Annotated in this window: 110 protein-coding genes, 6 tRNA genes, 3 pseudogenes and 1 riboswitch (2 of these 120 cut by a window edge); of the genes and pseudogenes, 95 read left to right on the top strand and 24 right to left on the bottom strand. The window is 60.7% G+C overall.

Features of this window, described 5'->3' with window-relative positions; translation table 11 throughout:
* The 20 genes from ACZ5RT_RS00530 to ACZ5RT_RS00625 form a co-directional block, all read left to right on the top strand.
* A protein-coding gene (locus ACZ5RT_RS00530; protein ID WP_464453204.1) for an ABC transporter substrate-binding protein crosses the window boundary here: on the top strand, positions 1 to 838 show its final stretch. 896 nt of this gene lie to the left of the window's left edge; 838 of the gene's 1,734 nt are visible here — the last part of the coding sequence; its start codon lies off the left edge, out of view; it ends in the stop codon at positions 836 to 838.
* A gap of 72 nt (positions 839 to 910) precedes the next feature.
* The gene (locus tag ACZ5RT_RS00535) at positions 911 to 2,479 is read left to right on the top strand and encodes a glycerol-3-phosphate dehydrogenase/oxidase (RefSeq protein WP_464453205.1); all 1,569 of its coding nucleotides are present in this window, start codon (positions 911 to 913) and stop codon (positions 2,477 to 2,479) included.
* Positions 2,480 to 2,835: 356 nt separating this feature from the next.
* Positions 2,836 to 3,204 carry a 50S ribosomal protein L14 gene (rplN, locus tag ACZ5RT_RS00540; protein WP_108428702.1) on the top strand — a complete coding sequence of 123 codons (369 nt, stop codon included), beginning with the start codon at positions 2,836 to 2,838 and terminating at the stop codon, positions 3,202 to 3,204.
* A gap of 9 nt (positions 3,205 to 3,213) precedes the next feature.
* Positions 3,214 to 3,534, top strand: coding sequence for a 50S ribosomal protein L24 (gene rplX / locus ACZ5RT_RS00545; RefSeq protein WP_062407194.1), 321 nt, complete (start codon positions 3,214 to 3,216; stop codon positions 3,532 to 3,534).
* Positions 3,535 to 3,536: 2 nt separating this feature from the next.
* Positions 3,537 to 4,076, top strand: coding sequence for a 50S ribosomal protein L5 (rplE, locus tag ACZ5RT_RS00550; protein WP_108428710.1), 540 nt, complete (start codon positions 3,537 to 3,539; stop codon positions 4,074 to 4,076).
* 8 nt (positions 4,077 to 4,084) lie between these two features.
* Entirely contained in the window at positions 4,085 to 4,390 is a 306-nt protein-coding gene (rpsN, locus tag ACZ5RT_RS00555) for a 30S ribosomal protein S14 (protein WP_053172533.1), read from the top strand.
* A gap of 18 nt (positions 4,391 to 4,408) precedes the next feature.
* A complete protein-coding gene (rpsH, locus tag ACZ5RT_RS00560; protein WP_108428701.1) occupies positions 4,409 to 4,804 on the top strand; it encodes a 30S ribosomal protein S8 in 396 nt (131 codons plus the stop codon).
* A 13-nt stretch (positions 4,805 to 4,817) separates the two neighbouring features.
* The gene (rplF, locus tag ACZ5RT_RS00565; protein WP_422169717.1) at positions 4,818 to 5,351 is read left to right on the top strand and encodes a 50S ribosomal protein L6; all 534 of its coding nucleotides are present in this window, start codon (positions 4,818 to 4,820) and stop codon (positions 5,349 to 5,351) included.
* 11 nt (positions 5,352 to 5,362) lie between these two features.
* The gene (gene rplR, locus ACZ5RT_RS00570; protein ID WP_019429273.1) at positions 5,363 to 5,728 is read left to right on the top strand and encodes a 50S ribosomal protein L18; all 366 of its coding nucleotides are present in this window, start codon (positions 5,363 to 5,365) and stop codon (positions 5,726 to 5,728) included.
* A 17-nt stretch (positions 5,729 to 5,745) separates the two neighbouring features.
* The gene (rpsE, locus tag ACZ5RT_RS00575; RefSeq protein WP_090044609.1) at positions 5,746 to 6,264 is read left to right on the top strand and encodes a 30S ribosomal protein S5; all 519 of its coding nucleotides are present in this window, start codon (positions 5,746 to 5,748) and stop codon (positions 6,262 to 6,264) included.
* A 14-nt stretch (positions 6,265 to 6,278) separates the two neighbouring features.
* On the top strand, positions 6,279 to 6,461 hold the full coding sequence (gene rpmD, locus ACZ5RT_RS00580) for a 50S ribosomal protein L30 (protein ID WP_089951917.1): 183 nt from the start codon (positions 6,279 to 6,281) through the stop codon (positions 6,459 to 6,461).
* A gap of 10 nt (positions 6,462 to 6,471) precedes the next feature.
* Positions 6,472 to 6,903 (top strand): 50S ribosomal protein L15, encoded by a 432-nt coding sequence (rplO, locus tag ACZ5RT_RS00585; RefSeq protein ID WP_108428709.1) that lies wholly within the window; start codon positions 6,472 to 6,474, stop codon positions 6,901 to 6,903.
* A 22-nt stretch (positions 6,904 to 6,925) separates the two neighbouring features.
* The gene (secY, locus tag ACZ5RT_RS00590) at positions 6,926 to 8,245 is read left to right on the top strand and encodes a preprotein translocase subunit SecY (protein WP_291940739.1); all 1,320 of its coding nucleotides are present in this window, start codon (positions 6,926 to 6,928) and stop codon (positions 8,243 to 8,245) included.
* Between the two features lie 103 nt (positions 8,246 to 8,348).
* Positions 8,349 to 8,462, top strand: coding sequence for a 50S ribosomal protein L36 (gene rpmJ / locus ACZ5RT_RS00595; RefSeq protein ID WP_011481465.1), 114 nt, complete (start codon positions 8,349 to 8,351; stop codon positions 8,460 to 8,462).
* Between the two features lie 24 nt (positions 8,463 to 8,486).
* A complete protein-coding gene (gene rpsM / locus ACZ5RT_RS00600) occupies positions 8,487 to 8,852 on the top strand; it encodes a 30S ribosomal protein S13 (RefSeq protein ID WP_062407210.1) in 366 nt (121 codons plus the stop codon).
* Positions 8,853 to 8,871: 19 nt separating this feature from the next.
* Positions 8,872 to 9,276, top strand: a complete 405-nt coding sequence (gene rpsK / locus ACZ5RT_RS00605) for a 30S ribosomal protein S11 (protein ID WP_019429279.1) — start codon at positions 8,872 to 8,874, stop codon at positions 9,274 to 9,276.
* An 85-nt stretch (positions 9,277 to 9,361) separates the two neighbouring features.
* The gene (rpsD, locus tag ACZ5RT_RS00610; RefSeq protein WP_422169718.1) at positions 9,362 to 9,985 is read left to right on the top strand and encodes a 30S ribosomal protein S4; all 624 of its coding nucleotides are present in this window, start codon (positions 9,362 to 9,364) and stop codon (positions 9,983 to 9,985) included.
* A 100-nt stretch (positions 9,986 to 10,085) separates the two neighbouring features.
* Entirely contained in the window at positions 10,086 to 11,078 is a 993-nt protein-coding gene (locus ACZ5RT_RS00615) for a DNA-directed RNA polymerase subunit alpha (protein WP_108428697.1), read from the top strand.
* An 81-nt stretch (positions 11,079 to 11,159) separates the two neighbouring features.
* Positions 11,160 to 11,546, top strand: coding sequence for a 50S ribosomal protein L17 (gene rplQ / locus ACZ5RT_RS00620; RefSeq protein ID WP_108428696.1), 387 nt, complete (start codon positions 11,160 to 11,162; stop codon positions 11,544 to 11,546).
* Positions 11,547 to 11,565: 19 nt separating this feature from the next.
* Positions 11,566 to 11,642 (top strand) — tRNA-Met (locus tag ACZ5RT_RS00625).
* 125 nt (positions 11,643 to 11,767) lie between these two features.
* Here the strand turns inward: ACZ5RT_RS00625 and ACZ5RT_RS00630 are convergent.
* From ACZ5RT_RS00630 to apaG, 4 genes are read right to left on the bottom strand one after another with little or no spacing between them, the layout of a single operon-like run.
* On the bottom strand, positions 11,768 to 12,241 hold the full coding sequence (locus ACZ5RT_RS00630) for a CinA family protein (RefSeq protein WP_422169726.1): 474 nt from the start codon (positions 12,239 to 12,241) through the stop codon (positions 11,768 to 11,770).
* A complete protein-coding gene (locus ACZ5RT_RS00635) occupies positions 12,241 to 12,771 on the bottom strand; it encodes a phosphatidylglycerophosphatase A family protein (RefSeq protein ID WP_291928961.1) in 531 nt (176 codons plus the stop codon). Before ACZ5RT_RS00635 ends, ACZ5RT_RS00630 begins: the two co-directional genes overlap by 1 nt.
* The gene (gene thiL, locus ACZ5RT_RS00640; protein ID WP_464453206.1) at positions 12,768 to 13,733 is read right to left on the bottom strand and encodes a thiamine-phosphate kinase; all 966 of its coding nucleotides are present in this window, start codon (positions 13,731 to 13,733) and stop codon (positions 12,768 to 12,770) included. Before thiL ends, ACZ5RT_RS00635 begins: the two co-directional genes overlap by 4 nt.
* Before the next feature lie 35 nt (positions 13,734 to 13,768).
* Complete coding sequence (gene apaG / locus ACZ5RT_RS00645) at positions 13,769 to 14,161, bottom strand: Co2+/Mg2+ efflux protein ApaG (protein ID WP_464453207.1); 393 nt, start codon at positions 14,159 to 14,161, stop codon at positions 13,769 to 13,771.
* Between the two features lie 29 nt (positions 14,162 to 14,190).
* Here apaG and rpe point away from each other — a divergent pair, with 29 nt between their 5' ends.
* The 28 genes from rpe to ACZ5RT_RS00785 all read left to right on the top strand — a co-directional run bounded on the left by rpe (position 14,191) and on the right by ACZ5RT_RS00785 (position 42,079).
* Positions 14,191 to 14,871: a ribulose-phosphate 3-epimerase gene (gene rpe, locus ACZ5RT_RS00650; protein WP_108428692.1), complete on the top strand. Its 681-nt coding sequence runs from the start codon at positions 14,191 to 14,193 to the stop codon at positions 14,869 to 14,871.
* 14 nt (positions 14,872 to 14,885) lie between these two features.
* A complete protein-coding gene (gph, locus tag ACZ5RT_RS00655) occupies positions 14,886 to 15,608 on the top strand; it encodes a phosphoglycolate phosphatase (protein WP_291928971.1) in 723 nt (240 codons plus the stop codon).
* A 275-nt stretch (positions 15,609 to 15,883) separates the two neighbouring features.
* Positions 15,884 to 17,383, top strand: a complete 1,500-nt coding sequence (gene trpE, locus ACZ5RT_RS00660; RefSeq protein ID WP_464453208.1) for an anthranilate synthase component I — start codon at positions 15,884 to 15,886, stop codon at positions 17,381 to 17,383.
* A gap of 2 nt (positions 17,384 to 17,385) precedes the next feature.
* Positions 17,386 to 17,967, top strand: coding sequence for an anthranilate synthase component II (locus ACZ5RT_RS00665; RefSeq protein WP_199220137.1), 582 nt, complete (start codon positions 17,386 to 17,388; stop codon positions 17,965 to 17,967).
* On the top strand, positions 17,964 to 19,034 hold the full coding sequence (gene ltaE, locus ACZ5RT_RS00670) for a low-specificity L-threonine aldolase (RefSeq protein WP_464453209.1): 1,071 nt from the start codon (positions 17,964 to 17,966) through the stop codon (positions 19,032 to 19,034). Before ACZ5RT_RS00665 ends, ltaE begins: the two co-directional genes overlap by 4 nt.
* Positions 19,035 to 19,038: 4 nt before the next feature.
* The gene (locus ACZ5RT_RS00675) at positions 19,039 to 19,722 is read left to right on the top strand and encodes a LysE family translocator (RefSeq protein WP_422169722.1); all 684 of its coding nucleotides are present in this window, start codon (positions 19,039 to 19,041) and stop codon (positions 19,720 to 19,722) included.
* 38 nt (positions 19,723 to 19,760) lie between these two features.
* Positions 19,761 to 20,789, top strand: a complete 1,029-nt coding sequence (gene trpD / locus ACZ5RT_RS00680) for an anthranilate phosphoribosyltransferase (RefSeq protein ID WP_464453210.1) — start codon at positions 19,761 to 19,763, stop codon at positions 20,787 to 20,789.
* A 94-nt stretch (positions 20,790 to 20,883) separates the two neighbouring features.
* On the top strand, positions 20,884 to 21,672 hold the full coding sequence (gene trpC / locus ACZ5RT_RS00685; protein ID WP_291928989.1) for an indole-3-glycerol phosphate synthase TrpC: 789 nt from the start codon (positions 20,884 to 20,886) through the stop codon (positions 21,670 to 21,672).
* Positions 21,672 to 22,433 (top strand): uracil-DNA glycosylase, encoded by a 762-nt coding sequence (locus ACZ5RT_RS00690; protein ID WP_464453211.1) that lies wholly within the window; start codon positions 21,672 to 21,674, stop codon positions 22,431 to 22,433. Before trpC ends, ACZ5RT_RS00690 begins: the two co-directional genes overlap by 1 nt.
* A gap of 62 nt (positions 22,434 to 22,495) precedes the next feature.
* Positions 22,496 to 22,581, top strand: a tRNA-Tyr gene (locus tag ACZ5RT_RS00695).
* A gap of 87 nt (positions 22,582 to 22,668) precedes the next feature.
* Positions 22,669 to 22,742 (top strand) — tRNA-Gly (locus ACZ5RT_RS00700).
* A gap of 30 nt (positions 22,743 to 22,772) precedes the next feature.
* Positions 22,773 to 22,847 (top strand) — tRNA-Thr (locus ACZ5RT_RS00705).
* A gap of 73 nt (positions 22,848 to 22,920) precedes the next feature.
* Positions 22,921 to 24,111, top strand: coding sequence for an elongation factor Tu (gene tuf, locus ACZ5RT_RS00710; RefSeq protein ID WP_291928994.1), 1,191 nt, complete (start codon positions 22,921 to 22,923; stop codon positions 24,109 to 24,111).
* A gap of 12 nt (positions 24,112 to 24,123) precedes the next feature.
* Positions 24,124 to 24,199, top strand: a tRNA-Trp gene (locus ACZ5RT_RS00715).
* Positions 24,200 to 24,297: 98 nt separating this feature from the next.
* Positions 24,298 to 24,681 carry a preprotein translocase subunit SecE gene (gene secE / locus ACZ5RT_RS00720; protein WP_291928996.1) on the top strand — a complete coding sequence of 128 codons (384 nt, stop codon included), beginning with the start codon at positions 24,298 to 24,300 and terminating at the stop codon, positions 24,679 to 24,681.
* Positions 24,681 to 25,262 carry a transcription termination/antitermination protein NusG gene (nusG, locus tag ACZ5RT_RS00725; RefSeq protein WP_108285878.1) on the top strand — a complete coding sequence of 194 codons (582 nt, stop codon included), beginning with the start codon at positions 24,681 to 24,683 and terminating at the stop codon, positions 25,260 to 25,262. The genes secE and nusG overlap by 1 nt, the downstream gene beginning before the upstream one ends.
* Positions 25,263 to 25,384: 122 nt before the next feature.
* A complete protein-coding gene (gene rplK, locus ACZ5RT_RS00730) occupies positions 25,385 to 25,816 on the top strand; it encodes a 50S ribosomal protein L11 (RefSeq protein ID WP_062407242.1) in 432 nt (143 codons plus the stop codon).
* Positions 25,817 to 26,512: a 50S ribosomal protein L1 gene (gene rplA / locus ACZ5RT_RS00735; protein ID WP_464453212.1), complete on the top strand. Its 696-nt coding sequence runs from the start codon at positions 25,817 to 25,819 to the stop codon at positions 26,510 to 26,512.
* Between the two features lie 253 nt (positions 26,513 to 26,765).
* Positions 26,766 to 27,272 carry a 50S ribosomal protein L10 gene (gene rplJ / locus ACZ5RT_RS00740; RefSeq protein ID WP_108428713.1) on the top strand — a complete coding sequence of 169 codons (507 nt, stop codon included), beginning with the start codon at positions 26,766 to 26,768 and terminating at the stop codon, positions 27,270 to 27,272.
* A 40-nt stretch (positions 27,273 to 27,312) separates the two neighbouring features.
* Positions 27,313 to 27,690: a 50S ribosomal protein L7/L12 gene (gene rplL / locus ACZ5RT_RS00745; RefSeq protein WP_108428714.1), complete on the top strand. Its 378-nt coding sequence runs from the start codon at positions 27,313 to 27,315 to the stop codon at positions 27,688 to 27,690.
* A gap of 301 nt (positions 27,691 to 27,991) precedes the next feature.
* On the top strand, positions 27,992 to 32,116 hold the full coding sequence (gene rpoB, locus ACZ5RT_RS00750; protein WP_422172158.1) for a DNA-directed RNA polymerase subunit beta: 4,125 nt from the start codon (positions 27,992 to 27,994) through the stop codon (positions 32,114 to 32,116).
* Positions 32,117 to 32,139: 23 nt separating this feature from the next.
* Positions 32,140 to 36,354: a DNA-directed RNA polymerase subunit beta' gene (gene rpoC, locus ACZ5RT_RS00755; protein WP_464453213.1), complete on the top strand. Its 4,215-nt coding sequence runs from the start codon at positions 32,140 to 32,142 to the stop codon at positions 36,352 to 36,354.
* Between the two features lie 102 nt (positions 36,355 to 36,456).
* Positions 36,457 to 36,999 carry a LemA family protein gene (locus tag ACZ5RT_RS00760; RefSeq protein WP_291929010.1) on the top strand — a complete coding sequence of 181 codons (543 nt, stop codon included), beginning with the start codon at positions 36,457 to 36,459 and terminating at the stop codon, positions 36,997 to 36,999.
* A gap of 55 nt (positions 37,000 to 37,054) precedes the next feature.
* Positions 37,055 to 38,374, top strand: a complete 1,320-nt coding sequence (gene rsmB / locus ACZ5RT_RS00765; RefSeq protein ID WP_291929013.1) for a 16S rRNA (cytosine(967)-C(5))-methyltransferase RsmB — start codon at positions 37,055 to 37,057, stop codon at positions 38,372 to 38,374.
* Positions 38,331 to 38,969 (top strand): DUF4390 domain-containing protein, encoded by a 639-nt coding sequence (locus ACZ5RT_RS00770; RefSeq protein ID WP_464453214.1) that lies wholly within the window; start codon positions 38,331 to 38,333, stop codon positions 38,967 to 38,969. Before rsmB ends, ACZ5RT_RS00770 begins: the two co-directional genes overlap by 44 nt.
* Before the next feature lies 1 nt (position 38,970).
* Entirely contained in the window at positions 38,971 to 41,268 is a 2,298-nt protein-coding gene (locus ACZ5RT_RS00775) for a sensor histidine kinase (RefSeq protein WP_291929018.1), read from the top strand.
* Positions 41,269 to 41,288: 20 nt separating this feature from the next.
* Positions 41,289 to 41,948: a response regulator gene (locus ACZ5RT_RS00780; protein ID WP_108428722.1), complete on the top strand. Its 660-nt coding sequence runs from the start codon at positions 41,289 to 41,291 to the stop codon at positions 41,946 to 41,948.
* A 55-nt stretch (positions 41,949 to 42,003) separates the two neighbouring features.
* A tRNA-Phe gene (locus ACZ5RT_RS00785) sits at positions 42,004 to 42,079 on the top strand.
* A 208-nt stretch (positions 42,080 to 42,287) separates the two neighbouring features.
* Here the strand turns inward: ACZ5RT_RS00785 and ACZ5RT_RS00790 are convergent.
* The 3 genes from ACZ5RT_RS00790 to ACZ5RT_RS00800 form a co-directional block, all read right to left on the bottom strand.
* The gene (locus ACZ5RT_RS00790) at positions 42,288 to 42,581 is read right to left on the bottom strand and encodes an RNA recognition motif domain-containing protein (RefSeq protein ID WP_464453215.1); all 294 of its coding nucleotides are present in this window, start codon (positions 42,579 to 42,581) and stop codon (positions 42,288 to 42,290) included.
* Between the two features lie 494 nt (positions 42,582 to 43,075).
* A complete protein-coding gene (locus ACZ5RT_RS00795) occupies positions 43,076 to 43,999 on the bottom strand; it encodes an MBL fold metallo-hydrolase (RefSeq protein ID WP_464453216.1) in 924 nt (307 codons plus the stop codon).
* 19 nt (positions 44,000 to 44,018) lie between these two features.
* Complete coding sequence (locus ACZ5RT_RS00800) at positions 44,019 to 45,704, bottom strand: AMP-binding protein (protein WP_464453217.1); 1,686 nt, start codon at positions 45,702 to 45,704, stop codon at positions 44,019 to 44,021.
* A 171-nt stretch (positions 45,705 to 45,875) separates the two neighbouring features.
* Between ACZ5RT_RS00800 and ACZ5RT_RS00805 the strand changes: the two genes are divergently transcribed.
* From ACZ5RT_RS00805 to ACZ5RT_RS00840, 8 genes are all read left to right on the top strand, one after another.
* Complete coding sequence (locus ACZ5RT_RS00805) at positions 45,876 to 46,616, top strand: N-acetyltransferase family protein (protein ID WP_464453218.1); 741 nt, start codon at positions 45,876 to 45,878, stop codon at positions 46,614 to 46,616.
* 72 nt (positions 46,617 to 46,688) lie between these two features.
* Positions 46,689 to 47,582 (top strand): HlyC/CorC family transporter, encoded by an 894-nt coding sequence (locus ACZ5RT_RS00810; protein WP_464453219.1) that lies wholly within the window; start codon positions 46,689 to 46,691, stop codon positions 47,580 to 47,582.
* Complete coding sequence (gene lnt / locus ACZ5RT_RS00815) at positions 47,579 to 49,141, top strand: apolipoprotein N-acyltransferase (protein WP_464453220.1); 1,563 nt, start codon at positions 47,579 to 47,581, stop codon at positions 49,139 to 49,141. Before ACZ5RT_RS00810 ends, lnt begins: the two co-directional genes overlap by 4 nt.
* A gap of 69 nt (positions 49,142 to 49,210) precedes the next feature.
* Positions 49,211 to 50,116: a glycine--tRNA ligase subunit alpha gene (gene glyQ, locus ACZ5RT_RS00820; protein WP_464453221.1), complete on the top strand. Its 906-nt coding sequence runs from the start codon at positions 49,211 to 49,213 to the stop codon at positions 50,114 to 50,116.
* Positions 50,117 to 50,130: 14 nt separating this feature from the next.
* Positions 50,131 to 52,320 (top strand): glycine--tRNA ligase subunit beta, encoded by a 2,190-nt coding sequence (glyS, locus tag ACZ5RT_RS00825; RefSeq protein WP_464453222.1) that lies wholly within the window; start codon positions 50,131 to 50,133, stop codon positions 52,318 to 52,320.
* A 13-nt stretch (positions 52,321 to 52,333) separates the two neighbouring features.
* The gene (gene gmhB, locus ACZ5RT_RS00830) at positions 52,334 to 52,909 is read left to right on the top strand and encodes a D-glycero-beta-D-manno-heptose 1,7-bisphosphate 7-phosphatase (RefSeq protein WP_464453223.1); all 576 of its coding nucleotides are present in this window, start codon (positions 52,334 to 52,336) and stop codon (positions 52,907 to 52,909) included.
* 13 nt (positions 52,910 to 52,922) lie between these two features.
* Positions 52,923 to 53,672 carry a lysophospholipid acyltransferase family protein gene (locus ACZ5RT_RS00835; protein WP_108428488.1) on the top strand — a complete coding sequence of 250 codons (750 nt, stop codon included), beginning with the start codon at positions 52,923 to 52,925 and terminating at the stop codon, positions 53,670 to 53,672.
* Positions 53,673 to 53,689: 17 nt separating this feature from the next.
* Entirely contained in the window at positions 53,690 to 54,586 is an 897-nt protein-coding gene (locus tag ACZ5RT_RS00840) for a M48 family metallopeptidase (protein WP_464453224.1), read from the top strand.
* On the opposite strand, the gene ACZ5RT_RS00845 is transcribed toward ACZ5RT_RS00840, so the two are convergent.
* The gene (locus tag ACZ5RT_RS00845) at positions 54,556 to 55,701 is read right to left on the bottom strand and encodes an MBL fold metallo-hydrolase (protein ID WP_464453225.1); all 1,146 of its coding nucleotides are present in this window, start codon (positions 55,699 to 55,701) and stop codon (positions 54,556 to 54,558) included. The two genes, ACZ5RT_RS00840 and ACZ5RT_RS00845, sit on opposite strands and share 31 nt — an antisense overlap.
* 129 nt (positions 55,702 to 55,830) lie before the next feature.
* Between ACZ5RT_RS00845 and ACZ5RT_RS00850 the strand changes: the two genes are divergently transcribed.
* The 12 genes from ACZ5RT_RS00850 to ACZ5RT_RS00905 all read left to right on the top strand — a co-directional run bounded on the left by ACZ5RT_RS00850 (position 55,831) and on the right by ACZ5RT_RS00905 (position 66,184).
* The gene (locus ACZ5RT_RS00850; RefSeq protein WP_108428491.1) at positions 55,831 to 56,235 is read left to right on the top strand and encodes a MerR family transcriptional regulator; all 405 of its coding nucleotides are present in this window, start codon (positions 55,831 to 55,833) and stop codon (positions 56,233 to 56,235) included.
* A 148-nt stretch (positions 56,236 to 56,383) separates the two neighbouring features.
* Positions 56,384 to 56,758, top strand: a complete 375-nt coding sequence (locus ACZ5RT_RS00855; protein ID WP_464454238.1) for a PaaI family thioesterase — start codon at positions 56,384 to 56,386, stop codon at positions 56,756 to 56,758.
* Positions 56,759 to 56,800: 42 nt separating this feature from the next.
* Positions 56,801 to 57,982, top strand: coding sequence for an isovaleryl-CoA dehydrogenase (locus ACZ5RT_RS00860; protein ID WP_464453226.1), 1,182 nt, complete (start codon positions 56,801 to 56,803; stop codon positions 57,980 to 57,982).
* A 46-nt stretch (positions 57,983 to 58,028) separates the two neighbouring features.
* Positions 58,029 to 58,682: a carbonate dehydratase gene (can, locus tag ACZ5RT_RS00865; RefSeq protein ID WP_291929274.1), complete on the top strand. Its 654-nt coding sequence runs from the start codon at positions 58,029 to 58,031 to the stop codon at positions 58,680 to 58,682.
* A gap of 13 nt (positions 58,683 to 58,695) precedes the next feature.
* Positions 58,696 to 59,202: a hypothetical protein gene (locus ACZ5RT_RS00870; RefSeq protein WP_424375591.1), complete on the top strand. Its 507-nt coding sequence runs from the start codon at positions 58,696 to 58,698 to the stop codon at positions 59,200 to 59,202.
* Positions 59,203 to 59,213: 11 nt separating this feature from the next.
* Entirely contained in the window at positions 59,214 to 60,398 is a 1,185-nt protein-coding gene (locus ACZ5RT_RS00875) for an acetyl-CoA C-acyltransferase (RefSeq protein WP_108428494.1), read from the top strand.
* A 103-nt stretch (positions 60,399 to 60,501) separates the two neighbouring features.
* Positions 60,502 to 61,179 carry an SDR family oxidoreductase gene (locus tag ACZ5RT_RS00880; RefSeq protein ID WP_424375587.1) on the top strand — a complete coding sequence of 226 codons (678 nt, stop codon included), beginning with the start codon at positions 60,502 to 60,504 and terminating at the stop codon, positions 61,177 to 61,179.
* Positions 61,180 to 61,199: 20 nt separating this feature from the next.
* Positions 61,200 to 62,327 (top strand): acyl-CoA dehydrogenase family protein, encoded by a 1,128-nt coding sequence (locus ACZ5RT_RS00885; RefSeq protein WP_108428496.1) that lies wholly within the window; start codon positions 61,200 to 61,202, stop codon positions 62,325 to 62,327.
* A 49-nt stretch (positions 62,328 to 62,376) separates the two neighbouring features.
* Positions 62,377 to 63,768, top strand: a complete 1,392-nt coding sequence (gene trkA / locus ACZ5RT_RS00890) for a Trk system potassium transporter TrkA (RefSeq protein WP_108428497.1) — start codon at positions 62,377 to 62,379, stop codon at positions 63,766 to 63,768.
* Positions 63,768 to 65,231 carry a TrkH family potassium uptake protein gene (locus tag ACZ5RT_RS00895; RefSeq protein ID WP_464453227.1) on the top strand — a complete coding sequence of 488 codons (1,464 nt, stop codon included), beginning with the start codon at positions 63,768 to 63,770 and terminating at the stop codon, positions 65,229 to 65,231. The genes trkA and ACZ5RT_RS00895 overlap by 1 nt, the downstream gene beginning before the upstream one ends.
* A 36-nt stretch (positions 65,232 to 65,267) precedes the next feature.
* The gene (locus ACZ5RT_RS00900) at positions 65,268 to 65,699 is read left to right on the top strand and encodes a rhodanese-like domain-containing protein (RefSeq protein WP_291929294.1); all 432 of its coding nucleotides are present in this window, start codon (positions 65,268 to 65,270) and stop codon (positions 65,697 to 65,699) included.
* Positions 65,700 to 65,791: 92 nt separating this feature from the next.
* Positions 65,792 to 66,184 carry a YchJ family protein gene (locus ACZ5RT_RS00905; RefSeq protein ID WP_464453228.1) on the top strand — a complete coding sequence of 131 codons (393 nt, stop codon included), beginning with the start codon at positions 65,792 to 65,794 and terminating at the stop codon, positions 66,182 to 66,184.
* On the opposite strand, the gene gloA2 is transcribed toward ACZ5RT_RS00905, so the two are convergent.
* Positions 66,160 to 66,576 carry an SMU1112c/YaeR family gloxylase I-like metalloprotein gene (gloA2, locus tag ACZ5RT_RS00910; RefSeq protein WP_464453229.1) on the bottom strand — a complete coding sequence of 139 codons (417 nt, stop codon included), beginning with the start codon at positions 66,574 to 66,576 and terminating at the stop codon, positions 66,160 to 66,162. The genes ACZ5RT_RS00905 and gloA2 overlap by 25 nt on opposite strands.
* Positions 66,577 to 66,642: 66 nt before the next feature.
* On the opposite strand from gloA2, the gene ACZ5RT_RS00915 reads away from it, so the two are divergent.
* A complete protein-coding gene (locus ACZ5RT_RS00915; protein WP_291929299.1) occupies positions 66,643 to 67,290 on the top strand; it encodes an HAD family hydrolase in 648 nt (215 codons plus the stop codon).
* A gap of 20 nt (positions 67,291 to 67,310) precedes the next feature.
* Here the strand turns inward: ACZ5RT_RS00915 and ACZ5RT_RS00920 are convergent, their stop codons facing one another.
* Positions 67,311 to 68,354, bottom strand: a complete 1,044-nt coding sequence (locus ACZ5RT_RS00920) for an AraC family transcriptional regulator (protein WP_464453230.1) — start codon at positions 68,352 to 68,354, stop codon at positions 67,311 to 67,313.
* Positions 68,355 to 68,485: 131 nt separating this feature from the next.
* On the opposite strand from ACZ5RT_RS00920, the gene ACZ5RT_RS00925 reads away from it, so the two are divergent.
* The 12 genes from ACZ5RT_RS00925 (at position 68,486) to ACZ5RT_RS00980 (ending at position 80,432) form a co-directional block, all read left to right on the top strand.
* Entirely contained in the window at positions 68,486 to 70,093 is a 1,608-nt protein-coding gene (locus tag ACZ5RT_RS00925) for a carboxyl transferase domain-containing protein (RefSeq protein ID WP_464453231.1), read from the top strand.
* 45 nt (positions 70,094 to 70,138) lie between these two features.
* Positions 70,139 to 70,675, top strand: coding sequence for a DinB family protein (locus ACZ5RT_RS00930; protein WP_464453232.1), 537 nt, complete (start codon positions 70,139 to 70,141; stop codon positions 70,673 to 70,675).
* Entirely contained in the window at positions 70,672 to 71,457 is a 786-nt protein-coding gene (locus ACZ5RT_RS00935) for an enoyl-CoA hydratase/isomerase family protein (protein WP_464453233.1), read from the top strand. Before ACZ5RT_RS00930 ends, ACZ5RT_RS00935 begins: the two co-directional genes overlap by 4 nt.
* A gap of 8 nt (positions 71,458 to 71,465) precedes the next feature.
* A complete protein-coding gene (locus ACZ5RT_RS00940; RefSeq protein ID WP_291929310.1) occupies positions 71,466 to 72,629 on the top strand; it encodes a dienelactone hydrolase family protein in 1,164 nt (387 codons plus the stop codon).
* A 1-nt stretch (position 72,630) separates the two neighbouring features.
* A complete protein-coding gene (locus tag ACZ5RT_RS00945; RefSeq protein WP_464453234.1) occupies positions 72,631 to 74,643 on the top strand; it encodes an acetyl/propionyl/methylcrotonyl-CoA carboxylase subunit alpha in 2,013 nt (670 codons plus the stop codon).
* Positions 74,644 to 74,830: 187 nt separating this feature from the next.
* Positions 74,831 to 75,751, top strand: a complete 921-nt coding sequence (locus ACZ5RT_RS00950) for a 2-hydroxyacid dehydrogenase (protein WP_464453235.1) — start codon at positions 74,831 to 74,833, stop codon at positions 75,749 to 75,751.
* Positions 75,752 to 75,767: 16 nt separating this feature from the next.
* Positions 75,768 to 76,676 (top strand): hydroxymethylglutaryl-CoA lyase, encoded by a 909-nt coding sequence (locus ACZ5RT_RS00955; RefSeq protein WP_464453236.1) that lies wholly within the window; start codon positions 75,768 to 75,770, stop codon positions 76,674 to 76,676.
* A 3-nt stretch (positions 76,677 to 76,679) separates the two neighbouring features.
* On the top strand, positions 76,680 to 77,192 hold the full coding sequence (locus ACZ5RT_RS00960; RefSeq protein ID WP_464453237.1) for a YbaK/EbsC family protein: 513 nt from the start codon (positions 76,680 to 76,682) through the stop codon (positions 77,190 to 77,192).
* A complete protein-coding gene (locus tag ACZ5RT_RS00965) occupies positions 77,189 to 77,446 on the top strand; it encodes a DUF1289 domain-containing protein (RefSeq protein WP_291929331.1) in 258 nt (85 codons plus the stop codon). The genes ACZ5RT_RS00960 and ACZ5RT_RS00965 overlap by 4 nt, the downstream gene beginning before the upstream one ends.
* A 31-nt stretch (positions 77,447 to 77,477) precedes the next feature.
* A complete protein-coding gene (locus ACZ5RT_RS00970) occupies positions 77,478 to 78,119 on the top strand; it encodes a 2-hydroxychromene-2-carboxylate isomerase (protein WP_464453238.1) in 642 nt (213 codons plus the stop codon).
* A 109-nt stretch (positions 78,120 to 78,228) separates the two neighbouring features.
* Positions 78,229 to 78,990: a metallophosphoesterase family protein gene (locus ACZ5RT_RS00975; RefSeq protein WP_464453239.1), complete on the top strand. Its 762-nt coding sequence runs from the start codon at positions 78,229 to 78,231 to the stop codon at positions 78,988 to 78,990.
* Positions 78,987 to 80,432, top strand: a complete 1,446-nt coding sequence (locus tag ACZ5RT_RS00980) for a serine/threonine protein kinase (protein ID WP_291929338.1) — start codon at positions 78,987 to 78,989, stop codon at positions 80,430 to 80,432. Before ACZ5RT_RS00975 ends, ACZ5RT_RS00980 begins: the two co-directional genes overlap by 4 nt.
* Positions 80,433 to 80,437: 5 nt before the next feature.
* Here the strand turns inward: ACZ5RT_RS00980 and ACZ5RT_RS00985 are convergent, their stop codons facing one another.
* Positions 80,438 to 80,692, bottom strand: a complete 255-nt coding sequence (locus ACZ5RT_RS00985) for a DUF4212 domain-containing protein (protein WP_464453240.1) — start codon at positions 80,690 to 80,692, stop codon at positions 80,438 to 80,440.
* Positions 80,693 to 80,934: 242 nt separating this feature from the next.
* Between ACZ5RT_RS00985 and ACZ5RT_RS00990 the strand changes: the two genes are divergently transcribed.
* From ACZ5RT_RS00990 to ACZ5RT_RS01010, 5 genes and pseudogenes are all read left to right on the top strand, one after another.
* Entirely contained in the window at positions 80,935 to 82,695 is a 1,761-nt protein-coding gene (locus ACZ5RT_RS00990; RefSeq protein WP_464453241.1) for an MFS transporter, read from the top strand.
* A gap of 85 nt (positions 82,696 to 82,780) precedes the next feature.
* Positions 82,781 to 82,972 carry a hypothetical protein gene (locus ACZ5RT_RS00995; protein WP_464453242.1) on the top strand — a complete coding sequence of 64 codons (192 nt, stop codon included), beginning with the start codon at positions 82,781 to 82,783 and terminating at the stop codon, positions 82,970 to 82,972.
* A gap of 136 nt (positions 82,973 to 83,108) precedes the next feature.
* Positions 83,109 to 84,534, top strand: a pseudogene (locus tag ACZ5RT_RS01000) (excinuclease ABC subunit UvrA); the annotation flags it as partial.
* 327 nt (positions 84,535 to 84,861) lie between these two features.
* Positions 84,862 to 88,143, top strand: a pseudogene (locus tag ACZ5RT_RS01005) (excinuclease ABC subunit UvrA); the annotation flags it as partial.
* A 122-nt stretch (positions 88,144 to 88,265) separates the two neighbouring features.
* Positions 88,266 to 89,327: pseudogene (locus ACZ5RT_RS01010) on the top strand (excinuclease ABC subunit UvrA); the annotation flags it as partial.
* 138 nt (positions 89,328 to 89,465) lie between these two features.
* On the opposite strand, the gene ACZ5RT_RS01015 reads toward ACZ5RT_RS01010, so the two are convergent.
* The 5 genes from ACZ5RT_RS01015 to ACZ5RT_RS01035 form a co-directional block, all read right to left on the bottom strand.
* Positions 89,466 to 90,629 carry a methyltransferase gene (locus ACZ5RT_RS01015; protein WP_422170246.1) on the bottom strand — a complete coding sequence of 388 codons (1,164 nt, stop codon included), beginning with the start codon at positions 90,627 to 90,629 and terminating at the stop codon, positions 89,466 to 89,468.
* A 72-nt stretch (positions 90,630 to 90,701) separates the two neighbouring features.
* The gene (locus tag ACZ5RT_RS01020; protein WP_464453243.1) at positions 90,702 to 91,484 is read right to left on the bottom strand and encodes an HAD-IIB family hydrolase; all 783 of its coding nucleotides are present in this window, start codon (positions 91,482 to 91,484) and stop codon (positions 90,702 to 90,704) included.
* 8 nt (positions 91,485 to 91,492) lie between these two features.
* A complete protein-coding gene (locus tag ACZ5RT_RS01025; RefSeq protein WP_291928298.1) occupies positions 91,493 to 93,121 on the bottom strand; it encodes a peptide chain release factor 3 in 1,629 nt (542 codons plus the stop codon).
* A 126-nt stretch (positions 93,122 to 93,247) separates the two neighbouring features.
* Positions 93,248 to 93,997, bottom strand: coding sequence for a flagellar motor protein MotB (locus ACZ5RT_RS01030; RefSeq protein ID WP_422170251.1), 750 nt, complete (start codon positions 93,995 to 93,997; stop codon positions 93,248 to 93,250).
* Between the two features lie 6 nt (positions 93,998 to 94,003).
* Positions 94,004 to 94,975 carry a hypothetical protein gene (locus tag ACZ5RT_RS01035; protein WP_291928304.1) on the bottom strand — a complete coding sequence of 324 codons (972 nt, stop codon included), beginning with the start codon at positions 94,973 to 94,975 and terminating at the stop codon, positions 94,004 to 94,006.
* 118 nt (positions 94,976 to 95,093) lie between these two features.
* Positions 95,094 to 95,190: riboswitch (S-adenosyl-L-homocysteine riboswitch) on the top strand.
* 81 nt (positions 95,191 to 95,271) lie between these two features.
* Here ACZ5RT_RS01035 and ahcY point away from each other — a divergent pair.
* The 4 genes from ahcY to ACZ5RT_RS01055 all read left to right on the top strand — a co-directional run bounded on the left by ahcY (position 95,272) and on the right by ACZ5RT_RS01055 (position 99,178).
* Positions 95,272 to 96,705: an adenosylhomocysteinase gene (ahcY, locus tag ACZ5RT_RS01040; protein WP_464453244.1), complete on the top strand. Its 1,434-nt coding sequence runs from the start codon at positions 95,272 to 95,274 to the stop codon at positions 96,703 to 96,705.
* Positions 96,706 to 96,714: 9 nt separating this feature from the next.
* Positions 96,715 to 97,563, top strand: a complete 849-nt coding sequence (locus tag ACZ5RT_RS01045; protein WP_464453245.1) for a TlyA family RNA methyltransferase — start codon at positions 96,715 to 96,717, stop codon at positions 97,561 to 97,563.
* Between the two features lie 18 nt (positions 97,564 to 97,581).
* A complete protein-coding gene (metF, locus tag ACZ5RT_RS01050) occupies positions 97,582 to 98,412 on the top strand; it encodes a methylenetetrahydrofolate reductase [NAD(P)H] (protein WP_291928312.1) in 831 nt (276 codons plus the stop codon).
* Positions 98,413 to 98,578: 166 nt separating this feature from the next.
* Positions 98,579 to 99,178, top strand: a complete 600-nt coding sequence (locus ACZ5RT_RS01055; RefSeq protein ID WP_291928313.1) for an OmpW/AlkL family protein — start codon at positions 98,579 to 98,581, stop codon at positions 99,176 to 99,178.
* A gap of 71 nt (positions 99,179 to 99,249) precedes the next feature.
* On the opposite strand, the gene ACZ5RT_RS01060 is transcribed toward ACZ5RT_RS01055, so the two are convergent.
* From ACZ5RT_RS01060 to ACZ5RT_RS01085, 6 genes are all read right to left on the bottom strand, one after another.
* On the bottom strand, positions 99,250 to 100,353 hold the full coding sequence (locus ACZ5RT_RS01060; RefSeq protein WP_291928316.1) for a 2Fe-2S iron-sulfur cluster-binding protein: 1,104 nt from the start codon (positions 100,351 to 100,353) through the stop codon (positions 99,250 to 99,252).
* A gap of 24 nt (positions 100,354 to 100,377) precedes the next feature.
* Positions 100,378 to 100,914 (bottom strand): 1,2-phenylacetyl-CoA epoxidase subunit PaaD, encoded by a 537-nt coding sequence (paaD, locus tag ACZ5RT_RS01065; RefSeq protein WP_291928318.1) that lies wholly within the window; start codon positions 100,912 to 100,914, stop codon positions 100,378 to 100,380.
* 9 nt (positions 100,915 to 100,923) lie between these two features.
* Positions 100,924 to 101,706 carry a 1,2-phenylacetyl-CoA epoxidase subunit PaaC gene (gene paaC, locus ACZ5RT_RS01070; protein ID WP_291928320.1) on the bottom strand — a complete coding sequence of 261 codons (783 nt, stop codon included), beginning with the start codon at positions 101,704 to 101,706 and terminating at the stop codon, positions 100,924 to 100,926.
* A gap of 8 nt (positions 101,707 to 101,714) precedes the next feature.
* On the bottom strand, positions 101,715 to 102,011 hold the full coding sequence (paaB, locus tag ACZ5RT_RS01075) for a 1,2-phenylacetyl-CoA epoxidase subunit PaaB (RefSeq protein ID WP_108428529.1): 297 nt from the start codon (positions 102,009 to 102,011) through the stop codon (positions 101,715 to 101,717).
* The gene (paaA, locus tag ACZ5RT_RS01080; protein WP_464453246.1) at positions 102,008 to 103,039 is read right to left on the bottom strand and encodes a 1,2-phenylacetyl-CoA epoxidase subunit PaaA; all 1,032 of its coding nucleotides are present in this window, start codon (positions 103,037 to 103,039) and stop codon (positions 102,008 to 102,010) included. Before paaA ends, paaB begins: the two co-directional genes overlap by 4 nt.
* Before the next feature lie 174 nt (positions 103,040 to 103,213).
* Positions 103,214 to 104,101, bottom strand: coding sequence for a 23S rRNA (adenine(2030)-N(6))-methyltransferase RlmJ (locus ACZ5RT_RS01085; protein WP_464453247.1), 888 nt, complete (start codon positions 104,099 to 104,101; stop codon positions 103,214 to 103,216).
* 197 nt (positions 104,102 to 104,298) lie between these two features.
* Here ACZ5RT_RS01085 and rplM point away from each other — a divergent pair, with 197 nt between their 5' ends.
* The 3 genes from rplM to erpA all read left to right on the top strand — a co-directional run bounded on the left by rplM (position 104,299) and on the right by erpA (position 105,667).
* Complete coding sequence (rplM, locus tag ACZ5RT_RS01090; protein ID WP_108428532.1) at positions 104,299 to 104,730, top strand: 50S ribosomal protein L13; 432 nt, start codon at positions 104,299 to 104,301, stop codon at positions 104,728 to 104,730.
* Between the two features lie 11 nt (positions 104,731 to 104,741).
* On the top strand, positions 104,742 to 105,134 hold the full coding sequence (gene rpsI / locus ACZ5RT_RS01095; RefSeq protein WP_019426472.1) for a 30S ribosomal protein S9: 393 nt from the start codon (positions 104,742 to 104,744) through the stop codon (positions 105,132 to 105,134).
* Between the two features lie 167 nt (positions 105,135 to 105,301).
* Positions 105,302 to 105,667 (top strand): iron-sulfur cluster insertion protein ErpA, encoded by a 366-nt coding sequence (erpA, locus tag ACZ5RT_RS01100; protein ID WP_108362196.1) that lies wholly within the window; start codon positions 105,302 to 105,304, stop codon positions 105,665 to 105,667.
* Positions 105,668 to 105,699: 32 nt separating this feature from the next.
* Here the strand turns inward: erpA and ACZ5RT_RS01105 are convergent, their stop codons facing one another.
* Positions 105,700 to 106,839: an anhydro-N-acetylmuramic acid kinase gene (locus tag ACZ5RT_RS01105; protein ID WP_464453248.1), complete on the bottom strand. Its 1,140-nt coding sequence runs from the start codon at positions 106,837 to 106,839 to the stop codon at positions 105,700 to 105,702.
* 96 nt (positions 106,840 to 106,935) lie between these two features.
* Positions 106,936 to 108,402, bottom strand: a complete 1,467-nt coding sequence (locus ACZ5RT_RS01110) for a M23 family metallopeptidase (protein WP_291928165.1) — start codon at positions 108,400 to 108,402, stop codon at positions 106,936 to 106,938.
* Between the two features lie 144 nt (positions 108,403 to 108,546).
* Here ACZ5RT_RS01110 and tyrS point away from each other — a divergent pair, with 144 nt between their 5' ends.
* A complete protein-coding gene (gene tyrS, locus ACZ5RT_RS01115) occupies positions 108,547 to 109,779 on the top strand; it encodes a tyrosine--tRNA ligase (RefSeq protein WP_464453249.1) in 1,233 nt (410 codons plus the stop codon).
* Positions 109,780 to 109,828: 49 nt separating this feature from the next.
* Positions 109,829 to 109,871, top strand: the beginning of a protein-coding gene (locus tag ACZ5RT_RS01120; RefSeq protein ID WP_422171194.1) for a cation diffusion facilitator family transporter. The gene runs 884 nt beyond the window's last position; the window shows 43 of its 927 coding nt (coding positions 1–43); the start codon lies at positions 109,829 to 109,831; its stop codon lies off the right edge, out of view.

Genomic DNA, 109,871 nt, shown 5'->3' on the forward strand with positions numbered 1-109,871 from the left:
GTCTCGCGGCGGCGCCACCAACTCGCCTGCAGCGGTCTATGCGCTGACCAAGTATGTTGACTGGATGAAGAAATACGCACCCAAGGAAGCCTCGGGCATGACCTTCGGTGAAGCCGGTCCGGTCCCCGCACAAGGCCAGATTGCGCAGCAGATCTTCTGGTACACCGCATTCACGGCCGACATGACCAAGCCAGGTCTGCCCGTGGTGAACGCCGACGGCACACCCAAGTGGCGCATGGCCCCCGGCCCGAATGGTCCGTATTGGAAGCAAGGCATGCAAAACGGCTACCAGGACGTGGGCAGCTGGACCTTCTTCAAGAACCATGATGCCAACCGCACGGCTGCAGCCTGGTTGTATGCCCAGTTTGTGACGGCCAAAACAGCCAGTCTGAAGAAGACCCTGGTGGGCTTGACGCCCATCCGTGAGTCCGACATCCAGAGCAAGGCCATGACCGACATGGCACCCAAGCTCGGTGGTCTGGTCGAGTTCTACCGCAGCCCGGCCCGTGTGGCCTGGTCGCCCACAGGCACCAACGTGCCCGATTACCCCAAGCTGGCCCAGCTGTGGTGGCAAAACGTGGCGCAGGCTGTGACGGCTGAAAAGACCCCCCAGCAGGCCATGGACAACCTGGCCGAGCAAATGGACCAGGTCATGGGCCGTCTGGAGCGTGCGGGCATGGAGCGCTGCGCGCCTAAGCTCAACAAGAAGGAAGACCCCGCCAAGTGGCTCAGCGACAAGCAGGCCCCCTGGAAGAAATTGGCCAACGAGAAGCCAAAGGGTGAAACCATCGCCTATGACCAGCTGCTCAGCGCCTGGAAGAGCGGCCGCGCTCGCTGATCGCCTTCGGGCTTGAGTCCTCCCCAACTGCCCTGCGGCCCCTGTGGTCGCAGGGCTCCCAAACGCCTGACTATGAAACGCGCTGAACTGCTGACCACATTGGACAAACATCCAACTTATGACCTGGTGGTGGTCGGTGGAGGGGCGACGGGTTTGGGGGTGGCTCTGGATGCGGTGCTGCGCGGATTTTCGGTGCTGCTGCTGGAGTCGCATGACTTTGCCGGTGGCACATCGTCCCGGTCCACTAAATTGCTGCATGGTGGGGTGCGCTATCTGGCGCAGGGCAATATCTCTTTGGTGCGCGAAGCGTTGGCTGAGCGTGCCGCCGTCTTGAAGCTGGCGCCGCATCTGGCCCAGCCTTTGCCCTTTGTGATGCCGTCTTACAAGTGGTGGCAGACGCCATTTTATGGCCTGGGTCTGAAGCTTTACGACTTGTTGGCAGGAAAAGCAGGCTTGGGTCAAACCGAATGGCTCAATGTCCAGGAAACCCTGGCGGCCTTGCCGGGTCTGCAATCTGAAGGTTTGAAGGGTGGCGTCAAGTACTGGGATGGCCAGTTTGACGATGCCCGGCTGGCGCTGGCCTTGGCGCGCACGATTGAGCGTGCGGGCGGTCAGGTGCTCAATTACATGAATGTGACGCGTGTGCATGGCTTGCCAGCGGTGCGGGCCGATGGTGCACGCTTTGAACTGTCACTGACCGACCAGCGACAGTCGGGTGCTTATCGCGTGTTGGCCCGCTCGGTGGTCAATGCGGCGGGTGTCTGGGTAGACGCTGTGCGCCAGCAGTCCTTGCTGGATGCGGGCCAGGCAGTACCCGAGCGGATTGTGACGGCGAGCCAGGGCGTGCATCTGGTGGTCAGCCGTGATTTCATGCCGGGCCGTCATGCCTTGCTCGTGCCCAAAACTCAGGATAACCGGGTGCTGTTTGCCGTGCCCTGGATGGGGGCCCTGATCCTGGGGACCACCGATACGCCCAGGCAGGACTTGCCGCGTGAACCGCAAGCCTTTGAAGCCGAGCTGGACTTCATCTTGAGCGAGGCGAGCAAGGTGCTGAGTCGCCCGGTCACGCGCGCTGATGTGCAAAGCATGTGGGTGGGTTTGCGGCCCTTGGTGGGCTCGAACCAGGCCCAAACAGGTACCCAGAGTTTGTCGCGTGAGCACACCATCGTGACGGACGACAATGGGCTGATCACGGTCACCGGGGGCAAATGGACCACCTACCGCTCCATGGCAGAAGATGTCATGCAGGCGTGTTTTGAGGCTGGGGTATTGCCCCGGCAGGTGGGACAGTCCAGTCAAAGCCATGCCTTGCTCGGTGCGGTTCGAAGTGGCAGCGGTCTGGCGGTGTGTGATCCGCCGGGGTGGCATTTGTACGGCAGTGAAGAGGCCGCCGTGCGTGCCTGCCCGGGCGCTGAGCAGGCGTTGGGCCTGGGCCTGACGCAGGCTATGGTCCGTTATGCAGCCCGTCATGAGTACGCCTGGACCGTCGAGGATGTGCTGGCCCGTCGCTGGCGGGCCTTGTTTCTGGATGCACACCAAGCCATGGCCATGGCACCAGAGGTGGCGCGCATCTTGAGTGAAGAAACCGGGCAAGATCCCCATTTGGCCGATTTCATGGCCTTGTCTCTGAAATACCTCTGATCAATGGGAAATGGCCGACATCATCTGCCCACCTCGCTGGTGGTGCGCGCAGGCCTGACAGTGGACTATGAAGAGGCGCGTCGAACGCGCTCATCGATCAGACAGGCCTGAAGAAATGCCCTGCTGCGCCATGTTCTGGCCTTGATGGGGGTTAATTTGTTGAAATTATTCAACAAGGTGTTGCACAGTCGGATTTTTTCAGACATAATAGAGAGCTTCGCTTTTCAAAAGGCGTAAGTATCTGCCCAATCTGAAGCGCTGCGAGTGGTTCGCGGTGTGAATGACGGGTCCAAGACTGATTTCTGCGTGCGGGCTGCAAGGCTTGTGGGCGAGAAATACAAGTTGGGAACAAAGAAATGATCCAGACAGAATCTCGGTTGGATGTGGCCGACAACACCGGCGCCAAGTCCGTGCTGTGCATCAAGGTGCTCGGCGGGTCCAAGCGTCGCTATGCAAGTGTTGGCGACATCATCAAAGTGAGCGTTAAAGAAGCCGCCCCACGTGGTCGCGTCAAAAAAGGCGAGATCTACAGTGCTGTGGTGGTTCGCACTGCCAAGGGCATCCGCCGTGGCGATGGCTCGCTCATCAAATTCGATGGCAACGCCGCTGTGTTGCTGAACGCCAAGTTGGAGCCCATCGGCACCCGCATCTTCGGCCCGGTCACGCGTGAACTGCGTACCGAGAAGTTCATGAAGATCGTGTCCCTGGCTCCTGAAGTACTGTAAGGACGCGCCATGAACAAGATTCGCACAGGCGACGAAGTCATCGTCATCACAGGTCGTGACAAAGGCAAGCGCGGCAAAGTGTCGTCGCGCGCCAGCGATTCGCACCTCTTGATCGACGGCATCAACATCGTCAAAAAGCACGCCAAGCCAAACCCCATGAAGGGGACCACTGGCGGCATCATCGAAAAGGCCATGCCGATTCACCAATCCAATGTGGCGATTTTCAACGCCGCAACTGGCAAGGCTGATCGTGTGGGCATCAAGCTGCAAGCTGACGGCAAACGCGTTCGCGTTTACAAGTCCAGCGGCGAAGAAATCAAGGTGGCATGAGCATGGCACGTTTGCAAAAACTCTTCCGCGAGAAAATCGCTGCTGACCTGACAGCCAAGTTTGGCTACAAGTCGCCTATGCAGGTTCCTCGCATCACCAAGATCACCTTGAACATGGGTGTTTCTGAGGCGGTGGCTGACAAGAAAGTCATGGATCACGCCGTGAGCGACTTGACCAAAATCGCAGGCCAGAAGCCTGTGGTGACCAAGGCCAAGAAAGCGATTGCCGGCTTCAAGATCCGTGAGCAACAGCCTATCGGCTGCATGGTCACTCTGCGCGGTGTTCAGATGTACGAATTCCTGGACCGTTTCGTGACCGTGGCTCTGCCTCGCGTTCGTGACTTCCGTGGTATTTCTGGCCGCGCCTTCGATGGCCGTGGCAACTACAACATCGGCGTCAAAGAGCAGATCATTTTCCCTGAGATTGAGTACGACAAGGTCGATGCCTTGCGTGGTCTCAACATCAGCATCACCACAACGGCCAAGTCGGACGAAGAGTGCAAAGCTCTTCTGGCGGCTTTCCGCTTCCCCTTCAAGAACTGAGGTGTCACGTGGCTAAAGTAGCTTTGATCGAGCGTGAGCTCAAGCGTGAAAAACTGGCGGCCAAATTCGCGAAAAAATACGCGGAATTGAAAGCCATCGCCAACGATGCCAAGCGCAGTGATGAAGAGCGTGCAGCTGCCCGTCTGGGTCTGCAAAAGCTTCCGCGCAACGCCAACCCGACCCGTCAACGCAACCGCTGTGAAATCACCGGTCGCCCACGCGGTACGTTCCGTCAATTTGGTCTGGGCCGCGCCAAGATCCGTGAACTTGCCTTCGCAGGCAACATTCCGGGCGTGACCAAGGCCAGCTGGTAATCGGCAGGAGAGAACAACATGAGCATGAGTGATCCTATTGCCGATCTGTTGACCCGCATCCGCAACGCACAAATGGTGTCAAAAGCCAACGTGTTGGTTCCATCTTCCAAAGTGAAGGTGGCCATCGCCCAAGTGCTGAAAGATGAAGGCTACATTGACGGCTTCCAAGTCAAATCCGAAGACGGCAAGTCCGTTCTCGAAATCGCCCTGAAGTATTACGCTGGTCGCCCTGTGATCGAGCGTATTGAGCGCGTGAGCCGCCCTGGCCTGCGTGTGTACAAAGGCCGTGATGCTATTCCTCAAGTCCAAAACGGCTTGGGCGTGGCCATCGTCACCACCCCTCAGGGCGTGATGACCGATCGCAAAGCACGTGCAGCCGGTGTCGGCGGCGAAGTGCTGTGCTACGTCGCTTAAAGGGAGAAAAAGAATGTCCCGCGTAGGAAAAATGCCTGTGACCATCCCCGCTGGCGTGGATGTGTCGATCAAAGAAGATCAAATCAGTGTGAAGGGTAGCGGTGGTCAATTGGCCATTGCAGCCAACACCCTGGTGAAAGTGAGCAACGAAGGCGGCAAGCTGAGCTTTGCCCCTGCCAACGACTCGCGTGAAGCCAATGCCATGAGCGGCACCTTGCGTCAGCTGGTGAACAACATGGTGACTGGCGTGACCAAGGGCTTCGAGAAGAAGTTGAGCCTGGTCGGCGTGGGTTACAAGGCGGCCGCCTCTGGCGCCAAATTGAACCTGGCTGTTGGTTATTCACATCCCGTCAACATCGACATGCCTGCGGGCATCACGGTGGCCACCCCCAGCGCGACTGAAATCGTGATCAAGGGTGCTGACCGTCAACGTGTTGGCCAAATTGCTGCTGAGATTCGTGCTGTTCGTCCTCCTGAGCCTTACAAGGGCAAAGGCATCCGTTATTCGGATGAGAAGATCACGATCAAAGAGACCAAGAAGAAATAAGGAGCTGCATCATGTTGACCAAGAAAGAGCAGCGTCTCCGTCGTGCACGTCAAACACGCATCCGCATTGCACAGCAAGGCGTGGCCCGTTTGACCGTGAACCGTACCAACCTGCACATCTACGCCAGCGTTATTTCTGGCTGCGGTACCAAAGTGTTGGCCAGTGCCTCTACAGCCGAAGCCGAAGTGCGCACGGCTCTGGGCGCTACAGGCAAAGGCGGCAATGCCGCTGCTGCCGCAGTCATTGGCAAGCGCATTGCTGAAAAAGCAAAAGCTGCTGGCGTTGAGAAGGTCGCCTTCGACCGCGCAGGTTTCGCTTACCACGGTCGTGTCAAGGCTTTGGCCGAAGCAGCCCGTGAAGCAGGTCTGCAGTTCTAAACGGATCGGAGTTACAAATGGCTAAATTTACAGCAAAACCGCAGAGCGACGGTCCTGAAGACGGTCTGCGCGAAAAGATGATCGCGGTCAACCGCGTGACCAAGGTGGTCAAGGGTGGCCGTATCCTCGGTTTCGCCGCTTTGACTGTGGTCGGCGATGGCGACGGTAAAGTCGGCATGGGCAAGGGCAAGTCGAAAGAAGTGCCTGCTGCCGTGCAAAAGGCGATGGAAGAAGCCCGTCGCAACCTGGCCAAAGTTCACCTCAAGAACGGCACGATCCACCACGCGGTGAACGGTCACCACGGCGCTGCCCGCGTCATGATGGCACCAGCCCCCAAAGGTACCGGCATCATCGCTGGTGGTCCTATGCGCGCTGTGTTCGAAGTGGTGGGCATCACCGACATCGTGGCCAAGAGCCATGGTTCGTCCAATCCTTACAACATGGTTCGTGCCACTTTGGACGCTTTGTCCAATTGCACAACAGCTTCCAACGTGGCGGCCAAGCGCGGCAAGTCGGTTGAAGAGTTGTTCGGCTGAACTGGAGATCGAACATGACGACACAATCTACCGTGAAAGTCCAACTGGTTCGTAGCCCGATTGGCACCAAAGAGTCCCATCGCGCCACTGTGCGTGGCCTGGGCTTGCGCAAGCTGAACTCTGTGAGCGAGTTGCAAGACACGCCCGCCGTGCGCGGCATGATCAACAAGATCAGCTACCTGGTCAAAGTTCTCTAAGAGGCCGATGATGGAACTCAATAGCATCAAGCCCGCAGAAGGCTCCAAGCACGCCGCACGTCGCGTGGGCCGTGGTATCGGTTCGGGTCTGGGTAAAACCGCCGGCCGTGGTCACAAAGGTCAAAAGTCCCGTTCGGGTGGCTACCACAAGGTGGGTTTCGAAGGCGGCCAAATGCCTTTGCAGCGTCGCCTGCCCAAGCGGGGCTTCAAGTCGCATTTGCTCAAGTACAACGCAGAAATCACTTTGACGACCTTGTCCCGTCTGGACTTGGCTGAAGTGGATGTGTTGACATTGAAACAAGCCGGTTTGGTGTCGCAAATGGCCAAAGTGGTCAAGGTGATCAAGTCAGGCGAACTCGCCAAAGCCGTCAAACTGACAGGCATTGGTGCGACTGCAGGTGCCAAAGCAGCGATCGAAGCTGCTGGTGGCTCCGTGGCCTGAATGTTGAGAGGCGAGAGACACCGTGGCAACCAGCGCTAATCAGACAGCCAAGACAGACAAGTTCGGAGACCTCCGTCGCCGACTCCTGTTCTTGCTGCTCGCGCTGGTGGTTTACCGTGCGGGCGCTCACATTCCGGTTCCCGGCATTGACCCTGAGCAGCTCAAGCAGCTGTTCAATGGTCAGCAGGGCGGCATCCTGAACCTGTTCAACATGTTCTCGGGTGGAGCGCTGTCGCGGTTTACCATTTTTGCCTTGGGCATCATGCCGTACATTTCTGCGTCCATCGTGATGCAGTTGCTGACCTATGTCTTGCCTGCCTTTGAGCAGATGAAGAAGGAAGGCGAAGCCGGCCGCAGGAAAATCACCCAATACACACGTTTTGGTGCTTTGGGTCTGGCCATCTTTCAATCGTTCGGTATCGCCGTAGCGTTGGAGGCTTCTGCAGGTTTGGTCATCAATCCTGGCATGGGTTTTCGCATGACAGCTGTGGTGAGTTTGACTGCTGGCTCCATCTTCTTGATGTGGCTGGGTGAACAAATCACCGAGCGCGGCTTGGGCAATGGCATCTCGATCCTGATCTTTGCAGGCATTGCCGCTGGATTGCCCAGTGCATTGGGCGGTTTGTTTGAACTGGTGCGCACGGGAGCCATGAACCCCTTGGTCTCGATGATGATCATTGTGGTGGTGGCGTTGGTCACTTACTTCGTGGTCTTCGTGGAGCGTGGACAGCGCAAGATTCTGGTCAATTACGCACGCCGTCAGGTGGGTAACAAGGTGTATGGCGGACAGTCATCGCACTTGCCACTCAAGCTGAACATGGCAGGCGTGATCCCCCCGATCTTTGCTTCGTCGATCATTTTGTTGCCTGCAACCCTGATTGGCTGGTTCAGTTCGGGCTCGTCTGAGAGTGTGGTCGTTCGATTCTTCAAGGATGTGGCCAATGCTTTGGCACCAGGACAACCTGTCTATGTGATGTTCTATGCCGCAGCCATCGTGTTTTTCTGCTTTTTCTACACCGCGTTGGTTTTCAACAGCCGTGAAACAGCAGACAACTTGAAGAAAAGCGGGGCCTTCATTCCAGGCATTCGCCCAGGTGATCAGACGGCCAAGTACATCGACAAGATCTTGCTGCGACTGACAGCAGTGGGTGCGGCTTACATCACCTTCGTGTGTTTGCTGCCCGAGTTTCTGATTCTGAAATACAATGTTCCGTTTTACTTTGGCGGCACCTCGTTGCTGATCATTGTGGTCGTGACCATGGATTTCATGGCACAAGTACAAAATTACTTGATGTCGCAACAATACGATTCGCTTTTGAAGAAGGCGAGTTTCAAGTCCTGAGTGACTTGGTTCGGGTTTGGTAAAGATCCCTGTGTTTTGCGCAGGGCCACAATTTTCACCTGGTCAGCAAAGTCCAGGGTTAGACGAGTTTTAGGAGAGAACCATGAGAGTTTCGGCTTCGGTGAAAAAAATTTGCCGCAACTGCAAAATCATTCGCCGTAAAGGCGTTGTTCGTGTGATCTGCACAGATCCACGTCACAAGCAGCGTCAAGGCTGATTGAATTAGTTTTAGAGGACGAAAATGGCACGTATCGCTGGCATCAACATTCCGCCGCACAAACATGCTGAAATTGGCCTGACCGCCATTTTCGGTATTGGACGCACCCGCGCTCGACAAATCTGCGAAGCTTCCGGCATCGCTTATTCCAAAAAGATCAAGGATCTGACGGACGCTGATCTCGAGAAAATCCGCGACCAGATCGCAGCTTTCACCATTGAAGGTGATCTGCGCCGCGAAACCACCATGAACATCAAGCGTTTGATGGACATTGGTTGCTACCGCGGTTTCCGTCATCGTCGCGGCTTGCCCATGCGCGGTCAGCGTACACGCACCAATGCACGCACTCGCAAGGGTCCGCGCAAAGGCGCAGCGGCTCTGAAGAAATAAGCAGGACTGAGAGACCACCATGGCTAAAGCACAATCCAACAGCGCATCACAACGTGTTCGCAAAAAAGTCCGCAAGAACATTGCCGACGGCATCGCACACGTACACGCGTCTTTCAACAACACCATCATCACGATCACCGACCGCCAGGGCAATGCCTTGTCGTGGGCTTCTTCGGGTGGCCAAGGCTTCAAGGGTTCGCGCAAGTCGACACCTTTTGCAGCCCAGGTCGCATCTGAAGTCGCAGGTCGTGCTGCACAAGAACAAGGCATCAAAAACCTGGACGTCGAAATCAAGGGCCCAGGTCCTGGTCGCGAGTCTTCGGTTCGTGCCCTGGGTGCATTGGGTATCCGCATCACTTCGATTGCCGACGTGACACCGGTTCCGCACAACGGCTGCCGCCCTCAGAAGCGTCGTCGTATCTAATTTCAAACCAAGCCCACCGCCAGGCCATGCTTGCATCGCCTGGCTCCCGCATTTCTGATGCGGCAGTTGCATAAAGGAAAATCAAGTGGCACGCTACCTCGGCCCCAAGGCCAAACTCTCTCGCCGCGAAGGCACCGATCTGTTCCTCAAGAGCGCACGCCGCTCCATTGCGGACAAGTCCAAATTCGACTCCAAGCCTGGTCAACATGGCCGCACTTCGGGTCAGCGCACATCTGACTACGGTCTGCAATTGCGCGAAAAGCAAAAAGTCAAGCGCATGTACGGCGTGCTGGAGAAGCAATTCCGTCGCTACTTTGCCGAAGCCGATCGCCGCAAGGGCAACACAGGTTCCAACCTCTTGGGTCTGCTGGAGTGCCGCCTTGACAACGTCGTGTACCGCATGGGCTTTGGTTCCACACGTGCTGAAGCACGCCAGATGGTGTCTCACAAGGCCATCACTGTGAACGGTCAATCGGTGAACATTCCTTCTTACCTGGTCAAGGCCGGTGACGTGATCGCTGTGCGCGAAAAGTCCAAGAAGCAGAACCGCGTGGTTGAAGCCTTGCAATTGGCTTTGCAGGTGGGCATGCCCGCTTGGGTCGAAGTCAATGCCGACAAGGCCGAAGGTGTCTTCAAGAAAGTGCCTGATCGCGATGAATTCGCTGCAGACATCAACGAATCGTTGATCGTCGAACTGTATTCACGTTAATACGTCGTTTCAATCGTTCCCGGCGCACAAGGCATTGTGGGCCGGGTGCTTCATCAGCCTTACCGGTGTAACGAACCGGGGGTATTGAGAGGAAGTCTGAATGCAAACCAATCTGTTGAAACCCAAAGCCATCCAAGTCGAACAACTGGCTGCCAACCGTGCCAAAGTCACGTTGGAGCCATTCGAGCGTGGCTATGGCCATACGCTCGGCAACGCGCTTCGTCGCGTTTTGTTGTCTTCCATGGTGGGTTATTCCGCCACCGAAGTGACCATCGCGGGCGTGGTGCATGAGTACTCGTCCATCGACGGCGTGCAAGAAGACGTGGTCAACATTCTGTTGAACCTCAAAGGTGTGGTGTTCAAGCTGCACAACCGCGACGAAGTGACGCTGAGTTTGCGCAAAGACGGCGAAGGCGCCGTGACGGCCGCCGACATCCAGACACCCCACGACGTGGAAATCATCAACCCTGATCACGTCATTGCCAATTTGTCGCAAGGCGGCAAGTTGGACATGCAGATCAAGGTCGAAAAGGGGCGTGGCTATGTGCCTGGCACCATGCGCCGTTTTGCCGATGAGCCCACCAAGGCTTTGGGCCGCATCGTGCTCGACGCTTCATTTTCGCCCGTCAAGCGTGTGAGCTACACCGTCGAAAGCGCGCGTGTTGAGCAGCGTACCGATCTGGATAAATTGGTCATCGAAATCGAGACCAACGGCGCGATCACGGCAGAAGATGCCGTGCGCTCTTCGGCCAAGATTCTGGTGGAGCAATTGGCGGTGTTTGCGCAACTTGAAGGCAGCGAACTGTCTGCATTCAACGAGCCAGCACAGCGTGGTGGTGCCGGCAGTTTCGATCCGATCCTGTTGCGTCCTGTGGACGAACTCGAACTCACCGTTCGTTCGGCCAACTGCCTCAAAGCAGAAAACATTTATTACATCGGTGATCTGATTCAGCGCACCGAGAACGAGTTGCTCAAGACCCCTAACTTGGGTCGCAAGTCACTCAACGAGATCAAGGAAGTTTTGGCTTCCCGTGGTTTGACTTTGGGCATGAAGCTCGAAGCCTGGCCGCCAGCGGGTCTGGAAAAGCGATAATACGAAGTTCCCGGATAAATCCGGGGTGTGCACGGGCAGTACCTGATACGGCTGCCTGTTAAATAAAGAAAGGAAAGCACCATGCGTCACGGACACGGCCTCCGTAAATTGAACCGCACCAGCGAGCACCGCCTCGCCATGCTGCGCAACATGATGAACTCGCTCATCGAGCACGAAGTCATCAAGACCACACTCCCCAAAGCCAAAGAGCTGCGTCGTGTCATTGAGCCCATGATCACATTGGCCAAGGAAGACAATTTGTCGAACAAGCGTTTGGCTTTCAACCGCCTGCGTGACCGTGACAGCGTTGTGAAATTGTTCGCCGATCTGGGCCCTCGTTTTGCCAAGCGTCCAGGCGGTTACACACGTATCCTGAAAATGGGTTTCCGTGTGGGCGACAACGCACCGATGGCTTTGGTCGAATTGGTCGATCGCGCTGATTCTTCTGCTGAGCAAGCAGCAGAATAAGGTATAATTAACGTCTTACCGCGGGGTGGAGCAGTCTGGTAGCTCGTTGGGCTCATAACCCAAAGGTCGTTGGTTCAAATCCGGCCCCCGCAACCAAATTTCAACTGCGGTTGAACATCAAAAAAACCCTCTTCGGAGGGTTTTTTCGTTTCTGATCTTGTTTGGCCATGGGGCCATGGGGCCATGGGGCCATGGGGCCATGGGGCCATGGGGCCGTTGGGTCAATGCGGCAGACGTTCCAGCAATCCGTGCAAGGCGTGCAGCGTGGTGGCTTCCCGGATTGCACGCCGATCACCAGCAAAGCGTTGGCATTGCGCGCTCACACGGCCCTCGATGCACCAAGCCAACCAAACTGTGCCAACGGGCTTGTCAGGGCTCCCCCCGCTCGGACCCGCGATGCCTGTGACGGCGACAGAGACCGAGGCCTGTGCCTGGTACACAGCGCCCAGTGCCATGGCGCGGGCCACGGGTTCACTGACAGCCCCGTGAACGTCAATCAAGGCCTCATGGACGCCCAGCATCTGCATTTTGGCCGCGTTGGAGTAGGTGACAAATCCTCGGTCAAACCAGGCGCTGGAGCCCGCCAGGTCGGTACAACGGCTGGCGATCATGCCGCCTGTGCAACTTTCGGCCGTGACCAGCATCCAGTTCAAACGCAGCAGACGTTCGGCAAGTTGTGTGCACACATCCAGCATCAAAACCACCTCCAAAGAGCGATGCACAACAAGGTGCAAAAAGCGGCCACCAGGTCGTCCCAGATGATCCCCCAGCCGCCGCGCCAACCAAAGCCTTTGAAAAGTTGATCAGCCCAGGCGACGGGGCCGGGTTTGACGGCATCAAAAAAACGGAACAAAACAAAAGCGGTCAGTTGACCCCAAAAGCCCGTGGGCAGGATGAGGAAAAAAATCAACCAAACAGCGATCACCTCGTCCCAGACAATGGCGCCGGGATCGCTGATGCGCATGTTGTGTGCCGTGACTGTGCAGGCCCACCAGCCCAGCAAAAGGGCCAGTGCAATCAAAGCCGCCTGTGCGGGAATGGAGAGGTAATGCTGAATCACCAGCCATGAGGCCCAAGCCCACAGACTGCCCACAGTGCCCGGTGCTTTGGCCGCAAGGCCCGACCCCAGACCCAAGGCGATCAGGTGTGCAGGGTGTGACAACATGAAGGCCGCAGAAGGGCGAACAGGTCGGCTGTCGGCCGTGGCGTCCAAAGGGCGAATCATGGGGAAGCGAAATGATCAAACGATGGGAAGTGGCGGTCCACAGCCTGTCCCCTGTCATCACGCAAGACAATGCCAAGCGACGCGGTGATGCAACCAATCCGTGTGATCCGGGTGTGCGTGGCTTGTGCCACCGATTGAACCTGTGCAGCAGCAGCAGGCGAGGCTGTGAACACCAATTCGTAATCATCGCCGCCAGAAAGAACGCAAGTCATGGCCAACGATTCTGGGCAGGGCCATGCGCTGGAGGCGGCCATCAGTGTGCGGGTGGCGCTCAATTCAATGTCGGCGCCGACATGGCTGGCCTTCAGAATGTGCTTTAAATCGCCGAGCAAGCCGTCACTGATGTCGGCCATGCCATGGGCAATGCCGCGAAGCGCTTGTCCCAGGGCCACACGGGGTGTGGGGGTTTCCATGCGCAGCCGGGCTTGCTCAAAAACGGCCTGGGGCAGGCTGACATGACCGCGAAAGGCTTCCAGAGCCAGCCGGGCATCACCCACGTGACCGGTGACGTACACGTCGTCACCCACCTGAGCGCCGCTGCGCAAAATCGACTGGCCGACGGGCACATCACCCAGCACGGTGATGGCGATGTTCAAAGGACCCTGCGTGGTGTCGCCGCCGATCAATTCGCAGGCATGTTCATCGGCCAACTTGAACAGACCCTCGGAGAAACCTTGTAACCACGCCTCATCGGCACGGGGCAAAGACAGCGACAGCAAAAAGGCTTGGGGTTGGGCCCCGCAAGCGGCCAGATCACTCAGGTTCACGGCCAAGGCTTTGTGTCCCAGACGTCGCGGCTCTACCGTGGACAGGAAGTGCCGGCCTTCCACCAGCATGTCGGCGGAAACAGCGAGTTGATGGCCAGGCCGTGGTGACCAGATGGCACAGTCGTCCCCAATGCCCACATTCGCGCGGGTCGGTGGTCGTTTGAAAAAGCGTTCAATCAGGTCAAATTCGCCCATGGCCAAGAGCTTAACCGCAAGCCAAGCGAACAGATTCAGTGGAGTGTTCGGCCGGAGAGGCCTGAGTCCGATGAATCGAGCACAAAAGTGTCGATGGATGCATCGAATCGATGGCCGTCTTCGGCCACGAAAAAATAGCTGCCGTTCATGGTGCCGCTGGGTGCGCGCAGGCGGCAGCCGCTGGTGTACTGGAAGGATTCGCCGGGGCGCAGCAAAGGTTGTTGACCCACCACGCCCAGACCTTTGACTTCTTCGGTGTGCCCGCGCTCGTCCTGAATGACCCAGTGGCGCGAGATGAGTTGCACCGGCATGCGGCCAGTGTTGGTGACCGTGACGGTGTAGGCGAAAGCGAACACATCCTGCAGGGGGTCACTTTGCTGGGCCACGTACTGGGGCAGCACGTCAATTTGAACAGTGTAGGCGGACATGCGCACATGTTAACTGCGACAATTCGGGGATGACGACGACCTACCGCATTGCCCCTTCCATCCTCTCGGCCGATTTCGCACGCTTGGGCGACGAAGTCAAAAGTGTCATCGACGCTGGCGCCGACTGGATCCACTTCGATGTGATGGACAACCATTACGTGCCCAACCTCACATTCGGCCCCATGATTTGTCAGGCGCTCAAGCCGCATGCCAAAACAGCCATGGGCGTTGCGGTGCCGATCGATGTGCATTTGATGATCTCGCCCGTCGATGCATTGGCCGCTTCTTTCGCCGAGGCTGGCGCCGACCTCATCAGCTTTCACCCCGATGCCAGCGCGCATGTGCACCGCAGCATCCAGGCCATCAAGAGCAAAGGCGTCAAGGCCGGGCTGGTGTTCAACCCGGCCGAACCCCTGGATGTGCTGGAGTGGACCATCGACGAGATCGACCTGATCCTGATCATGAGCGTGAACCCGGGCTTTGGTGGCCAAAGCTTCATCGATTCGGCCTTGCGCAAGGTGGAGCTGGCGCGCCAGTGGATCGAACGCAGCGGCAGGGACATTCGATTGGAGGTGGACGGTGGCATCAAGGCCGACAACATCCGCCGCGTGGCCGATGCTGGAGCCGACACCTTTGTGGCGGGCAGTGCCATTTTTGGCAAACCCGATTACAAAGCCGTGATCGACCAGATGCGCGTCGCTTTGTCCTGAAGGGGGGAAGCCCCATGCAGGATCTGACGCAGATTGACGCGGTCATTTTTGACCTGGACGGCACCCTGGTGCACACCTTGGGAGATTTTCAGGTGGCCTTGCACCGCACCATGGCCGATCTGGACTTGCCGCCGGTGTCCGACGAGCTCATCGCGCAAACCATTGGCAAAGGCTCAGAGCACCTGATCCGCACTTTGCTGGCGCATCAAATCAACCGGCCCGAGGTCAAAGGCGTGGGCCCAGCATGCCCGGCCTTGTCGGTGGAGGCCCTTTTCGGCCGCGCCTGGCAGCGCTACCAGCACCACTATTTGGCGATCAATGGCCAGTTTGCCGATGTCTACCCTGGCGCGCTGGAGGCGCTCGAGGCTTTGGCTGCGCAGGGCATGCCCATGGCCTGCCTGACCAACAAACCCTTGGCTTTTGCCCAGGCCTTGCTGAAAGAGAAGTCACTGGCGCACTTTTTTGGCCCGGTGTTTGGCGGTGACAGTTTCGAGCGCAAAAAGCCCGACCCCTTGCCCTTGCTGAAAACCTGTGAAGCGCTGGGGACAAACACCGCACGCACCTTGATGGTGGGCGATTCCAGCAACGACGCGCAGGCCGCCCACGCAGCGGGCTGCCCGGTGGTGCTGGTCACATACGGCTACAACCACGGTCAGCGTGTGCAAGACACGCCTGCCGCCGCTTGGTTGGATACGCTGGCCGATTTGACAGCGTGCTTGCACACCACGAACCCATGATGTGAGTCAAGGCAGGCCGCACATCCGGTGAAAACCGGCACACAGGCTTTGCTACACTTGCAACACCATGTTCATCGTCCACAGCCTCATCAGCGCAGCCAGCCTGCCGAGCCATTCTCTTGCGGAAGGCCGGGGAGCCTGGCCCTGGCGTCAGCCAGCCTGACACCCTTGACCGTGCGGCCTTGCCCGCCACCCGCGCCCGGCATCGGCTGGGCACCTGGATGAATGAAAAGCACCTCGCCCGAGGTCGCTGAGCGCTTTGGAGGCTCTTGCCCGTGATCACCGAACTTGAATTCAAAAGCCTGGCCAGCCAAGGCTACAACCGCATTCCCCTCATGCTGGAGGCCTTTGCGGACCTGGAAACCCCTCTCTCGCTCTATTTGAAGCTGGCCCACACCAAAGACAACGGCAAATACAGCTTCTTGCTCGAATCGGTGGTGGGCGGTGAGCGTTTTGGTCGCTACAGCTTCATTGGCCTGCCCGCACGCACCTTGCTGCGTGCCAGCGGTTTTGGTGCCGAGGCCAAGACCGAGGTGGTGCGCGATGGCGCGGTGATCGAGAGTGCGACAGGCAATCCGTTGGACTTCATCGAGCAGTACCAAAAGCGGTTCAAGGTCGCCTTGCGCCCGGGTCTGCCCCGGTTCTGCGGCGGTTTGGCAGGTTATTTCGGCTATGACGCGGTGCGTTACATCGAGAAAAAGCTCGAAAAATCCTGCCCGCCCGACACCCTGGGTACGCCCGATATTTTGCTGCTGCAATGCGAAGAGCTGGCCGTCATCGACAACCTGTCGGGCAAGCTGTACCTGATCGTGTACGCCGACCCGGCCACGCCCGAGGCCTATGTGGGGGCGAAAAAGCGCCTGCGTGACCTGAAAGAGCAGCTCAAGTACTCGGTCAGTGCACCGGTCGTCAAACCCACCCAGTCTTACCCGGCCGAGCGGGATTTCGCCAAGGCCGATTACATCGCCGCCGTGGAAAAGGCCAAGGAACTGATCGCAGGCGGCGACTTCATGCAGGTTCAGGTGGGTCAGCGCATCAAAAAGCGCTACACCGAAAGTCCGCTCTCGTTGTACCGGGCGCTGCGCTCGCTCAACCCCAGCCCCTACATGTATTTCTACAACTTCGGGGACTTCCATGTCGTCGGGGCCAGCCCCGAGATTCTGGTGCGCCAGGAACAAACCGAAGAAGGCGCCAAGGTCATCATTCGCCCCTTGGCGGGCACACGCCCCCGGGGTGCCACACCCGAGAAAGACAAGGCTGCTGAGCAGGAGCTGATCAACGACCCCAAAGAGCGGGCCGAGCATGTGATGCTGATCGACCTGGCCCGCAACGACATTGGTCGCATCGCCCAGATCGGTTCGGTCAAGGTGACCGAGGCCTTTGTGGTGGAGCGGTACAGCCATGTCATGCACATCGTGAGCAACGTCGAGGGTGTTCTCAATGAAGGCATGACCAACATGGATGTGCTCAAAGCCACTTTCCCGGCGGGTACCTTGACGGGCGCGCCCAAGGTGCACGCCATGGAATTGATCGACCAGTTCGAGCCCGTCAAGCGCGGCATCTATGGCGGCGCGTGTGGTTACATCAGCTATGCGGGCGACATGGATGTGGCGATTGCGATCCGCACCGCCGTCATCAAGGACCAGACGCTGTATGTGCAGGCTGCTGCTGGCGTGGTGGCCGATTCGGTGCCCGAAATGGAATGGCGAGAAACCGAGCACAAGGCGCGTGCCTTGCTGCGGGCCAGTGAATTGGTCGAAGAGGGCTTGGAGTGATCATGGCGAAAAAAATCAAACTCCTGATGGTCGACAACTACGACTCGTTCACCTTCAACATCGTGCAGTACTTTGGTGAACTGGGCGCGGAAGTCGAGGTCTTTCGCAACGACGAAATCACGCTCGAAGGCATTGCGGCACGCCAGCCTGACCGTTTGGTGATCTCGCCCGGCCCGTGTTCGCCTGCCGAGGCGGGTATTTCGGTGGCGGCGATCCAGCACTTCGCAGGAAAGCTGCCCATTTTGGGGGTTTGCCTGGGTCACCAGAGCATTGGCGCCGCTTTTGGCGGCCAGATTGTTCGGGCGCAGGAATTGATGCACGGGAAGACCAGTGTCATCACCACCACGCAAGAGGGCGTTTTCGCGGGCTTGCCCCAGCAGTTCACGGTCAACCGTTACCACTCCCTGGCCATTGAGCGGGCCACTTGCCCGCCGTGCCTGAAAGTCACGGCCTGGACAAACGACGGCGAAATCATGGGCGTGCGCCACACCGAGCTGGACATCGAGGGCGTGCAGTTCCACCCCGAATCCATCCTCACCGAGCACGGCCACGCCATGCTCAAGAATTTCCTGGAGCGGCCATGACCATCGACCTGCGCAGCGACACCGTCACGCAACCCACAGCAGCGATGCGTGAAGCCATGATGAACGCCCCTTTGGGCGACGATGTGTTTGGCGATGACCCCACCGTCAACGCTTTGCAAGAACGCATCGCGCAGATCACCGGCAAAGAAGCCGCGCTGTTCATGCCTTCGGGCACACAAAGCAACCTGTGCGCCCTGATGGCGCATTGCGAGCGGGGCGACGAGTACATCGTCGGTCAAAACGCGCACACCTACCGCTACGAAGGCGGTGGCGCGGCCGTGCTGGGCAGCATCCAGCCGCAACCGCTGGCGCAAAATGCTTCAGGTGAAATGGCGCTGACCGACATCGCGGCGGCCATCAAACCCATCGACTGCCACTTTGCACGCACACGCTTGCTGGCGCTGGAAAACACCTGGAACGGCCACCCCATGTCACCCGCCTATCTGGCGCAAGCCACAGGTCTGGCCCGTCAGCACGGTCTGGCAGTGCATCTGGACGGTGCCCGCTTGTTCAATGCGGCCGTGGCGCAAGTCGAAGGCGGGTCGGTCATGGCCAGCGTGCGGCGCATCGTGGACCACTTTGACAGCGTGTCGGTGTGTTTCAGCAAGGGTTTGGGCGCACCTGTGGGTTCGGCTTTGTGTGGTTCGCGTGAACTGATCGCCAAGGCGTTGCGCTGGCGCAAGGTGTTGGGCGGCGGCTTGCGTCAGTCCGGCATTCTGGCTGCGGCGGCCTTGCATGCGCTGGACCACCATGTTCAGCGTTTGGCCGATGACCATGCCTTGGCTCAACGGCTGGCCCAAGGCCTGAAAGGCGTGCCGGGCCTGAGTGTCCGCTCGGCGCAAACCAACATCGTGTTTGTGGATGTGGCCGATGGACGTGGCCCGGCGCTGCTCGATGATTTGAAGGCCCAGGGTGTTTTGGCCACAGGCTTGATCGGCCTGCGCTTTGTGACGCATTTGAACGTGGATGCAGCGGGTATTGACCACGCCATTGACTGCATCCGGCGCTTCATGGCGAACGCATCCGCACAGACCAGCCCGGCGTCCACCCGAACAGGCGTTTACTGAAGCCATGCCCGACGCGTCCCAACTATGGATGTTCATGCTGGCCGGTGTGCTGCTTAACCTCACGCCCGGACCGGATGTGCTCTACATCGTCAACCAGTCGCTGCGCGGCGGCGTGCGGCGGGGGCTTGTGGCGGCCTGGGGCATCACGGCCGGGTGTTTCGTGCATGTGGCTGCAGCCGCTCTGGGGCTGGGGGCCGTGCTGGCGACTTCAACAGACGCGTTCAACCTGATCAAGTGGATGGGGGCGGCCTACTTGCTGTGGATGGGCTCGCGTTTGTTGTGGCGCACTTCCCGGGCGGCTGGTGATGAGGTCGCTGTAAGTCCTCAGGCCATGGCGGCCCTTCCGCGCGAATCTTCGCCTGAGGAGGTGCCCCGTATGCGTGCGGTGTTTTTCGGCGCTTTCGCGACCAACGCGCTGAACCCCAAAGTGGCGCTGTTTTTCCTGGCTTTTGTGCCGCAATTCATCCCGGCGCAGGCGGCTGATCCGGCCTGGTCCTTTGTGCTTCTGGGCTGCTTGTTCAATCTGAACAGTCTGCTGGTGTGCATGGCTTGGGCTTTGGCGGCTGCCTGGTTGAGTCGCCGGGCCCACTGGCTGCAGCGTGGCATGCGCCACCTGGATCGGCTGTCGGGCCTGCTGTTCATCGGCTTTGGTCTGAAGCTCGCCTTGACCGACGCGCCATCGCACTGAATTTTCAACGAATCCCACCCTCCGAGAGGAAAACCACCATGCCCATCACCCCTCAGGAAGCGCTGCAACGCACCATCGAGCACCGCGAGATTTTTCACGATGAGATGCTCCACCTCATGCGCATGATCATGAATGGCGAGCTGTCGCCCGTCATGACCGCAGCACTTGTCACAGGCCTGCGTGTGAAAAAGGAAACCATTGGCGAGATCACCGCCGCCGCCCAAGTGATGCGCGAGTTCTCCACCAAGGTGCATGTGGCCGACGCCACACACCTGGTGGACATTGTGGGCACGGGGGGCGATGGGGCCCACACCTTCAACATCTCGACCTGCGCCATGTTTGTGGCCGCTGCCGCCGGGGCCAAAACCGCCAAGCACGGTGGGCGCAGCGTCAGCAGCAAATCGGGCAGCGCCGACGTGGTCGAAGCCCTGGGTGGCAACATCCACCTGTCGCCCGAGCAGATTGCGCGCTCGATCGAGGAGGTGGGCATCGGCTTCATGTTCGCACCCAACCACCACCCGGCCATGAAAAACGTGGCCCCGGTGCGCAAGGAGCTGGGGGTGCGCACGATGTTCAACATTTTGGGTCCCTTGACCAACCCCGCCAGTGCCCCGAACATTTTGATGGGCGTGTTCCACTCTGACCTGGTGGGCATTCAGGTGCGTGCCTTGCAACGCCTGGGGGCCGAGCATGCGGTGGTGGTGTACGGGCGCGACGGCATGGACGAAATCAGCCTGGGCGCGGCCACCTTGGTGGGCGAGCTCAAAAACGGGCAGATCACCGAATACGAAATCCACCCGGAAGACTTCGGCCTGACCATGGCCAGCAACCGGGCCCTGAAAGTGGACACACCCGAGCAGTCTATGGCCATGTTGCGTGGCGTGCTGGACAATGAACCCGGTGCGGCGCGGGACATCGTCATGATCAACGCGGGCGCGGCCTTGTATGCGGCCAATGTGGCCAGCAGCATTGCCGATGGTCTGGCGCGTGCGCGTGTGGCCATCGAGTCGGGTGCGGCCAAAGCCAAGCTGGCGCAGTTTGTCGCCTTTGGCCAGAAGGCCGCGTGAGCGATCGGATTTGGCGAAGGGGCTTGGGCCACGTGCCGCCTCTTTGTTTGCATTTTGAAATACGGTGCCACCACGCCCGAACAGAAAGAACATCATGAGTGACATCCTGGACAAAATCGTCGCGGTCAAACGCCAAGAAGTGGCGGCTGCTTTGAAGCAGAAATCCTTGGCTGTGGTGCGGGCCGATGCCGAAAGCCGCGTGCTGACCCGCGACTTCGAAGGTGCGATGCGCGCCAAGATCGCTGCAGGCCAGGCGGCCGTGATCGCCGAGATCAAGAAGGCCAGCCCGTCCAAAGGTGTGTTGCGGGCCGATTTCATTCCGGCCGACATCGCCCAAAGCTATGCCGAATTCGGCGCGGCTTGCCTGTCGGTGTTGACGGACAAACAGTTCTTCCAGGGCAGTGTGGATTACCTCAAGCAAGCTCGCGCCAGTTGCGACTTGCCGGTGCTGCGCAAGGACTTCATGATCGACGCCTACCAGGTCTACGAAGCCCGGGCCATGGGGGCCGATGCCATTTTGCTCATCGCCGCCTGCCTTGACGATGTCCAGATGGCCGAGATGGAGGCCGTGGCCCGTAGCCTGGACATGGCTGTGCTGGTCGAGGTGCATGACAGGGCCGAGCTGGAACGCGCGCTGAAACTGAAAACGCGCCTCGTTGGCATCAACAACCGCAACCTCAAAACTTTCGAGGTGTCCCTGCAGACCACCCTGGACATGTTGCCCGATGTGCCGGCTGACCGCTTGCTGGTCACCGAAAGTGGCATTCAAACCCCGGAAGATGTCCGGCGCATGCGCGAGGCCCACGTCAACGCATTCCTGGTGGGCGAAGCGTTCATGCGCGCGCGCGAGCCCGGCGAGGCCCTGGCCAAGCTCTTTGCCTGATGTCTCGCACGACGGGTCAGCAAAGTCTGGGGTTCGAGGCAGAACCCTTGGCACCCGGTCAATTGGTGTCTTGGCCGCCTGACATGCCAGACTTGGGCGATGGTTGGGGGCCTTTGGTTGCCGATTTTCTGACTTCTTCAGCCGGGCGTGCTTTGTCTTTGCGCTTGGACCATGCTCTGGCCGCAGGACAAACCATTTATCCGCCAGAGCCTTTTCGAGCGCTGAGCTTGACCCCTTTGAGTCAAGTGCGTGTGGTGATTCTGGGGCAAGACCCTTACCATGGTCCGGGGCAAGCCGAAGGTTTGGCCTTTTCTGTTGCCCCTGGCGTGCGCCTGCCGCCCAGCTTGCGCAATATTTTCAAGGAGCTGCAGCACAGCCTGGGTGTCGCCATCCCAAAGCAGGGCTCCTTGGTGCGTTGGGCCCGGCAAGGCGTTTTGCTCTTGAACACCTGCCTGACGGTGGAGGCCGGGCGACCTGCCAGCCATGCCGGTTGGGGTTGGGAGGTGTTGACCGATGCACTGGTTGCCGCTGTGGCCAGGCGTTCGCATCCTGTGGTGTTCATGCTCTGGGGGGCGCATGCGCAGACCAAAAGGGCCTTGATCGAAGCCGCTGATACGCAGGCGCGGCATTTGGTTTTATTGGCCAATCATCCCTCTCCCTTATCGGCCATGAGGCCGCCGATGCCCTTCATGGGGTGCGGTCACTTCGCACAGGCGGCCGATTTTTTGAGGCAGCACGGCGAAAAAGCCATCGAATGGTGAAAAAGTTGTGAGCAAACTTGCGGCGTGTCACAAAAGGATGGCATAATCTAAGACTCGCTTCTGGAGGGGTGCCCGAGTGGCTAAAGGGGGCAGACTGTAAATCTGTTGGCTTACGCCTACACTGGTTCGAATCCAGTCTCCTCCACCAGCAAACTGGCTTAGGCCGGAATGATTTGAGCAATTGGAAATGGTTTCCAAGCATTGGCGTTGCATCCACTCGTGCAATGCAATCAGTGCGGGAGTAGTTTAATGGTAGAACCTTAGCCTTCCAAGCTAATGACACGGGTTCGATTCCCGTTTCCCGCTCCAGTCGTCCGGTTGAGTTTGTCAGAAGATTTCGCCCTTGTGGCTCAGTGGTAGAGCACTCCCTTGGTAAGGGAGAGGTCGCGGGTCCGATTCCCGCCAAGGGCACCAGTTTTGGGGCGCGCAATGCGAGTTGTGCGCCCTCTGTCTTGGTTGTTGACCACTACTTTTCGGAGTCGAAGAAATGGCAAAAGAGAAATTCGAACGGACCAAACCCCACGTGAACGTGGGCACCATCGGTCACGTTGACCACGGCAAAACCACACTGACTGCCGCCATCACCACCGTGCTGGCTGCCAAGTTCGGCGGTGCTGCCAAAGCGTACGACCAGATCGACGCGGCTCCCGAAGAAAAAGCCCGTGGTATCACGATCAACACCGCTCACGTCGAGTACGAGACCGAGAACCGTCACTACGCGCACGTGGACTGCCCCGGCCACGCTGACTATGTGAAGAACATGATCACCGGTGCTGCCCAGATGGACGGCGCTATTTTGGTTTGCTCTGCTGCTGACGGCCCCATGCCCCAGACCCGTGAGCACATCCTGTTGGCCCGCCAGGTGGGCGTGCCTTACATCATCGTGTTCCTGAACAAGTGCGACATGGTGGATGATGCCGAGCTGTTGGAGCTGGTCGAGATGGAAGTTCGCGAACTCCTGTCCAAGTACGACTTCCCAGGCGACGACACACCGATCGTTCAAGGTTCCGCCAAGCTGGCGCTGGAAGGCGACAAGGGCCCGCTGGGCGAGCAGGCCATCATGAAGCTGGCCGAGGCTCTGGACACTTACATCCCGACACCTGACCGTGCCGTAGACGGCGCATTCCTGATGCCCGTGGAAGACGTGTTCTCCATCTCCGGTCGCGGCACCGTGGTGACTGGCCGTATCGAGCGCGGCATCATCAAGGTCGGCGAGGAAATCGAAATCGTCGGTATCAAGGACACCGTCAAGACCACTTGCACAGGCGTGGAGATGTTCCGCAAGCTGCTGGACCAAGGTCAAGCTGGCGACAACGTCGGTATCTTGCTGCGCGGCACCAAGCGCGAAGACGTCGAGCGCGGCCAAGTGTTGTGCAAGCCCGGCTCGATCAAGCCGCACACCCACTTCACGGGCGAGATCTATGTCTTGTCCAAAGACGAAGGTGGCCGTCACACGCCTTTCTTCAACAACTACCGTCCCCAGTTCTACTTCCGTACAACGGACGTGACCGGTGCGATCGAGTTGCCAGAAGGCAAAGAGATGGTGATGCCAGGTGACAACGTGTCGATCACTGTGAAGCTGATCAACCCCATCGCGATGGAAGAAGGTCTGCGTTTCGCTATCCGCGAAGGTGGCCGTACCGTCGGCGCTGGCGTGGTTGCCAAGATCATCGCTTAAAGAGATTCAAGTAGGGGTATAGCTCAATTGGCAGAGCGTCGGTCTCCAAAACCGAAGGTTGTAGGTTCGATTCCTACTGCCCCTGCCACCTGAAAAGGTGGATTTTCAAGCCCGCTAGACCCTAGCGGGCTTCCTTGTCTGATAAGAGTCTTCGTGAGCGAAGGCTCAACAAAGGTTTCAAGCCGTATGGCAACGTCTGAAGTTCAAACTGTGAATGCTGCTGGTGACAAGATGCGTCTGGCATTGGCTGGCGCATTGGTCATTGCTGCATTGGTGGCCTTCTACATGTTGGCTGGCAAAGGCAGCTTGGCGCAATGGGCGGGGCTGCTCGCAGGTTTGGCTGCCAGTGTGGCGGTGTTTTTCACCTCCGAGTCCGGACGTCAATTGGTGGCTTTCGGCCGCGATGCTGTTCGCGAAGTCAAAAAGGTGGTCTGGCCCGAGCGTAAAGAGGCCATGCAGATCACGGCTTATGTCTTTGCCTTTGTGGTGGTGATGGCTTTGTTCTTGTGGCTCACCGACAAAACTCTGGAATGGGTTTTCTACGATCTGATTCTTGGGTGGAAAAAATAATGAACGATGCTGTAGTCAACGCCCCAATGGCGGGCTCCTCGACCAACCCAGACCTGAAGTGGTACGTGGTTCATGCTTATTCGGGCATGGAAAAAGCCGTCGAGCGCAACATCATTGAGCGCATCGCCCGTTCGGGCATGGAGTCCAAATTTGGTCGTATTTTGGTGCCCACCGAAGAAGTGGTCGAAGTCAAAAACGGTCAAAAACGCACCACAGAGCGCAAGTTTTTCCCCGGCTATGTGCTGGTGGAAATGGTGATGGACGATGAGACCTGGCACTTGGTCAAGCACACCAACAAGGTGACGGGTTTTGTGGGTGGCGCTAAAAACCGCCCCGCGCCAATTTCTGAAGCAGATGTTCAGAAAATCGTGAGCCAGATGCAAGAAGGCACGGACAAGCCACGTCACAAGGTGGAGTTCGAGGTGGGTGAATACATCCGCGTCAAGGAAGGCCCTTTCACTGACTTCAACGGCACGGTCGAAGAAGTCAATTACGAGCGCAACAAGATGCGTGTGTCCGTCACCATTTTTGGTCGCGCCACCCCCGTCGAGTTGGAATTCGGTCAAGTCGAAAAGACCTGATCGGTTTAAAAAATTCTGCCAGGCACTTACCGACTCGGTGCCCGGCAATATTTCAGAGTCGTTAACCCCGGGGAGCCGAGGGCCTGATGGTCCAAAGCGTTACAACCCGCAAGGAGAAAAGCATGGCGAAAAAAATCGTCGGCTTCATCAAGCTGCAAGTGCCAGCTGGTAAAGCCAATCCATCACCGCCCATTGGTCCTGCACTGGGCCAGCGTGGTTTGAACATCATGGAATTCTGCAAGGCGTTCAACGCCCAGACCCAAGGCGTTGAGCCGGGCCTGCCATTGCCTGTGGTCATCACAGCGTTTGCAGACAAATCCTTCACCTTCATCATCAAGACGCCTCCTGCCGCGACCTTGATCAAGAAGTCCATCAAGATCGACAAGGCTTCGACCAAGCCAGGTCTGGAAAAGGTTGGCAAGATCACCCGCGCTCAGCTGGAGGAAATCGCCAAAACCAAGATGAAGGACCTGACTGCAGCCGACCTGGATGCAGCCGTTCGCACCATCGCTGGTACTGCCCGTTCCATGGGCGTGAATGTGGAGGGCGTGTAAATGTCCAAGCTCACCAAAAAACAAAAAGCCCTTGCTGGCAAAGTGGACAGCTTGAAGCTGTACCCATTGGCCGACGCCTTGACCATCGTCAAAGAGTGCGCAACTGCCAAATTCGATGAATCCATCGACGTGGCTGTGCAGCTGGGCATCGATGCCAAGAAATCCGACCAAGTGGTGCGTGGCGCTGTCGTGTTGCCCAACGGCACCGGCAAAACCGCCCGTGTGGCTGTGTTCGCCCAAGGCGCCAAGGCTGAAGAAGCCAAGGCCGCTGGTGCCGACGTGGTCGGCATGGACGATCTGGCTGCCCGTGTGAAAGCTGGCGACATGCCTTTCGACGTGGTGATTGCTGCGCCTGACGCGATGCGCGTTGTGGGTACTTTGGGTCAAATTTTGGGCCCACGTGGCCTGATGCCCAACCCCAAAGTTGGCACTGTCACCCCTGATGTGGCCACGGCTGTGAAGAACGCCAAAGCCGGTCAAGTGCAATTCCGTGTGGACAAAGCCGGTATCGTGCACGGCACCATCGGTCGTCGTTCGTTCGACACCGACAAGTTGCAAGGCAACTTGGCTGCGCTGGTGGAAGCTTTGGTCAAAGCCAAGCCTGCCACCAGCAAAGGTGTTTACCTGCGCAAAGTGGCAGTGTCTTCGACCATGGGTGTGGGCGTTCGCGTCGACACACAATCCATCTCGGCGTGATGGCAAAGATTTGAGGGGCTCAACGAGCGCCTCAATGTGGTGGGCCGTTGATCTTGGAAAAGATCAACGGGCCATCCAAGACCGTTGGTGCACACCCCGTGTGCTTAATCAACAAAACCTCAAGGGTTCTTGAAGTTTTGGGCCAACGCAGATGGCGATCCCGCTGCAGATGGATGAAGATCCAAAACAGTTGGTCGCTGCAAATAGGCGTGTTTAAGGGGCAACCCGAACAACACATACAAAGGAGTAGACCTTGAGTCTGAATCGCAGTGAGAAAGAAGCGGTCATCACCGAAGTGACCGACCTCGCCGCTAAAGCTCAAACGCTTGTGATGGCGGAATACCGTGGTATCACGGTCGCTGACATGACCAACCTGCGCGTCAAAGCTCGCAGCCTCGGCGTTTCGCTGAGCGTGTTGAAAAACACCTTGGCTCGCCGTGCTGTGACAGGTACGCAGTTTGAAGTTGTCGCCGACCAGATGACCGGTCCGCTGATCTATGGCTTCTCTGAAGATGCAGTGGCCGCCGCGAAAGTGGTGGCTGACTTTGCGAAAACCAACGACAAGTTGGTCATTCGCGCAGGTGCATTTGCAGGCAAAGCCTTGGACGTGAACGGCGTTAAGCAATTGGCCAACATTCCTTCGAAAGAAGTGTTGCTGGCTCAGTTGTGTGGCTTGCTGATGTCGCCAATGTCCCGCACCGCCGTGGTGTTGGGCGCTCTGGCGGCCAAAAAAGGCGAAGGCGAAGCTGTTGCCGCTTAAGGCCAGCGTTCGTGTTTTAACCAATTGTTAGGAAATCAAAATGGCATTCGATAAAGACGCATTTTTGACCGCGCTGGACAGCATGACGGTCATGGAACTCAACGAGCTGGTGAAAGCCATCGAAGAGAAGTTTGGTGTGAGCGCTGCCGCCATGGCCGCTCCTGCTGCTGGTGGTGCTGCCGCCGGTGGTGCTGCCGCTGAAGAGAAGACCGACTTCAACGTCGTTCTGGTCGAAGCTGGCGCCAACAAAGTGTCCGTGATCAAGGCTGTGCGCGAAATCACCGGTCTGGGCTTGAAAGAAGCCAAAGACCTGGTGGACGGCGCTCCCAAGGCTGTCAAAGAAGGCCTGCCAAAAGCTGACGCTGAAGCAGCCAAGAAAAAGCTGGAAGAAGCCGGCGCCAAGGCCGAACTCAAGTAATTCGGTTTTGTTCCAAGGCTGGAGTGCCCGCAAGGGCCTCCAGCCTTTGGTGCTTGAAGAGCACACCGAAAAGCAGCCCTTGTTGAGCTGTTTTTCAGTGTTTGAGCGAAACACCGGAAAGTGGATTTGAATAAGTCTACTTTCCAGTGTTTTCTGACCCGACTGCAGAAGACCCTTGGTTCGGGTTGCGTGCAATGCGCAATCGTCCGCCAACGCTGGTAGAGGCCAGCCGCCAAGCCCGTTGAGAGAGTGCAACAGCTCGCTCAACATACAGTTCTGAAAGATCAAGCCCGGAGATCTCATGGCCTATTCATACACCGAACGCAAGCGAATCCGCAAAAGTTTCGGCAGCCGCGAAAGCGTGCTCGAAGTTCCTTACCTGCTGCAAATGCAAAAAGACGCTTACACGTCCTTCTTGCAGGCGGGGGTGGTTCCATCCAAACGCACACACGAAGGCCTGCAGGCCGCATTTGAGTCGGCCTTCCCGATCGTGTCCCACAATGGTTTTGTGGAGATGAAGTTCGTCGAGTACAACCTGGCAAAACCTGCGTTTGACGTGCGCGAGTGCCAGACCCGTGGTCTGACTTTCTCGTCGGCTGTGCGTGCCCGTGTGCAACTCATCATTTACGACCGTGACTCTTCGACCTCGCAAAACAAAGTGGTCAAGGAAGTCAAGGAGCAAGAGGTCTACATGGGCGAAGTGCCCTTGATGACCGACAAAGGCTCTTTCATCATCAACGGCACCGAGCGTGTGATCGTGTCCCAGTTGCACCGCTCGCCTGGTGTGTTCTTCGAGCACGACAAGGGCAAGACCCACAGCTCGGGCAAGCTGCTGTTTTCGGCACGCATCATTCCTTACCGCGGCTCTTGGCTCGACTTCGAATTTGACCCGAAAGACATCCTGTACTTCCGTGTGGACCGTCGCCGCAAGATGCCGGTATCAATTCTGCTCAAGGCCATCGGTCTGACGCCCGAATCCATCCTGGCGAACTTCTTTGTCAACGACAACTTCCGCTTGATGGACAGTGGCGCACAAATGGAATTTGTGGCCGAGCGTCTGCGCGGTGAAGTGGCCCGTTTCGACATCACCGACAAATCCGGCAAGGTGGTGGTGGCCAAAGACAAGCGCATCACTGTGCGCCATACCCGTGAACTCGAGCAATCGGGTACCACGCACATCAGCGTGCCCGAAGATTTCCTGATCGGCCGCGTGGTCGCTCGCAGCATCGTCGATGCCGACACCGGTGAAATCATTGCCAAGGCCAACGAAGAGTTGACCGAAGCCTTGCTGAAAAAGCTGCGCAGCGCCGGTGTGCAGGACCTGCCTTGCATTTACACGAACGAACTCGATCAGGGCGCGTACATCTCGCAAACCCTGCGCATCGACGAAACCGTAGACGAATTCGCCGCCCGCGTGGCCATCTACCGCATGATGCGCCCTGGCGAGCCGCCGACCGAAGACGCTGTGCAAGCCCTGTTCCAGCGCTTGTTCTACAACCCCGACACCTACGACCTGTCGCGCGTGGGTCGCATGAAGTTCAACGCCCGCGTGGGTCGCCCCGACTCCACAGGCCCAATGGTGCTGACCAACGAGGACATCCTCGCCGTGGTCAAGATCCTGGTGGACTTGCGCAACGGCAACGGCGAAGTCGATGACATCGATCACCTGGGCAACCGCCGCGTGCGTTGCGTCGGCGAATTGGCCGAAAACCAGTACCGCACCGGTTTGGCGCGCATCGAAAAAGCCGTCAAAGAGCGTTTGGGTCAGGCCGAGCAAGAGCCGCTCATGCCGCACGACCTGATCAACTCCAAGCCGATTTCAGCAGCCCTGAAAGAGTTCTTCGGTGCTTCGCAACTGTCGCAGTTCATGGACCAGACCAACCCGCTGGCCGAGATCACCCACAAGCGCCGCGTGTCGGCCTTGGGCCCAGGTGGTTTGACCCGCGAGCGTGCAGGCTTTGAAGTGCGCGACGTGCACGTGACCCACTACGGTCGTGTGTGCCCGATTGAAACACCCGAAGGCCCGAACATCGGTCTGATCAACTCGCTGGCGTTGTACGCCCGACTGAACGAGTACGGTTTCATCGAAACCCCCTACCGCCGCGTGGTCGATGGCAAAGTCACGATGGACATCGACTACCTGTCGGCCATCGAAGAAGGCAAATACGTCATTGCCCAGGCCAATGCGGCCTTGGACAAGGATGGCAAGCTGACCGGTGACCTGGTTTCTGCCCGTGAAAAAGGCGAATCCATCCTGTGTGGTGCCGAGCGCATCCAGTACATGGACGTGTCGCCCGCCCAGATCGTGTCCGTGGCCGCATCGTTGGTGCCGTTCCTCGAGCACGATGACGCCAACCGCGCTTTGATGGGCGCCAACATGTCGCGTCAGGCCGTGCCTGTGCTGCGCCCTGAAAAGCCCATGGTCGGTACCGGCATCGAGCGCGTCGCAGCGGTCGACTCCGGCACTGTGGTGACTGCCACGCGTGGCGGCATCGTGGACTATGTGGACGCAACCCGCATCGTGATCCGCGTCAACGACGCAGAGGCGGTGGCAGGTGAAGTCGGTGTGGACATCTACAACCTGATCAAATACCAGCGTTCCAACCAGAACACCAACATCCACCAGCGCCCCATCGTCAAGCGTGGCGACAAGCTGGCCAAGGGTGACGTGATCGCCGACGGCGCATCGACCGACCTGGGCGAAATCGCCATCGGTCAGAACATGCTGATCGCCTTCATGCCCTGGAACGGCTACAACTTCGAAGACTCGATCTTGATCAGCGAGCGCGTGGTAGCCGAAGACCGCTACACCTCGATCCACATCGAAGAACTCGTGGTCATGGCCCGCGACACCAAGTTGGGCGCTGAAGAAATTTCACGCGATATCCCCAACCTGTCCGAGCAGCAGCTGGGTCGCCTCGACGACTCCGGCATCATCTATGTGGGTGCCGAAGTGCAGCCTGGTGATGTGCTGGTCGGCAAGGTCACCCCCAAGGGCGAAACGACCCTCACCCCTGAAGAGAAGCTGCTGCGCGCCATCTTCGGCGAGAAGGCTTCCGACGTGAAAGACACCTCGCTGCGCGTGGACCAGGGCTCGCAAGGCACTGTGATCGACGTGCAGGTGTTCACCCGCGAAGGCATTCAGCGCGACAAGCGTGCCCAGCAGATCATTGACGACGAACTCAAGCGTTTCCGTCTGGACTTGAACGACCAGCTGCGCATTGTGGAAGCCGACGCATTTGACCGCATTGAGAAACTGCTGGTGGGCCGCGTGGCCAACGGTGGTCCTCAAAAACTGGCCAAAGGCACCAAGATCGACAAGGCCTACATGGCCTCGGTCGAGAAGTTCCACTGGTTCGACATTCGTCCTGCAGAAGACGATGTGGCCATGCAGCTCGAGTCGATCAAGAACTCGCTGGAGCAGACCCGCCACAGCTTCGACTTGTCGTTCGAAGAAAAGCGCAAGAAGCTCACACAAGGCGACGAGTTGCCAGCTGGCGTGCTCAAAATGGTCAAGGTGTATCTGGCCGTCAAACGCCGCTTGCAGCCTGGCGACAAGATGGCCGGCCGTCACGGCAACAAGGGTGTGGTCTCCAAGATCGTGCCTGTCGAAGACATGCCTTACATGGCCGACGGCACACCTGCCGACATCGTGCTGAACCCGTTGGGCGTGCCTTCGCGCATGAACGTGGGTCAGGTGCTGGAAGTCCACCTGGGCTGGGCGGGCAAGGGCATTGGTCAGCGCATTGGCAACATGCTGCAAGCCGAAACCCAGCGTCTGGAAAAGATTGCCGAGCTGCGCAAGCTGTTCGAGCAGTTGTACAACAGCATGGGCCGCAAGGAAGACTTGTCGCAGCTGACGGACGATGAAGTGTTGGCCATGGCCGACAACCTCAAAGAAGGTTTCCCCTTCGCCACGCCCGTGTTCGACGGTGCAGCCGAAGAAGAAATCCGCGCGATGTTGCACCTGGCTTACCCCGATGACTTGGCCAAGGCCAAAGGTCTGACAGCCACACGCACACAAGCGAACTTGTTCGACGGTCGCACGGGCGATGCCTTTGACCGTCCCACCACCATTGGCTACATGCACTTCCTGAAGTTGCACCACCTGGTGGACGACAAGATGCACGCCCGCTCGACCGGTCCTTACAGCTTGGTCACGCAGCAGCCGCTGGGTGGTAAAGCGCAGTTCGGTGGTCAGCGTTTTGGTGAGATGGAAGTTTGGGCGCTCGAAGCCTATGGCGCTTCTTATGTTCTGCAAGAGATGCTCACCGTCAAGTCGGACGACGTGCAAGGCCGTACCAAGGTGTACGAGAGCATTGTCAAAGGTGAACACTCCATCGAAGCGGGCATGCCCGAGTCGTTCAACGTGCTGGTCAAGGAAATCCGTTCGCTGGGCCTTGACATCGAGCTCGAGCGTTCTTAATTCACAGGCAAAGGATTCAAACCATGAAATCACTACTCGACCTGTTCAAGCAGTTCACGCCCGATGACCACTTCGATGCCATCCGCATCGGTCTGGCATCGCCCGAGAAGATCCGTTCGTGGTCTTTCGGCGAAGTGAAAAAGCCGGAAACCATCAACTACCGTACTTTCAAGCCCGAGCGCGATGGTCTGTTTTGCGCCAAGATTTTTGGCCCCATCAAAGACTACGAATGCCTGTGCGGCAAGTACAAACGCCTCAAGCACCGCGGCGTGATCTGCGAGAAGTGCGGCGTTGAAGTCACACAGACCAAAGTGCGTCGCGAGCGCATGGGCCACATCGACCTGGCCGCGCCTTGCGCCCACATCTGGTTCCTGAAGTCACTGCCGTCGCGTCTGGGCCTGGTGCTCGACATGACGCTGCGCGACATCGAGCGCGTGCTGTACTTCGAAGCTTACGTGGTGACCGATCCCGGCATGACCCCGCTGAAGAAATTCAGCATCATGTCCGAGGACGACTACGACGCCAAGGTCAAGGAATACGGTGACGAATTCACCGCCAAGATGGGCGCCGAAGGCATCCGCGAGTTGCTCGAAGGCATCGACATCGAAAGCGAAATCGAGCGTCTGCGTGGCGATCTGACCGGCTCCGAATTGAAGGTCAAGAAAAACTCCAAGCGCCTCAAAGTGCTGGAAGCCTTCAAGAAGTCGGGCATCAAGCCCGGATGGATGGTGCTCGAAGTGCTGCCCGTGTTGCCACCGGACCTGCGTCCGCTGGTGCCGCTGGACGGTGGCCGCTTTGCGACCTCCGACCTGAACGACCTGTACCGCCGCGTCATCAACCGCAACAGCCGTCTGCGCCGTCTGCTGGAATTGAAGGCCCCTGAAATCATTGCCCGCAACGAAAAGCGGATGCTGCAAGAAGCCGTGGACAGCTTGCTGGACAACGGCCGCCGTGGCAAGGCCATGACCGGTGCCAACAAGCGCGCCTTGAAGTCCTTGGCCGACATGATCAAAGGCAAGAGCGGTCGTTTCCGTCAGAACTTGCTGGGCAAGCGCGTGGACTACTCCGGTCGTTCCGTGATCACCGTGGGCCCAACCCTCAAGCTGCACCAGTGCGGTCTGCCCAAGTTGATGGCGATTGAGTTGTTCAAGCCCTTCATCTTTGCGCGTCTCGAAGCCATGGGCATCGCGACCACCATCAAGGCCGCCAAGAAAGAAGTCGAAGCCGGCACCCCGGTGGTGTGGGACATCCTGGAAGAGGTCATCAAAGAGCACCCCGTGATGCTCAACCGTGCGCCGACGCTGCACCGTTTGGGTATCCAGGCGTTTGAGCCCTTGCTGATCGAAGGCAAAGCCATTCAGTTGCACCCCCTCGTTTGCGCGGCCTTCAACGCGGACTTCGACGGTGACCAGATGGCCGTTCACGTGCCCCTGTCGGTGGAAGCCCAGATGGAAGCCCGCACCCTGATGCTGGCTTCGAACAACATCCTGTTCCCAGCTTCGGGCGAGCCTTCCATTGTTCCTTCGCAGGACGTGGTGCTGGGTCTGTACTACGCGACCCGCGACCGCATCAATGCCAAAGGTGAAGGCCTGATCTTCTCCGACATCGGTGAAGTGCAGCGTGCTCTGGACGCCGGTGCCGTGGAGTTGACCGCCAAGATCAACGTTCGCATGACCGAATGGACCAAGGACAAAGTCACCGGTGAATTCATCCCGTCGGTGTCGATGGTGGAAACCACCGTGGGCCGCGCCTTGCTGTCCGAGATCCTGCCCAAGGGCCTGCCCTTCAGCAACCTGAACAAGGCGCTGAAGAAAAAGGAAATCTCCAAGCTGATCAACACATCGTTCCGCAAGTGCGGTCTGAAAGAGACCGTGGTGTTTGCCGACAAACTGTTGCAAAACGGTTTCCGTCTGGCCACACGCGCCGGCATCTCGATCGGCATCGACGACATGCTGGTGCCGCCTGAGAAGCCCGCCATCATCGAAGCCGCCGAAAAAGAAGTCCGCGACATCGAGCAGCAATACGTCTCCGGTCTCGTGACCGCTGGCGAGCGCTACAACAAGGTGGTGGACATCTGGGGCAAAGCCGGTGACGTCGTCTCCAAGGTGATGATGGACCAGCTGCGCAAGGAAAAGACCATTGACCGTCACGGCAAGGAAGTCGATCAGGAATCGTTCAACTCGATTTACATGATGGCCGATTCCGGTGCCCGCGGTTCTGCAGCGCAGATTCGCCAGCTGGCCGGTATGCGTGGCCTGATGGCCAAACCTGACGGCTCCATCATCGAGACCCCCATCACGGCGAACTTCCGTGAAGGTCTGAACGTGTTGCAGTACTTCATCTCGACACACGGTGCCCGTAAGGGTCTGGCCGACACGGCTTTGAAGACTGCCAACTCGGGTTACCTGACCCGTCGTCTGGTGGATGTGACCCAAGACTTGGTGGTGACCGAGCTCGATTGCGGCACTTCGGATGGCTCGCTGATGCGCGCGATCGTTGAAGGTGGTGAGGTGATCGAATCGCTGCGCGACCGTATCCTGGGCCGCACCGTGGCCGAAGATGTGTTGCACCCCGAAACACGTGCTGTTCTGGCTGCTGCGGGCGTGATGCTCGAGGAAGACCTGATCGACGAACTCGAAGCCGCTGGCGTCGACGAAGTCAAGGTCCGTACCGCATTGACTTGCGAGACCCGCTTTGGTTTGTGCGCCAAGTGCTATGGCCGCGATCTGGGCCGTGGTGGTCTGGTGAACAACGGCGAAGCCGTGGGTGTGATTGCCGCTCAGTCGATTGGCGAGCCCGGCACGCAGCTGACCATGCGGACTTTCCACATCGGTGGTGCGGCTTCGCGTGCAGCGGTGGCCTCTAGCGTGGAAGCCAAGTCCAACGGCATCATCGGCTTCAATGCCACGATGCGCTATGTGACCAACTCCAAGGGCGAGCTGGTGGTGATTTCCCGTTCTGGCGAAATCGTGATCCACGAGCATGGCCGTGAGCGTGAGCGTCACAAGGTGCCTTACGGTGCCATCTTGTCGGTCAAGGCCGACCAGACCATCAAGGCCGGCACCATTTTGGCCAACTGGGACCCATTGACCCGCCCGATCATCACGGAATTCGCCGGTCAGGTGAAGTTCGAGAACATCGAAGAAGGCTTGACCGTGGCCAAGCAGCTCGACGAAGTCACGGGTTTGTCCACCTTGGTGGTCATTGACCCCAAGCGCCGTGGCGCGGCCAAGGTCGTCCGTCCTCAGGTCAAACTGATCGACGCGCAAGGCAAAGAAGTCAAGATCCCCGGCACCGACCACTCGGTGACGATTGGTTTCCAGATCGGCTCGCTGATCCAGGTGCGCGACGGCATGGACGTGGGCCCAGGCGAAGTGCTGGCCCGTATCCCGGTCGAAGGTCAGAAGACACGAGACATCACCGGCGGTTTGCCCCGTGTGGCCGAACTGTTCGAAGCCCGCACCCCCAAAGATAAGGGCATGCTGGCCGAGATCACCGGTACCGTGTCGTTCGGCAAGGAAACCAAAGGCAAGGTCCGCTTGCAGATCACCGACCCTGAAGGCAAGGTCTGGGATGAACTGATCCCCAAAGAGAAGAACATCCTGGTGCACGAAGGCCAAGTGGTCAACAAGGGCGAGAGCATTGTGGACGGCCCGGCCGACCCACAAGACATCTTGCGTCTGTTGGGTATCGAAGAGCTGGCCCGCTACATCGTGGACGAAGTGCAGGACGTGTACCGTTTGCAAGGCGTGAAGATCAACGACAAGCACATTGAAGTGATTGTTCGTCAGATGTTGCGTCGTGTGGTGGTCGAGAGCGTCGGTGACTCCAACTACATCTCCGGTGAGCAGGTGGAGCGCTCCGAAATGCTCAACACCAACGATGCGCTGCTGCGTGAAGGCAAGATTCCCGCGACTTTCAGCAACTTGCTGCTGGGCATCACGAAGGCTTCCTTGTCGACCGACTCGTTCATCTCGGCCGCTTCCTTCCAGGAAACGACCCGTGTGTTGACCGAGGCGGCCATCATGGGCAAGCGCGACGAGCTGCGTGGTCTGAAGGAAAACGTGATCGTGGGCCGCTTGATTCCTGCTGGTACCGGCTTGGCTTACCACCAGGCCCGCAAGGTCAAGGATGCCATGGACGACGCCGAGCGTCGCGCCATTGCAGACGCTGAGGCCGCCGATCTGGCGGGTCCTGCGACCGAAGACACCGTCACCGATGCAGGCGAAGCTGCCTGAGTGACGCGTTCACCCTTCGTCTGGTGAACAACGTGAACAGCCCCTGCACCGTTTGGCGGTCAGGGGCTGTTTTTATGGCGAGGAATCGAAAGAGGTGAAAGCATGGGGGCGTTGATTTTGGGTCTGCTGCTGGCCATCGCTGTGTTTTGGGCGGTGGGCGCGCACAACCGTCTGGTGCGTTTGCGTGCCGAGGTGGTTCGGCAATGGAGCAGTGTCGATGCGGTTTGGCTGCGCCTGGTGGTTCGCATGCAAGGCGGCATTGCCGCCCGACAGTCCATGGCTGGGGCAGAGGGGGCCGATGATCTACAAGCCCTGCAGTCAGCGTGCGATGAGTTGCTGGAAGCCTTGTCTCAAGCACGTTTGCAAGCGCTCGATGCAGAAAGTCAAAAGCAGGTTTTGGTGCAGCACCAAAAAGTGGTGGCCGAAATCCGACGCATGTTGCAAACGGAAAACGATGCGGTCAAGCCAGACCTGGAAATCGCCTTGAATCGCATGCGGCAAACGCTGCCTGCAGCGCTCATCCCCTACCACGTGGCCGCAGTCGCCTACAACGAGGCCTTGGCCATGCGCCCAGCTTCCTGGCTGGCCAGGCGCTTGAAACTTCAACCCGCGATGCGGATGGATTTGTCCATGGGGGCCGCTTGAGCCCCGCCTGAAAGCAACGATGACAGCAAACGACCCGTCCCAGGCCCCCCGCACAATGGCTCAGTCAGCACCGTTGTGGCGTCTGCTGCAAGCCACGGCGGCGGCTGTGCAGGCGACACGTCAGGGTCGGTCGCTGACCGCACAGCTTGACAGCGTGCCACACGAGTTGCGGCCTGGTGTGCAGGCTTTGAGTTTTCAGGTGCTCAGGCAACTCGGGCGTGCCACGGCCTTGCGTGAGCGCTTGGCGGCCAAAACCCCACCGCCAGCGGTAGACGCTTTGTTGTGCGCCGCATTGGCCTTGTGCTGGCGCGATGAGGATGCGCCTTACCCCATCCATACATTGGTCAACCAGACGGTGGAAGCCGCGCGCAAGCAGAGGAGCACCCAAGCTCAAAGCGGGTTCATCAACGCCTGTTTGCGACGCTTCATGCGCGAACGAGAGGCCTTGGTTCTGCAAACCAACCCAGACCTTCAGGCCCAATGGAACCATCCGCGCTGGTGGGTGGAGCGTTTGCAAACAGACCACCCCTTGCATTGGCAGCTGCTCTTGACGCAGGCACAACAAGCTGCGCCCATGACTCTGCGGGTGAACACCCGCCATCACAGCGTCGCCGCTTATCAAGAGCAACTTCAGGCCATAGGGCTGCAGTCCAAGCCCGTGGGTGCACAGGGCTTGCAATTGGTCAAGGCGGTGCCCGTGCACCAGTTGCCTGGTTTTTCAGCGGGGCATGTTTCGGTGCAGGACGCTGCGGCCCAAGTGGCCGCGCCGCTGTTGATGCAAGGTCTGGATGTCGCCAAACCATGGCGAATTCTGGACGCTTGTGCCGCGCCGGGTGGAAAAACCGGGCATCTGCTCGAGGTTTGTCCCCAGGCGCAAGTGCTGGCGCTGGACGTGGACGCGGCGCGCTGTGAGCGCATCCATCAGAATTTGCAGCGTTTGGGGCTGCCCGCCCAAGTAAAGGCGGCCGATGCTGGAGAGCCTGCATCCTGGTGGGATGGCGTGCTGTTTGACGCGGTTTTGCTGGACGCGCCTTGCACGGCTTCGGGCATTGTGCGCAGGCACCCGGATGTGCGCTGGCTGCGCCGTCCCACGGACAGCGCGCAATTGGCCCGCACCCAGGCAGCGCTGCTCAAAGCGCTTTGGCCCTTGGTCAAGCCGGGTGGGCGCCTGCTGTATTGCACTTGTTCGGTCTTCAAAGCCGAGGGCGACGAGATGGTGCAAGCGTTTCTTCAGCGCAACACCGACGCCTTAATGCGGCCTTCTCCAGGGCATTTGATACCCGGGCAGCCCCCGGGGAGCCTGCCAGTCGAGCACAATCCACTGGGTGAACATGACGGGTTTTATTACGCATTGCTGGAAAAGCGCCTGGGCTGAGCCTTGGCGCTGGTGCGGCTGGGCTTTAGGCGCCTGGCTGTTTGTCACGTCTTCTGCCTGGGCGCAAAGCTCCACGGCGGAGCTGACCGAGTTGCGCGCCGAGCGGCGTGAAGCAGCGCTGTACCTGACGGCACAGCTGAAACTTGAACTGGGACCTGCTGTCGAAGACGCCTTGGTCAAAGGGCTGGCGGTGCATTTTGTGGCCGAGGCCGAGGTCTTGCGGGACCGCTGGTATTGGTATGACCGCAAAGTGGGCGCAGCGACCCGTTATTACCGGCTTGCTTTTCAGCCTTTGACACGGCGTTGGCGCTTGAACGTCTCGAACGAACCGATTTCAGGCACAGGTTTGGCGGGCAGCATCTCACAAAATTTCGAGACCCTCTCTGAAGCCTTGGATGTGGTTCGGCGGCAATCGGGCTGGAAAGTGGCTGACATGCCCGAACTGGACGCGGAGGCGCGTCAATACCTGACTTACCGTTTCCGGCTGGACATTTCGCAGTTGCCGAGGCCTTTCCAGATCGCTGCCGGCAACCAGTCCGAATGGAATGTGTCCGTGGCGCGGCAATTGCGCCTGACCGCAGACATGGTGCGCTGAGATGGGGCTGTCGATCAACCGGTCGGAAATGCAGGCGCTGCGGGCATCGCGCGCCAGCCGCTGGTTGCTGGGCCTGGGCGCACTGGCGATGGTGGTGATTGGATTGGGCCTGCTGGTGCTGATGACCCAAGCCACAGGCAATCGAGAAAGGTACAACCAGAATTACGAATGGTTGGCACTGATCAATGCCGTGGTGGCCAGTGGTTTGTTGATCACCATCTTGTGGGGCGCCGTCAAGCTGCTGTTGCGATTGAGGCGTGGTCAATTTGGCTCCCGATTGCTGGTCAAGCTCGCAGGCATCTTTGCGCTGGTGGGCGTGGTGCCAGGCGTGCTGATCTACGTGGTGTCTTACCAGTTTGTCTCGCGCTCGATCGAGAGCTGGTTCGACGTCAAAGTCGAGGCGGCGTTGGTGGCCGGTTTGAACCTAGGGAGGGCCACACTCGACACATTGAGCACCGACCTGTCCAAGCAAGCCCGAGTCGCTGCGACGCAATTGAGTGATGTGCCCGATGTGAGTGCCGGTATCGCGCTGGAAAAAATGCGGGAACAGATCGGTGTCAGTGATGCGGTGCTCTGGACGGCGAGTGGTCGCATGGTGGCCAGTGCCGGTCAATCCCGATTCCAGATTCGCCCCGAACGCCCCCCGCTTCAACAACTCAAGGATGCACGTCAAAAAGGCAGCGTTGAATGGGTCGAGGGTTTTGACGAAGCCACGCCCGGCAGTGACAAGGGCCGCATCAAGGTGCTGGTCTTGTTGCCTCAAACAGGACTCGCATTCGACGAAGACAGACGCCTGCTTCAAGTGACGCAAGACTTGCCGCCAACGTTGGTCAACAACGCGCTGGAAGTGCAGGCGGCCTATCGTGAATACCAAGAGCGGGCGCTTGCACGCGAAGGCCTGCGCCGCATGTACATCGGCACCTTGACCCTCAGCTTGTTTCTGGCGGTGCTGGGAGCCATCTTGCTGGCCGTGGTCTTGGGTAATCAGTTGGCGCGGCCGCTGCTTTTGCTGGCGCACGGCATGCGTCAGGTGGCTTCTGGCGATCTGACACCCAAGCTGGCCTTGCAAGGCAAGGATGAACTCGGTGGTTTGACCCGCTCTTTTGCAGACATGACGCAGCAGCTGCTGGACGCCCGAACCCATGTGCAGCGCAGTCTGGTGCAGTTGGACACGGCGCGGGGCAATTTGCAAACCATCCTCGATAACCTGACGGCGGGCGTCATGGTGCTCGACGCGCAGGGCGTGATCCAGTCGGCTAACCCGGGTGCAACACGCATCTTGCGTGTGCCCGTGGCGGCACACCAAGGCTTGCCTTTGACTCAATTGCCCGGGCTGGAAAGTTTTGCCCAGGGTGTGGCGGACCAGTTTGCGATGTTGCGCTTGGACAAGGATGCACACGAGCTGGACCATTGGCAAAAATCTTTCGAGATCCACGCCACAGGTCAGGGTTTGACCGAAACCGCGGTGACCTTGCTGGCCCGTGGTGCTGTGCTGCCGGATGGCATGCGCCTGTTGGTGTTCGATGACATTTCTGAAATCGTTTCTGCAGAACGCGCGCAAGCCTGGGGTGAGGTGGCCAGACGCCTGGCCCATGAAATCAAGAATCCGCTGACCCCGATACAGCTGTCTGCAGAGAGACTGCAGCGCAAACTGATTGGCAAGCTTGATGCGCAGGACGATGCGGTGCTCCACAAATCGGTTAAAACCATCGTGGACCAGGTGGACGCCATGAAGCGCTTGGTCAACGAGTTCCGTGACTACGCCCGACTGCCCTCGGCCGATCTGAAGCCTGTGCAGCTCAATGCGCTGATTTCAGATTTGATGGTCTTGTACATCAACGAACCCGCCGATCAAATTCCACGTGCGCCTGTGATCACTGCGCTGGACCCTGCATGCCCCCCGATCTTGGGTGACGAGCAGCAGCTCAGGCAGGTGATTCACAACCTGCTTCAAAACGCACAAGACGCGTGTGAGGTCAAAGGCGTGGTGCCACAAGACGCTCGGGTGGGTTTGCGTACCGAATGGCATGCTTCGCGCAACCGGGTTCGCTTGATCGTGACCGATACAGGCCCCGGCTTCGAGCCCAATATTCTCAAGCGTGCGTTTGAACCGTATGTCACGACCAAGGCCAAAGGTACCGGTTTAGGGTTGGCGGTGGTGAAGAAAATTGCCGACGAACATGCCGCCAAAATAGAGCTTGGCAACGTGATGCAGGATGGCGAAATCAAAGGCGCGCAAGTCTCGTTATCATTCGCACTGGAATCCACGGTGGGCAACACGCATCAGCCCGCCCATTGAACAGAGACAAGACAGACACTATGGCAAATATTTTGGTGGTTGACGATGAGCTGGGCATACGTGACCTGCTCTCAGAAATCCTGTTTGACGAGGGGCATCAAGTTGAACTCGCCGAAAATGCAGCCATGGCACGTGAAGTGCGTCTGCGCATGCGTCCCGATCTCGTGCTGTTGGACATCTGGATGCCGGATACCGATGGCGTCACCCTCTTGAAAGAGTGGGCAACGGCGGGCTTGCTCAATATGCCCGTCATCATGATGAGCGGACACGCCACCATCGACACGGCGGTTGATGCGGTCAAGATTGGCGCGCACGCCTTTCTGGAAAAACCCATCACCTTGCAAAAACTGCTGACCGCTGTAGAGCAGGGTCTGGCCCGTGATCAAGTGAAGCAGGCGGTGGCTTCCGCCTCGGCATCGCAAGCAGTGACCTTGTCATCTGCTTTGGCAAACGGTGAAGCGATCGGTGCGGCGCTGGCGGTCCAGCAAACCTTCGACCTTGATCGCCCACTTCGCGAAGCGCGCGATGCGTTTGAGAAGGCCTATTTTGAGTTCCATCTCGCCCACGAAGCAGGTTCCATGACCAAGGTGGCCGAAAAGACGGGTCTCGAGCGTACGCACCTCTACAGAAAACTCAAGCAGTTGGGCGTTGATTTGTCCCGCAGCAAGCGCCTCGTTTGATTTGTCTGAACTTCCTTCAAAAAGACCCCATTGGCTCTGCTATAATTTCTGCTCTGGCCCGGTAGCTCAGTTGGTAGAGCAGCGGATTGAAAATCCGCGTGTCGATGGTTCGATTCCGTCCCAGGCCACCAGTTTTACACCGCAAGTACGCAAGTGCTTGCGGTGTTTTACTTTGTGGGTGCTGCTTTGCACATGCCCAACCTTTCTTTTAGACACCGGGCGCAGTCGTTGGCCAACGCAGTCTTAATACGGTGCAAAAAAGATTCGGCAGCTGGATGCATTGCGCTGGCGCCAAAAAAAAAGCCGCTCGAAAGCGGCTTTGTAGATGCAGCTGAAAGATCAGTTGCGTGTATCGCGGTAACCGCTGCCATAGCCGGTGCTGGGCTCTTTGGGCTTGGAAATGTTCACCACGATCGAGCGACCGCTGACCGACATGCCGTTCAGGCCGGTGATGGCGGCTTGGGCTTCTTCAGCGCTGGACATTTCAACAAAGGCAAAACCTTTGGAGCGGCCCGTGTCGCGGTCCATCATGACCTTGGCCGAAATCACGCCGCCAAATTCAGAAAAGTTTTGACGCAAGCTGGCGTCGTCGATGGTGTAGGGCAGGTTGCCCACGTAAATTTTGCTGCTCATGGTTGAGCCTTTCAGAGAGGTGGCTGGCAGTTTTTTTGAAACAAACACTGCAAGCAGGACATGGCGGTTTCTGGAGGGATTCCGCCGGGAAAAGTGCTTGGCCTGACGGCGTCAGCACATTTGTTGGGGTGTTGGCACGGTTTGGAGCCAGGTTCGCGTCATGTCAATCACGCGATGGGCTTGTTGTCGTGTGAAGCTGCACATCGGCTTGATGGCGCGTGTCGTGGGCAAAGTGACGTGTGAGCCCGAGGGTGTCAGAGAGGGAAAAATCAAGGTCAATCAAATCGCGAACCATCCAGGGGCCGCGCAGAGCTGTGGGAAAAATGAATGTCCTGCAGCTCAACAGGACATGGGGTTCGATGGCAATCGATCCGGCACAGAAATTTGAAGAAAATCTGCAGTTTGCAGACTTATCAATTTCTGTGCATTGAATTTTATTTCTAATTCAAATATAAGTCAATATTTTTATTTCCGACAGTTTTAAAGGCGGTGGCTCATGCGTCATGCAGGATGCCGTCATGCACTTCCAGTGCGCCGCTGCGCTCCAGTTCGGCCAACATCATGTCCAGCCAGGTGTGCAGGTCATGACCTTGGCCGAAGCGGCTGTGCAGATCGTTCATGTAGGGCACCTGCAGGGCCCAGTCGCTGAACTCGGTTTTGGAAATGCGCCCCCATTCGAGCAGTTTGAACTTGAGCAGCACTTTGGTGCCATAACGGGCGTGGCGTTCGGGGTTGTGCGCAAAACTTTCAAGCTTGCTGCGGGCCAGGGCGAGGGCGGGCGCCACTTCGGTGAACACCGCCCCATGCCCCGGGATGACGATGGCCGGTTGGAGCCGCTCGATCAGGTCCAGGGTCTGGCCGACTTCGTCAAACGCATCAACACCAACCAATTCGGGGAACACCACGCCGAAGCCGTTTTGCCAAAGGGCATCGGCCGACATCAGCAGGCGGTGTTCTGGTGCGAACAAAATCACCGAATGCGGGTCGTGTCCGGGGGCCGCATGGACTTCCCATTCCATGTTGGCCCAGCGGTGGCTGCTGCCCGGTTGCAGCAAACCGGAGAATTTGAAGGGCGGGCAATTTTGCCCCGTGGGTTTGTAGCTGAGGGCGTCTTCACGCCAGGCTTGAACGTCCGGTGCCGAGCCGGGCGGTATCCAGGTTTGCAAGGCGGGGTAGCGCCCTTGCAGGGCCTGGTTGCCACCGCAGTGGTCGCTGTGCAGGTGGGTGTTGGCCAGTTGGTCCAGTGTGCGACCCTGCAGGGCGTGTTCAAGCAAGGCCAGCGTTTGCGCCTGGTGGGTGACGTAACCACTGTCCACCAGCGTGGCACTGTTTTCATCGCACAGCAGCACATTGTTGGCGGACAACCAGCCGCGCTCAAAAACGGTCACGCCCGCAGGCAAATTGACGGAGAAGTTCATGCGATCGGGTGCAGGCGCTTCATTTGTGGCTGCGCAATTCACGGCGCAAGATTTTGCCCACGTTGGATTTGGGCAGTTCATCGCGGAACTCGATGTACTTGGGCCGTTTGTACCCGGTCAGGTTTTCCTGGCAAAAGCGTGAGACGGCCTCTTCGGTCAGCAGCGGGTCGTTGCGCACCACAAACACCTTGATGGTTTCACCTTGCATCGTGTCTGCAATGCCCACCACGGCGCATTCCACCACCCCGGGACAGGTCGAGATGACGTTTTCCAGCTCGCTGGGAAAGACATTGAAGCCGCTCACAATGATCATGTCTTTCTTGCGGTCCACGATCCGAGTGAAGCCCTCCTGGTCCATGATGCCGACGTCGCCTGTGCGCATGAAGCCATCGGCGGTGAAGGTCTTGGCGTTTTCTTCGGGCTGGTTGAAATAGCCCGTCATCACGTTGGGGCCACGGATGCAGATTTCGCCAGAGCTGCCCACGGGCAGGTTGTTGCCCGCATCGTCCTTGATGGCGATGTCGATGCTCGGCAGCGGCAGGCCGATGTTGCCGCTGAAATGGGCCTGCGTGACCGGGTTGTTGGTGCCAATGGCGCAGGTCTCGCTCATGCCCCAGCCTTCGATCATGGCGCTGCCCGTGGCGGCCTGCCAATGTTTGGCCGTGCCTTCGGACGCGGCCATGCCGCCAGCCTGGGTGAGCTTGAGGGATGAAAAGTCGATGGTCTTGAACATCGGGTGTTGCATCAGCGCGTTGAACAGGGTGTTCACCCCGGGCAACATGTGGAAGGGGCGCTGCTTGAGCACTTCGATGAATTTGCCAAAGTCGCGCGGATTGGGCACGAGCGTCATGTGTGAACCCTGACGGATGGCCAGCAGGCACAGCGTCAGCGCGAAGATGTGGTACAGCGGCAAGGCCGCGATGCTGTTGACTTTGCGCAGGTCGCCAATGCTGGCCAAGGCAGGAGCAAACCAGCCTTCTGCTTGCAGGATGGCGGCGACGACGTTGCGGTGGGTCAACACGGCACCTTTGGACAAACCTGTGGTGCCACCGGTGTATTGCAAAAACGCCGTGTCATCCAGGCTTTGGGGCGTGGGCTTGAGGTTCAGCTGGCGGCCTTGTGCGATGGCCTTCTTGAAGGGGGTGACGGTTCGACCACCGGTCAGTGGCAACTCGAATTCGGGCACCATCTTGGCCAAGTGGCGGACGGCAAAAGTCATCCAGCGCCCATACCAAGGGCCCAGCAAGTCACCGATGGAGGCCACGACCACGTGCTGCACCTGGGTGTGCTCGATCACATCCTGCAAGGTGGCTGCAAAGTTTTCCAGAATGACAATGCTGGAGGCGCCGGAGTCCTTGAGCTGGTGCTCCAGTTCGCGCGCGGTGTACAGGGGGTTCACGTTGACACAGGCGTAGCCAGCCCGCAAGACAGCGGCCATGGTCACGGCAAACTGGGGCAGATTGGGGAGCATGATGGCCACGCGACTGCCCGCGGGCAGGCCCTTGGCTTGTAGCCAAGCGCCCAAGGCGGTGGAGAGCTCATCCAGTTCCTTGTAGCTCATCCAGCGGTCCATGCAGACCGAAAAGGGGCTGTTGCCGTGCTCCCGAAAGGCCCGCTCCAGCAGATCCGTCAAGCTGGTGTATTGATCGGGATCGATGTCGTGCGGGACGCCGGGGGGGTAATTCTTCAGCCAGATACGTTCCATCGTTTGGTCTCCTTGATGTCTTGATTGTGGCCAACTGTGCGTGAAAGTGTGATCGGGCAATTCCTCAGTGGGGCCCTCGCGGGTCTCACACGCGACAAATGGCGTGGCGGATGCCCGCCGCTGGTAAGGCCCGCGCATTGGGTGCAGAATAAGGAGAAACCCCTAATCCGAATGAACTCAAAACCCAACCCCTCTCCTGGATTCTGGCAACAACTCTGGCGGCGCTGGGTTTCGCCTGTCGCCACGGATGCATCGGCTGGTGCAGGGGCAAACTCTTCATGGCGTGGCTGGATTCCGATCCGTTCCCTGGCTCCGCGACACAGGCCGCGCATCCTGAAGCATTTGTTGACCTTGAAGCCGGAAGACCGCTATTTGCGTTTCGGTTATCCGGCCACAGACGAGCAGATCGCGCGCTATGTCGACGGCTTGAACTTTGAGCGTGACGAGATTTTTGGCGTGTTCAACCGCCGTTTGGAGTTGGTGGCCATGGCGCATTTGGCGTTTTCGGTGGATCCGCAGTGGGCCACCTGCGCCGAGTTTGGGGTGTCGGTCGCGTCCCACCAGCGCGGCAAAGGCCTGGGTGCGCGCCTTTTCAACCATGCCGTGATGCACGCCCGCAACGAAGGCGTGAGCATGATCTTCATCCACGCTTTGAGTGAAAACGTGGCCATGCTCAAAATTGCCCGCCACGCCGGGGCCACGGTCCAGCGGGACGGCAGTGAAAGCGAGGCCTATCTGTCCTTGCCCGAGGCCAACCTGGACAGCCAGCTCAGTGGACTGATGCAAGAGCAGATGGCCGAACTGGATTACCAGCTGAAAATGCAGGCCCACCAATTCCGCGAGTGGCTGGCCACGGTGCAAGAGATCCGTCAAGGCGTACGCGATGCACGTCACACTTCACACAAGCCCTAGTTTGGCGGTTTGTCATCCGAATCCGCTATCCTAGAGGCTTGCCAACAACCGCATGTCCTGCATTTCCTGACTGTGTCCGACCCTTATCCTGCGCGTTCGGTTGAACGCGAAGACAAGCGCAGTTTTCTGCAAAAGCTCGCTGAATTCATCCATCCCGGCCCCGACTCGACCGACGAGTTGATCGAAACACTGGCCGAGGCCGAGGACAGCCACATCATCAACGCCGAGAGCCGCCTCATGCTCGAAGGCGTCATCCGCATGGCCGACATGACCGCAGGCGATGTGATGGTGGCCGCACCCCGGATGGATTTGCTGAACATCGAAGACCCGTTTGACCGCCTGTTGCACCAGGTGATCGAAACCGCGCACTCGCGCTTCCCGGTCTACGAAGGGGACACCGAAAACATCATCGGCATTTTGCTGGCCAAAGACTTGCTGAAGTTGCAGCGAGCGCCCGAATTGAACATCCGCGCCCTTTTGCGTCCAGCCGTGTTTGTGCCGGAGAGCAAGGGCCTGAACGATTTGCTGCGGCAGTTCCGTGACAACCGCAACCACCTGGCCATCGTCATCGATGAATTTGGCCGCACCGCAGGCTTGATCACCATCGAAGATGTGCTCGAGCAGATCGTGGGCGAGATCGAGGACGAATTCGACATCGCCGATGACGAGGGCGATATTTTTGGCTTGCCCGACCGCAGCTTCCGCGTCAGTGGCGACACGTCCTTGGAACGCGTGAGTGAAGCTTTCGGTGTGGACCTGCAAGAAGCTCGCGAGGACGCCGAGGGCCCGGACTTTGACACCATCGGCGGTCTGATTGCCCACGAAATGGGCCATGTGCCGCGCCGCGGCGAAAAACACATTCTGGCGGGCCTGCAGTTTGTGGTCTTGCACACCCGTGCTGGCGCTGTGCGTTGGTTCAAGGTGTCGCCGGTGCCCACGGTGGCTGCCCCAGAGACCCAGGCATGAAGGTCGGCCCTGAGCGCGCACGCGGTCTGTCGACCGTGTGGCCCGCTTTGGGTGGTGCTGCACAAGCGGCGTCGATTGCCATGACCGGCAGTGGCCAGGCTCAGGGTTGGCTCCAGGTTCTGAGCTTGGCTGCGCTGGCTGCAGGGCTGGTCAGCTTGGCCCGCCACACGCCTTCGGTTCGTGCCCCTTACCGGCAAGCCGCTTGGTCAGGCGGGGTGTTTGCCACGACTTGGTTGGCGGGCAGTTTCTGGTGGCTGTATGTGTCAATGCACGATGTCGGGGGCTTGCCTGCACCTTTGGCGGCGCTGGCGGTATGCGCTTTGGCCGGAGCGCTGGCCCTGTATTACGCCGCCGCATCTGCCGCTTGGCTGGTTCTGGCGCGTGGTGCGTTGGTGCAAAAACCGGGTGCCGTCAGTGTTTTGTTTGCGGCCCTGTGGACCTTGGCCGAACTCATGCGCGGTCGCTGGTTGACCGGTTTCCCCTGGGGCGCAGGGGGTTATGCGCACGTCGATGGTGTGCTGTCGGTTTGGGCGCCTTGGGTGGGGGTGTACGGCATGGGCGCTTTGGCCGCCTGGTTGGCGATGCGCCTGGCCTTGTCTGGATGGCGGCTGCGGGCCCTCAAGCCCCTGCTCGGTTTGGGCCTGGTGTCCTGGGGGCTGCAGGCCTGGGGTCCCAGTTTCACCACCTCGGCTGGGGTGGGGCAGGTGGCTTTGCTGCAGGCCAATATTTCGCAAAGCGCCAAATTTGACGCGGCCAGCGGTATTCGGGACGCGCTGCAGTGGTACGACGCCCAGCTGCGCGCCAACCAGCAGCCCCTGGTGGTGGCCCCCGAGACCGCCATTCCCCTGCTGCCGCGCCATTTGCCAGAGGGGTATTGGTCTGGCTTGCAGGCCCATTTTGCGCAGCCGGGTCGCCCAGTGGCCTTGGTGGGCGTGCCCTTGGGCAGTCTGGACGAGGGCTACAGCAACTCGGTGGTGGCGCTGGGGCCGCAGGGCGCTGCGCCTTACCGCTACGACAAGTCTCACCTGGTGCCCTTTGGTGAGTTCATACCGCCGGGTTTTGCGTGGTTCATCCGCATGATGAAAATTCCCTTGGGCGACTTTAAATCGGGCGGCTGGGACCAGGCTTCCCTGGCCTGGCAAGGCCAGCGCCTGGCACCCAACGTCTGTTACGAAGACCTGTTTGGCGAAGAGCTGGCCATTCGTTTCAAGAACCCCCAGCAAGCCCCGACAGCCTTGGTCAATGTGAGCAACATCGCCTGGTTTGGCGACACGCTGGCGGTGGACCAGCATCTGAACATCTCTCGCATGCGGGCCATGGAGTTGGGCCGCCCCATGCTGCGGGCCACCAACACCGGGGCCACGGCCATCATTGACCACCAGGGGCGCGTGACGCACCAGTTGCCCCGTTTCACCCGGGGCAGCCTGACCGGCTCGTTTGAGGGGCGTCACGGCTTGACTCCCTTTGCCCTCTGGGCCAGTGCCTGGGGTTTGGCCCCCTTGTGGGCGCTGTGCTGTGCGGTGGTGGCTTGGGCATTTTGGCGGCGGCAAAGGCCGTAAAATCAAGGGTTCGCGCAAAGCTTGCGCCCATCCAACCCAGGCCAGCTCGCAGCTGGCTCCGCTTCGGCCATGTTGACCTTCCAGCAAATCATTTTGAAACTGCAGCAGTACTGGGACGCCCAGGGCTGCGCACTGCTCCAGCCCTACGACATGGAAGTCGGCGCGGGCACCAGCCACACCGCCACGTTTTTGCGCGCCATCGGCCCCGAGCCGTGGAAAGCCGCCTATGTGCAACCCAGCCGCCGCCCCAAGGACGGCCGCTACGGCGAAAACCCCAACCGCCTGCAGCACTATTACCAGTACCAGGTGGTCCTCAAGCCCGCGCCCAGCAACATCCTGGAGCTGTATCTGGGCTCGCTCGAAGCGCTGGGCTTTGACCTGAAGAAAAACGACATCCGCTTCGTCGAAGACGATTGGGAAAACCCCACGCTCGGCGCCTGGGGCCTGGGCTGGGAAGTCTGGCTCAACGGCATGGAAGTCACGCAGTTCACCTACTTCCAGCAGGTGGGCGGCATCGACTGCAAGCCGATCACGGGCGAGATCACCTACGGCCTGGAGCGCCTGGCCATGTACCTGCAGGGCGTGGACAACGTCTACAACCTGCAATGGACCGATGGACTGACTTATGGTGATGTGTACAAGCAAAACGAAGTCGAGCAGTCGACCTACAACTTCGAGCACAGCGATGCCGAGTTCTTGTTCACCGCCTTTGGTGCGCACGAAAAGCAAGCGCAGCACCTGATGGGCACACAGCTGGCACTGCCTGCGTACGAGCAGGTGCTCAAGGCCGCGCACACCTTCAACTTGCTGGACGCGCGCGGCGCGATCAGCGTGACCGAGCGCGCCGCCTACATCGGTCGCATCCGCAACCTGGCCCGCAGCGTGGCCCAGAGCTATTACGACAGCCGCGAACGTCTGGGCTTCCCGATGGCCCCGCGCGAGTGGGTCGCGCAGATGCCCAAGAAGGCCGCCTGAGAGGAACAAGAACAATGACAACACAAAACCTTCTCGTTGAACTGTTTGTGGAAGAGCTGCCGCCCAAGGCACTGAACAAACTCGGTGCCGCCTTTTCGGGTGTGCTGGCTGAACAACTCAAGGCCCAAGGCCTGGCTGAGGCCGACGCGCTGGTGACGGCCTTCGCCTCGCCCCGCCGACTGGCCGCCCATGTGTCGGGCGTGGCCGCGCAAGCCGCCGACAAGGCCGTGCAGCAAAAGCTGATGCCCGTGGCCGTGGGCCTGGACGCGGCGGGCAACGCGACACCTGCGCTGCTTAAAAAACTGCAAGCCCTGGGCGCTGACGTGACCGTCCCGGCTGCGGCCGTCGCAGCGCTCAAGCGCGCCCCGGACGGCAAGGCCGAAGCCTTGTTTTACGACAGCGTTGTCAAGGGTGCGACCTTGGCAGCTGGCTTGCAAAAGGCGCTCGATGAAGCATTGGCCAAGCTGCCGATTCCGAAAGTGATGCAGTACCAGCTGGAAACCGACTGCGAACTGCCGGGCTGGAGCAGCGTGAACTTTGTGCGCCCCGCGCACAGCCTGATCGCTTTGCACGGCAGTGCCGTGGTGCCTGTCAAGGCCCTGGGCCTGACTGCCGGCAACAGCACCCAAGGCCACCGCTTTGAAGCCAAGGTGCCCAAGGTGGTGGTGCCGCACGCTGACCAATACGACGAGGTGCTCAAACGCGATGGCTCGGTGATTGCCAGTTTTGCCGAGCGCCGCGCCGAGATTGTGCGCCAGCTGAATGCGGCTGCGACCAAGGTGGGTGGTGGTGCGCGCCCGATCGAGGACGAGGCTTTGCTGGATGAAGTGACGGCCCTGGTCGAGCGCCCCAATGTGCTGACCTGCCAGTTCGAGACCGAGTTCCTCGATGTGCCGCAGGAGTGCCTGATCCTCACGATGAAGGCCAACCAGAAGTACTTTCCTTTGATCGATGCCTCGGGCAAGCTGACGAATCGGTTCCTGGTGGTGAGCAACATCACGCCCGACGACGCTTCGTTTGTGATCGGCGGCAATGAGCGCGTGGTGCGCCCGCGCCTGGCCGATGCCAAATTCTTCTTTGACCAGGACCGCAAAAAGACGCTCGAATCGCGCGTCGAAGGCCTGTCCAAAGTGGTCTACCACAACAAGCTGGGCACCCAAGGCGAGCGCATGGCGCGTGTTTGCGCCATTGCCCAAGCCATTGGTCAGCAAGTCGGCGGTGATGCGCTGGCACAGCAAGCTGCGCAGGCTGCACGCCTGGCCAAGACGGATTTGTTGACCGACATGGTGGGCGAGTTCCCTGAGCTGCAGGGCATCATGGGTGGCTACTACGCCCGCCACGATGGCCTGCCCACCGCGGTGGCCGAGGCCATTGAAGACCACTACAAGCCGCGCTTTGCGGGTGATGAGTTGCCCCGCAACCAAGTGGGCCTGGTGGTGGCCTTGGCCGACAAGCTCGAAACCCTGGTCGGCATGTTCGGCATTGGCAACGTGCCCACGGGCGACAAGGACCCCTTCGCCTTGCGCCGCCACGCACTGGGTGTGATCCGTATGCTGTTGGAGCGCTTGCCAGAGCAAGACATTGACGTTCTGCTGCGCATCGCCTTCGAAAGTTTTGAAGAAGCTGCGCATTCTTCGGACCTTGCTGAGCGTGCAGTTGTTGCCGGCTCGGTGACGGCGTTTAATCTGGAAACACCTCAGCTTGTCGCTGACTTTATCTACGACCGCCTGGCCGGCAGCCTGCGCGAGCAGGGCTTCAGCGCGCAGGAAGTCGACGCCGTCATGGCGCAGCGCCCGGCCCGTCTGGGCCAGGTCAGCCAGTTCCTGTCGGCCGTGCGCGCTTTTGCCGCCTTGCCCGAAAGCCCCGCGCTCGCCGCTGCCAACAAGCGCATCGGCAACATCCTCAAAAAAGCAGGCGAGGTGGATGCGCATGTCAACCCCGCCTTGCTGCAGGAAGAGGCCGAAAAGGGCTTGTACGCGGTGATGCAAAGGCTGCTGCCCGAATCCGAAGCGCAGTTCAAGGCGGGTGATTACACCGCCAGCCTGCAAACCCTGGCCGCGCTGCGCGCACCGGTCGATGCCTTCTTTGACGACGTGATGGTCAATGCCGAAGAAATGGACCTGCGCCTGAACCGCCAGGGCCTGCTCAAATCTTTGCATGTGGCCATGAACCGCGTGGCCGATTTGTCGCGTCTGGCGGCCTGATCGCTGAACGGCCATGCCCCTCAAACTCGTCATCCTGGACCGCGACGGCACCATCAATCGGGCCAGTGACGAGTTCGTCAAATCGCCCGAAGAGTGGCACCCCCTGCCTGCTGCGCTGGAAGCGATCAGCCGCCTGAACCATGCGGGCTTCCATGTGGTGCTGGCGACCAACCAGTCGGGACTGGGGCGTGGTCTGTTTGACATGGCCGCGCTCAACGCCGTGCATGCCCACATGATCAAGTCGCTGGCGGCCGTGGGTGGGCGCATCGATGCGATTTTTTACTGCCCGCACACGCCCGACGAGGGTTGCGGCTGCCGCAAGCCCTGGCCTGGCCTGTTTGGCCAGATCGCCGAGCGTTATGGTGTATCGCTCGAAGGCGTGCCCTGCATCGGCGACAGCCTGCGCGACATGCAGGCGGCCGAAGCGTCTGGCTGCATCCCGCACCTGGTGTGCACAGGGCGGCACCCGGAATTGCTGGGGCAGCCACTGCCTGCAGGCTTTCCGGCCTCGACCCGCGTGCACGCCGATCTGGCGGCTTGTGCAGACCATTTGTTGGGCGCTGCAGCCTTGAACACGCCACTGGCCTGAGCCACCCTGTTTTATGAATTTCATCCGTTCTCTGGTGCATCTGCTGTGGATGGCCATCACCGTCATCCCATGGGCCTTGTTTGTGGTGGCGATTTCCTATTTCGTCAGCAGCACCCGCCTGTACTGGATTTGTGTGGGTTGGCTGCGTCTGGCGGTGAACAGTGGCACCCGGATTTTGGGCATTGAAAACCGCATCCAGGGCATGGAGAACCTGCCTTTGGGCACCAAGGACCCGGCGGTCTTGCTGGTCAAACACCAGTCGACCTGGGAGACCTTTGTGATGCCCGCGATCATGCCCCACCCACTGGCCTATGTGTTCAAGAAAGAGCTGTTGAGCGTGCCGTTTTTCGGCTGGGCCATGGGCCGTCTGGACATGATCCACATCGACCGCAAACAGCGCTCGCGCGCTTTTGCCAAGGTGGTGCAACAAGGCCGCCGCCTCATGCAGGAAGGTGTCTGGGTCATCATGTTCCCAGAAGGTACACGCATTCCGCGCGGTCAAAAGGGCGAGTACAAAAGCGGTGGCGCCCGCCTGGCCATTGCCGCGGGCGTACCCGTCATCCCGATCGCCGTGACGTCTGCGCGCTGCTGGCCCACACGCGCTTTCATCAAAAAGCCGGGTGTGGTGGACATCTCGATCGGCCGCGCCATTCCGAGCGAAGGCCGCAGCGCTGAAGAGTTGATGCTGGAAGTCGAGACCTGGATCGAATCCGAAATGCACCGCCTTGACCCCGAGGCTTATCCGGCAGCCTCCGGGCACTGAACGGCACCGGGCGAACCATGCGCGCGCCTTTGCAGTTTGTGTTGGACTTTTTCACCGGGGGCGGTCCGGTGGTGCCCACGCCATCGGAGCCCGCTGCGTCCGATCCTGCAGCGGGTCACGCGGCACCCGGCGCAGCACCAGTCGGCCTCGCGCCGCAGCCGACGGTCGCTGGTTTTGGCCACCCCGCCGCCAACCGACATGCGCAGCTGCAGGGTGTGACCGTGTCTTTTCGTTTTGAGCGTTCACGCCGCAAAAGCATTGGCTTTCTGGTGGGGCCGGACGGTCTGGTGGTGCGGGCACCCAATTGGGTGCCTTTGCGTGAGGTGGATGCGGCCGTGCAGGAGAAAGCGGGCTGGATTCTGGCCAAGCTGCAGCAGTTCAGAGAACGGCAAACCGAACAATTTCAAAAAGCCATCGAGTGGCGGCATGGTGCTGAAGTCCCCTTTCTGGGGCGCACGGTGCAGCTGTGCGTGCTCGAACGTGGCTTGGGGCGCGTGCAGGGGCAGGACTTGCCGCCCGAGCAGGTGCTGCCCGTGACCGTCCCGCCCGGCGCCTCGGTGACGCAGGTGCGCGATGCCGCGCAGGTGTGGCTCAAAAAACAGGCCAAGCTCTTGTTTGAGCAACGCCTGCACCACTTTGCACCGCTGCTGGGGGTGCGCTGGCAGAAGCTCAGTTTGTCGAGCGCCAGCACGCGCTGGGGCAGCGCCCGCACCGATGGGCACATTCGCCTGAACTGGCGGCTCATCCACTTGCCGATCAGTCAGATCGACTATGTGGTGGTGCACGAGTTGGCCCATCTGCGCGAAATGAACCACAGCCCCCGCTTTTGGGAGACGGTGGGCGAGGTCATGCCGGACTATGCCCAGCGCCGCAAAGCCCTGCGTCAAGTCCCCATGGGTTTGGCCGAAGACTGAGCCGTCCTGAATCGGTAAATGCCGTCGGCATCGTGCTGGCGGATCAGCTGCCCGGCCAGCCAGAGCAAATTCAGGTGGGCCACGGCTTCGCCGAGGGCAAACGTGGTCTGATGGACATCCAGTGCACGTTTGAAAATCAGGGGCAGCACATCGTGCGCACTGAGCGCCTGTTGACTGCAAGCTTGCAGCAGTTCTGCCAAGCGTTCGTCATGGTGGGCGTGCAATTGCGCAATGCGTGTGGCAGCGCCCGTGAAGGGCCGACCGTGCGAGGGCAGAACCAAGGTCTCATCGCTCAGCTGCGCCATTTTGTTGAGTGAATCCAGAAACAACTGCAGCGGGTTGCTGTCGGGCTCCATCGCGTACACGCTGATGTTGGTCGAAATCGAGGGCAGCAGCATGTCGCCGCTGACCAGCACTTGGTTTTGCGCGTCGTGCAGGGCCATGTGTTCGGGCGAATGGCCGTAGCCGCTGATGCACTGCCAGAGGCGATCGCCGATGCGCACCTGCGTTCCTGACATCAGGCGCACATAGGTTCCCGGAATCCGGGGCACCATGCTGGGGTAGTAACCAACCCGTGACTTGACCACGGCCAAGTCCTCGGCCTTGTTCCAGCCGTGGGCGGCGAAGAAATTCACCGTGGGCTCTCCGCCGAAGTTCGACAAGCCGGTGCAAGCGAGCATGGCCGACTGGTATTCGCTGGTGCTCATCCACAGCGGCGCCTGCCAGCGCTCGCACAACCAATGCGCCAGTCCCATGTGGTCCGGGTGCATGTGGGTGACCAACACGCGCAAGACGGGCAGGCCCTGCAGTGCTTGTTGCTCCACCTGCAGCCAGGTTTCTCGGGTCGCGGGGTTGTCGATGCCACAGTCCACCACCGTCCAGCCCTCACGCTGCACCTCGGGCTGGGCCGGGTCGGGCAGGCGGTCGCGCAACAGCCACAGGTTGATGTGGTTGAGCGCAAAGGGCAGCCCCATGCGCAGCCAGAAAACGCCGGGCGCGACTTCGATGGCGGCGCCTGAAGCCGGCAGTTGTTCGCCCAAGGGGTAGCGCAAAGAGGCTGGGCTGACGCTGGCATGCGGCGTGGTCGTCACGCGGTCAGTGGGCAAGTGGGACATGCGTCAGGTGGTTTCGGTTAGCATTCGGACCATTGACGTTAACGTTAACGTCAAACATGAATTGGCATTCTAGGGGGCGCCCCTTCACCGGGCTGTCCCCCTGGCGCAAGACGGTGAGGACCCCACGCCATGGCGAACACGTTCACGATCAGCGATTTGGCTCAGGAATTTGACCTGACCACCCGCGCCATCCGCTTTTACGAAGACATGGGCCTGCTCGAACCCGAGCGCTCTGGCCCGGGCGGGCGCAACCGGGTGTACTCGTCGCGCGACCGCACCCGGCTGAAACTCACCCTGCGTGCCAAGCGCCTGGGCCTGTCGTTGAACGAGGCCAAGGACCTGATCGACATGTACGACAGCCCGCGCGACACGGTGCCGCAGCTCAAAAAATTCCTCGTGGTGCTGGCCGAACACCGCCAGCAACTGGAGTCGCAACTGGCCGACCTGGAGGCCACATTGGACGAGGTCAAAACGCATGAAAAAGAGACCCGAAGCCTCTTGGCCAAGGCCAACAAGGCGGGCAGCGCCGCCTGAAAGCCTGACGACAGCGCGCTGGTTTCCAATTGACGTTAACGTAAACGTCAATTAAAGTCAGGGATTGTCCAAAACCATGGGATCCGATGTGAGCACAGTCCTTTCCGCCCAAGAACGTGTCGCCCTCAGCCTGGCCCGTCAAGGCATGATGAACCACCTGGGTGTGCGGCTGGTGTCGGCCACCGAAGGCCGGGTCGAGCTGGCCTTGCCCTACAGCGACAAGGTCACGCAGCAGCAAGGCGGCTTCCATGGCGGTGCGATCGGCGCACTGGCCGACATCGCTGGCGGTTATGCCGCCCTGACCGTGGCCCCCGAAGGCATGGAAGTCGTGACCATCGAATACAAGATCAATTTTTTGAACAGCCTGCACGGCGGCGAAATCCACGCCATCGGGCAGGTGGTCAAGGCGGGCAAGCGCGTCATCGTGACTTCGGCCGAGGTGGTGCACACCGACGCCGATGGCCAGCGAACCCCATGCGCCGTGATGCAGCAAACCCTCACCACCGTCCCCCAAACCTATTGAACAGCGGGCAGCCGCATACCCCTCAAACTCTGGAGAGACCCCATGAACAATTTGCCCGGCCTGAATTTCCAACTCGGTGAAGACATCGATGCCCTGCGCGACGCGGTGCGCGACTTTGCCCAAGCCGAAATCGCGCCCCGCGCTGCCGAGATCGATCGCAACGACCAGTTCCCGATGGACCTGTGGCGCAAGATGGGCGAGCTGGGCGTGCTGGGCATCACCGTGGGTGAGGAATACGGCGGCGCGGGCATGGGCTACCTGGCCCACATGATCGCGATGGAAGAAATCTCCCGCGCCAGCGCCTCTGTGGGCCTGAGCTATGGCGCGCACTCCAACCTGTGCGTCAACCAGATCAAGCGCAACGGCAACGAAGCCCAGCGCGCCAAGTACCTGCCCAAGCTGATCAGCGGCGAACACGTCGGTGCCTTGGCCATGAGCGAACCCGGTGCGGGCTCGGACGTGATCAGCATGAAGCTCAAGGCCGAAGACAAGGGCGGCTACTACCTGCTCAACGGCTCTAAGATGTGGATCACCAACGGGCCGGATGCCGACACCCTGGTGGTCTATGCCAAGAGCGAGCCCGAGCTGGGTGCACGCGGCGTGACGGCCTTTTTGATCGAAAAGGGCATGAAGGGTTTTTCCATCGCGCAAAAACTCGACAAGCTGGGCATGCGCGGCAGCCACACGGGCGAGCTGGTGTTCAACAACGTCGAAGTGCCCGCCGAGAACATTTTGGGCGGTTTGAACAACGGCGCCAAGGTGCTGATGAGTGGCCTGGATTACGAACGCGCGGTGCTCACCGGCGGCCCGCTGGGCATCATGCAGGCCGTCATGGACAACGTGATCCCCTACATCCACGACCGCAAGCAGTTCGGCCAGAGCATCGGCGAGTTCCAGCTGATCCAGGGCAAGGTGGCCGACATGTACACCGTGCTGCAAGCGGGGCGCTCGTTTGCCTACACCGTGGCCAAAAATCTGGACCTGCTGGGCACCGAGCATGTGCGCCAGGTGCGCAAGGACTGCGCCAGCGTCATCCTCTGGACCGCCGAAAAAGCCACCTGGATGGCCGGAGAGGGTGTGCAGATTTTTGGTGGCAACGGCTACATCAACGAATACCCCTTGGGCCGCCTGTGGCGCGATGCCAAGCTGTACGAGATCGGTGCGGGCACCAGCGAAATCCGCCGCATGCTGATCGGTCGCGAACTGTTTGCCGAAACTTGCTGAAGTCCGCTGTCATCCAACAGACGCCTTGCGCTGCGACAATGGCCCCATGAGCACTTCACTTCAGCATCTTTTTGACAACAACCGCGAATGGGCCTCGCGCATGGTGCGCGAGAATCCCGCGTATTTCTCCCGCCTGGCCAACCAGCAAAATCCCAAGTATTTGTGGATCGGTTGCTCGGACAGCCGGGTGCCCGCCAACCAGATCACGGGCCTGGACCCTGGCGAGGTGTTTGTGCACCGCAACGTCGCCAACGTGGTGGTCCACTCCGACCTGAATGCCCTGTCGGTCATTCAGTATGCGGTCGATGCCCTCAAGGTCGAGCACATCATGGTGGTGGGCCATTACGGCTGCGGTGGCGTGCTGGCCGCCACGCGTGGCATGCGCGTGGGCCTGGCCGACAACTGGTTGCGCCACGTGCAGGACGTGCGCCTGCGTCACCGCCAGCGCCTGAACCATTTGCCGCAAGCCGAACTCGAATCGGTCATGTGCGAGATGAACGTGATCGAGCAGGTCGGCAACGTGGCCATGTCCAACGTGATGCAGGACGCCTGGAGCCGCGGCCAAAAGGTGACGGTGCATGGCTGGATTTACGGTCTGGACGATGGTCTGGTGAAAGACCTGGGCGTCAGCATGAGCGGGGCGCACGAGGTGGTCGACGTGTTCCGCAGCGCCTTCAAACGTTATCCGCGGGGCGCCTGAGCCCCCATTGCCCATGAGCTTGGCAGAGATCCTCGAGTTGGGCAGCTACGCGGTGACCGTGTTCGGTCTGCCCTACGCGGCCTGGGCCTTCTGGGTTGAGCAGCGCAAGGAGCGCGAAAACGAGGAAGAAGAGGCCTACCAGCACCTGTCGGACGCCTACAACGATTTCCTGAAAGTGGTGCTGGACCACGCCGATTTGCAACTGCGCACCACGCATGCCTTGCCCAACCCGACGCCCGAGCAGCGCGAACGCATGATGACCATCTTCGACATGCTGATCGCCTTGTTCGAGCGGGCCTATCTGATCGCCTACCGCGCGGAAATGAGCGCCACCGAACAGCGGCGCTGGAACTCCTGGGACGACTATATGCGCGAGTGGTGCAGGCGCGACGATTTCCGCCAGGCTTTGCCCCTCATGCTGCGTGGCGAAGACCCCGACTTCGTGGCTTATATCCGCCGCATTGCCGAAGAAGAAACCGGCGAACACCTCATCATTGCCGACATCCACCAAAACACTTGAAAGGCCTCACCATGTCACACGACCCCATCGTCATCGTCAGCGCTGCCCGCACCCCCATGGGCAGCTTCCAGGGCGACTTTTCTGCGCTGGCCGCCCACGACCTGGGCGGTGCCGCCATCAAAGCCGCTGTCGAGCGTGCAGGCATCCGCCCCGAGCTGGTCACCGAAGTGCTGTTTGGCAACTGCCTGATGGCAGGCCAGGGCCAGGCGCCGGCGCGGCAGGCGGGCTTCAAGGGCGGCTTGCCCAAGAGCGCAGGTGCCGTCACCTTGTCCAAAATGTGCGGCTCGGGCATGCGCGCGGCCATGTTCGCGCACGACATGCTGGTGGCCGGCACGCACGATGTGCTGGTGGCCGGGGGCATGGAAAGCATGACCAACGCGCCTTACCTGATGCTCAAGGGCCGAGGTGGCTACCGCATGGGCCATGACCGCATCTTCGACCACATGATGCTCGACGGCCTGGAAGACGCTTACGAACCCGGCCGCAGCATGGGCACCTTTGGCGAAGACTGCGCCGCCAAGTACAGCTTCACCCGCGCCGAGCAAGACCACTTTGCCACCACCAGCGTGCAGCGCGCCAAGGCCGCCACCGAGTCGGGCGCTTTTGCCGCCGAGATCACGCCCGTGACGGTGAAAGACCGCAGCGGCGAGCGCGTGGTGGCCATCGACGAAGGCCCGGGCAAAGTCAAGCTCGACAAGATCAGCAGCTTGAAGCCCGCCTTCAAGAAAGACGGCACCATCACCGCCGCCAGCAGCTCGTCCATCAACGACGGCGCCGCCGCGATGGTGTTGATGCGCGAGAGCACCGCCGCCAAATTGGGTTGCAAACCGCTGGCCCGCATCGTGAGCCACGCCACCCACGCCCAAGAGCCCGAGTGGTTTGCCACCGCCCCTGTGGGCGCAACCCAAAAAGCCCTGGCCAAAGCGGGCTGGAAAGTCGAAGACGTCGACCTGTGGGAAGTCAATGAAGCCTTTGCCGTGGTGCCCATGGCGCTGATGAAAGAGCTGAACGTGTCGCACGACAAGGTGAACGTGAACGGCGGTGCTTGCGCCCTGGGCCACCCGATTGGCGCATCCGGCGCGCGCATCATGGTCACACTGATCCACGCGCTCAAGGCCCGTGGCCTCAAGAAGGGCCTGGCCACGCTGTGCATCGGTGGTGGTGAGGGCACGGCTGTGGCTTTGGAGTTGGTGTGAACCACAAGACTCCCGTGGGAGGCCGCCCCTGCGGCCGAATGCTTGAAGTGCCACGCCACACATTCGCGAGCAGGGGCTCGCTTCCACGCAGCACCCCACTGCCATGACCACCGTCCTCCTCATCGGCGCATCGCGCGGCATCGGCTTTGAATTGGCCCGCCAATACACCGAAGCAGGTGCACGCGTGATCGCCACTGCCCGTTCGGACGAAGGGCTGGCCCGACTCAAGGCGCTGGGTGCCGAAACCCTGCGCCTGGACGTGGCCAACCCCGCCAGCAACACCAGCCTGGCCTGGCAGCTCGATGGTGAAAAAATCGACCTGGCCATTTACGTGGCTGGCGCGATGGACCGCGCCAGTGCCAGCACGCCGCCGACCCGCGACAGCTTTGATGCCGTCATGCACACCAACGTGATGGGCGCGATGCAGGTTCTCCCGCAAATCGTGCCCATGGTGCAGGAAGCGCAGGGCGTCATCGCCTGCATCAGCTCCATCATGGGCAGCCTGCAGGAAACCACCAGCGGCAATGCCGCGCTCTACCGAGTGAGCAAGGCGGCGCTCAACATGGTGGTGCGCAGCACGCAGGCCGAGCAGCCGGGCATCACCGTGCTGGCCATCCACCCCGGCTGGGTACAGACCGACATGGGTGGCGCAGCCGCACCGCTGACGCCCGAGCACAGCGCGAGCAGCCTGCGCCAGACCCTGAGCCAAGTGCTTGAACAACGCGACCCGAAACACCGGGGCGCATTTTTGAACCACGACGGCCAGCCGCTGCCGTGGTGAACTGACCAAGAAAGACCGACATGCTGCTGACCCCCGACCAGGAAATGATCCGCGACGCCGTGCGCGACTTCGCCCAGCGCGAGCTGTGGCCCCATGCCGCCGAGTGGGACAAAAAGCACCACTTTCCCAAAGACGTGCACAAAGGCCTGGCCGAACTGGGCGCGTATGGCATCTGCGTGCCCGAAGAGCTGGGCGGCGCGGGCCTGGACTATGTGACGCTGGCGCTGGTGCTCGAAGAGATCGCAGCCGGTGACGGCGGCACCAGCACCGTCATCAGCGTGACCAACTGCCCGGTGAACGCCATCTTGATGAAGTTTGGCAACGCGCAGCAAAAGAAGCAGTGGCTCGAACCGCTGGCACGCGGCGAGATGCTGGGCGCGTTTTGCCTGACCGAGCCGCATGTGGGCAGCGATGCGTCGTCTTTGCGCACGATGGCGGTGAAAGACGGCGACAGCTACGTCATCAACGGCGTCAAACAGTTCATCACCAGTGGCAAGAACGGAGACGTGGCCATTGTGATTGCCGTGACCGACAAGGGCGCAGGCAAAAAGGGCATGAGCGCCTTCCTCGTGCCGACCAATGCTCCGGGTTATGTGGTGGCGCGCCTCGAAGACAAGCTGGGCCAACATTCCAGCGACACCGCACAGATCAACTTTGACAACTGCCGCATCCCGGCCGAGAACCTGATTGGCAAAGAGGGCGAGGGCTATGGCATTGCGCTGGGCGGTCTCGAAGGCGGTCGCATCGGCATCGCTGCGCAAAGCCTGGGCATGGCCCGCAGCGCACTCGATGTGGCCATCGACTACGCCAAGCAGCGCGAGAGCTTTGGCACCGCCATCTTCAACCATCAGGCGGTGGGTTTCCGCCTGGCCGATTGCGCCACGCAGCTCGAAGCGGCGCGTCAGCTGATCTGGCACGCGGCCAGCCTGCGCGACGCGGGACGCCCTTGCCTCAAAGAGGCCGCCATGGCCAAGCTGTTTGCCAGCGAAGTGGCCGAAAAAGTCTGCTCGGCCGCCATCCAGACCCTGGGCGGCTACGGTTATGTGAGCGACTTCCCGGTCGAGCGCATCTACCGCGATGTGCGCGTGTGCCAGATCTACGAAGGCACCAGCGACGTGCAGAAAATCATCATCCAGCGCGCACTTTGAGGGGGTGACCGGGCGGCTGCCCCCAGCCGCTCACGTATGATTTCGGCTTATGAACATCATCATCCTGGGCGCGGGCCGCGTGGGCGAAAGCGTCGCTGAAAGCCTGGTTTCCGAGCAAAACGACATCACCGTCATTGACCAGGACCCGGCGCGCCTGCGTCTGCTCGAAGAGCGCCTGGACCTGCGCGGCGTGGTGGGCAACGGCATCCAGCCTTCGGTGCTGCAAGAGGCGGGTGCCAAAGACGCCGACATGCTGATCGCCTGCGCGGCGGCCGACGAATCGAATCTGGTGGTCTGCAAGATCGCCCACGACCTGTTCAACGTGCCCACCACCATCGCCCGGCTGCGTTCGCCCGAGTTCAACGAAGGCGACGAACTGCTGGGCAAATCGGGTTTCGCGGTGGACCATGTGATCTGCCCGGAAGAGTCGGTGATGCGCTACATCGAGCAGCTCATTCAGTACCCCGAGGCTTTGCAGGTGCTTGAATTTGCCGAGGGCCGGGTCAGCCTGATCGTGGTGCGCGCCGCGGCCGACAGCCTGCTGGTGAACCACACCATTGCCGAGTTCCGTGACCGTTTGCCCGATGCCCAGATGCGCGTGGTGGCCCTGTACCGCCAAGACGCCCAGGTCGACGCTGCGCCCGAGACGCGCATCCTGCCCGGCGACGAGGTCTTTGTGCTGGCCGACACCCGCAAGATCCGCATCGTGCTGGCCGGCATCCACAAAACCGACAAACCCGTGCAACGTCTGATGCTGGCTGGGGGTGGCAAAGTGGGCTTGCGCCTGGCGCGCATTCTGGCCAGCCAGTACGACGTGAAGCTGATCGAGCGCGACAAAAAGCGCTGTGAATACCTGGCCAGCCAGCTGCCCTCGAGCACACTCATCCTCAACGGCGACGGTGCCGACGAAGACTTGCTGCACGAAGAAAACGTGGGCGAGATGGACCTGTTTCTGGCGCTGACCAGCGACGACGAAGACAACATCATGTCCGCCATGCTGGCCAAGCGCATGGGCGCGCGTCGCGTCATGGCCCTGATCAACCGCCGCGCTTACGCTGACATGATGCAGGGCAGCACGATCGACATCGCGATCTCGCCCGCGCAAACCGTGATCGGCGAGCTGCTGGCGCATTTGCGCCGGGGTGATGTGGCGGCGGTACACAGCTTGCGCCGGGGCGCGGCCGAAGCGCTGGAGGGCATTGCGCGCGGCGACCTCAAAACCTCCAAGCTGGTCGGGCGACGCGTTGAGGAAATCAAGCTGCCCCCGGGCGTGAGCATGGGCGCCATTGTGCGGGGCGAGGGCAAAAAGTCCGAAGTCCTCATGCCGCACCACGACACCCTGATCGAGGCCGACGACCACATCATCCTGTTCATCCCCAACAAGCGCGATGTGCGTGCGGTGGAAAAACTGTTCCAGGTCAGCGCGACCTTTTTTGGCTGATGCTCAAGACCTTTTTCCCCGTGCTGTCGCTGATGGCGCGCATCCTGCTGGCGTTTTCGGTCACCTTTCTGGTGCCCGGCATCTGGGCCTGGTTTGAAGACCACCGCGACCTGCAGTGGATCTGGCTGGCGGGTTTCGGCCTGACGGCCGTCAGCGGTTTGCTGTTGGCGGCCATCACCCAGCGCCATCGGCGCGAACTGCTGGCCAAAGACGGCTTCTTGCTGGTCAACCTGGTGTGGCTGGTGTTGCCCGCCTATTCGGCCTTGCCGCTCATGTTTCTGGTGCCCGAGATCACCTGGTTTAAGGCCTACTTTGAAGCCATGAGTGCGCTCACCGCCACCGGGGCCACGGCCTTGTCGGGGTTGGACCATTTGCCCGTGTCGGTGAACATCTGGCGCTGTTTTCTGCAGCTGATCGGTGGCCTGGGCATCATGCTGCTGGTGGTGGCGGTGCTGCCTTTGCTGGGGCTCGGCGGTGTGCAGCTGTACAAGGCCGAGACCCCCGGTCCCATGAAGGACACCAAATTCACCCCCCGCATCGCCGAGACGGCGCGGGGCCTTTGGGGCGTCTACTTCTTGTTTTCGGGCGCGTGTTGGCTGGCCTACCGCTGGGCGGGCATGAGCTGGGCCGATGCCTTCATGCACATGTGCACCACCATGGGCCTGGGTGGTTTTTCTTCGCATGACGCCAGCTTTGCGCACTTCAATTCGCCCCTCATCGAAATGGTGGCCATCGTGTTCATGACGCTGGCGGGCATCAGTTTTGTGCGCTACTTCGTGGTGCTGCGCAGCCTGTCGCTCAAGCCCGTGACCGGTGACCATGAAATCCGCACCTATTTCGCGGTGCTGGTCTTGTCCACCCTGATGCTCACTGCCCTGTTGCTGGCCCATGGTGTGTACACCGATGTGCCGCAGGCTTTGCGTGCCAGCGCTTTCCATGTGGTGTCGTTGGCCACCACCACCGGCTATGCCGCCACCGACTACGCCCAGTGGCCTGTTTTTGCACCGGTCATGCTGATGTTTTTGGGCTGCTTTGTGTCGTGCGCGGGCTCCACAGGCGGCGGCATCAAGATGGTGCGCATGATTTTGTTGATCAAGCAGGCCCGGCGCGAGCTGGTGCGCATCATCCATCCGCGTGTGGTCAACCCGGTCACCTTGGGCGGCGGCGTGTTGCCCATGTCGGTCATGACGGCGGTGCTGGGTTTCATGCTGATTTATGGCGCGGCCACCATGGGCCTGAGTATGTTGCTCTTGCTCAGCGGCATGGACATCGTTACCGCGTTCTCGGCGGTGATCGCCACCGTCAACAACATCGGCCCCGGGCTGGGCGAGGTGGGGCCGTCGGGTAACTTCGGCGGCCTGAGCCCGTTTCAGCTGGTTGTTCTGACTTTTGCCATGCTGTTGGGCCGACTGGAGCTGTTGTCGGTGCTGGTGTTGTTCAGCGCCCACTTTTGGCGAAAATGACGAGGACCCAAAGCCCCGATTGACAAGGAGACACACATGCCCATCACCAAAGGATTCCAAGCCCTCGTGGACGAGGCCATGGCCCAGGTCACCACGCACAGCGTGGATGACGTCCGCGCCCGCTTGAGCGACCCCCAAGTCCAGATCGTGGACATCCGCGACCCGCGCGAACTCGAACGCGAGGGCACCTTACCGGGCGCTCTGCTCGCGCCCCGGGGCATGCTCGAATTCTGGGTGGACCCGGCTTCGCCCTACTTCAAGCCCGTGTTCGCCGACGAGAGCAAACAGTTCATTCTGTTTTGCGGCGCAGGCTGGCGCAGCGCCCTGGCCACCAAAACCCTGCAGGACATGGGCATGACCAACGTGGCCCACATCGACGGCGGTTTCGCGGCCTGGAAAAAAGCAGCGGCGCCCATCGTCACCATGGAACAACACAAAGCCGAAAGCGCAGCGCGCAAAGGCGCTTGATGCTGTTTTCCTGTAGGTCGGCGGCTTCAGCCCCGACAGACTGGAATGCTTCACCATGTCGGGGCTGAAGCCACCGACCTTCAAAAGATTTCATGAATTTGTCCCCTTGCCCCTGTGGTCGTACCACTCCCAAAGGCCAAGCCCTGAGCCTGGCCGACTGCTGCGGCCCATTGCATGGCGGCGAGGCCGCACCCGATGCCGAGCGCCTGATGCGCTCGCGCTACAGCGCCTTCGTGCTGGGCAACGTGCCGTATTTGCTCGCCACCTGGCACAGCAGCCAACGGCCTGCCGAATTGACGCTTGAAACAGGAGGCAAGTGGTTGGGTTTGGAGATCAAGCAGCACCGGGTGACCGGCGCTGACACCGCCGAGGTCGAATTTGTGGCGCGCTTTCGGGTGGCTGGCAAAGCGGTGCGCCAGCACGAACGCAGCCGCTTTGTGCGCGAAGATGGGCGCTGGTTTTATGTGGACGGCGACGTGCTCTGAGTGGCCACTTCGTAGAGTTCCAACGGCAAACCATCCGGGTCGGCAAAAAACACGAATCGTTGCCCCGTGTATTCATCGGTGCGGATGTCTTCGACCGCAATGCCTTGTGCATTCAGGTGCAGTGCCCACTCGGCGACACTTGCCACGGCAAATGCCAGGTGGCGCAAACCGAGTGCTTCCGGGTAGCTGGGGCGCGGCGGCGAACCTTTGAAGGAAAACAACTCAATCTGACCGCCATCCGGCAAAGCCAGGTCCAGTTTCCAGGAGTCACGCGCGGCCCGGAAGTTTTCAGCCAGAATTTTCAGGCCCAGCACTTGGGTGTAAAAGCGTTTGGAGCGTTCGTAATCCGAGCAGATGATGGCCGCGTGGTGGATGCGTAGCAGATTGGGCATGGTGGTGTTGTCGTGGTCAATCCGGGATGCGAGTTTGCCCTGAAACGATGGCTTTATGATCGTCCCATGAACTTTGAAGCCATTTTGTTTGACTGCGACGGTGTGCTGGTGGACAGCGAAGCCATCACCTGCGGCGTGCTGCGTGACATGTTTGAAGAGCAAGGCTGGCGCATGACGTTGGCCGAGTGCATGCAGCGCTTTGTGGGCCACACCGTCAAAAGCCAACGCAGCATCATCGAAGCGCACACTGGGCGGCCGCTCACCGATGCGTGGCTGGAGCAGTTTTTTGCCCGGCGCAATGAACGCTTGACGCAAAGCATCACCGCCATCGACGGCGTGCACGAGGCGGTGGCGCATTTGCATGACCATTGCCAGGGCCGCATCGCCGTGGCCTCCGGTGCCGACCGCTTCAAGGTCGAGATGATGCTCAAGCAAGTGGGGTTGATGGATTTTTTTGAAGGTCGCATTTTCAGCGGGCATGAGATGCCGCGCAGCAAGCCGCACCCCGATGTGTACCTGGCCGCTGCAGCCCATTTGAAAGTGGACCCGGCTCACTGCCTGGTGGTGGAAGACACCACGGTGGGCATCACGGCGGGCGTGGCCGCAGGGGCCACGGTGTGGGCTTATGCCGCGCCGCCCGCCGAGCATGCGCCGCTCTTGCAGGCCGGGGCGCACCGGGTGTTCACCGGCATGCACGCGCTGCGCCTGGCTTGAGCCCGGATGGACGGGGATTTTCAAGGCAACCGGGCCAGCCTGAACTCCTCAGGCGTCTGCTCCGTCCAGCCCTTGAACGCCCGCATGAAGCTCTTCTCGTTCTGAAAGCCCACCTCGGCCGCGATCTGTTTGATCGGGCGCTGCGTGCGCAGCAGCAGGTCGGTGGCCATGTCGCGGCGCACCGCGTCTTTGAGCTGCTGCAGGCTCGCGCCTTCTTCTTTCAGTTGCCGGTGCAGCGTGCGGGCCGACAGGTTGAGCCAGGCTGCCAGATCGTCGGCATTGCGGCTGTGTTCGGGGTGCTCGGCCAGGGTCTGGCGCACTTTCTCTACCAACAGGCGGTCGCGCCGGTAAGGCCGCACCGTGAGCAGCAAGGCGCGCTGCAGCATGCGCTGCAGGGCAGCCTCGTCGCGGCGCACCGGCAGGCTCAGGTAGCCCGCGTCAAACTGCAGACTGTGCTCGGGCGCGTTGAATTGGGTCGGTCCGTCAAACAGCACCCGGTAGCTGCCTGCGTGCGGCGGCGGTGCAAAGCGCAGAGTGGTTTGCAGCAAGGGGATGCGCGAGTCGGTCAGCCAGCAGGCCACGCCCAGCGCGTTGCGCAGCACCGACACCACGGCAAATTCCTGCAAAACGCCCAGCTCGCGTTGCTCGGTCAATTGCATGCTGGCCACGCCCTGGCTCTGGCTGACTTGCAATTGGATGTCGTCGGTCAGCAGGCCGTGGTGCCGGCACCATCGCGCCAGCGCCACGCCCAGGGTGGGGGAGGTCAGCGAGGCGCGCACCAGCATGCCGTAACTGCCCCAGGGCAGGCGGCGGCTGAACCAGCCCAGGGCCTCGTCGTCCAACTCGCGCATGGCACTGGCCGAGAGCCATTCCATTTGCAAGGCGGTGATGCGCGCATCGGGTTGGTTCAGTAAGTTTGGCGCAATTTGTGCTTCTTTCAGCGCGGGCAAAGGGTCCAGTCCCCGCTGGGCATAGGCCGCCACAATGGCTTTGACAAAAGCCATGGGCGTCTCGGCGCGACCGGTCGTGCCGAGGCTGGCAAGGGGGGCGGCAGCAGGATTCATGGTGGCATAAATTGTGGCACGATTTGCAACCCATTTGACACCCCACTCCTGCCCAGCCGCCTTTAAGCTGGAGGGCATTGCACGTTCGATGCGCCCAGGCCAAGCCCTGCGGCGCAAGCCAAGGAAGCCCCATGACCGTTTTGCACTCCCAACTGAACCCGCGTTCTGCCGATTTCCAGCACAACGCCGCCGCCATGCGCGGCCTGGTCGATGACCTGCGTGCCCACCTCGAGCGCGTAGCCCAAGGTGGTGGCGAAGCCGCCCGCGCCAAACACACCGCCCGGGGCAAGCTGCTGCCGCGTGACCGTGTGCAGATGCTGCTCGACCCCGGAACGCCTTTCTTGGAAGTCGCGCCGCTGGCCGCGCTCAACATGTACAACAACGACGCGCCCAGCTCCGGCGTGATCGTGGGCATTGGCCGCGTGAGCGGGGTCGATTGCATGATCGTGTGCAACGACGCCACGGTGAAGGGCGGCACCTATTACCCGATGACGGTGAAAAAGCATTTGCGTGCGCAAGAGATCGCGCAGCAAAACCGCCTGCCTTGCATCTATCTGGTGGATTCGGGCGGTGCCAACCTGCCCAACCAGGACGAGGTCTTTCCTGATCGCGACCACTTCGGCCGCATCTTCTTCAACCAGGCCAACATGAGCGCACTGGGCATCGCACAGATCGCCGTGGTCATGGGCTCGTGCACGGCCGGTGGCGCCTATGTGCCTGCGATGAGCGACGAGACCATCATCGTCAAGAACCAGGGCACGATCTTTTTGGGTGGCCCACCCTTGGTGAAGGCCGCTACCGGTGAGGTGGTGAGCGCTGAGGACCTGGGTGGTGGCGATGTGCACACGCGCTTGAGTGGCGTGGCCGACCACCTGGCGCAAAACGATGTGCACGCGCTGGCGCTGGCGCGCCAAGCCGTGAAAAACCTCAATGCCCAAAAGGCCCCGAACATCGCCACGCACGCGCCTGTTCCCCCGAAGTTCGACGCGCAAGAGCTGTATGGCGTGATTCCCACGGACACGCGCAAGCCCTTTGATGTGCGCGAAATCATCGCCCGCATCGTCGACGGCTCCGAGTTCGACGAATTCAAGTCGCGCTTTGGCACCACCCTGGTCTGCGGCTTTGCCCGCATCGAAGGCATGCCGGTGGGCATCATCGCCAACAACGGCATCTTGTTCAGCGAATCAGCCTTGAAGGGTGCGCACTTCATCGAGCTGTGCTGCCAGCGCAAGACGCCGCTGGTCTTCTTGCAGAACATCACCGGCTTCATGGTCGGGCGCAAATACGAAAACGAAGGCATCGCCCGCAACGGCGCGAAGATGGTCACGGCCGTGGCCACTGCCGCAGTGCCCAAGTTCACCATCATCATTGGCGGCAGTTTTGGCGCGGGCAACTACGGCATGTGCGGCCGCGCTTACAGCCCCCGATTCTTGTGGATGTGGCCGAACGCGCGCATCAGCGTCATGGGCGGCGAGCAGGCCGCGAGTGTGCTGGCCACCGTCAAGCGCGACGGCATCGAGGCCAAGGGCGGCCAGTGGAGCATGGAGGAAGAAGAGGCCTTCAAGGCCCCGATCAAGCAGCAATACGAAGACCAGGGCCACCCTTATTACGCCACCGCCCGCATCTGGGACGACGGGATCATCGACCCGGCCGACACCCGCCGTGTGCTGGCCTTGGGTTTGTCGGCCTCACTCAATGCGCCGATCCCCGAGACGAAATTTGGACTTTTCCGCATGTGATAGGGATGCCTTTTTTCATGCACACACTTTGAGAGGGCTGTACTCATGGACATACCGAACAACGCCTCCAGTTGGCACCGCCACTTCGGCGGCATGGCCCGCTACCACGTCTGGGCCACGCACCGCCTGCTCGAAGCGGTCTCGCGCGTGTCCGATGCAGACTATCGGCGCGACGTGGGCCTGTTCTTCCAAAGCATCCACGGCACGCTGAACCACATGCTGGTGGCCGAGCACTTGCTCTGGTATCCGCGTTTTGCCAAAGGCGCATCGCCGGTGCTGGCGCTGAACAGTGAAGTTGAACCCGATCGCGAACGCCTGGCGCAGGCGCTCAAGGGCGGATCGGCCAACTGGACACCCCTGATCGCCAGCTGGAGTGCCGAGCGTTTTGATGGCCAACTGGACTACCGCACGAGTAAGGGCGACCCCCTGTCCTTGCCCTTTGCGGCCACCTTGTCGCATGTGTTCAACCACGCCACCCACCACCGTGGCCAGATCACGGCGGCACTGACGGCCATGAGCCAGCCTTGCCCGGAGCTGGACATGGTTTATTTCCTTTTGGCAGAACAACCCCCCAAAGCATGAGCAACGCCCTGAAAATTTCAACCCAAGGCGGCGTGCAGACCATCACGCTGTCGCGCCCCGATGTGCGCAATGCCTTCAACGACGAAGTCATTGCCGAGCTGAAAAACGCCTTTCTGGCAGTGGCCCAGGACAGCACGGTGCGCTGCGTGGTGCTGGCCGCCGAAGGCCCTGCTTTTTGCGCAGGCGCAGACCTGAACTGGATGCGCCGTATGGCCGACTACACCCGCGAAGAGAACCTGGCCGATGCGGGCGAGTTGGCCGCCATGCTGCGTGCGATTTACGCATGCCCCCAGCCGACCATCGCCCGCGTGCAAGGCGATGTGTATGCGGGGGGCATGGGCCTGGTGGCGGCGTGTGACATGGCGGTGAGTGTGGACACGGCGAACTACTGCCTGAGCGAAGTCAAGCTGGGCTTGATCCCAGCCACCATCAGCCCGTATGTGATCCGCGCCATGGGCGCGCGTGCGGCGCACCGTTACTTCTTGACGGCCGAACGTTTTGGCGCGGCCGAGGCGCACCGCATCGGTCTGGTGCACGAGGTGGTCAGCGCCGATGCGCTGGACGCGAAAGTGGCCGAGTTGACGCAAGCGCTGGTGAACGCCAGCCCCCACGCCGTGCGTGCCTGCAAGAAGCTGGTGCAGGATGTGGCCGAACGTGAGATCAACGATCTGCTGGTGCGTCAGACGGTAGAGGGCATTGCTGACATCCGCGCCAGCAGCGAAGGCAAGGAGGGCGTGCAGTCCTTCTTGCAAAAACGCAAACCCGGCTGGTTGCAGCCTTAAAAATGCGCATGACTTTGAAACCTTGGACCGTGCTGGTCTGGCTGCTGGGGCTGTTGCTGGTCCCTGTGCGTGCGCAGACCTCTTCGGAGGCGCTTCCGACGGCCATGGATTTGCACGAACAGGTTCATCGCATTCCGGTGTCGGTGCAGGATCTTTACGGTCGCCGTGAGCAACGTCAAATCCCAGTCACCGTGTTCAAACCTGCTGGGCAAGGGCCGTTTCCCATGGTGGTGTTGAACCACGGTCGTGCCACCAGCCGCGAAAAAATGGCCCAGCCTTCGCGTTACCGCTATGAACAGCAGGCCCGTTATTTCGTGGGCAAGGGCTTTGTGGTCATGGTCCCTACGCGGGTTGGTTATGGAGAAACCTTCGACGGCTTTGATCCTGAGTCCAGCGGTGGTTGCAGCCAACCACGCATTGAACCCATGAGCCTGGCCGCATCGGACCAAGTGATTGCGGTGGCCGAATTCGCGCGCAGTCTGCCATTTGTCGACGCCACTCGGTGGTGGGTCATGGGCCAGTCGGTCGGCGGCCTGACCACTGTGGCCACCGCCTGGCGCAATCCGCCCGGCTTGCAAGGGGCTGTCAATTTTGCGGGGGGTACAGGAGGCGATCCTGTGGCGCGACCCGGCCGATCGTGTTCGTCAACGCAGATTGAACAACTCTGGAAGTCCCGTGCCGCTCAGGCCAAGGCACCCATGCTCTGGCTGTATTGGGAAAACGACCTGTTTTGGGGTGCACAGGCCCCCAAAGATTGGCACCGGGCTTGGGTCGAGGGCGGCGGGCAGGCCGAGTTTCATCAGATGCCAGCGGTGGGCCAGGACGGGCACTCGGGGTTCAGCATCGACATGGACCGCTGGGTGCCCTTGGTCGACGCTTTTCTGGCCAAAGCCGGTTACACCCAGGCGGCATTGCCCCCTGTGCCGGGGCCCAGTGACTTTGCCAAGATCGATGAGATCGACAAAGTGCCCGTCGGGGCCGAGACCCGGCAAAACCTGTACACCCGTTTTCTGGCCAGCCCTTTGCCTCGCGCTTTCGCCATCGGCCCCGGTGGTGCCGGCTTTGCCACAGGCGACTGGGCTGTGGGTCGCGCATTGGGTTTTTGCCAGGCACGCCGTGGCATCACCTGCAAGTTGTACGCCGTAGATAACCAAGTGGTTTGGAGAAACTGACATGTTCAAAAAGATATTGATCGCTAACCGTGGCGAAATCGCCTGCCGCGTTGCGGCCACCGCCCGTCGGATGGGCATCCAGACCGTGGCCGTTTATTCGGACGCCGATGCCGGGGCCAAGCATGTGCAAGCCTGCGACGAAGCCGTGCATGTGGGCGGCTCGGCCCCCAAAGACAGCTACCTGCGCTGGGAGCGGATTTTGCAAGCGGCCAAAGACACGGGCGCTGGGGCCGTGCACCCCGGCTACGGCTTTTTGAGCGAAAACGAAGACTTTGCCAAGGCCTGCGCCGCAGCCGGTCTGGTGTTCATTGGCCCGCCCGCATCGGCCATTTTGGCGATGGGCCTCAAGGCCGAATCCAAGCGTTTGATGGAAGCCGCCGGTGTGCCGCTGGTGCCCGGTTACCACGGGGCCGACCAGGACCCCGCGCTGTTGCAGCGCGAGGCCGACCGCATTGGCTATCCCGCCTTGATCAAAGCCAGCGCCGGTGGCGGCGGCAAGGGCATGCGGGTGGTGGAAAAGTCCGAAGACTTCGCCGCGGCCTTGGCCAGTTGCCAGCGCGAAGCCATCAACAGCTTCGGCAGCGATGCGGTGCTGATCGAAAAGTATGTGCAGCGCCCGCGCCACATCGAGATTCAGGTGTTTGGCGACACCCAAGGCAACTGCGTGTATTTGTTCGAGCGTGACTGTTCGGTGCAGCGCCGCCACCAGAAGGTGCTGGAAGAGGCCCCGGCCCCCGGCATGACCGAGGCCCTGCGTGCGCAAATGGGTGCCGCAGCCGTGGCCGCCGCCAAAGCGGTGAACTACGTGGGCGCGGGCACGGTGGAATTCATCGTCGAGCAGACGGCGTATGACCAGCCCGAGTCGATGAAGTTCTATTTCATGGAAATGAACACCCGCTTGCAGGTGGAGCACCCGGTGACCGAAGCCATCACCGGCCTCGATCTGGTGGAGTGGCAGTTGCGTGTGGCCAGTGGCGAGCCGCTGCCTTTGCGTCAGGACCAGCTGCGCATCCAGGGCCATGCCATCGAGGCGCGCATTTGCGCTGAAAACCCCGACAACAACTTCTTGCCCGCCACCGGCACTTTGCAGGTCTACCGCAAGCCGCAGGCCACCAGCTTCGAGCGAAGCACGGTGCGCGTGGACGATGGCGTGCGCGAAGGCGACACCATCAGCCCGTTTTACGACTCCATGGTGGCCAAGCTCATCGTGCATGGCGACACGCGCGAGCAAGCGCTGGCGCGGCTGGATACCGCTTTGGCGCAAACCCACATCGTGGGCCTGAACACCAATGTGCAGTTCTTGCGCCATGTGGTGCGCAGCGAGGCATTTGCCACCGCCAAGCTCGACACCGCACTCATTCAGCGTGAGGCCGCCGTGCTGTTCCAGCAGGAAACCGTGGGCTTGCCCGCCGCTGTGGCTGCGGTGGTGGCGCACACCCTGCACGCCGAAAAAGCCCTGCAGGCCGCAGACCCCTTCAGCCGCCGCGATGGATGGCAGTCGCACGGCCTGGCGCAGCGCCGCTTTGAATTTGTCTGGCAAGACCAGCCGCGCTCGGCGCGTTTGAATTATTTGCACGACGGTGCTGTGAGCCTGTCGCTGGAAGGTGACGGAGCCGCATCTGGCGTGCTGACGTATGCTCCCGATGGTGCAGGCCTGTGGGTGCAGTGGGGCAGCGCCCCGCGAGTTTTCAGCCAGCTCGACTGGCAAGGCGAAACCGCGCACCTCTTCACGCCCCAGGGCGCGACGCGCATCACCGTGCTCGACCCGTTGGCCCACGCGGGCGAAGCCGCGCAGGAAGGCGGGCGGCTCACAGCCCCCATGCCCGGCAAGGTGGTGTCCTTTGCCGTCAAGGCGGGCGACAAGGTCAAAGCTGGTCAACCGCTGGCGGTCATGGAAGCCATGAAGATGGAGCACACCATCAGCGCGCCCAAAGACGGCGTGGTCGCCGAGCTGTTGTACGCGCCCGGTGACCAAGTCGCCGATGGGGCAGAGCTGCTCAAGCTGGCGGTGTGAGGCGCGGGTTGTTGCGGCATTCATCGCCTCCAGTGGGAGGCCGCCCCTGCGGCCGAATGCTTGCTCAGCCACGGCGAACATTCGCGAGCAAGGGCTCGCTCCCACAATAGGAAAACTGACAGACCAAGACATGAGGGGCTTGCCCTTGGTGACACCCCGGTCAGACGCTTGCTGACAAAATAGCTTCATGAAACTCACCGTCTGTTTCTCTGGCCTCTCGCCTGACCCATGGGTCCAAGGCCTGCAACAAGCCTTTCCGCAGGCCACCGTATCGGCTTGGTCCCCCGGTGCACCACCTGCCGATCACGCCATTGTCTGGGCACCGCCCCAGCAGTTCATCGACGAGCAGCCGGGCCTGCAAAGCCTGTTCAACATCGGTGCAGGTGTGGACGCCTTGCTGAAGCTGAAACTGCCGTCCAGCCTGAAGGTGGTGCGCCTGGACGACGCGGGCATGTCGGTGCAAATGGCCGAATACGTGTGCCATGCGGTGATCCGGCACTTTCGCGAGTTCGATGGCTACGACGCCGACACGCAAGCGGGCAAATGGTCTTACCGCAAACCACGCAGCCGCGCCGACTTTGCGGTGGGCGTCATGGGCCTGGGTGTGCTGGGCGAGCGCGTGGCCAAGGCCTTGCAGGTCTTTGAGTTCCCGGTCAACGGCTACAGCCGCAGCCCCAAAGACCTGCCCGGCGTCCGCTGCTTCAGCGGGGCGCAAAGCTTGCCCGAATTCCTGCAGGCCACGCGTGTGCTGGTGAACCTGATGCCGCTCACGCCCGAGACCGAAAACATCCTGAACCGGGCCACCCTCGCGCAGCTGCAAAAAGGCGGCTATGTCATCAACGTGGCCCGTGGCAAGCATTTGGTGGACGAAGACCTGATCGCCCTGATTGACAGCGGCCATCTGGCTGGCGCCACGCTCGACGTGTTCCGCACCGAGCCCCTACCTCCCGATCACTCATTTTGGCGTCACCCGAAAATCACCGTGACCCCGCACACCTCGGCCCGCACCCTGCGCGAAGAAAGCATCGCGCAAATCGTGGGCAAAATGCAGGCGCTGCAGCGCGGCGAGCCCATCCGTGGCGTGGTGGACCACCAGCGCGGTTATTGAACATTCAGAGAACCCCATGACCCTTCCTTCACGCGTTCAACTCATCGACGTCGGCCCCCGCGACGGTTTGCAAAACGAAAAGCAGCCGGTCCCGGCCGAGGTCAAAATCGGTTTGGTGCACCGTCTGCAGGCGGCGGGCCTGACCGAGATCGAGGTCACCAGTTTTGTGTCCCCGAAGTGGGTGCCGCAGATGGCTGACAACGCGGTCGTGATGGCGGGCATCGCGCGCCAAGCGGGTGTGCGCTACTCGGTGCTGACGCCCAACATGGTGGGCTTTGAGGCGGCGGTGGCTTCGAAGCCCGACGAGATCGTGGTCTTTGGTGCGGCCAGCCAGGCCTTCAGTCAGAAGAACATCAACTGCTCCATCGAAGAAAGCATGGAACGCTTTGCGCCTGTGGTGCAAGCGGCGCTGGCGGCGGGCATCGCGGTGCGCGGGGCCATGAGCTGCACCGTGGGTTGTCCTTACGAAGGCGAAGTTTCACCGGCCAGCGTGGCCCATCTGGCGGGTTTGATGAAACAGATCGGTGTGCAGCGTGTGGACGTGGCCGACACCATTGGCACGGGCACACCCCTCAAGGTGCAGCGTGCCATCGAGGCCACGCTGCAGCACTTCGACATCGACCACATCTGCGGCCACTTTCACGACACCTACGGTCAGGCGCTGGCCAACACCTTGGCCGCTTTGCAGATGGGCGTGTGGAACTTCCAGTCGTCGGTGGCGGGTCTGGGTGGTTGCCCTTATGCCAAGGGCGCCACCGGCAATGTGGCCACCGAAGATGTGGTGTACATGCTGCACGGCATGGGCATTGCCACCGGCATTGACCTCAACAAGCTGGTGGATGCGGGGGGGGTCATCAGCGATTTTCTGGGCCGCAAACCCAACTCCAACGTGGCCAAGGCCATCCTCAACAAGCGGGCGGGCTGAACCATGTGCGGCGCTGAACTCCATGCTTTGCCTGAAGGTGTGCAGCGCGTCTCACGCGTGCTGCAGGATGCTGGGCACCGCCATGCGCCGGTCATGCTCAATGAGACCGCCCGCACCGCGCAAGAAGCCGCAGACGGCTTGGGTGTGCTGCTGGGCCAGATCGCCAAGAGCGTCATCTTCAAACGCAAAGAGGACGGTGCGGCCGTGCTGGTGGTCACTTCGGGTGACCGCCGGGTGGATGAGAAGAAAGTCTCGGCTTTGGTGGGCAAGGTGGGCCGTGCGGACGCCGACTTTGTGAAAACACAAACCGGTTTCAGCATTGGCGGCGTTTCGCCTGTGGCGCACCTGAATCCGCCCGTGACCCTGCTGGATCAGGACCTGTGGCGTTTTGACGTGGTCTGGGCCGCCGCCGGGCATCCGCATGGCGTGTTCCAGTTGCAGCCCGAAGACCTCAAGCGCCTGACCGGCGCGCCCGTGGTGGATGTGGTCCAAACCCTGCAAGAGGCCCGTGCATGAGCGAACATTACTGGAAAAAGCTGGGTGAACGCGCTGCTCAGGTGTTGGCGCAGCCGGTGCCACCCGAACCCCATTCGGTGCCTTCACCTTGCGTGTCCCTTTGCCTGATGCACCCCAGCGCAGGCTGGTGTGATGGGTGCTTGCGTACCTTGTCCGAAATCGGGGGCTGGAGCCGTGCCAGCGAGGAAGAAAAACGGGCGGTGTGGGTGCAAATTCCGGAGCGCCTGCGTAAGCGGCAGGCGATGGCGCGCTGAGTGCGCACTGTTGTTCACATCGTAACTGACCATGAAAACCATTCACTTTTACCTGGACTTCATCTCGCCTTACGCTTGGCTGGCGTTCGACGCCTTGCCTCAGACTTTGCAGGGCATCAGTTGCCGGGTGGTGCACAAACCGGTGGTCTTCGGGGCCATGCTCATGCACCATGGGCAGCTGGGGCCTGCAGAGATTCCCGCCAAGCGCGATTGGACGTATCGCCAGGTGCAATGGCAAGCGCGGGCACAAGGCACGCCTTTGCAGCTGCCTGCCAGCCACCCCTTTTCTTCGCTGGGCTTGTTGCGCCTGGCCACCGCGTGTGATGCCGCAGGCGAGCCCAATCGCTGGGTCTGCGAGAAAATTTTCCGGCACGTCTGGTGCAGTGGTCTGGAGGCGGCCGATGCGCCGCGCCTGGCTGCCTTGACGGCCGATTTGGCACCCCCCAACGATCCGACCAGCGCAGACGTCAAGCAGGCCTTGAAGCGCAACACCGATGAGGCCCTGGCCTTGAACCTCTTTGGTGTGCCCAGTTTCGTGGTCGATGGGCAAGTCTTCTGGGGCAACGACGCCCTGCCCATGCTGCGCGCCTATTTGCTGGGCGACCCCTGGTTCCTGTCCGCCGAATGGTCTGCAGCGGGGCAGTTGCCAGTGGGCATTCAACGCAAAGTGTGAAGCGCTCGCCGCCCTGATCTGCCACGTTCAGCCAGGGTCGAACCACCAACTTGATGTGTGACAAGTTTGGCCCCGGTCTGTGCTGGCATCATGCGCTTGGAGACACCCGATGAAGCTGGCCCTGATTTCAGACATCCACGCCAATTGGCAGGCCTTGCAGGCTTGCCTGGCGCATGCGCGTCAGCAAGGGGTGGATCAGCTGGCTTTCTTGGGCGATTTGGTGGGCTATGGTGCGGACCCGGTGGCGGTGCTCGATGAGGTGATGACACAGGTCGCGCAAGGGGCCTGGGTGTTGCGCGGCAACCATGACGAGATGGCCTTGAACCCCCCCGCGTCTTTGGCCGCAGATGCCAGCGTGGGCGCGCAAGGCGCGGCCTGGACCCACGCGCAATTGGGTGCGGCGCACCGGGCATTCTTGGCCGATTTGCCGCTGACGGTGTCCGGTGACGGGTTTTTGCTGGTGCACGCCAGTGCAGATCGGCCGGCGTCCTGGCGTTATGTGGACGGCGAGGGCGCTGCTGGGCGATGCCTGGACCAGGCCTTGGCGCAACAACAAGGTCCCCATGTTCTGGTGGGCCATGTGCACCACCAGACCTTGTACTACCAAGGCGCCGGGCGCAACTTGATGCGGTTTGAGCCGACGCCGGGCATCCCTGTGCCCACGCCTTTGCGCAGACCCATGGTGGCCTGCGTGGGCTCAAGTGGTCAACCACGCGATGGCGACCCGCGTGCCATGTATGCGGTGTACGACCGAACGCTTCAGAAAATGACGTTTCACCGGGTGCCTTACAACCATGCCGAAGCGTCTGCAGCGATTCGCCGGGTTGATTTGCCTGAATATTTTGCACAACGGCTGGAGCTTGGACGTTGAAACTTCTCAATCCTGGACACTTGATCGACGGCTTTGAAATCCAAGCCTGTTTGCATGCAGGCGGCATGGCGCACATTTACAAGGTGGTGTATGCCCCTCTGGCCGATGGCAGTCGCCGGCAGGCCGAGTTCCCCATGGCCATGAAAATTCCGCGCATGACAGCGGCCGATGGCGCTGAGAACATCGTCAGCTTTGAAGTCGAGGCGCAAATCCTGTCCGAGTTGAAGGGGCCCCATGTGCCGCGCTTTGTGGCCGCAGGCGATCTGTCCCGTTTGCCCTATCTTGTGATGGAGTATGTCGAGGGCCAGACACTGCAGCACTGGCTCGATCAGCGCCAGGACCTGACCGTGTCCAGGATGGCCGCTTTGGGTGCGGCCATGGCGCGTGCGGTGCACAGTCTGCACCAGCAAAATGTTTGCCACCTGGACCTCAAGCCTGCCAACGTTTTGATCCGCCCCGATGGTGTCGCGGTGTTGCTGGATTTTGGTTTGTCTTGCCACGCGCATTTGCCGGACTTGCTGGCCGAAGAGCTGCGCAAAGCCGTGGGTTCGCCCGTCTGGATATCCCCTGAACAGGTGGTGGGGGTGCGGGGCGATCCGCGCAGCGATGTGTTCGCCATCGGGGTGATGCTGTACGAACTGGCCACGGGCGAGTTGCCATTTGGTCAACCTGCAACCGCCGCGGGCCTGCGTCAACGTCTGTGGATGGACCCGGTCCCGCCGCGCAAGCACCGCCCGGACTTGCCCGAGTGGCTGCAGGAAGTGATCTTGCGCTGCCTGGCGCCGGTGGCCGCAGAGCGTTACCCCTCGGCCTCGCACCTGGCCTTTGATCTGACCCATCCTGAGCAGGTGAGGGTCACCGAGCGGGGCCGCAACACGCAGGGCACGGGTTTCTGGACGCATTTCAAACGCTGGGTTCGGGCCAGTGGCATGGCCTACACGCCGAGTCCCGTCCCAGTCCGGCAGATTGAGCAAGTGCCCATCATCATGGTGGCGGTTCCGCACCACGACGTCAGCGATGCCACCTTGTATTCATTGCGCGAAGCCGTGGCGCGTTCGCTGGGCATTCGCCCGGGTGCCCGTCTGGCCTGTGTGACCGTGATTTCACCGAGCCAGACCAGCACCACCGAGGCATACAAAGGCGAAACCCAAGTGCACCGGTGGCACCTGAGCCGCTTGCAGCAATGGGCGCAACCCCTCGATCTGGACGGGCACCAGACTTCCTTTCATGTGTTGGAGTCGGGTGACGTGGCGCAGGCCTTGCTGCGCTATGCCGAAGGCAACCAGGTCAACATGGTCATCATGGGGGCGGCGACGCATGGCTTGTCCATGCAGCGCGTGCTGGCGACCGTCCCGATCAAGGTGGCGATGCAGGCCCCTTGCACCGTGATTCTGGTCAAACAGAGCCTGCCCTTTGAACGCTTGGCAGACCTCGACGCCTGAAACACTCAAGGCGCCGTGTTGGGCGCTGGGTCCTCGGCTTCGGTCGTTTCTTTCTCAAGGCGGTTGAAGTACCAGGCGTTCAAGATGGTGATCCCCAAAAAGATCAGCAAGCTGCCTTGCGCGGCCATCCAGAAGTTGATCGGCCATTCGCCGATTTTGATGTTCAGGTCTCTGGCAAACCAGGCCCAGCCGAACGCGGCCAGAGACCATGACAGCAGCAGCACGCCAGAAAACAGACGAATTTTTTGACGGGTGGACATGGCGGAGCCTCTTTTCACAAAGGGGAAGTGACCGAATCACGTGATCCTGTTCGCATTATCGGCACCGATGAGGCTAGGGATTACCCGCGAGATTCCGCTTGATTTCACATCGCGGCAAAAAAATCAAGGGTTTCTACTCGTTCTGTAAGTATGTGTTGGTTCGCTGTCAGACGCGGGCAAGTGCCGGGTCCAAGAATTGCGCCAAGTTTCCGTGTCGGAGACTCTTTTTTGGAGACAGCTTTATGGCTACAACAGAAGCCCGCCCGATGTCGGCGGAAGAGAAGAAGGTGATTTTCGCCTCTTCTCTGGGCACCGTGTTTGAGTGGTATGACTTTTACCTGTACGGATCGCTCGCAGCGATCATTGCCAAGCAATTCTTCAGCGGCCTGGACGAAGGCTCTGCCTTCATTTTTGCGCTGCTGGCGTTTGCTGCCGGTTTCATCGTGCGTCCTTTCGGCGCCTTGGTGTTCGGCCGCCTGGGCGACATGATCGGTCGCAAGTACACCTTCCTGGTGACCATCTTGTTGATGGGGGCATCGACCTTCATCGTCGGCATCTTGCCCAACTACGCCAGCATTGGCGTGGCCGCTCCCATCATCCTGATCTGCCTGCGTTTGCTGCAAGGCTTGGCTTTGGGTGGTGAATACGGTGGTGCCGCCACTTATGTAGCCGAGCATGCCCCTCAAGGCAAGCGCGGTGCCTACACCGCCTGGATCCAGACCACAGCGACGCTGGGTCTGTTCCTGTCGCTGATGGTGATTCTGGGCACACGTACCGCCATCGGTGAAGAAGCCTTTGCCGACTGGGGCTGGCGTGTGCCGTTCATCGTTTCGATCATCATGTTGATCATCTCGGTCTACATCCGTCTGAGCATGAACGAATCGCCTGCTTTCCAGAAAATGAAAGCCGAAGGCAAGACCTCCAAAGCTCCTCTGTCCGAGTCTTTCGGCCAGTGGAAAAACCTGAAGATCGTGATCTTGGCCTTGGTCGGTTTGACCGCCGGTCAAGCCGTGGTTTGGTACTCCGGTCAGTTCTACGCCTTGTTCTTCCTGACCCAGGCCTTGAAGGTCGACGGCGCTACCGCCAACATCATGGTCGCGATCTCCCTGATCATCGGCACACCGTTCTTCATCGTGTTCGGTGCGCTGTCTGACAAGATTGGCCGCAAGCCGATCATCTTGGCTGGTTGCCTGTTGGCCGCTTTGACTTACTTCCCCGTGTTCAAGGCATTGACCAAGGCTGCTAACCCTGATCTGGCCGCAGCCCAAGCCAAGTCGCAGGTGGTGGTGGTGGCCGACCCTGCCGAGTGCTCGTTCCAGTTCAACCCCACTGGCACCAAGAAGTTCACTTCTTCTTGCGACATCGCCAAGCAACGTCTGGCTGGCGCTTCGGTGAGCTACTCCAACGAAGCGGCACCTGCTGGCACACCCGCCATCATCAAGATCGGTGAAACCGTGGTGCCTGTGAAGTACAGCGCCGAGGACATCGCTGCAGCCAAGGCCAAGGCCGAAGCCAAAGTGGCCGAACTGACTGCCGCTCAACCTCAGGATGCCAAGGCCCTCGAAGCTGCCAACAAGGCCGTCAAGGACCTGAGCAACGAGAAGACCGCTGGCGCTACCCTGCTGGGCAGCAACCTGGGCGCAGCCCTGAAAGCCGCCGGCTATCCCGCCAAGGCGGACATGGCCAAGTTCGACAAGGTCACCGTCATCATCATCTTGACTTACCTGGTGTTGTTGGTGACCATGGTGTACGGCCCGATCGCCGCCATGCTGGTCGAGATGTTCCCCACCCGTATCCGTTACACCTCCATGTCCTTGCCTTACCATATCGGTAACGGCTGGTTTGGCGGCCTGCTGCCCACCACCGCCTTCGCGATCGTGGCCCAGACCGGTAACATGTACAACGGTCTGTGGTACCCGATCATCATCGCCGGTGCAACCGTCGTGATCGGTGGCTTGTTCATCAAGGAAACCAAAGACGTGGACATCTACGCTGACGACTGATCTTTGTAAGCTACCCGGGGTGACTCGGGTGCTAAATTCAAGGCCTTCCCTCTGTGGAGGGCCTTCTTTATTTTGGAGATGAACGATGTGGAAAATTGCTGTTGGATTCGCGGTCTTTGCGGCCCTGGCTTTGTTCGTGATTGGCAAAGGTGGCGACAGCCTGGACATGAGCGGTGAAAAACACGGTGCCGATGCGGTGCACAGTGAACCAGCCAAGACCGATGCGCCAGCTGCACCGGCTGCCGCACCGGCTGCCGACGCCAGCGCTGCCAAGTAAGCCAGCGCCGCGCTCGCCCGGGCTTGACCCGGGCGAGCCTTCCAAAGCCACGCCTGTGCGTGGCTTTTCTTTTGGAGGCCAGAAATGTCACGGTCTGCGCCCTAGAATGTTTGGCCTTCACCCGAAAAAGCCAAGCATGTCACAAGGTCTCATCCGCATCCGTGGTGCCCGTCAGCACAACCTCAAAAACATCGATCTGGACATCCGCACGGGTGAATTGACCGTGGTCACCGGCCCCAGCGGCTCGGGTAAGTCGAGTCTGGTGTTCGACACGCTGTACGCCGAGGGCCAGCGCCGCTATGTGGAGACCTTCAGCGCCTACGCCCGCCAGTTCCTGGACCGCATGGACAAACCGGCGGTCGACAAGGTCGAAGGCGTGCCCCCGGCGATTGCGATCGACCAGACCAACCCGGTGCGCAGCTCGCGCTCCACCGTGGGCACCATGACCGAGCTGAACGACCACCTGAAGTTGTTGTTCGCCCGATTGGGCCAGCTGTTCGACAAAGATACCGCACAGCCCGTGCGCCACGATAACCCCGACACGATTTACGCCGAGCTGGCCCAGCGTGCGGCGCAAGCAGGTGACCCGCGCCTGTACCTGACTTTTCCGGTCGAGCTGCCCGCGAACACCAGCGCCGAACAGGTCGAGCAGTGGCTCTCGGCCAGCGGTTTCACCAAGGTGCAGGCCGAACGCGAAGTCGCCACCCCCACCGGTCCGCGCAAAGTGCTGGACGTGATCGCCGACCGTTTTCGTTTGGCCAAGGCCGAAAAAGCCCGCGTGGTCGAAGCCATCGAAGTCGCCCTGAAGCGCGGCGGCCGTCTGAATGTGTATGTGGAGACATCGGGTTCAGATCCTGATTTGTCCGCCACCTCCGAGCCTAGCTTCGACATCTGGCGTTTTTCCACCGGCTTGCATTGCCCCGACAGCGACCAGCGCTACACCGACCCGATCCCGTCGATGTTCTCCTTCAACTCGGCGGTGGGCGCGTGCGAAACCTGCCGGGGTTTTGGCCGGGTGATCGGCGTAGATTACGGCCTGGTCATTCCTAACCCCAAACTCACGCTGCGGGCCGGGGCCATCAAGACGCTGCAAACGCCCGCCTGGCAAGAAAACCAGGACGATCTGATGCGGCATGCCGAGGCCGCAGGCATTTCCGCGCGACACACCCTGGGACAGGCTGACCCAAGCGCAGCAAGACTGGGTGATCCACGGTTCGCCCGAGTGGAAGGGGCGCTGGAACCACCAGTGGTACGGCGTGAAGCGCTTTTTTGAGTACCTGGAGAGCAAGGCCTACAAGATGCACATCCGTGTGCTCTTGTCCAAGTACCGCAGCTACACCGAATGCCCGACCTGCCATGGCGCACGCTTGAAGACCGAGAGTTTGCTCTGGCGCATTGGCAGCCACGCCGATGCCGATGGGGTCTTGCCAGTTGAAAAACGCTTCATGCCCGCAGGCGTGAAGTGGACCCGCGCGCAGTTGGAGGCGCTGCCGGGTTTGAGCCTGCACGACATGATGATCATGCCGCTGGACCGCTTGCGCTTGTTTTTTGACCGTCTGTCCGCTTCGGGGCATGCGTCCTTGGGGGCTGGGGAGGCTCCGGCCGGGGATGGGCTGGGCTCCTCATACGGCGGGGGTACGCCAAAATCGTCGCCCAGCCCATCCCCGGCCGAAGCTGAGGGGGCGAGTGCACAAGCAGAAGCACAGGCAGCGACAGAGATGTCGCGAGACGATCAATCGGCCACAAGGGCTGCGTCAGAGCGGGGGGCGGGCGACGATTTTGGCGTACCCCCGCCTCATGAGGAGCCCGCCCCCCGCTCTGATGCAGACCGAACCTCAGCAGAAACCACAGAGGCAAACGTAAAAGGCTCAACACAAGGCCCAAGCGCAGAACAAAAAGCGCTGCAACTGCTGCTGGAAGAAATCACCACCCGCCTCAAATACCTGTGCGATGTCGGCATCGGTTACCTCACCCTCGACCGCCAAAGCCGCACGCTCAGCGGCGGCGAAGTCCAGCGCATCAACCTGACCACCGCACTGGGCACCAGCCTGGTCAACACCCTGTTTGTGCTGGACGAACCCAGCATCGGCCTGCACCCGCGCGACATGCACCGCATCACCCAGGCCATGCACCGCCTGCGTGATGCGGGCAACACACTGGTCGTGGTCGAGCACGACCCTGCGGTGATGCTGGCCGCCGACCGCATGATCGACATGGGCCCAGGCCCCGGCGAGCGTGGCGGGCAGATTGTGTTCGATGGCAGCACCGCCGACCTGCGTCAGGCCGACACGCTCACTGGCGCGTATCTGGGCGGGCGCAAGCAAGTGGGCCTGGGCTTCAAGCGCATGGTGACTGATAGCACGCCGCGTTTGATTTTGGAAGGCGCACGCGAGCACAACCTGCAAAACATCAGCGTGGACTTCCCGCTGCAACGCCTGGTGACCATCACCGGCGTGAGCGGCTCGGGCAAATCGAGTTTGATCCAGGATGTGCTGGCCCCGGCGCTGATGCGTCACTTTGGCAAAGCCACCGAAACCCCGGGCGCACACGACCGCCTGCTGGGGGCCGACCACCTGAGCGATGTGGTGTTTGTGGACCAGTCGCCCATTGGCAAAACCGCCCGATCCAACCCAGTGAGCTATGTGGGGCGCGTGGGACGCGATCCGCGAAATTTTTGCCACCGCACCGCTGTCGCGCCAGCGCGGTTACACCGCCAGCAAGTTCAGCTTCAACGGTGGCGACGGCCGCTGCCCCCACCTGCGGCGGCTCGGGCTTTGAGCACGTCGAGATGCAGTTCTTGAGCGATGTGTATCTGCGCTGCCCCGACTGCGATGGCCAACGCTACCGCCCCGAGATTCTGGAGATCACCATCGAGCGTCAGGCCATCGGCGGTGCGGTGCGGCACCTCAATGTGGCTGACATCCTGCAGCTCACCGTGAGCGAAGCGGCCGCTTTGTTTGCGCAAGACCGCGAAGTCATCCGCGCCCTGCAACCCATTGTGGATGTGGGCCTGGAGTATGTGCGCCTGGGTCAGCCTGTCCCCACCTTGTCGGGTGGTGAGGCCCAGCGGCTCAAGCTCGCGGGTTTTCTGGCCGAGGCCGCCAAGAGCGCGTCCAAGAGCCGCCAAAGTCTGGCCCGCAAGGGCACGCTGTTCCTGTTTGACGAGCCGACCACCGGCCTGCACTTTGACGACATCGCCAAGCTCATGAGGGCTTTGCGCAAGCTGCTCGAAGCGGGGCATTCGCTCATCGTCATCGAGCACAACCTCGACGTGATCCGCGCCAGTGACTGGTTGATCGATCTCGGACCCGAAGGTGGTTATGCCGGCGGGCTGATCGTGGCCGAGGGTACACCCGAAGATGTGCGGCAGCATGCCACTTCGCACACCGGGCAGGCGCTGCGCGAGTACGCCGAGTCCATGGGCGAGGTGCATGGGGCACAAGAGGGGGCTGCGGCCTATTTGGCGGTCTTGAAAACCGAAGGCATGGATCCTCGGGTCAAGCCCGAGGATGACAAAGTCAAAAAGATCGCCGATGACAAGAGGAAAAAAGCGGTCCCCAACAACAACATCCAGATCGTCAACGCCAAAGAGCACAACCTCAAAAACCTGAGCGTCAACATCCCGCGTGGCCGCTTCAACGTGGTCACCGGTGTGAGCGGTTCCGGCAAGTCCACGCTGGCGTTTGACATCCTGTTCAACGAAGGCCAGCGCCGCTATCTGGAAAGCCTGAACGCCTATGCCCGATCCATCGTGCAACCGGCAGGCCGCCCCGAGGTCGATGCGGTCTATGGCATCCCGCCCACGGTGGCGATCGAGCAGCGTTTGTCACGCGGTGGCCGCAAATCCACCGTGGGCACGACCACCGAGGTTTGGCACTTTTTGCGCTTGCTCTATGTGAAGTTGGGCATCCAGCACTGCGTGCACGACAACACGCCGGTGCAGCCGCAAACGCCCGACAGCATCGTGGCGCAGCTGATGACCCAGTTCCGCGGGCAGCACATCGGCCTGCTGGCACCACTGGTCACCAACCGTAAAGGCGTTTACACCGAGCTGGCCGACTGGGCGCGTCCACGCGGCTACACGCACCTGCGCGTCGATGGCGAGTTTTTGCCCACGCAGGGTTTCCCGCGCATTGATCGATTCAAGGAACACAACATCGAACTGCCGGTGGCCAGTCTCGACGTGCTGCCGTCGAACGAAACAGCCTTGCGCCAGGCGTTGACGCAGGCACTGGAGCACGGCAAAGGCGTGGTGCATGTGCTGAGCGACCTGGGCGGTTTGCGCGAGGCCATGTTCAACGGCGAATCCACTGCGCGCATTGGCCAGCACCGCGTGTTCTCCACACTGCGTGCCTGCCCGCAATGCGCCACGTCCTACGCCGAGCTCGACCCGCGTTTGTTCTCCTACAACAGCAAGCACGGTTGGTGCCCCGATTGCGTGGGCACGGGCGTCAAGCTCAGCAAGGACGAGCGCAAGGTGTTCGACGACTCGGTGCAGGATGACAAGGACAAAGGCCGTGAGCAAACCTTTGCCGAGCCGGAAATTGAAGACCTGGCCGATGTGGCTTGTCCCAGTTGCGAGGGCACCCGGTTGAACGCCACGGCGCGTGCTGTGCGCCTGGGCGCAGCGCCCGGCCAGGGCTGGCGCATCACCGACATCGCCAGCCTGTCGGTCAGCGATGTGCGGCAGTGGGTCGAGAAGCTGCACCTCACGGGGCGCGATGCCGACATCGCCCGCGATCTGGTGCCCGAGATCCAGAGTCGTTTGGAGTTTCTGGAGGAAGTGGGTTTGGGCTATCTCACGCTCGACCGAGGGGCACCCACCCTGTCGGGCGGCGAAGCCCAGCGCATCCGCCTGGCCGCGCAGTTGGGCAGCAACCTGCAAGGCGTGTGCTACGTGCTGGACGAACCCACCATTGGACTTCACGCCCGCGACAACCAGATTTTGCTCAATGCCCTGCACAAGCTGGGCGACAAGGGCAATACGCTGGTGGTGGTGGAGCACGATGAAGACACGATCCGCCGCGCCGACCACATCATCGACATCGGCCCGAGTGCCGGTAAACGCGGCGGCCGTCTTGTGGCCGAAGGCTCGGTGGCCGACATCACGGCGTCTGCCGATTCGCAGACCGGGCGCTACTTGTTGCATGCGATGAAGCATCCGATGCAGTCGCGTCGTTTCGTGGATGCTTCTTTGCGGGGCGCCGGCGCGGGCGCCTCATACGGCGGGGGTACGCCAAAATCGGCGCCCACGCCAGCGCCCCACAAAGAAGCTGCGGGTGGTTCGGACGTGCATTGGCTCACCTTGACAGGCGCCAACCTGCACAACTTGCGCCAGGTCGATGTGCAAGTGCCGCTCAAGCGTTTGGTTGCTGTGACTGGCGTCAGCGGTTCCGGCAAATCCACGCTGGCCCGCGATGTCTTGCTGGCCAATGTGCAGGCCCTGGTCAGCCAGCGCTCGACCTTGGCAGGTCGCACCGCACAAGATGCCGGCCAGCGCGTGGCCCTGACCGCTTGCAGCGATGTGCAAGGTTTTGAGACCATTGACCGCGTGCTCGAGGTCGACCAGACCCCGATTGGCAAAACGCCGCGTTCCTGCCCCGCCACTTACATCGGTTTCTGGGACACGATCCGTAAATTGTTTGCCGAAACGCTGGAGGCCAAGGCGCGTGGCTATGCGGCTGGGCGTTTCAGCTTCAACACCGGCGAAGGCCGTTGCCCCAGCTGTGAAGGGCAGGGCATGCGCACCATCGAGATGAGCTTTTTGCCCGATGTGAAAGTGCCTTGCGAAACCTGCCGAGGTGCCCGCTTCAACCCCGAGACGCTGGCGGTCACCTGGCGTGGCAAGAGCATTGGCGATGTGCTGCAGATGGAGGTGGACGAAGCGGTGGAATTCTTCGCCACCATGCCCAGCATCGCGCACCCGCTGCAGTTGCTCAAAGATGTGGGCTTGGGCTACCTGACCCTGGGCCAGCCCTCACCCACGCTCAGCGGCGGCGAGGCGCAGCGCATCAAGCTGGTGACCGAACTCACCAAGGTGCGGGACGACGTGGGCAAGCGCGGTAACAAAGCGCCGCACACCTTGTATGTGCTGGATGAGCCCACCGTGGGCCTGCACATGGCCGACGTGGACAAACTCATCAGTGTGTTGCACCGCCTGGTGAATGCGGGTCACAGTGTGATCGTGATCGAACATGACCTGGATGTGATCGCCGAGGCCGACTGGGTGATCGACCTGGGGCCGGAGGGCGGCAACGCCGGTGGACGCATCGTCGCTGCCATGACGCCCGAGGCGCTGGTGCGCTTGGGTACTCATACCGGCAAGGCCTTGGGCCCGGTGCTGGCGAGGGTGTGATGGCGAGTTTTGTGGGAGGCTGCCCCTGTGGCCGAATGGTGGTTCGGCGCTGAGGCTGGCTTCGAGTGCTTGCGGTGGTTCAGCCATTCGCGAGCAGGGGCGCGCTCCCACAGGGGCAGTCCTTTGCTGGGCTGATGCTCAGTCAGCCACACCGAGCCGCCACAGTGAAGTCACTTCGGCTGAGCGTGCGGCGTGCAGTGGGTCGGTGGCATCCTGGGCTTTGGCATGCTCGGGCTTCACATCCGTGCGGCCCAACACTTTGAGGCCTGCATTGGCGATCCAGCCCAGCAGGGTTTCACGGGTGCGCAGGCCCAGGTGCTCGGCCAGGTCGGACAGGATCAACCAGCCTTCACCGCCTTCGCACAGGTGTGTGGGAAGGTTTTTCAAAAACCCTTGGAGCATTTGGCTGCCTTCGTCATAAACCGCCTGTTCCAAAAGTGAGGTCGGGCGTGCAGGCAGCCATGGCGGGTTGCAGACCACCACCGCTGCTTGACCGGGCGGGAAGAGGTCGGTTTGAAGCAGCTGCACCTGGTTTTGCAGACCCAGGCGTTGCAGGTTGTCCAGCGCGCAGGCCAAAGCACGTTCCGACATGTCGGTCCCCACCACCTGCGTGGCACCGCGCCGCGCGAGCACGGCCGACAGCACCCCGGTGCCCACGCCGATGTCAAAAGCCACGGGGTGGGTTTTGAAGGCTTCGGGCAATGGGGCGTTGGCCACCAGTGCCACATATTCACCGCGAACAGGTGAGAACACAGCGTAGTGGGGGTAGATGCGCAAGGCCTCGCCCATGGCCGGGACCTCGACACCGTTTTTGCGCCACTCGAATGCGCCGATCACCCCTTGCAGGCTGCGCAGCGAGATCACCGACGTCTGTCCATTGGCTGGACCAAAGGCCTGCGTGCAAGCGGCTTTGACATCGGGTGCGCGCCGCAGCGCAATGCCGTAGTCGCCATCCAGCTCAATCAGCACCTGGCTCAGGATGCGGGTGCGCTGGGCTTGTGCCTGGCGGTGGGTGTGGAAAGCCGCACCGGGGATCACGGGGGCGTTCGGGTCTTGTTTTTTGGTGCGGACCTTTTTGGGTTTGTCGATGCGCCGGGCCAGCGCTTGCAGCAGCTGTCGTGCGTTTTGAAAATCGCTGCGCCAGAGCAGGCCCGTACCGGCGCAGGCCAGGCGAAATGCGGTGTCGGCGGTCATGGTGTCGTCGGCCAGCACCACTTGCTTGGGCAGTACCTGGTCGGATCGCCACAGGGCAGAGCGTGGGGCGTCGTTTTCAGACCAGGTCAAGAGGGGGGTGGTGTTCATGCGCGAATCCTGTCGGTGTGGGCGGTGCATCGCGCAGCTTGCCGCGAAGAGGTGACTGGGTGGGTGCTGGTTTCAGCTCGGTTTTGCCAGCAAGTGCCGGGTCATTTCCGCAAAGCCTGCGCCGCGTTCACTGGGGGTGATGTAGCGCGGCGGGTGCGTGAGTAGCGCCTCAAAGCGCCGAATATTGGCCACCCCCACACTGTGCGGGAAGTGTTCAAACATCACCTGGTCGTTGGTGGAGTCTCCCACATAAACCCAGCGGTCGATTTCGTCATCCAGATCGCGGCCCCACAGCTTGCGCACGATCCAGCGGGCGCCTGTGAGTTTGCTGTGCGTGCCAAACCAGCCATTGATGTGGATGCTGCTGACCGTGGCGGTCATGCCTGCGCCTTGCATCACGCGCACCACTTCGTCGATGGCGTGTTGTGGCAGATGTGTGAACTCGCTGTGGTCAATGGCGATGTCGGTTTCCCGGCCTGCGCTGTCTTGTGAACGGCGAGCACCAGTCACCTCTTTTTCAATCTGGTCGAGCACCACTTGCATGCGGGTGAAGTTGGCTTGGCGTGTCCGGGCGTCTTGTTGGTACAACTTGCGCAGGCCTTGTGTGGTCGAGTGTTGCAGCCCCACTGCACCGTTTTCGGCCACGATGGCGTCGACCGGCCAGCTTTGGGCGAAGGGTTCGCTCCAGCCCACAGGTCGCCCGGTGATCGGCACCACATGCAGGCCAGCCGATTTCAGATCAGCCAGCGCTTGCAAGGCGTCAGACGTGATCGCCCCTTCGGTGGTCAGCGTGTCGTCGATGTCGGTGAAGACGCCGACGATGTGGCCGGGTGACCAGTGGCGCAGCAGCTGCATGTCTGTGGTCAGCCCGCGCTGCCCAACGCCAGACCCGCATGCTCGCGCAGCGGGTGGAAATGGATTTTGGGGAAGCGCTCCTGCGCCAGGCGCACGTCGTAGGGGCTGGTGCACAAATACGCCAGGGTGCCAGCCGCATCGAGCGCCATGCGCTGTGGGTAGGCGTTGGTGAATTCGCGCAGCTCGGCCGGGGTGTCGGCGGTGATCCAGCGGGCGCCGGTGTACTGGCAGCCTTCGAGACGCACATCGCAGTCGTATTCGGCTTTGAGGCGGTGTTGTACCACTTCAAACTGCAGCTGTCCGACCGCGCCCAGCAGCATGGGGCCACCGATTTCTGGTTTGAAGACCTGGATCGCGCCTTCTTCGCCGAGTTGGTCGAGGCCCGTTTGCAGTTGCTTGGTGCGCAGGGGGTTTTTCAGGATCACGGTCATGAAGAGTTCGGGTGCAAAAAACGGCAAACCTGTGAATTGCAGATTCGCGCCATCGGTGATGGTGTCACCCAGTTGCACACCGCCGTGGGTGGTGAACCCGATGATGTCGCCCGCATAGGCTTCGTCCACCGCTTCACGGCGCTGGCTCAGGAATGTGACGACGCTGGTGGGGCGCAGCTCTTTGCCAGTGCGCTGTACCTTGAGCTTCATGCCGGGTGTGTATTTGCCGGACGCCATGCGCACAAAGGCGATGCGGTCGCGGTGGTTGGCGTCCATGTTGGCCTGCACCTTGAACACCACGCCCGAAAACGCGCTGTCTTCGGGCTGGATGTCCTTGACCACGGGCTGCTTGTTGACGATCAGGTTGCTGGTGCGGGGCTTGGGTGCGGGGGCCAGGTCGACCAGGGCGTCCAGCACTTCCATCACACCGAAGTTGTTCACGCCAGAGCCAAAGAACACGGGCGTTTGTTTGCCTGCCAAAAAGGCTTCTTCATCAAAAGCGGGGGATGCGCCGGTGGCCAGCTCCATGCTGTCCATGGCGGTTTGCCATTCCAGGCCAAAGCGCTCGGCCAGCTGGGCCTGCTCGGTGAGCGGGATGGTCTCAAAATCTTGCGGCAGGCGTTCAGAGCCGGAGTCGAACACCGTCATGGCCTGCGTGCGCAGGTTGACGATGCCGCCAAACGATTTGCCCTGACCCACGGGCCAGGTCATGGGCACGCAGGGCATGCCCAGCTCGCGCTCGACTTCGTCCAGGATGTCGAGCGGGTCGCGAACTTCGCGGTCCATCTTGTTCACAAAGGTGATGATGGGCGTGTCGCGCTGACGGCACACTTCGATCAGGCGGCGGGTCTGCGCTTCCACACCGTTGGCCGCATCGATCACCATCAGGGCAGAGTCCACCGCCGTGAGCACGCGGTAGGTGTCCTCGCTGAAGTCTTTGTGGCCGGGCGTGTCGAGCAGGTTGATGACGTGGTCGCGGTAGAGCATCTGCATCACGGACGACGCCACCGAGATGCCACGCTGCTTTTCGATTTCCATCCAGTCCGATGTGGCGTGGCGTGAGGCCTTGCGAGCCTTGACCGAGCCGGCAATCTGGATCGCGCCGGAGAACAGCAGCAGTTTCTCGGTCAGCGTGGTTTTACCCGCGTCGGGGTGGGAAATGATGGCAAAAGTCCGGCGGCGCCGGGTCTCGTTGGCGTAGGTCACAAGGGGTCCTGATTCGTGCGGGTGGCAAGCAGCACCCGTGGTGGCCAAGCCCGTCATGGGCTGGCGAAAGACAGCGATTTTACCGGGCCCGCCCTCTGGATGGGATGCCAGCGGACGATGCAGCGCTCAGCGCTTGTCCATGGGGCATTTGAAGTCGTCGTCCCAGGGAATGGGACGCACCTCGTCGATTTCACAGTCTGGGGCGTTGGCTTCGCAGCGGTTGCGCAGCTCCTTGAACTCCAGACGCAGTTCGACCCGGCGGCTTTTTTCGGGTTGGTTCAGGATGGCCGAGTTGAAGGACGAGCCCCCCACAAAGAAGAGTTCGCGGATCGTTTTGCGGTCTTCCTGGCCAAGAGCGTTCGGGGCGTTGGCGTCCAGCAGCACGCACAGCACCCGTTGGGAGCGCTCTAGGCTGAGGTTGAGGTTGTAAAGGTAGGAGCCCTCCGGGCTGGCGTAGCCTTCGAGCACCCAGCGTTTGAGCCAGTTCTGACAATCTGGCGTGCGGGCAATGTGCAACATCCGGGGTACAAAGCTGCGCAGTAACACCGCACGGTCAGGGGCCAGGGCATGGCTGTCTTTCGGAAATTCGGCCAAGGTGCCCAGCTCCAGGGTTTGCCCACGCAGTGTCATCCCGGCGTATTCGGCTTTTTGGGTGATCTGGCGGATGTTGTTCAGGCAGGTCGAGATGGCCTGGTCCCGGTTGGCGCGGCCTTCGTCCATTTTGCGCAAACCTGTCGTGACGCTGAGCAGGGCGACTGCCATGGCCACCAAAAACAGCACCATCAGGGCGGTCATCAGGTCTGAGAACGAAATCCAGAAGGGTTTTTCTGCTTCGTCCCGGGACCTTTTGGCGGGCGGTATTCTAGAGCCGAACATGCGCGTTCAATGCGGCTGGGTGCGTGGGCCTGATGGGCGCAATTGGCTCAGGATTTTGTAGGAGAGGGCCGTCTGCATTTCAGTGGCCAGTGTCAGACGCTCCATCCATTGAGCCCCGGCCTGAGGGGCGAACAGGGTGTCCAGCCACTGCTGCAGTTCTTCAACTTGCCGGTAGCGGCCAGTCAGCACGGACTTTTCAATCCAGGTGAACACCATGGCCAAAGTGATCGCCAAGGCCGACACCAGAAACGCGTGCCCCACGGTTTGGACCAATTGGCTCAATTCGGCCTGCACCCGTTCGGGGTTGGACACGTCAAAACCGACCAGGCCCGCGATCAAGCCGGTAAAGGTGCCGATGATGCCCACGCCGGTCAGGATGCCGGGTGTGTGTTTGTAAAAATTGGATTGAAGCGGTGAATCCACCAAGGCCTGTTCGGTGAAGTAGTGCTCGGCATGTGTGTGGGCTTGCCACTGAGCTGTGGTGCTTGGCGTGGACATTTCAAGCCGCTGGAGTTCTTCCACGGCCTGGTTGTATTCGGCCCAGAGTTTGGCCAGGCTGGGATCGTTTTGCGCCAGTTGTTCCAGGTTGGACAGGTCCATTCGGCTGCCTTGGGCGTTCAGGTCCAGACGCGAGAAGAAAGCTTTGGACAGCTGGCTGACCCGCTGCCTGGCTGCACCGACAGGGCCCAGATGGGCTGTTTGTGACTGCAGCTGGAGCGTGTTGGCGTATTGCAGCCAGGCGTGCTGCAAGGGGGCGGAGGCCATCACCTCGGTCTTGAGCCGAGTCAGGTCGATGTGGGGCTGAGGGCCCGACTGGGCCAACACAGCCAGTTGTGCATTGACCCTGGCCAAGTGTTTCTTCAGTTCCATGGCCGGTCCAATGAACTGGCGCACGTAATCCAGGGCAATGAGCACGATCACGGCGGACACCGTCCATACATGCCAATAGTGGGCGAGGTGGCGCATCAGTTCGGGCATGGGGTCCAAAGGTCGGGGTGCATGGGTTCAGTCTAGCAAATGCCGGATCTAGAAGTGGGCGGAGTGCGTGGTCAAAGGCCTGGCGAAGCGCCCAAGGGCGGACTGCGCTAGAATGCGGCATTCCGAGGAGCGTTGCAGCGCCCCCTGACTTGTCCGCAAGTCGGCAGCGGGGCGTGAGGCTCGGAACACTTCAACAGCAACGACGCTCATCCACACGACGTGCGGTGAGCCTGTTTTTTCCATTCAGTGCCGGCATCCACACGTGTGGCTTCTTCACATTTGCTTTGGAGCTGACAATGAATGCACGTTTGAACACCGCCGTGAACGCCGATTGCGTGATCGCCGACATCGGCCTGGCCGACTGGGGCCGCAAAGAAATCAAAATCGCCGAGACCGAAATGCCCGGCCTCATGGCCATCCGCGAAGAGTTCGCCAAGGCGCAGCCTCTGAAAGGTGCCCGTATCACCGGCTCCTTGCACATGACGATCCAGACGGCCGTGCTGATCGAGACCCTGCAGGCCTTGGGTGCCAGCGTGCGCTGGGCTTCTTGCAACATCTTTTCGACCCAAGACCACGCTGCCGCAGCCATCGCCGCCAAGGGCACGCCCGTGTTCGCCATCAAGGGCGAGACCTTGGCCGATTACTGGGATTACACCCACCGCATTTTTGACTTTGGCCCCGCTGGCACCGATGGCGAAGGCCCGAACATGATCCTGGACGACGGCGGCGATGCCACCCTGCTCATGCACCTGGGCAAGCGCGCCGAAAAAGACGCCAGCCTGATCGCCAACCCTACCAGCGAAGAAGAGACTTGCCTGTTCAACGCCATCAAGGCCAAGCTGGCCGTGGACCCCACCTGGTACAGCCGCAAGGGTGCGCAGATCATCGGCGTGACCGAAGAGACCACCACCGGCGTGTTGCGCCTGAACGAAATGGCCGCCAAGGGCAGCCTGATGTTCCGCGCCATCAACGTGAACGACTCGGTGACCAAGAGCAAGTTCGACAACCTGTATGGCTGCCGCGAATCTTTGGTGGACTCCATCAAGCGTGCGACCGACGTGATGATCGCGGGCAAAGTGGCTGTGGTCGCCGGTTACGGTGATGTGGGTAAGGGCTCGGCCCAAGCCCTGCGCGCTTTGTCTGCCCAAGTCTGGGTGACCGAGATCGACCCGATCAACGCCCTGCAAGCCGCGATGGAAGGCTTCAAGGTCGTGACCATGGAGTACGCCGCCGACAAGTGCGACATCTTCGTCTCGGCCACCGGCAACAAGAACGTGATCCGCTACGAGCACATGGCCGCCATGAAAGACGAAGCCATCGTCTGCAACATCGGTCACTTCGACAACGAGATCGACGTCGCTTCGCTGGAAAAGCTGCAGTGGGACGAGATCAAGCCACAAGTCGACCACGTCATCTTCCCCGATGGTAAGAAGATCACCCTGCTGGCCAAAGGCCGCTTGGTGAACCTGGGCTGCGCCACCGGCCACCCCAGCTTCGTGATGTCCTCTTCGTTCGCCAACCAGACCATCGCCCAGATCGAGCTGTTCACCAAACAAGACCAGTACGAAGCCGGTAAGGTCTATGTGTTGCCCAAGCACTTGGACGAAAAAGTGGCCCGCCTGCACCTGAAGAAAGTCGGCGCACAGCTGACCGAACTCACCGACGAGCAGGCGGCTTACATCGGTGTGTCGAAAAACGGTCCTTACAAAGCCGACACTTACCGCTACTGAAAACCACGCATGCGCATTGACCAACTTCTCGTCGAGCGCGGCCTGGCCGCTTCTCGCTCCCAGGCTCAGCGACTGATTGCCGGGGGCGTGCAGTGGCAGCTGCCCGACGGGACTTGGCGTGCGGTGGTGAAAAACCGCGATGAGGTGCCCGAAAGCGCTGCCCTGCAGCTGCTCGACGACGCCGAGTCGCGCTACGTGTCACGTGGGGGCCTCAAGCTCGAAGGGGCTTTGAAGGCCACGGGTGTGAAGGTTGCCGGTTTGCGCTGCTTGGATGTGGGCCAAAGCACAGGGGGCTTCACCGACTGCTTGCTGCAGCGCGGCGCAGCGCAGGTGGTGGGCATTGACGTGGGCCATGCCCAGGTGCACCCGCGTATCCGCGAGGACGAGCGCGTGGTTTGCGTCGAAGGCGTGAACGCCCGTGAGCTGGAGCTCGGCGATGAGCGCGTCCCTGAAGCGTTGGAAGGCTTTGACCTGATGGTGGGCGATGTGTCCTTCATCTCGCTCACCCTGGTCTTGCCGGGCGTGGTGCATTTGCTCAAGCCCACGGGGCAGCTTTTGATGCTGGTCAAGCCGCAGTTTGAGTTGCAGCCGGGTCAGGTGGGCAAGGGCGGCATTGTGAAAGACGAAAGCCTGTACCCCTTCATTGAAAACCGTCTGCGCACAGCCCTGACCGAGTTGGGCATGCAGGTGACGGCCTGGTTGGACAGCCCGATTGAGGGTGGCGACGGCAACCGTGAATTTTTTGTGCAGGCCTGCTGGCCTGACCCGGCAGCGGTGCTGCCCGCCCGCGATAAAGCGCGCCTGGCGCACGAGGCCGATCTGGCCGCCAAGGCCTATGCCAAGGCCAACGAGTATTGAATTTTTGAAGGTGTTGTGATGTCTGGTTTTAAATTGCCCATCAGCCTGGAGTTTTTTCCACCCAAAACGCCTGAGGGCGCAGAGAAGCTGCGCGGCGTGCGCGAGAAGCTGTACGCTTTGAAGCCTGAATTTTGCTCGGTGACCTACGGGGCGGGCGGCTCCACCCAGGAAGGCACTTTTGCCACGGTGGCAGCGATTCAGGCCGAGGGCGTGGCAGCGGCTTCGCACTTTTCTTGCATTGGGGCCACCAAGGCCTCGGTGCGTGAAGAACTGGCCACGCTCAAGGCCATGGGCGTCAAGCGCTTGGTCGCGTTGCGCGGTGATTTGCCCAGCGGCTATGGCGCAGGCGGCGAGTTCCATTACGCCAGCGATTTGGTGGCTTTCATCCGTGCTGAAACCGGTGACGATTTCCACATCGAAGTGGCGGCCTACCCTGAAATCCACCCGCAAGCCAAATCGCCCGAAGCCGACTTGCAGGCCTTTGCCACCAAAGTGAAGGCGGGCGCCAATTCGGCCATCACCCAATACTTCTACAACAGCGATGCTTACTTCCGCTTTGTGGACGACGCCTACAAGCTGGGCGTGGATGTGCCCATCGTGCCGGGCATCATGCCCATCACCAGCTCGTCGCAGTTGCTGCGTTTTTCGGACGCGTGTGGCGCTGAGATCCCGCGCTGGATCAGGTTGCGCCTGCAGGCCTACGGCGATGATGTCGAGTCGATCAAGGCTTTCGGTCTGGATGTGGTGTCTGACCTTTGCGAACAGCTGATCAACGGTGGTGTGCCTGCCATCCATTTCTACACGATGAACCAGAGTGCTGCCACAACGGAGATCTGGCGTCGGTTGTGAAACGCACCGAACGATGAAGGCACTTGGATGGATTTGATCCATCACAAGTGCGGGGGCCGTTGCAGGCCGCGGTGCGCGGGCATTTGACAAAACGCAAACGCGTGCAGGTGGTTGAGACTTTCAATAGGACTGAGCAGAAAGCTCTTCGTTCATAAGGAAAGTCAACATGAAAAAACAAACCATCGTTGCAGCTGTACTGGCTGCTTGCTCTGTCACTGCCGCCATGGCGCAAGCCTCGGGCGAAGGCCCCTGGATGGTGCGTGCGCGCGCTGTGCACCTCGACATGGCCAACAAAGATGGCACGGGTTTGGGCTTGTCGGTCAACAACAAGACCATTCCGGAAGTGGATGTCAGCTATTTCTTCACCCCGAACATCGCTGCGGAGCTGGTTTTGACGGTGCCCCAAAAACAGACTGTCTATTTGGGCGGCGCATCGATTGGCACTTTCAAGCATTTGCCGCCCAGTTTGCTGTTGCAATACCACTTCACCGGTTTGGGCGCTTACAAGCCCTATGTCGGCGCGGGCGTGAATTACACCCGCATCACCAGCGTCAATCTGCTGGGTGGGCGTGCTGATCTGGAAGACGACAGCTGGGGTGGCGCGTTGCAGGTGGGCATGGACATCCCATTGGACAAAAACTGGTCGCTGAATTTCGATGTGAAAAAGGTGTACATCCGCTCCAATGTGTTCATCGATGGCGCGAACCAGGGGACCTTGAAGCTCGATCCGCTGTTGGTGGGCGTCGGTCTGGGTTACCGCTTCTGATGTGCGGGCACCCGCCATGAAAAACGCCCTGCAATGCAGGGCGTTTTTGATCGGGTGCTTTGCGTAGCGGGTCAGCGTTCGTCGAAACTGATCACCACACGTTCGCTGGTGGGGCGGGCCTGGCAGGACAGGATGAAACCTTGTTCGACTTCGGGCTTTTCGAGGGTGAAGTTCTTCTCCATCTCGGTCGTGCCTTCCATGACCTTGCAGCGGCAGGTGCAGCACACCCCGGCTTTGCACGAATACGGCAGGTCCAGACCCAGCGACAAGGCGATGTCGAGGATCTTCTCGTTGCGGTTCATGGGCATGTTGTAGGGCTTGCCGTCCAGCACCACGGTCAGCTGCACTTCGCCTTGTTCGCGGGTGGCAGGGTGGCCCAGCACGGCTTGGGCGCGGGCTTCAGGGGTCAGCGCATCGAGTGTGGGCGAGCTGAAGCGTTCGGTACGGATGCGCTCGGGTTTGACGCCAGCCGTGAGCAGCGCTTGCTCGGTGGCTTCGATCATGGCCTCGGGCCCGCACACAAACACCTCGTCCATGCTGCCCACGGGCAAGAAGGCGTCGATGATGGCTTGCACTTTGGCCGCATCGATGCGGCCTTCGAGCAGGGGGACTTCCTGTGCCTGTCGCGAGAGGATGTGGATCAGCGTGAGGCGGTCCGGGTAGCGGTCCTTCAGGTCTTGCAAGGCTTCGTTGAACATCACACTGTCCATGCGGCGGTTGCCGTAGACCAGGGTGAATTTGCTCTCGGGTTGCTCTTCCAGGGTGCTGGCCAGGATGGACAGGATGGGCGTGATGCCGGAGCCTGCGGCAAAGCCCACGCGGTGAATCGCTCGGGGGCGCTGCACCACAAAGCGGCCATCGGGCGGCATCACGCGCAGCGTGTCGCCCGCTTTCAGTTGGGTGGCCGCCCAGTTGGAGAACACGCCCCCTTCGACGGGGCGGATGCCCACTTCGAGCACACCTTGCTTTTGCAGCTGGCTGCGGGCCGAACTGATGGAGTAGCTGCGGCGCACATCGGTGCCGTCGATGTCGGCGCGCAAGGTCAGGAACTGGCCCGGCTGGAAATCGAAGCTGCTGCGCAGATCGGCAGGCACGTTCAAGGTAATCGCCACAGCACCTGCCGCTTCGGGGCTGATGCGTGCGATCGGGAGGTCATGAAATCGGGGTGCGGACATGGTGCTTCAGGGCGGCAAGGCCGCTCAGTAAGGTTTGAAGTAGTCGAAAGGCTCCATGCAGGCCAGGCACCGGTAAAGGGCCTTGCAGGCGGTCGAGCCGAAATGGGAGGTTTCGGTGGTGTTGGCCGAGCCGCATTGCGGGCAGTTCACCACCTCGGGCTTGGCGCCACGCGCAGCAAACTGCACCACGTTGGCCGCACCCGAACCCGCGCTGCTGCACGCGTGTGGCGGGGCGATGCCATAGGCGCGCAGTTTGTCTTTGGCCGCTTCGCTCATCCAGTCGGTGGTCCAGGCCGGGGCCAGTTGCGTGACGACGCGGCCTTGCAGGCCGTGGGCTTGCAGCAGCGCTTTCACATCGTCCTCAATCACGCCCATGGCGGGGCAGCCGCTGTAGGTGGGCGTGATGACCACCTCCAGCCCCGCCTCACCCGCGCGCACGTCGCGCAAGATGCCCAGCTCGCGCAAGGTGACCACCGGAATTTCCGGGTCGGTCAAGCTGTCGAGCAGGGTCCAGGCGCGGGCCACATCGGCGGCGCTGGGCTGCGAGGTGAGGGTGGTCATGTCTTGGATTTACCAGGTGGCTTGCGGGTGGGCGCGGGCCAGGCTTTGCATTTCGGCCAGCACGAAGCCCAGGTGCTCGGAGTGGATGCCTTGTTTGCCTGTGGGCACAAAGCCACCATCGGCCGGGCGCTGCAGGGTGGCCTCTTGCAAGGCCTCATCCACGATCTGGTTCCAGTCGTTTTGCAAAGCGGCCATCTCGATGCCTGTGCCGTTGGCCAGCGCTGCGGCTTCATGCGGGCTGCTGGCCCAGAATTCCTGGGTGTAGGGCAGCAATTGGTCCAGCGCCGCTTGCGCCTTGGCGTGGGACGCGTCGGTGCCGTCGCCCATGCGCACCAGCCAGTCGCGCGAGTGGCGCAGGTGGTAGCGCACTTCCTTGAGCGACTTGGCGGCAATCGCGGCCAGCTGCGCGTCTTTGGAGTTTTGCAACTGGTCCCACGCCAGCACCATCAGGCTGCTGTACAGGAAGTTGCGCACGATGGTCATGGCAAAGTCGCGGTCACCTTGGGCTGTGGCCGACATCAGAGGCATGTGCGGCAATTCGCACAGGGTGTAGTTCTTGAAGTCGGGCACGTCGCGGAAGTACGCCAGTGTGTCCTCGGTGGCACCGCCGCCTTGCAGCTCGGCCGCGTGCTGGTAAAGCATGCGGGCCTGGCCGATCAGGTCCAGGCTGTTGTTGGACAGGGCGATGTCTTCTTCAAGGATGGGGCCGTGTCCGCACCATTCGGCATTGCGCTGTCCGAGGATCAGCGCGTTGTCGGCCAGGTGCAGCAGGTAATCGATGGGGGCATTCATTGTCGCGCTCACATGTGGCCCACTTCTTCGGGGATTTCGTAAAAGGTCGGGTGGCGGTAGACCTTGTCGCTGGCGGGATCGAAGAATTCGGGTTTGTCGTTGGGCTCACTGGCCGAGATGCTGGCCGAGGGCACGACCCAGATGCTCACGCCTTCCTGACGGCGGGTGTACACGTCGCGCGCCATTTGCAAAGCGTGCTCGGAATCCGAGGCGTGCAGGCTGCCGCAGTGCTTGTGCTCCAGGCCTTGCTTGGAGCGGACAAAAACCTCCCACAGAGGCCATTCTTTCAATGCGGCGGTGCTCATGCTGCTTCCTTCATCTGACGTTGCTGTTGTTTCTTGGCGTGGGCCAGGGCCGCTTCGCGCACCCAGGCGCCGTCGTTCCAGGCCTTGACGCGGGCACCCAAACGTTCCTTGTTGCAAGGACCGTTGCCGTTGACGGTGGCCCAGAACTCGTCCCAATCGATCTGGCCGTAGTCGTAGTGACCACGCGCTTCGTTCCACTTCAAATCCGGGTCAGGCAAAGTGACGCCCAACACTTTGGCTTGCGGCACGGTGGCGTCCACAAACTTTTGACGCAGGTCGTCGTTGCTGATGCGCTTGATGCCCCAGCGCATGCCTTGTGCGCTGTTGGGACTGTCGGCGTCGGGCGGCCCGAACATGGCCAGGCACTTCCACCACCAGCGGTTGACGGCGTCTTGCACCATGGCTTTTTGCTCGGCCGTGCCCTGCATCATCACCAACAGCGCTTCGTAGCCTTGGCGTTGGTGGAAGGATTCTTCCTTGCACACGCGCACCATGGCGCGGGCGTAGGGGCCGTAAGAGCAGCGGCACAGGGGTACCTGATTCATGATGGCCGCGCCATCGACCAGCCAACCGATCACGCCCACATCGGCCCAGTTGAGCGTGGGGTAGTTGAAGATGGAGCTGTACTTGGCCTTGCCGGAATGCAATGCGTCCAGCATCTGGTCGCGGCTGGTGCCCAAAGTCTCGGCGGCGCTGTACAGGTACAGGCCGTGACCGCCTTCGTCTTGCACCTTGGCGATCAGGATGGCCTTGCGCTTGAGGCTCGGGGCGCGGCTGATCCAGTTGCCTTCGGGCAGCATGCCCACGATTTCGCTGTGCGCGTGCTGGCTGATCTGGCGCACCAGGGTTTTGCGGTAGGCCTCGGGCATCCACTCGCGGGGCTCGATGCGGCCATCGGCATCGATGCGGGCGTCAAAGGCCGCTTGCAGGGCGGCGTCTTGTGCGCTCAGGGCTTTGGGGACGGCCTTCAGACCGGCCGACTTGGCGTCTTCGGTGGAATCCGGGACGCTGAAAGATTGCGTGTACATGGGCTTCTCCTGCGCCAAACAGGATGGGATGATCGCGGCGCGGGTGCCAGTATATCAATTAACCGACCGTGCGGTCGGTTAATTTCAATGCCCTGCACTCAGGTATTTCCCTGATGCCGTGTTTTCCGTCTTGAAATACCCGTTCGAGAGCCCTTTGGAGGGGGCTCCACCCGTTCAAGACGATTCGACCGCCCAATTTTTGCCGGACCCGCGCGCCAAGGCGGGGCCGACCACATCCAGCGCCTGCCGGATCTGGTCTTTCAGGGTGAAGGGCGGGTTGATGACAAACATGCCGCTGGCCACCAGGCCGCCTTCGTCGCCAGGGCCCCGGCCAATGGCCAGGGTGGCGTTGAGCCAGGGCTTTTGTGACTGGTTGGCCAAGGTGCGCAGGCGTTTGGGCAGGTCATGCGCTTCCGGGCGCGGGATGATCGGATACCAGACCAAATAAGTGCCCGTCGAGAAACGCTTGAGGTATTCCTGGATGACGCTGGCGACCTTGCTGTAATCCGACTTGATCTCATAACTGGGGTCGATCAGCACCATCGCGCGCTTGGAGCCGGTGGCCGAAGGTGGTGGGGGCAGCAGCTTTTTGAGGGCTTCAAAACCGTCTTCGCGGCTCACGGTGACCGTGCGCCCGGCTTCGAGCTGGGCGATGTTGGACATCAGGGCTTTGCTGTCGGTGGGGTGCAGCTCGAACAGGCGCAGGCGATCGCGCGATTCGTGTCGCATCAGGCGCTGCATCAAAAAAGGTGAGCCCGGGTAAATTTTGGCTTGCCCGTTGGGGTTGAAGCTGGCGATCTGTTCCAGGTAGTCCTGCACGGGCTCGGGCAGGGCGTCGAGCTTTTCGGCGGCGGCCAGCAGCTTGAACAGGCCGTCCTCGGCTTCCGCCCCTTTTTGCGAATAATCGCCGTCCAGACGGTACAAACCGGCCCCGGCGTGGGTGTCAATCAGGGTGATGCCGGCCTCTTTTTGCATGAGGTGGCGCAGGGTGGCGAGCAAGGTGATGTGTTTGAGCACATCGGCATGGTTGCCCGCGTGGAAAGCGTGTCGGTAACTGAACATGCGTCGATGGTAACCAATAACTTCTGCAAGTCCTTGATTTTTCGTATAATGGCAGGCTTCGCAGCGATTTTGTGGCCCCGCGGCGAAGACGCCCAAACCTGAAAAGGTTCAAGCAAACTCCCACCTAAGAGGTTCCCAACAGAGGAACACCGACCGTGGAAAAGGGCTCAACAAACCTTTCTTCAAAGAGAAAACTCATGACAACAACTTTCAGCGCCAAACCCGCTGAGGTCGTGCACGAGTGGTTTGTGATTGACGCGACCGACAAGGTCCTCGGACGAGTAGCCAGCGAAGTTGCTCTCCGTTTGCGCGGCAAACACAAGGCCATTTACACGCCTCACGTCGACACCGGTGACTTCATCGTCATCATCAATGCTGCCAAGCTCAAAGTGACTGGCACCAAGACACTGGACAAAGTGTATTACCGTCATTCGGGTTATCCCGGCGGTATCACTGCCACCAACTTCCGCGACATGCAAGCCAAGCACCCTGGCCGCGCACTCGAGAAGGCTGTCAAGGGCATGCTGCCCAAGGGCCCACTCGGTTACGCCATGATCAAGAAACTCAAGGTGTATGGCGGCGCAGAGCACCCACACACCGCCCAACAGCCTAAAGTGCTGGACATCTAAGGAGCCTTGAGATGATTGGTGAATGGAACAATGGCACAGGCCGTCGCAAATCCAGCGTCGCCCGCGTGTTTCTGAAAAAAGGCACTGGCAAGATCACGGTCAATGGCAAGGACATCCAAGCCTACTTCGGCCGCGAGACTTCGATCATGATCGCCAAGCAACCCCTCATGTTGACCAACCATGCCGAAACTTTCGACATCATGATCAACGTGCACGGTGGCGGTGAATCCGGTCAAGCCGGCGCATCACGCCACGGCATCACCCGCGCCCTGATTGACTACGACGCATCGCTCAAGCCCGTGCTGAGCCAAGCCGGTTTTGTCACCCGCGACGCCCGTGAAGTCGAACGTAAAAAGGTCGGTTTGCACTCCGCTCGCCGCCGCAAGCAGTTCTCCAAGCGTTAATCCGCTTTTCTGCTTCATCAAAAAGCCGCTCCGGTTCGCCGCAGCGGCTTTTTGTTTGGCCTCATGGGCTTTGAAAAGCCCATGAGGCCAGTAGCGTTACTGCAGAGGATGGCCGGTAATTCCCGACCAGCGCGCTATACTATTTGGCATTGAACCGGAGAAACACCATGAGTGCTGTTGCTGAAAATATCCAGACCGAGATGCCCGAACCGATTGTCTTCACCGACAGCGCGGCCGCCAAGGTGGCCGACCTGATCGCCGAAGAGGGCAATCCTGATTTGAAGCTGCGCGTGTTTGTGCAAGGCGGCGGCTGCTCGGGCTTTCAGTACGGTTTCACCTTTGATGAAATCACCAACGAAGACGACACGACCATGAGCAAAAATGGCGTCTCCTTGTTGATCGACGCCATGAGCTACCAGTACCTGATCGGTGCCGAGATCGATTACAAAGAAGATCTGCAGGGTGCTCAGTTTGTCATCAAGAACCCGAACGCCACATCGACTTGCGGCTGCGGTTCTTCTTTCTCGACCTGATTGGCGAGGGGGCTAGCTCTGGGTTGGTCGCATCACCGGGGGTAAATGGCCCCCAAGACACGGGCGCCTTGGGCGCCCGTGACGCTTGGCAAGCTCGAAGTCTCGCGTCTCACGGTTTTGAACGCCAGCCAGGCAAAAGCGGCGGCTTCCACTTGCAGGGGCGGTAAACCCCGTTGATCGCTGCCGATCACCTGCAAAGCTGGCAAATGGTGGGCCAGGCGGTCCATCAAATGGCTGTTCAAGGCGCCACCGCCACAAACAATCAAGGTCTGCGCATCGGCCGCGTGGCGTAAAACATCTTGGGCGCAAGCCCGTGCTGTGAATTCCGTCAGAGTGGCTTGCACGTCTTGTGCAGGCAAAGCCGCCTTGGGCAAGCGTGCATGCAGCCAGGTGGGGTTGAAGAGGTCCCGCCCTGTGCTTTTGGGGTGCGAACGGTGCAAAAAGTCTTCGGCCATCAAGTCAGCCAGCACATCGGGCAAGACGCGGCCTGTGGCCGCCCAGGCGCCATCGCGGTCAAATGCGGCCCCCGTGTGTGTGGCGCACCAATGGTCCATGAGCGCGTTACCCGGGCCGCAGTCCCAGCCCAGAACCTCGCCCCCTGGCCGAAGCACGCTGAGGTTGGAGATGCCACCAACATTGAGCACCGCCACAGTCGCATCCATGCGCCCGAACACGCCTTGGTGAAAAGCGGGCACCAGCGGTGCACCTTGTCCGCCTGCTGCCAGATCTCGGCTGCGAAAATCGGCCACCACGTCGATGCGGGTCAGCTCGGCCAGCAAGGACGGGTTGATGAGTTGCAAGGTGTAGCCCACAGCCCCATGGCCAGCTGCAAGGTCGCCATCGAACTCGAGGGGCCTGTGACGCACGGTTTGCCCGTGCGCGCCGATGGCTGTGATGTCCTGGGCTTGTAAGCCACTTTGCTGCAACAAGGCGTGCACCACCTCGGCATAGCGACGGGCAATCTGGTTACCTGCCAAGGCGCTGCGGTGCAATTCATCCGGGCCGCTCTGGTTCAGGGCGAGGAGCTCGGCTTTGAAGGGCGCCTCGAAAGCCACAAAGGCATGCGATTGAACCTCCACACGACCTTGTGCGTTGATGCGGGCCAGCACGCCATCGACACCATCCAGGGAGGTGCCCGACATCAGGCCTATGAAATGCTCAATCGTTTGCATGGATGAAAAATGTGCGCGTTGTGGTCTTCAGTGGCCATCTGGCAGTCAAAGCGTCCGTGGGGATGGCATGAAAAAAGGGCCTTGCGGCCCTTGAGATCATTGCGCGGTGACTTCTCGCATTTGCGCGGCAGCCAACAGCTGTGCTCTGGCCTGCTCGGCCACCACTTTGAAGCGCGACATCGCGGCAGGGCTGAGCGGCACGCTCTGGGCTTGCTGGATCACTTTTTGGGGGTCAACGTGGGTGCCATTCACGCGGAATTCAAAGTGCAGGTGAGGGCCTGTGGACCAGCCCGTCGAGCCGACCGCACCAATGGTTTGGCCTTTTTGAACAGTCTGGCCCTTGCGCACCTGGATGCGGCTGAGGTGGGCATAGACGGTGGAGTGGTTGTTGCCGTGGCGAACAATGACCGTGTTGCCATAACCACCTTGAACGCCTGCGAATTCGACCACACCGTCACCCACGGTCTGAGCCGGGGTGCCGGTCGGGGCCGCGTAATCCACGCCCAGGTGCGCTTTCATGGTTTGAAAGATCGGGTGCAGGCGCATGGCAAAACCGCTGGTCTTGCGCGAGAAAGCCACAGGCGATGCCAGGTAAGTGCGGCTCAGGCTTTTGCCGTCCATGCTGTAGTAGTTGCCTTTTTGCCCTGGCTCCTGGTGCCACACAGCTTCGTAGGTTTTGTTGCCGTTGTTGAATTCGGCGGTCAACACGCGACCAGTGCGCACGGGCTCACCGTCGGCTTCCAGCACTTCGTAGACGACTGAAAAACGAGCGCCTTTGCGCAAGGTGCGGTGAAAGTCGATCTGGTTGGAGAAAATCTGCGTCAGCTGGCTGATGACGGCATCCGGCAAACGGGCCTCGTCTGCCGCGTCATACAAGGAGCTGGCCACGGTGCCGCCTGTCATGCGCAGGCTGGTGTTCATGGGGGACGTTTCGAGGGCGGCCTGCAGACCATCGGCTGTGCGTTGGATCGCCAGACGCTGGAAAAAGGTGTCGGTCTCGTTGTTGAGCCAGCGCACATTGAGTTTGAGCAGACGCTGCTGGCTGTCGGCTTCGGCCACAACGGAGCGGCCCCCTTGCTTGAGCGCTTGCTTGGCCAAAGGGTTCTTGCGCAGGTAAGCGGCCGCCTCCGGGTCAACCAGGCCCAAGCGACGCAGCAAACTCTCCGGAGTGTCGGAGGCGCGGGTGCTGTCTGTGCGCATCAGACTCATCTGGATCAGGTCGAGCGATTGGGCTTGTTCTTCCAGCTTGGCAATTTCAACAGGCACGGTGACCGTGACCACGGGCTGTTCGGCGATGTCCGGTCCCAGATTGGCGATGGCGAATGCACCGCCGCCACCAGCCAGCAGAACAGAGGCCAAAGTGGCGCTGATGGTTTTGGGATGACGGGCCAACCAGCGCGCAGTCGCCTGAAGCGCTTGGGTCAGTTGCGGGTGTTGGCCATCGAGCCAGGCCAGCGTACGCTGGACAGCCATCAACACCGCGCCCAGCACGGCAGTGCACAGGAACAGGAAGCCAACAAACAAAGACACCAGCCGAGACTGGATGAGAGCGAAAAATTGCATCAATTCGGGGGTATTTCGCGCCACCTGCCGTTCAGGCGATGGGGTGGCACGATCTGCACAGTCAGGCCGCCTCTAAAATGGGCGACTTGGGGTAATCGGGCCATTGTACTGGTCTATACCCATTTGACTTTAGAAAAAACCCTTATGAATCAAGCGCTTGTTACAAAATACCCGGTCACGGACAAGACCCGGGAGGCCCTGGCGGTCACTTTACGGGGCTGCGAAGAGCTGATTCCGCAGGAAGACTGGCTGCAAAAGTTGGCCAAATCGGAGGCCACCGGGGTGCCGCTGCGCATCAAATTGGGCTTGGACCCGACCGCGCCGGACATCCACATTGGCCACACCGTGGTGCTCAACAAGATGCGCCAGCTGCAGGACCTGGGGCACCAGGTGATCTTTTTGATCGGGGACTTCACCAGCCTGATCGGCGACCCGTCCGGCCGTAACAGCACCCGCCCGCCGCTCACCCCCGAGCAGATCAAGGCCAATGCCGAGACCTACTACAAGCAGGCCAGCCTGGTGCTGGACCCCGCGAGAACAGAGATTCGCTACAACAGTGAGTGGTCGCTACCTTTGGGTTCGATGGGCATGATCCAGCTGGCGGCCAAGTACACCGTGGCCCGCATGATGGAGCGCAACGACTTCCATGACCGCTTCAAGGCCGGAACGCCCATTTCGGTGCACGAGTTCCTGTACCCCCTGATGCAGGGCTACGACTCGGTGGCGCTCAAGAGCGATCTGGAGCTGGGCGGCACCGACCAGAAATTCAACCTGCTGATGGGCCGCCACCTGCAGGCCGAATACGGCCAGGAGCCGCAGTGCATCCTGACCATGCCGCTGCTTGAAGGCCTGGACGGGGTGGACAAGATGTCCAAGTCCAAGAACAACTACATCGGCATTGCCGAAGAGCCCAACACCATGTTCGCCAAGGTGCTCTCCATTTCGGACACCCTGATGTGGCGCTGGTACACCCTGCTGTCGTTCAAGTCGATGGCCGAGATCGAGGCGCTCAAAAAAGAAGTCGAAGGCGGCCGCAATCCTAAGGACGCCAAGGTCATGCTGGCCAAGGAAATCACGGCGCGTTTTCACAGCGCTGCGGCAGCCGAAGCGGCCGAACAGGATTTCATCAACCGCAGCAAGGGCGGTGTGCCCGACGACATCCCTGAGGTCAGCCTTTCGGGCGCACCCATGGGCATTGGCGCCTTGCTCAAATCGGCAGGTTTGGCCCCTTCGACCACCGAGGCCGGACGCCTGATCGATGGCGGCGGGGTGCGCGTGGACTCCAGCGTGGTCAGCGACAAGGGCCTGAAACTCGAAGCGGGCACTTACGTGGTGCAAGTGGGCAAGCGCAAGTTTGCCAAGGTGACGCTGGCTTGATCGGGGGCTGGCGCACGGACAGGTCATCCTCCGGGGGTATGCTGAGCTGATGAAAAAATTCGACGCCTGGATGACACCCCAGCGCATGCTGT

The organism is Limnohabitans sp. TEGF003 (assembly GCF_055395455.1).

What these genes read in the sequence shown, in the direction of transcription:
- ACZ5RT_RS00535 (WP_464453205.1), top strand. Translation starts at nt 911, where the DNA reads ATGAAACGCGCTGAACTGCTGACCACATTGGACAAACATCCAACTTAT.
- rplN (WP_108428702.1), top strand. Translation starts at nt 2,836, where the DNA reads ATGATCCAGACAGAATCTCGGTTGGATGTGGCCGACAACACCGGCGCC.
- rplX (WP_062407194.1), top strand. Translation starts at nt 3,214, where the DNA reads ATGAACAAGATTCGCACAGGCGACGAAGTCATCGTCATCACAGGTCGT.
- rplE (WP_108428710.1), top strand. Translation starts at nt 3,537, where the DNA reads ATGGCACGTTTGCAAAAACTCTTCCGCGAGAAAATCGCTGCTGACCTG.
- rpsH (WP_108428701.1), top strand. Translation starts at nt 4,409, where the DNA reads ATGAGCATGAGTGATCCTATTGCCGATCTGTTGACCCGCATCCGCAAC.
- rplF (WP_422169717.1), top strand. Translation starts at nt 4,818, where the DNA reads ATGTCCCGCGTAGGAAAAATGCCTGTGACCATCCCCGCTGGCGTGGAT.
- rplR (WP_019429273.1), top strand. Translation starts at nt 5,363, where the DNA reads ATGTTGACCAAGAAAGAGCAGCGTCTCCGTCGTGCACGTCAAACACGC.
- rpsE (WP_090044609.1), top strand. Translation starts at nt 5,746, where the DNA reads ATGGCTAAATTTACAGCAAAACCGCAGAGCGACGGTCCTGAAGACGGT.
- rpmD (WP_089951917.1), top strand. Translation starts at nt 6,279, where the DNA reads ATGACGACACAATCTACCGTGAAAGTCCAACTGGTTCGTAGCCCGATT.
- rplO (WP_108428709.1), top strand. Translation starts at nt 6,472, where the DNA reads ATGGAACTCAATAGCATCAAGCCCGCAGAAGGCTCCAAGCACGCCGCA.
- rpmJ (WP_011481465.1), top strand. Translation starts at nt 8,349, where the DNA reads ATGAGAGTTTCGGCTTCGGTGAAAAAAATTTGCCGCAACTGCAAAATC.
- rpsM (WP_062407210.1), top strand. Translation starts at nt 8,487, where the DNA reads ATGGCACGTATCGCTGGCATCAACATTCCGCCGCACAAACATGCTGAA.
- rpsK (WP_019429279.1), top strand. Translation starts at nt 8,872, where the DNA reads ATGGCTAAAGCACAATCCAACAGCGCATCACAACGTGTTCGCAAAAAA.
- ACZ5RT_RS00615 (WP_108428697.1), top strand. Translation starts at nt 10,086, where the DNA reads ATGCAAACCAATCTGTTGAAACCCAAAGCCATCCAAGTCGAACAACTG.
- rplQ (WP_108428696.1), top strand. Translation starts at nt 11,160, where the DNA reads ATGCGTCACGGACACGGCCTCCGTAAATTGAACCGCACCAGCGAGCAC.
- ACZ5RT_RS00630 (WP_422169726.1), bottom strand. Translation starts at nt 12,241, where the DNA reads ATGCTGGATGTGTGCACACAACTTGCCGAACGTCTGCTGCGTTTGAAC.
- ACZ5RT_RS00635 (WP_291928961.1), bottom strand. Translation starts at nt 12,771, where the DNA reads ATGATTCGCCCTTTGGACGCCACGGCCGACAGCCGACCTGTTCGCCCT.
- thiL (WP_464453206.1), bottom strand. Translation starts at nt 13,733, where the DNA reads ATGGGCGAATTTGACCTGATTGAACGCTTTTTCAAACGACCACCGACC.
- apaG (WP_464453207.1), bottom strand. Translation starts at nt 14,161, where the DNA reads ATGTCCGCCTACACTGTTCAAATTGACGTGCTGCCCCAGTACGTGGCC.
- rpe (WP_108428692.1), top strand. Translation starts at nt 14,191, where the DNA reads ATGACGACGACCTACCGCATTGCCCCTTCCATCCTCTCGGCCGATTTC.
- gph (WP_291928971.1), top strand. Translation starts at nt 14,886, where the DNA reads ATGCAGGATCTGACGCAGATTGACGCGGTCATTTTTGACCTGGACGGC.
- ACZ5RT_RS00665 (WP_199220137.1), top strand. Translation starts at nt 17,386, where the DNA reads ATGGCGAAAAAAATCAAACTCCTGATGGTCGACAACTACGACTCGTTC.
- ltaE (WP_464453209.1), top strand. Translation starts at nt 17,964, where the DNA reads ATGACCATCGACCTGCGCAGCGACACCGTCACGCAACCCACAGCAGCG.
- ACZ5RT_RS00675 (WP_422169722.1), top strand. Translation starts at nt 19,039, where the DNA reads ATGCCCGACGCGTCCCAACTATGGATGTTCATGCTGGCCGGTGTGCTG.
- trpD (WP_464453210.1), top strand. Translation starts at nt 19,761, where the DNA reads ATGCCCATCACCCCTCAGGAAGCGCTGCAACGCACCATCGAGCACCGC.
- trpC (WP_291928989.1), top strand. Translation starts at nt 20,884, where the DNA reads ATGAGTGACATCCTGGACAAAATCGTCGCGGTCAAACGCCAAGAAGTG.
- ACZ5RT_RS00690 (WP_464453211.1), top strand. Translation starts at nt 21,672, where the DNA reads ATGTCTCGCACGACGGGTCAGCAAAGTCTGGGGTTCGAGGCAGAACCC.
- tuf (WP_291928994.1), top strand. Translation starts at nt 22,921, where the DNA reads ATGGCAAAAGAGAAATTCGAACGGACCAAACCCCACGTGAACGTGGGC.
- secE (WP_291928996.1), top strand. Translation starts at nt 24,298, where the DNA reads ATGGCAACGTCTGAAGTTCAAACTGTGAATGCTGCTGGTGACAAGATG.
- nusG (WP_108285878.1), top strand. Translation starts at nt 24,681, where the DNA reads ATGAACGATGCTGTAGTCAACGCCCCAATGGCGGGCTCCTCGACCAAC.
- rplK (WP_062407242.1), top strand. Translation starts at nt 25,385, where the DNA reads ATGGCGAAAAAAATCGTCGGCTTCATCAAGCTGCAAGTGCCAGCTGGT.
- rplA (WP_464453212.1), top strand. Translation starts at nt 25,817, where the DNA reads ATGTCCAAGCTCACCAAAAAACAAAAAGCCCTTGCTGGCAAAGTGGAC.
- rplL (WP_108428714.1), top strand. Translation starts at nt 27,313, where the DNA reads ATGGCATTCGATAAAGACGCATTTTTGACCGCGCTGGACAGCATGACG.
- rpoB (WP_422172158.1), top strand. Translation starts at nt 27,992, where the DNA reads ATGGCCTATTCATACACCGAACGCAAGCGAATCCGCAAAAGTTTCGGC.
- rpoC (WP_464453213.1), top strand. Translation starts at nt 32,140, where the DNA reads ATGAAATCACTACTCGACCTGTTCAAGCAGTTCACGCCCGATGACCAC.
- ACZ5RT_RS00760 (WP_291929010.1), top strand. Translation starts at nt 36,457, where the DNA reads ATGGGGGCGTTGATTTTGGGTCTGCTGCTGGCCATCGCTGTGTTTTGG.
- rsmB (WP_291929013.1), top strand. Translation starts at nt 37,055, where the DNA reads ATGGCTCAGTCAGCACCGTTGTGGCGTCTGCTGCAAGCCACGGCGGCG.
- ACZ5RT_RS00770 (WP_464453214.1), top strand. Translation starts at nt 38,331, where the DNA reads ATGACGGGTTTTATTACGCATTGCTGGAAAAGCGCCTGGGCTGAGCCT.
- ACZ5RT_RS00775 (WP_291929018.1), top strand. Translation starts at nt 38,971, where the DNA reads ATGGGGCTGTCGATCAACCGGTCGGAAATGCAGGCGCTGCGGGCATCG.
- ACZ5RT_RS00780 (WP_108428722.1), top strand. Translation starts at nt 41,289, where the DNA reads ATGGCAAATATTTTGGTGGTTGACGATGAGCTGGGCATACGTGACCTG.
- ACZ5RT_RS00790 (WP_464453215.1), bottom strand. Translation starts at nt 42,581, where the DNA reads ATGAGCAGCAAAATTTACGTGGGCAACCTGCCCTACACCATCGACGAC.
- ACZ5RT_RS00795 (WP_464453216.1), bottom strand. Translation starts at nt 43,999, where the DNA reads ATGAACTTCTCCGTCAATTTGCCTGCGGGCGTGACCGTTTTTGAGCGC.
- ACZ5RT_RS00800 (WP_464453217.1), bottom strand. Translation starts at nt 45,704, where the DNA reads ATGGAACGTATCTGGCTGAAGAATTACCCCCCCGGCGTCCCGCACGAC.
- ACZ5RT_RS00805 (WP_464453218.1), top strand. Translation starts at nt 45,876, where the DNA reads ATGAACTCAAAACCCAACCCCTCTCCTGGATTCTGGCAACAACTCTGG.
- lnt (WP_464453220.1), top strand. Translation starts at nt 47,579, where the DNA reads ATGAAGGTCGGCCCTGAGCGCGCACGCGGTCTGTCGACCGTGTGGCCC.
- glyQ (WP_464453221.1), top strand. Translation starts at nt 49,211, where the DNA reads ATGTTGACCTTCCAGCAAATCATTTTGAAACTGCAGCAGTACTGGGAC.
- glyS (WP_464453222.1), top strand. Translation starts at nt 50,131, where the DNA reads ATGACAACACAAAACCTTCTCGTTGAACTGTTTGTGGAAGAGCTGCCG.
- gmhB (WP_464453223.1), top strand. Translation starts at nt 52,334, where the DNA reads ATGCCCCTCAAACTCGTCATCCTGGACCGCGACGGCACCATCAATCGG.
- ACZ5RT_RS00835 (WP_108428488.1), top strand. Translation starts at nt 52,923, where the DNA reads ATGAATTTCATCCGTTCTCTGGTGCATCTGCTGTGGATGGCCATCACC.
- ACZ5RT_RS00840 (WP_464453224.1), top strand. Translation starts at nt 53,690, where the DNA reads ATGCGCGCGCCTTTGCAGTTTGTGTTGGACTTTTTCACCGGGGGCGGT.
- ACZ5RT_RS00845 (WP_464453225.1), bottom strand. Translation starts at nt 55,701, where the DNA reads ATGTCCCACTTGCCCACTGACCGCGTGACGACCACGCCGCATGCCAGC.
- ACZ5RT_RS00850 (WP_108428491.1), top strand. Translation starts at nt 55,831, where the DNA reads ATGGCGAACACGTTCACGATCAGCGATTTGGCTCAGGAATTTGACCTG.
- ACZ5RT_RS00855 (WP_464454238.1), top strand. Translation starts at nt 56,384, where the DNA reads ATGAACCACCTGGGTGTGCGGCTGGTGTCGGCCACCGAAGGCCGGGTC.
- ACZ5RT_RS00860 (WP_464453226.1), top strand. Translation starts at nt 56,801, where the DNA reads ATGAACAATTTGCCCGGCCTGAATTTCCAACTCGGTGAAGACATCGAT.
- can (WP_291929274.1), top strand. Translation starts at nt 58,029, where the DNA reads ATGAGCACTTCACTTCAGCATCTTTTTGACAACAACCGCGAATGGGCC.
- ACZ5RT_RS00870 (WP_424375591.1), top strand. Translation starts at nt 58,696, where the DNA reads ATGAGCTTGGCAGAGATCCTCGAGTTGGGCAGCTACGCGGTGACCGTG.
- ACZ5RT_RS00875 (WP_108428494.1), top strand. Translation starts at nt 59,214, where the DNA reads ATGTCACACGACCCCATCGTCATCGTCAGCGCTGCCCGCACCCCCATG.
- ACZ5RT_RS00880 (WP_424375587.1), top strand. Translation starts at nt 60,502, where the DNA reads ATGACCACCGTCCTCCTCATCGGCGCATCGCGCGGCATCGGCTTTGAA.
- ACZ5RT_RS00885 (WP_108428496.1), top strand. Translation starts at nt 61,200, where the DNA reads ATGCTGCTGACCCCCGACCAGGAAATGATCCGCGACGCCGTGCGCGAC.
- trkA (WP_108428497.1), top strand. Translation starts at nt 62,377, where the DNA reads ATGAACATCATCATCCTGGGCGCGGGCCGCGTGGGCGAAAGCGTCGCT.
- ACZ5RT_RS00895 (WP_464453227.1), top strand. Translation starts at nt 63,768, where the DNA reads ATGCTCAAGACCTTTTTCCCCGTGCTGTCGCTGATGGCGCGCATCCTG.
- ACZ5RT_RS00900 (WP_291929294.1), top strand. Translation starts at nt 65,268, where the DNA reads ATGCCCATCACCAAAGGATTCCAAGCCCTCGTGGACGAGGCCATGGCC.
- ACZ5RT_RS00905 (WP_464453228.1), top strand. Translation starts at nt 65,792, where the DNA reads ATGAATTTGTCCCCTTGCCCCTGTGGTCGTACCACTCCCAAAGGCCAA.
- gloA2 (WP_464453229.1), bottom strand. Translation starts at nt 66,576, where the DNA reads ATGCCCAATCTGCTACGCATCCACCACGCGGCCATCATCTGCTCGGAT.
- ACZ5RT_RS00915 (WP_291929299.1), top strand. Translation starts at nt 66,643, where the DNA reads ATGAACTTTGAAGCCATTTTGTTTGACTGCGACGGTGTGCTGGTGGAC.
- ACZ5RT_RS00920 (WP_464453230.1), bottom strand. Translation starts at nt 68,354, where the DNA reads ATGAATCCTGCTGCCGCCCCCCTTGCCAGCCTCGGCACGACCGGTCGC.
- ACZ5RT_RS00925 (WP_464453231.1), top strand. Translation starts at nt 68,486, where the DNA reads ATGACCGTTTTGCACTCCCAACTGAACCCGCGTTCTGCCGATTTCCAG.
- ACZ5RT_RS00930 (WP_464453232.1), top strand. Translation starts at nt 70,139, where the DNA reads ATGGACATACCGAACAACGCCTCCAGTTGGCACCGCCACTTCGGCGGC.
- ACZ5RT_RS00935 (WP_464453233.1), top strand. Translation starts at nt 70,672, where the DNA reads ATGAGCAACGCCCTGAAAATTTCAACCCAAGGCGGCGTGCAGACCATC.
- ACZ5RT_RS00940 (WP_291929310.1), top strand. Translation starts at nt 71,466, where the DNA reads ATGACTTTGAAACCTTGGACCGTGCTGGTCTGGCTGCTGGGGCTGTTG.
- ACZ5RT_RS00945 (WP_464453234.1), top strand. Translation starts at nt 72,631, where the DNA reads ATGTTCAAAAAGATATTGATCGCTAACCGTGGCGAAATCGCCTGCCGC.
- ACZ5RT_RS00950 (WP_464453235.1), top strand. Translation starts at nt 74,831, where the DNA reads ATGAAACTCACCGTCTGTTTCTCTGGCCTCTCGCCTGACCCATGGGTC.
- ACZ5RT_RS00955 (WP_464453236.1), top strand. Translation starts at nt 75,768, where the DNA reads ATGACCCTTCCTTCACGCGTTCAACTCATCGACGTCGGCCCCCGCGAC.
- ACZ5RT_RS00960 (WP_464453237.1), top strand. Translation starts at nt 76,680, where the DNA reads ATGTGCGGCGCTGAACTCCATGCTTTGCCTGAAGGTGTGCAGCGCGTC.
- ACZ5RT_RS00965 (WP_291929331.1), top strand. Translation starts at nt 77,189, where the DNA reads ATGAGCGAACATTACTGGAAAAAGCTGGGTGAACGCGCTGCTCAGGTG.
- ACZ5RT_RS00970 (WP_464453238.1), top strand. Translation starts at nt 77,478, where the DNA reads ATGAAAACCATTCACTTTTACCTGGACTTCATCTCGCCTTACGCTTGG.
- ACZ5RT_RS00975 (WP_464453239.1), top strand. Translation starts at nt 78,229, where the DNA reads ATGAAGCTGGCCCTGATTTCAGACATCCACGCCAATTGGCAGGCCTTG.
- ACZ5RT_RS00985 (WP_464453240.1), bottom strand. Translation starts at nt 80,692, where the DNA reads ATGTCCACCCGTCAAAAAATTCGTCTGTTTTCTGGCGTGCTGCTGCTG.
- ACZ5RT_RS00990 (WP_464453241.1), top strand. Translation starts at nt 80,935, where the DNA reads ATGGCTACAACAGAAGCCCGCCCGATGTCGGCGGAAGAGAAGAAGGTG.
- ACZ5RT_RS00995 (WP_464453242.1), top strand. Translation starts at nt 82,781, where the DNA reads ATGTGGAAAATTGCTGTTGGATTCGCGGTCTTTGCGGCCCTGGCTTTG.
- ACZ5RT_RS01015 (WP_422170246.1), bottom strand. Translation starts at nt 90,629, where the DNA reads ATGAACACCACCCCCCTCTTGACCTGGTCTGAAAACGACGCCCCACGC.
- ACZ5RT_RS01020 (WP_464453243.1), bottom strand. Translation starts at nt 91,484, where the DNA reads ATGCAGCTGCTGCGCCACTGGTCACCCGGCCACATCGTCGGCGTCTTC.
- ACZ5RT_RS01030 (WP_422170251.1), bottom strand. Translation starts at nt 93,997, where the DNA reads ATGTTCGGCTCTAGAATACCGCCCGCCAAAAGGTCCCGGGACGAAGCA.
- ACZ5RT_RS01035 (WP_291928304.1), bottom strand. Translation starts at nt 94,975, where the DNA reads ATGCCCGAACTGATGCGCCACCTCGCCCACTATTGGCATGTATGGACG.
- ahcY (WP_464453244.1), top strand. Translation starts at nt 95,272, where the DNA reads ATGAATGCACGTTTGAACACCGCCGTGAACGCCGATTGCGTGATCGCC.
- ACZ5RT_RS01045 (WP_464453245.1), top strand. Translation starts at nt 96,715, where the DNA reads ATGCGCATTGACCAACTTCTCGTCGAGCGCGGCCTGGCCGCTTCTCGC.
- metF (WP_291928312.1), top strand. Translation starts at nt 97,582, where the DNA reads ATGTCTGGTTTTAAATTGCCCATCAGCCTGGAGTTTTTTCCACCCAAA.
- ACZ5RT_RS01055 (WP_291928313.1), top strand. Translation starts at nt 98,579, where the DNA reads ATGAAAAAACAAACCATCGTTGCAGCTGTACTGGCTGCTTGCTCTGTC.
- ACZ5RT_RS01060 (WP_291928316.1), bottom strand. Translation starts at nt 100,353, where the DNA reads ATGTCCGCACCCCGATTTCATGACCTCCCGATCGCACGCATCAGCCCC.
- paaD (WP_291928318.1), bottom strand. Translation starts at nt 100,914, where the DNA reads ATGACCACCCTCACCTCGCAGCCCAGCGCCGCCGATGTGGCCCGCGCC.
- paaC (WP_291928320.1), bottom strand. Translation starts at nt 101,706, where the DNA reads ATGAATGCCCCCATCGATTACCTGCTGCACCTGGCCGACAACGCGCTG.
- paaB (WP_108428529.1), bottom strand. Translation starts at nt 102,011, where the DNA reads ATGAGCACCGCCGCATTGAAAGAATGGCCTCTGTGGGAGGTTTTTGTC.
- paaA (WP_464453246.1), bottom strand. Translation starts at nt 103,039, where the DNA reads ATGTACACGCAATCTTTCAGCGTCCCGGATTCCACCGAAGACGCCAAG.
- ACZ5RT_RS01085 (WP_464453247.1), bottom strand. Translation starts at nt 104,101, where the DNA reads ATGTTCAGTTACCGACACGCTTTCCACGCGGGCAACCATGCCGATGTG.
- rplM (WP_108428532.1), top strand. Translation starts at nt 104,299, where the DNA reads ATGACAACAACTTTCAGCGCCAAACCCGCTGAGGTCGTGCACGAGTGG.
- rpsI (WP_019426472.1), top strand. Translation starts at nt 104,742, where the DNA reads ATGATTGGTGAATGGAACAATGGCACAGGCCGTCGCAAATCCAGCGTC.
- erpA (WP_108362196.1), top strand. Translation starts at nt 105,302, where the DNA reads ATGAGTGCTGTTGCTGAAAATATCCAGACCGAGATGCCCGAACCGATT.
- ACZ5RT_RS01105 (WP_464453248.1), bottom strand. Translation starts at nt 106,839, where the DNA reads ATGCAAACGATTGAGCATTTCATAGGCCTGATGTCGGGCACCTCCCTG.
- ACZ5RT_RS01110 (WP_291928165.1), bottom strand. Translation starts at nt 108,402, where the DNA reads ATGCAATTTTTCGCTCTCATCCAGTCTCGGCTGGTGTCTTTGTTTGTT.
- tyrS (WP_464453249.1), top strand. Translation starts at nt 108,547, where the DNA reads ATGAATCAAGCGCTTGTTACAAAATACCCGGTCACGGACAAGACCCGG.